Consider the following 110,947-nt stretch of genomic DNA (forward strand, 5'->3'; position numbering starts at 1 on the left):
CCAGGCGGGGCAAAGACGTGGCGGAAAGCCGCGACTGTGCTGTCCTGATGGCGGTCTGATGCGGTTTTTCGGGTACGGCTGCCATATCGGGTCTCATGAGGCCTGCTTGCAGGGTTCGGGGTCGGTTGGGTGCGGTCGGCGCGGGCACGGGCGATGGCGGGCGCGAAATAGCGCCAGCTTTGCGGCGGGTCGCGCATGCGGTGCAGGGTGGCGGTAATGCCGGCCACGACATCGCGCCATTCGAAGCGGTCGGTTTCATGCCATCCGGTCAAAATCCCCGCCCCCAGCACGGGCCAGGCGTGGCGGCTGAGGTCGGCGCAGTGCGTCAGCGCAATCAGGTCGCCGATCCACCGCCGCCGGTCGGCCGGCCAGCCCAAAGCATCACGCAGATCATCCCGCAAATCGGGCGCGCTATCATCACCATCTACTGGATTCTGGATTATGGATTCTGGATGGCATGTTTCGGGCATGGGGTCTGGCATGGCTTTTGGCATGGGTTCGGCTATGCTTGGAGCATCGCTTTCAGGCGCCTCCGATGCGGTATTCCAACGCAGGCCGGCGGCGCGGCGGGCCTTTGCCTGATTACGGTTTGACGCCATTTCGATGCGCGCCACCCGGCCATTGATTCCGCCGTGGATATAGCCCGTTTCCGTGACACCGAACTTGGCCGCCAAAACGGCCTTTACCGTCGCCTTTTCGGTGCGCGTTACGGCGCCGCAGATGCGCAGGCACTCCGCTTCGGTCCACCCGATGCCGCCATCCAGGTAATATTGGTTGCATAGCCGCAGGTAAGCCCCCTCCTCGGCCAGGCTCATGCGCACCGTGCCGGAGCGCCAGTCGCCGATATGCAACGGATAGGCGTGGATCTTCATGCCGCTTCTCCTCCCGCCTCACGCAAAGCCGCGCGCACGGCGTCATGGACGGCCTCATGCACGGCGTTTGGCCCATAGGCCGCGACCAACCGCCCGATCTCGACCCGGACCGGATCGATGACGGTAATCCCGTGGGCGCGGCGCGGATCGCGCACCACCCGCCCCTGCCGTTCCAGCCCTTCGACCAACCGCGCCACGCCGGACCGCGACACTATGCCGATGGCCGCACCGATGGCGGCATAGGACGGCGACAGGCCGTCGCGGCTCAACTGGCGGATGGCGCTTAGGCAATCGCGTTCGCGCGGAGTCATAACGCCCCCCGCATCGGACGGCGGCCGCGCAATCCGCGCACAATGACCGGCAAGGCGGCATCGTCGAAATCGGGATCGACGCCGCCCTGGACCTCGGCCCGGGGGTAAGGCCCCAAATCGCGAACATAAGGATCGCGACCATAAGGATCGCGGCCATAAGGATCGCCGTATGTGCGGATAGGTTGGGGTAAGGCGGGACGGTAGGTCATGTTCGGCTCCGGGAAAGTGTCCGATTCCGAAGTTACGTAAGATCGTAACGATTTGCAAGGAATATTACGATACTTAGCAATACGAAATTTCGTAATCGATGCGATAAATAGGGCCATGACCGACTCCGCATTTACCCAGCGCCAGCTCAATTTCGAAAAATGGCGCCAGATGAACGGCCTGACCTTCGTTCAGATCGCCGATGCCTCAGGCGTGCCCTATTCGACGCTCAAATCCTTTACCACCAAGCCGGGGCAAGGGATGATCGACCGCAATATCGAAAAGCTGACCCTGGCCTATCGCATATCGGCGGACGATATCTTCGTCGAACCGCGCCTGATCCGCGACACGCCGCTGACGCCCCTGACCGCGCAATCCCAGACGCCGGCGGTTACGACCCCGGACGGGCTGGTGCGCATTCCCGCCTACGATATCCGGCTGGCGGCGGGCGGCGGCACGGTGATCGACCGCGAAGAGGTGAAGGAACATTGGGCCGTGCCCCTGCGCTTCATCACCGACGAACTGGGCCTGTCGCCCAGCACCCTGTCCATGGCCGAAGTCACCGGCGACAGCATGTATCCGTTGCTGTGGCACCGCGACCGCATCCTGATCAACCATGCCGACATCAACCCGTCGCCGCCGGGCGTCTTCGCCCTGTGGGACGGCTATGGCCTGGTGGTCAAAAAGGTCCAGCGCATCCACCGTTCCGACCCGGAAAAGGCGATGCTGATCTCCGAAAACCCGACCTATCCGCCGTATGAGGTCTTCCTCGACGAAATCAACATCATCGGCCGCGTCGTGTGGTTTAACCGCCGGATGTAGGGGGCGACGGCCGGAGATATGGCAAGTTTCGTTCACCTGACACCGGACTCACACCTGGCGAAAATCCGGCGCAACGGCATTGCCGCGTCACGTCTTGTGGCGGTCCATTCGCCCGTCGGCAGGGGCGTATTTTGCTTTCCGGTGCTGCCTGATTTTTTCGCCACGCATCAATGGCTGCATGAACTGCGCCGTCGAAGCCGGGAACGCATTTGCGGCGTCTATTTTCGCGTCGCGGACACGCAAAGGGTTTATATCGGCCGCTTTGGCACGCCCCACCATGAGGTCAGCGCCGCCGAAGCCTGCGCCCGCCTGGGCAAAGACAGGTCATTGGGCATGGAGGTCATCCTGCCGCGCGCAATCGGCCGGTCGGAAATTCTGAGCGTCAGGCCCCTGCCCCAATGCGTCGGCTGGCGGATATACCCGGAGGCAAAGGGCAACCCGCCCGTGTGGCCTCAGCCGGGCAGCTTTCGGGCCAGGGCGCTGCGCGACAGACTTACCAAAGAAGACAGGCGCGAAGAGGAGCGCTATGTCTCGCGCTTCCCCGCCGAATGGTACGCTGAGGAATGAGTGCCCCCCTAAACCAGATACCCCACCACCCCGCCCTGCGAGCGCGGTCCCATGGCTTGTCGAACGCTATACGTTCGCCTACGCCAAACCCCAAGCAAGCCAGGGAGGTACTATAATCTTGTACCTCCCCACCTACGGTGGGGAGGGGGACCGCACGAAACGCGAAGCGTTGAGATGCGGTGGTGGGGCATCTTGCTCCCCCCCTCACCCTGAACCTCTCGCCACAACGGGTTGTGTGTCCGGCGGCTTTGCGCTTTAGTCTGCACAGGTTCGTCTGCACAGGGGGGACAGCCATGACGACAGAGGTCACATACGACGACGACACCATCACGATTGCCGAGCGCCAGGAGGCAGGCAGCAAGGCCTTGGGCGTCCTGACACAACTCGTCTACGCCGCGCTGTGCTGCGGACTGTTGATGGACGTCTGGCACAGGGGACAATGGCGTCATCCATCGCTTGATGCAGACTGGCTCGTTGATGCCCTTATGGCGCTACTCTTTCTCGTTTCCCTTATCCTGGCGCCCTTCAGTATTAGAAACACGTTGGGCTACAAGCCCACTGTCTGGCGGTTCAGCCACGACCGGATCGACTACAGCGGCGGCTATAGCTGGCGGCCGGTTGAGAAAACCTTCGACGGTACAGAGGTGATCGCCATCAAAACCCAGGTGCGCCGTAGCGGCCTCCCGGACTATTTCCGCATCCGGTTAGAACTGTCCAAGGCGGGAACGGTGGAATTCCCGTGGAGCCCGAACAAGGCCCGCCATGACGACCTGGTCATGCGCCTGATGGACATGTTTCCCGCGGCCAAAACCCATATCGCCAAATGAAGCGATGGCTGCGTATGAAGGGAATTAGGGAAACGCAATGAACAGACGCCAATGGATACATGCAATCGCTGCGCTGGCGCTTGGGGCAAGGTCAGCGCGCGCCGACGGCAAGAGGACGTCCACTTTGAAACCTGCCGATCCGACAACTCAGCGCGCCTTTAAGCCGTACTACGATATTGGCGGTGTATTGGGCTTTATGGTCTATGACGACGCGTCGGGCGATGAAGCCGATGCCCGCGCGGCCATCCGCGATACCTTGGCGCAAGGCGGCCAAGTCAATGACAGCGCCTTAAATGCCCTGGTTCCACGGCGGCTCAGCGAAGCGCAGTTCTTCGGCGATTGGTATAATCCCTCCGACGGCAGCCTTGTTTGGAACGGCACGGTTAAAACCGCCGATGGCCAGGAACTGACACGGCCCAAATTTACCGCCCTGGCGGACACAAACATAGCGTCCTCAGGCTCCGGGATTCCGGATATAGGTCAAGGGGGGCAGTTCGCCTATGCGTTTGCCTCCCCGCCCTATGGCCTCGTTGGTCCGCACGATAAGATTCAGAAGGTGTTCGACGGTGTCCGTGACACCCTTTTGCCCACGGGTCATGTGTGCGTCATCACCGACTGGACCAACCCAACCCTCGAAGAGGTCTCGCCTTATTTTAAGCCGGGAATGGAATGGTGGGGTGTCTTTCTCTTCACCATTTACGACGCGACGAACCGTCGATTGACGGTCATCATCGGCTCCGCGACGGACTAAAATGGACGCAAATCCAGTGGAACAACCTTAAGCCAGACACCCCACCACCCCGCCCTGCGGGCGCGGTCCCCCTCCCCGGCGGAGCCGGGGAGGTACAAGATTATAGCACCTTCCCAACTTATAGTACCTCCCCACCTATGGTGGGGAGGGGGACCGCACGAAACGCGAAGCGTTGAGGTGTGGGGGTGGGGTATCTTACGTCTCCCCCACCTGCGAAGGTTGACGTAATACGCAAGCGAAAATTGTGAACAGCCCGCGCGCCCACCCGTCGCGTTTCGCCTTGCCACCGCTGCGTGCATCTGGTTCAAGCAAAGCGACACCACGATTCCTTCAGGGGGGACTTATGAAAACGCTGCTGATCACCGCCGCCGTCGCGGCCCTGTCCGTCACGTCTATGGCCGTCACCGCCGCGCACGCCGCCGATCCGTATGCTTCGCTGGACGCCATGGCTCCGTTCATGGCCGCGACCACCCATTGCGAGGACTTTGACTACCGGGTCGATCTCGACGGCACCCAGTCCGAAGTCATGCGCCGTGCCTATGCGGTGGCCGCCAGCGGCGTCGCCCAGGGCGACATCCTCCCGCATTTCCGGGCCACCATGCAAACCCAGACCGATAAGGCCGAAGCGGTCGGCACGCTTGGCGCGCTACGCCGCCTTGAGGCCAAACCGCAATACGAAGGCATCGAAAAGCTGTTCAGCTATTGGTCGCCCATATGCAGCCGCTACGCTGCCAGCCCCGAATTCGCGTCCCTCATCACCGCGCCCGCCTATGCCAAATCCGGCCAGCCCCAATCCTATTTCGGCCTGATCGAGTTCAAGGCGGCGCACGGCGACGTTTCCGCCATGAAAAATGCCGCCTCCATGTACGATAACGGCTTTCGCCCCGATCCGGACAAAAGCAAGGCGCACGCCTGGTGGCTAAAGGCCGCCGAGGCCGGGGACGCCACCGCCGCCGACGCCGTGGCCAGCAACTTTTTCACCGCCTATGGTGCGCCGAAGGACTATGTCGAAGCGGTGAAGTGGGCCGCCATTTCCGCCGCGCGCGGTGGCGACGGCAAGACGCTGACGACATTGGAAGAAGTGATCCCCGCCGCCGACCTCACCAAGGGCAAGGCCGCCGCGCAAGCCTGGCTGGCCAAACATAAATAGCGGTTAGGCCCGCATCCGATATTCGCGGCCGTCGCTGGGGCCTACTCTATTGCTGAAATAGTGCTGGCACCTGTATTACAGATGAAATACACTCATCGCCGAAAGAGAGGTCCGTCATGGCTTCAAGTGAAATGGTTCAAGCCCGCATCGATGGCGATATCAAAGAGCGCGCCGGTCTGGTTCTCGGTAAAATGGGGCTGACGGTTTCCGATGCGGTGCGCATTCTTCTGACCCGCATTGCAAACGAAGGGGCCCTACCCGCTGGCCTGACAGTCGATCAGGACGCTTACGATGCCTGGTTTCGCGCAAAGGTGCAGGAAGCATTGGATGACCCGCGCCCGCCTATCCCGCATGCAGATGTGAAAGCGCGCATGGCGGAAATCAAGGCCAAAGCCTTGCGTGCGGCGGCGGGGGATGCGTGAAACTTGACTGGACGCCGCTCGCCCTCGAAGACCGGATACATACCTTTAATCACATCGCTGAAGAGAGCGTGCAGATCGCCGTCAAAATCGACGATGCCATTGACGCACAAACGGAACGGTTAGTGGAGTTTCCAGAAAGCGGCAGACCCGGTCGCTTTCCGGGTACGCGCGAACTGGTCGTGGTGGGTTATCCCTTCATCGTGGCTTATCGTATTGTCGAGGACACAATCCGCATTATTCGGGTGCTCCATCAGGCGCAGCAATGGCCGGACGATATTCCCCATTAGCAGCTTGTTCCGATCTGATTTTTACGCGCCTTAACGATCGCGTCCAATTGCGCCAGAACCTGAAAGCCGGGGTAATCCGCCTTAGCAAACGCGTCCCGGTAATAACAGTCCCAGTAACTCATCACCCGCGCGCGCGTGACTTCGTAGAACTCAGGATTCTCACCGATGAAGCGCGCAATGAGCACCGGATTGATGTGCGGCAGTTCTCGTTAAGCTCCTGAAATCATTGTCGCGCCGATTGACTGTTTTCAATTCTTGATTGAATGTCACACTGAAAAAACGAATCTGAGGGGTGATATGGACAAGCAGTTTGACATTACTAAGTTTTCGGCAAATGCAACCATCAGCAAACAATATGAAGCGCAACTTGGCCGTCTAAAGACCGCCAATAAACAGGTTGATTGTATTGAGGACGCAGTTCGAGGTGCTTTAGAAAATCTCCAAAAGGAAGACTGCACATCATTTGTAATTTATGGCGAGCCACAAAGTGGTAAGACAGAAATGATGATCTGCCTCACTGCTAAATTGTTGGATGAAGGTTACAATTTTATTGTTCATCTGCTGAACGACAGTGTTGATTTGTTAGGTCAAAATCTGGGGCGTTTCAAAAAATCTGGATTAGCACCTGCGGCCAGGAATGTTTCTGAAATTCTTGATCCTGCCGTTGATTTAAAGACGGGTAAGCATGTTATTTTCTGCAAGAAGAATGGCAAAGACTTACGAAAATTGATTGAAAAGATTGGAGTTGTTAAGGACATTATCATTGTTGATGATGAAGCAGACTACGCGTCACCAAATGCTAAGATTAATAAAGGTGAGAAAACCGTAATCAACGAGCTTATTGAGATAGTTCGCGGCAAAAGCGGAATTTATATAGGTGTCACAGCCACGCCAGCTCGCTTAAATTTAAACAACACTTTTGAAAATGATAGTCATCTCTGGGTCAACTTTCCCCCGCATCAAGCGTATACTGGACAAGATGTATTTTTCCCAATCGACAAAAAGATTGAGTACGGTTTGGAGTTACTACCAGATGCAGGCGACAATCCTAAATATCCACGAAATGCGCTATTTAGTTTTTTAGTCAATGCTGCATACCTAAACAAATATGTTAATAAATCAGAAGAGAATTACTCATTTTTAATCCATACGAGCGGAAAAAAAATTGACCATAAGGGAGACTGGGGAACCATTAACGCCACGTTGAATGAATTAATGAATTCTAGTTCTAAAAATTTTGAGATATTTGTTAAGCAAATATGGACACTTGCTTCCGAACGATATCCAGATGCAGATACTGACGATCTAACATCTTACGTGATTCAAAATATTTCTCGAAACTCCCTTATAGTTTTGAACAGTGAAACAGATTTCACACAAAAAGGAGCTTCTGCGACGACGCCAACCAGCCTATTCACAATAATTATCGGCGGAAATATAGTTTCCAGAGGCGTAACACTAGACAACCTGTTGTCTATGTTTTTTACACGTGACGTTAAACACAAAATGCAGCAGGATACATATATTCAGCGCGCAAGAATGTTTGGAAGTCGCAGCAGTTATCTGAAATTTTTTGAATTAACTATGCCAAATTCTCTATATTTGGATTGGCATCGATGTTTTGTTTTTCATCGCTTGGCATTGGAAGCGATCAGGCAAAAAATGGGGTCTCTTGTTTGGCTCAGCGATTCTAGGATCTCTGCAGTTGCGAGTTCTAGCATCAACGACTCGACTGTTGACATGCAGAGAGGAGAGATGTCGTTCCAGCTTTTTAACTACAATGACGAGATCGATAGCGTAATTGCATCCGATTTAGGCGTTTTTGAAAAGATGGAAGCACTGGGTAAGCTTCTTGGCCCCGGTGCATTCCCAGAATACCTAGCAAAATATGTTGTGCAAGTTTTACCGAAAAAGGCTGCTTCTATAGCGATCCATCCGACATCATCTATCGCTGGCCGAAAAGAAGACACTAACCAAGAACTGATTGAACGAGACAAGGGACTTATGGGCAAGTCGGAATTACAAAAAAGCACTTACCCTGATGCAATTCATCATTTTAAAATATTTAAGAATGCCGCGAATGCGGCGCGCCTATTTTACAAGTATGAAGGCTCTATTCAGTTTATAAAGAACCTAAAAAATGGTTCCTGAATATAAATTTTATCACGGCGCGGCGCTGTGCGAAATAATTGATATTTGTCCTTTTGATATTAAGATTGGGGAGCTAAAAGAAGACGGCAGACTTACTTCCTATGTCGTAGATCAGAAAATTGGTCTTCAGGTGAAGCATTCATCTGCCCGACTACCACCCTGGAGCTTCTCATTCACTAGCGCAAACTGGGATGAGCTCATAATTCTCAGTAAGCTATATAAAAAGAATGTATTTTTAATTTTTGTCTGTAGCGATGTCGGGTTTGTTACCATTGATATTCAATGCGTCTTAGAACTGTTATCTAACGGCCAGGCAGAACAGGCGTGGATAAGAATTTCACGCAAACGCGGCAAGTGGTTCGAGGTATCCGGCAATTCAGGTAGACAGGCAATTAAACGACCTACCGGAGTCGCGCCTATATTAGATGCCCTTGTTGCCATAAGCTAAGCAGCTTGAAACGTCAGAATTGTTTCCGTGCGCATCCTCTTGGCGAGCTGAGTTCCAGTAACCGGAAGGTATCTACTTGCTTCCGGTATTTCTCGCTCATAACTATCAATGAGTTCCAAGTCCGCTGCAATTGCCGCAAATCGGACGGCCTCAGAATTCTTTATATATACGCCTCTTAAGCAGGAATTCCCTACCACGAATGTTGCCCGGCCTGATGACTTAAGAACCCTGGACACTTCCGAAAACGTAACGCACATGTCATCAACATATCGCCTAATCATTCCATGGTTTTTAGCAGGCAGCTTATGTAATTCACCCATGCCCGTCATAATTTCTCCCAATTCAACGGAAGAGAATTTTTCAACAATGCTTTTCTCGGCTCCAATGCTACCAGCGCGAATTTCGCGAAGCGACTTGATGGTATAGCCTAGCCAAACCAGAGCTAGTTTATGCCCACGCATATAGTCTATTGCATTAAGGTAGGGTGGCGAGGTGATAATAGCGTCAATACTTTTATCTGCTACAGCCCCAAGCTTGCGAGCATCCCCGACCCCGGCGCGAGCATGTCCCTGGAATCCAGAGTGATTGAGGCGTTGCAAAATTTGCAAAGTCGCTTTTTTGAAACCTGAATATACGTCATATTCGTTAGTTTCGGTTACTCTGTGCGGCCTGCTATGTGAGGTGTCGCGTGCAAGCGAGGCTGCCTGTTCTTTTGTGACAATAATCCTGCTAATCGCAAGCTTGAGCACATTGAGGGTTTCTGTCGATAATTCGGCAGAAACCTGATCCAATGCGTACGCTAATCTGCGTAAATCATGGCTTTGCCTGTCCGCAAACCAAAATTTTACAAAGGTCAGCGTCTCAGGGTCAGAGTCAAGCCAAGGAAGGCTCACAGCGCTATCGCTAGCCTGTAAAGCGGTATCTAAGACTTCATTGAGGGCCGCAGTCACTGACGCTGAGTCGACAGTTGAGCTCCAAACATTACTCATCAGGACCGCTAAAGGATCGACATCATACCCAATTGCCGTGTGCCCAAATTCTACGGCTTGTCTAAGCACTGTACCGGAACCTGTCATTGGGTCCAAAACTATGGAATTTTTAGGTAGATTGCCTAAAGCGCGTAATGCAAGTTCCGGCGCCATTCGGGCTGGAAAGGGATGGACTGGTTTTATCACGACGGCCTTGCCCCAAATTGCGCGCGTTAATATTTCAAAACAACCATTTCAACCATTAAGTGAAAAATTGCTGCATAATTTTGGGGTGTGTCGCTCCTATTGTCAAAATCTATAATGCGATGTCGCGATAAAATCTGCACCGTTACATTGAATCTAATATGATTGATCGTGGGTGCAAACTTATAAACGGATTAGTCAACCAGCTTTGTTGTGCTTCAAGGCTTCCATTGATTTTATGCCTATTTTTGTGATCCGCCACCAACATGAGCTGATTGAAACAAGAAAGGGAGATTATTAGACCTATGCTGCCGAGCAAGCCACCGCCGCCATGCAACAATATCGCGGTCCAGCGGTCGAGCACGCCCGGACGCCGGAGCATTCCCGCCCTGACCATGTCCTTGCACGATACGTCCATATTCCCCCGCATGCCCATTTCTATACCGCAAGCCACGCGGTAAGGGTACCCATTTGCCGGGGGTCGCTACAAAATTACGACACGTCGTAATTTCTCTTGCGAATTACGATTTAACGTAATATCGTAATCTCACCTTCAGGAGATTACGATGCTGACCAAGCTGATCGAACATACCGCGCCCGCCGATCCCGCCCGCCGTTTCGTGGCCTCGGCCTATACCGTCTTCGACCGCTGGTTCGAAGTGGCCGCGGGCGAAACCCGCGACGCCGCCGAAACGGGCCTGCGCGCCTGGCTGACGACGCACGGCGCCCCGTCCGCGCCCGTGCCGAACGAAGCCCGAAATGCCCCCTCATCCGATTTCGCCCGCGACATGACGCGCCGCGCCATCGACCGCCTCAACGATGCCGAACGCTACCTGAAGGACGGCGACGCCGATACCGCCGGCGAATGCCTGCAAAGCGCGCGGGACTGGCTGGCGGCGCTGTTGCCCCAGATGGTGGCGGCATGACCGATATCCTCCCCTTCCCGTCCATCCGCGAACCGCGCTTTCGCTGCGTCGACGACGGCATGGCCCAGCGCACGCCCTTCGGCTGGGAGCACCTGAGCGATCAGGACGCCCTGGACCTCAATCATATTCTGCGACTGCGCGCCGACCGCCATGACCGCGACGGCCATCCTGCCCTCGCCCGCCTGCATCGCGACTATATGGGCCAATTGACAAAGGCATGGAGCGACGCATGCGCCTACCGCCGGACGCGAACGGGATATTCCAATACCTTGGATACCGTGCCGTCGAGGCGATAAACCGTCACCACGCCCGCATTGCCGATGGTGCGTTCCACCACCCGTCGGCCCAGCGCCTGATCGCGCGTCCGAAAGATTTTCAACACCTCGCCCGTGTCTTCGTGCTGCAACTCCCACTTTTCCGTATCGGGGTTTCTGATGACTCTGTACCGTCTTGTATCCATATGCCTGTCCTGCCGCGCGCTTGCGCAGAAATGACATGCCTGTCCGCCGCCCGGTCACATCCTCGGGTGTTCCTAAGCGGTGTACGTCGCCGGCGTTGAATCAGATTGGAATCACGGTTATCAATTGTGCCAAAATGGACAAAAGTCGCGTGTTCGGATATAAGTGACGATAGTTTCTTTTAAAAACGTCCGAAGGTTGAGCGGTCTATTCTAAATGTGCATGTTATGGCAAAGCTCGCACACGGAATTTTCCCCCCTCCGATTCGGTATCAGGAAGCGTAGATGGCGTACGACGAAACCACCCCAAATCCCGTTGATCTTCATGTAGGCCTGCGCGTGCGGGCGCGGCGCAAGTCGCTGGGCCTCAGCCAGGATGCCCTGGCCAAGTCCATCGGACTGACCTTTCAGCAGGTGCAAAAATACGAACGCGGCGCAAACCGCGTGTCGGCCTCCATGCTGTGGGCCATCGGCAAGGCGCTTGACGTGCCGGTCGTTTATTTCTTCAGCGGCTATGGCGAAGGCGACACTCAGGCGTTCGGCGAACCGTCGGCGGAGCAGTCGATCGGCAGCTTCCTGACCTCGGCCGAAGGGCAAGAACTGGCGGCCAGCTTTCCGCGCATCCGCGCCCCGCGCCAGCGTCGCAAGATCCTGGAGCTGGTAAAGGCTCTGGCTGACGGCGAATAGGACGGCCTGCGCACGCGGCCCGGGGGGAGCCGCGATGCAAAGCCGGCTGACTGCCTGACGATCTCATAACGCACGATGAAAATCGCGTGTGGACGGAGCCTTATGGCCCCGTTCTTTCGCGTGTTTGCGGCGTGTCTGCGTCCGGTTTTGTCCACCGTTAAGCATGCCTGCCGCACTGCTTCTTTACTACGCCCCGCCTATCGTCGCCTTGTGTGCAGCGCCAGATGAGACGAGTAATGCGGCCATGCCCCAGGTCACGGTTTATCAGTTCAAGCTCTACGATCCCTTACGCGGCGAATGGATTCCCGCGCGCCGGTGGGGCACGGTGTCGGCCATTCTGCGCCTCAACAACGCCTATGTGCTGCGCGAAACCGCCACGCGCATAGACGCGGCGGAGTTGGCCGATGATTTCGACGGCTTCACCCCGCCCACCTTTGTGCCCGTGCGCGAACCGCTTACGCCTGAACTCGCGCCAGCCACACCTCCGCGATCTGGATGGCGTTAAGCGCCGCGCCCTTGCGTAGATTGTCGCCCGTCACGAACAGGGCCAGCCCGTGTTCGACCGTCGGATCGGCGCGCACCCGCCCGACAAAGACCGGGTCCTTGCCCGTAGCGTCCAACGGATTGGGCACGTCGCACACCACCACGCCCGGCGCACGCCCGAGCAGGCGCATCGCCTCGGCAACCGCAATGGGGCGCTCGAACTCGGCATTGATCGACAGGGAATGGCCGCTATAGACCGGCACCCGCACGCACGTCCCCGATACGGGCAGGCCCGGAATATCCAGGATGCGCCGGCTTTCGTCGCGCAGCTTGTTCTCTTCCTCGGTATAGCCGTCCGCCCCGATGACATAGTTGACCGGCACGACATTGAAAGCGATCGGCACGGCCCATTTTTGCGGCGCCGGAAAGGCCACGGCGCCGCCGTCGCGCGCCAGGTCGGCGCTGTTGTGGGCCGCCTGCACCTGGGCTTCCAATTCGCGGATACCGGCGTCGCCGCCGCCCGACACCGCCTGATAGGTGCTGACCACCAACCGCTTTAGCCCCGCCGCGTCGTGCAGCGGCTTAAGCACCGGCATGGCCGCCATGGTCGTGCAATTGGGGTTGGCGACAATGCCCTTGGGTATCCGGTCCAGGGCGCCGGGGTTCACCTCTGCCACCACCAGCGGCACGTCCGGATCGCTGCGCCACGCCGACGAATTGTCGATGACGATCGCGCCCGCGGCCGCCACCTTGGGCGCCAAAGCCCGCGACGTGTCGCCGCCGGCGGAAAAGAACACGATGTCGAGCCCGGCATAATCCGCCGCGGCGGCGTCTTCGACCACAATCTCCGCCCCGCCCCAGGCGATAGTCTTGCCCGCCGACCGCGCCGAAGCGAACAGCCGCAGCGACGCAACCGGGAACCGGCGTTCCGCCAGCAGGGTGCGCATCATTTCGCCGACCAAACCGGTCGCGCCGACAATACCCACGTGTGGGGCGCTTTGGGGAAATCTGTGTGATGAAGTCATGGGTCTGCGTCTCCTTAAATAAAAGGCGGAGGCGCGGGAATTTGCCGGATCGGAATGAGACGGCCCCGCGCTTCGGCGGGGCTTCTGTCTGGGTTGTCGCGCCTTAGACCACGCGCACACCCGAACACGCCCCGCCGAAGCGGAGTGTTTTACGGGTTGTAATTGGGGTCATGATAGCGGACATGCCGCCTCTCTATGGCCGAACGCAGCGCCTGTCAACGGGTGCGCAGGTTAAGGAGGGTGTTCCAGACGGTAGTCTCTTTGGCGCGCGACGCGTGCTGTACAAGTGGACTTGGGCGAAAATATCTATCAGGCGTTGCATATCTGACGTAGTTAACGACACACTGAATAAACGGACTTGAATATGCGGATTGATTTAACATGACCCAACACCTGAAGGATTACCTGGCCTATTATCAAACGTGCGATGCACCTGGTTACGCCGTCCTGGTCACCGGCGCGTGGGGCACGGGCAAGACCTTCCAGGTCAAAGATGCAATTCCTGAGAGCCAGCGCTTTTACGTAAGCCTTTTTGGCCTACAGAGCGCGCAGGACATTCATGCCGAAGTCGCCGCCGTTATGGACCCTAAAATGGCTGGATTAAAAAAGATAATTTCTGCTGGCGCTAGCTTTGGAAATTCTGCCCCTGGCGCTTGGAAATTAATGGGGTCAGGCGCTGCCATCGTCAACAGCCTAATCAAAACTAAAACAAACAACAAACGCACGATTATCTTTGATGACCTGGAGCGATGTGCGGTGGGCATCAAGGACTTATTGGGTATCCTCAACCAATATGTCGAGCATTTTGGCTGCAGGGTTGTCGTCATTGCCCATGATGAAAAAATCGCTTCGGATTTCGTCGAGGCGAAGGAAAAGCTGTTCGGTCAAACCCTTCGGGTTGAGCCAGCTACCGCCACGGCCTTTGATGCGTTCGCCCATGCCCAGGAATCTCTGGCGCGTACCCACTTTATCCTGGAATACAAAGAACCGATCTTATCCAGCTTCGATCAGTCGCAAGCGAAATCCTTGCGAATCCTCAAGCACGTGATCGAGGACGCTGGTCGTCTATTTGATAGCCTAACGGATGTTCAGTTGAAGCGCCAAAGCTCTATTTCCCGACTAATTGGCTTGTTTGTCGCGCTGGACATAGAATGTAGATGCGGACTGGCCGAAGAAGATTTGCGGAGGCGTAACGAGAAGGAAATTACTTATCGGTTAAAGGAAAATCGTACCAATGAATCTCCCCCAGCGTTGGTAGCGGCAAACGCAAAATATAGCGATATTGATCTTAATGATGATCTACTCACCGACGATACACTCGTGAACATGTTCATAAAGGGGGTCTATAGGGCCGAAGACATCCAGCATTCGCTAAACGGCAGCGTGTTATTTACTGACCCGGCTAAGCTACCGGCTTGGCGACGTGTTATGAGTTTCGACAGCCTCGAAGATGACATTGTGGCGGAGGCTGTTCAGGAAATGAACGATATTTTCGACGGGCGAGAGTACAGGGTTCCTGGTGAAATCATGCACGTTTTCGCGCTCAAATTAATGATGGCAGATCACAAGGTGGTGCCAGATACGATCGATGAAATGGCGCGCAACTGTCAACTCTACATAGAAGAGCTTTTGCAACTGGATAAAATGCCGCCACGCGGAAACGAATGGCGCTGGAAAGAAGATATCAGCAACGGCTTCGGCGGCTATGGCTATTGGATAACAAATAATACTCGCACCCATTTTGAAACACTTGCGCGAGCATTCAATGACGCGAGGGTCCGCGCGCTGTCGCCGACCATGCCAGCTAAGATCCAGGACCTCTTGGATACAATGATGAAAAGTGGCGAGGATTTTTACAACAAGCTAAACGTCACGGCGGCTGGCACTGGCGTCTATGCCTATATCCCCTTGCTATCACATATCGCTGTCAGGCATTTTTTTGACACGTGGATGAAGGTGCCGAAAATACACTGGCATTATATTCAGAGCGCTCTTAGCGAACGCCATAAAAGTAGTTTGAACGGCATTGGGCTAGACGAAGAGATTGCTTGGCATAACAATCTTTTGACCTTGATGGAAGCAGAAGCGAAAACGCTTGGCGGGTTCGAAGGCCTTCGTCTCAGCCGGGCCATCCCCCGCCTAAACTGACCCAGATTTGTACGCCGTCTTTGCAACTTTGCGCGGCTTTTTCTTTGAAAGAGACTCTGACACCGAAGATGTTTCCTTCGAGCCAATTGCCGGTGAGCCGTATAGTCCGCTCGCCACCAAGCTCGGCCTCTCCTTCGCGTCTTGAAATCTCCCTTGACATTCATCGTCAGGCGATACATCCTTAAGGTGCATTCATAAAAAATAGACCACCCTGGATTTAGAGCGCTATACGCTTAAATCGGGTCATTTCGCTGAGTAGGTAGCGTTCCTCTTCAAACAGTTTCGGAGGTGTTGTTATGCCTAAAAGTAGAGCGAGTGCGCTTAGCCTTGACGATCTTCAGACCAAGCTGAAGGACGTCACACACCAATTGACGCTTGAAAACCCCAAACTCATTGAGGGGTTGGACGTCGGGTTCATCCCGGGGCACGGTATCGTGGGGTTCGTGGCGCCGGAATCCGCCTTGGATGGGCACAATTTCGCAGCGGTTTCAAAACTGGCCACAAGCACGGCAGCGAAGTTCGGCCCGATCGCGACCGGCGCCACGCCCCGTATTATCCTGGCGGACAAGAAGGTTATCATCGGGTTTGTCGCGCCCCATGATATTTTTCACGTGTAATATTCGTGGACGCGGCGTCCCAATCCAAACAGCTCACTTGCCCAAGTGCGCAGGCGCACATGCGCGACCCGGTTGTCTTGGGCGTGATCGAAAGGACCGGCGGTGAGCCCAGGCTCGCCTACCTTGATCAGACCGTTCCTTTGACGGAAGACCTCAAGGCGGCGGCCGCCCCGGCCAGCCCCGGTCAGGTCATGCGCCTGGCGGCCAAGTGCGAAACGGCGGCCTGCAAGCACTACACCGGTTCGTCCTGCGCCTTGGCAACGAAGATCGTTGCCCGGCTTGATCCGGTGGTGGACGTGCCGCCGCCCTGTTCCATCCGGCCTTCCTGCCGGTGGTACGACGAACGGGGAAAGGCGGCCTGTGTGCGCTGTCCTCAGGTCGTTACCGAACTTCACCAGGGCGAAGCGGTGTCGGCGGCCATGCGATCCTTGGCGGAATGAGCCGGGGTCAGATTGGGATCGGAGGCTCACTGCCACGTCGAGACAAACGGCAGAGCGCCTTTAGCTGAGCCAATCAGCCATCCGGCTGCGTCTTTTTTTGTTTCCGCGGCAGACGACGCGGCGGAGGGGTTGCGTTGGCCGAAGCAAAATTCAAGGCTTCCGCAAGAAGTGTCAGATGTTCGATCAAGGCGTCGGGGTCCTTGAGCGATATCCATTCTTTCATCGGGCTGCGCCCGAACGGCTGAAAGGCAATGGCGCTGCCTGCGTCCAGCGCACGAGTGGCGACCTGTGCCGGCACGCGCAAGGCAATCTCGTTGCCGAATACGCAGGCCGCCATGCGACGCCCCACATAAACCGCCGGCGATCCGAACATCTTACCGGGGCGGCAGTCGGCAACGATCTTTTGCGCCTCGGCCAGGAGTTGGCTGAACCGTTCTGGATCATGGGGTGGCTGTTGCATGAGTTTCACTTTTCCTGGCATTGCGAAGGCATAGAGGGGCGAATGACATCAAGTTCGACGCGCTGGGTGTCTATAGGATCATATTATCCCGCACGGCTCAGGCAAATACCCACACCGAAATTCCAGATGATGCCGATTATGAAAGCGCCCAGAGCCATAGGCGGCATGAAGGGCGCGGCAAGGCTCGGAATCGCGAAGAGCACACCTAAGATGCACAGCCATGTCGGCAGGTGCGTATCGCGAAAGCCCGCTAACCCACTGAGCGCCGCCCAAAGTCCCGTGGCGGCGACGCCGCAAAGCGCGATCATGTTAACCGCAGAGCCCGCTCGGTGAAATGCCGGCAGCCAGACGGCAGCCAGCCCAAGAGCACCGGCCACAAACATTGCCAGGCCAGCGATAAACCCGACCGCGCGTGCGCCCCGCCCACCGCTAAGCTTTGCCAGCGCTGCGGCCTGGGTGATCAAGCATAGACCGATGACCAGCTTGAGCATCTCTGAACCGGTCAGGAGCGGTGCGCCGACGACGGCCGCATCCGCGCCGCTTCCCCCCTTACCGATGATGATCATGCCGATCCCAAAGGCGGCAAAAGAGCTTGCGATATTCAACCATGACGCCCATACGCCATAAGACTTTTTCATGTGTTCCCCGCTGTTAGTTGAAAAAGACTGACCACATCAGACGGCCAGGAAGGAAGGCGAGCCCCCCAGCCACGACGAGCCCGCCAAAGTAAAGTGACAACGCTGTTTTCCTGTGCGCTGCGATCCGGCCTACGCGCGCGAGCCAGATTATGCGCGGCACCATGACGATCGTGAGCACTGAAAAAAGATGGATCAGGCTGAATTGCCCGTGGTTGATGCTGCGCAGGAAAAAGCTGGAGATCGCCGCCACCCACATCAGACCAAGCCAAAAATAGCCGACGACGCGATGTAGACCTGTTCCCTTTGGCAAGGCGAATTGTAGAGCGCCCAGCAAGATCGCGAGACAAGCGACTCCCAAATGAATATGGACGGCCACTGAAGCGTGCGCTAACCGGTCGAAATCGGGCCAGTGCAATCTGGATCGCTGATAGACGTAAAGGACCTTTTGCAGGGGTACGCCACCGAAGACATAGGCCAAGCCGACAAGACTGAGCGTGACAACAACAGGGCCTATTAGGGCTGAGAGACGGCTTAGGCTTGGAGAACTCGAATTCTGGCTCATGTGCACCCTTGTCGATACGCTGCGAGTGGCTATCCTGTGGGCACGAAAGTCGTGGATTCTGGGGAGTTTTTTCGTGAAACGCGCATTGCCATGAACGAACGGAGCAAGACTACCGTTCGTGCTTCGCCAGATGCGAGGCCTTGGAACCATGCCCCCGGTCTGCTTCACAACACCTGGGTGCACGGTGTTGCCGGCGCGACATTCATGGCGCTCCTGCTCAGCACCACGACGGCATTGGGAACGGCCTCCCTCCCCTTCTTGGGACGGACAGCGTATTGGCTGATGGAAATGCTGCTTGGCGCCGCAATCATTGGGGCCATTCTTTTCTTGATGCGTCCGATATCCCGCCGCAGACTCTATCTGAGGACGGCTGTCCTCGTTGGTGTCGGCACGCCGTTGATCGTCCTCATGGCTTGGCTCACGACTGAGCCCATCAAGGGAAACGCATTGGCAGTAAGCCGGATCACGTCATACCTTCCCGGCGTCCTGCCCATCGTCGGATTCAATGCCCTCGTGCAAATTTTGTTTGGCAGGAAAGAGCTCGCCGGGATGGCGGCAGGCGCCGTTGACTCAGAGCCATCGACCGAGCCTCGAGAGACGATCTACGCCATCGAAGCGCAGGCGCATTACGTGGTCTATCATACGTCTCAAGGAAAACGTAGAGAACTCATACGCTTCTATGATGCCGTAAAACGCGTTTCCGTTGATGGAAGTCAGGTCCACCGGTCGTGGTGGGTTGCCTATGCAGCGATTGAAAGCGCTGACTTGACCCGCAAAAAGTTGCGATTGGTAAATGGTGAAATGGTGCCAATAAGCCGGTCCCGCCTCCCCGCGGTACGTCATATCGTGACGGCAATGGCTGCCAACTGACAGCCGTCGTCCGGGATGGTTTTTGAAGCGCGCAAGGTGGGCGTCGCTTTATGTTTAAGGCAGAAGCGCCCGAAATTGCGCCGCTCCGCAGTCGGCCTGTTTGCCGCACGATAGAATGGGAATGCGCTTGGACGCCCGGGTCGTGAGGGGCGTAAGAGACCGCAGGCCGTCAAGCGATGACGAACGAAAGCGCACACGGACAAATTCCCGCCCGGCCCCATCCCGCCACAGTTCGAAGACCAGCGCGCCACCGGGCGGCGGATCATCGGCGGCAAAGCCTTGCGCCTGCCAGTGTAACCCCAAGGCGCCGCCGATATAGGCCAGATTGCCGTCATGACCGACCAGAAGCGTGTAACGGCTGGCCTCAGGGTCAAACAGAGCCGACCGCACTTCGCTCAGAAGCCCCGCCGCCGCATAGGTCGCCACGGCCTTCGGGCGGGCAATCAGCCGGAACTCTTCGGCATGCAGGGCGGACAGTGCCGTAATCTGGCGTTTGCTCACCCGGCCCCACCCCACGTCGCTCATCGGGAAGCCATTGGCATATTCCAGCATGAGAATCTGCGACAGGCTGGACGCTGTTTTCAAGGCGCCGCTGACCTTTGGATCGCGGCCGCCGACGTCAAGCCCCGACGGCATATCGTTCAGGCTGCACACCTGATCGGTCCGACAGCCCGGCGCGTTTTTCAGCTCCAAAACCTGATCCAAAAGCGCATAATCGGCCTGATGCGCCGTATCGATGGCGGCCATGTCGCCCGAAGCCAGGGCCTCCTCCCTCACGGCCGCACCGTCGAGCGGCGGCGACGCGACATCGGCGTTAAACGGCGAAAACCGCGCATCGGTTTGGCCTTCGCCGGCATTCGCCACCGGCACATCACAGCCTTTAAAGGCCGTATTGGCATAGACCTCCGCCGTCCGTATCGTGCGCTGATCCGTATCCGCAACAATGCGTACCGTGCCCACCGCCGGGCACCCCGGCCCCAATAGGCCGGCATAGGTCAAACGATCGAAGTCGGCGATACGCGCTATGGCCTGCTCGCCATGCGGGGTCAGTGCGGCGGGCGGCACGGGCCACACCGGCCAGACCTGAGGGGTAAGCCGCTGCGGCAAAGGCGGATCGCTATTGGGCCGCTTTATGCCATGCCGCATCACGATGACCACCCGTTCCAGCGTGGCGCCATCCGCCTTCGCGACAGCGGTTGCACCCGGCGCGACGACGGCCAGGCACGCCAAAAGGGTCGCGATTGTGAGCGCGCGGATCATTTCGGATTTATGACGCTTGGCGGGCGGGTAAACGCCTGTGCCCATGTGCCGGGCACGGACGCCATATCGAGGTCAAGCACGCCACCGGCGACGATTTCCGCATGGGTGAGCCAGGCACGGTCGATCGGCTTGCCGTTCAGCCGGGCGGCGACGACATAGAGGTTATCGGCCGAATTATTATGGGCGCGGATGGTGAAATCCTTGCCCCCTTCGAGGTGGATCGTGCTGGCCGAAAAGAGCGGCGAGCCGATGTAATAAACCGGTTGGCCGGCATTGGGATACACACCGATGGCGTTCCAGACAAACCACGACGACATGGCCCCGGCGTCATCATTGCCGGGCAGGCCCGTCCGTTGCAGGCTGTAGTTATCCGCCATGATCCGGCGGACGCGCTTTGCCGTCCGATCCGGGCGACCGGCATGGATATAGATATACGGCGCCAGAATATCCGGCTCATTGCCTTGCGAATAGTGGCCGGTGTCGAACAGGCGATCAAGCCAGCCGGTAAAGGCCTCCGCCCCGCCGACCTTGCCGATCAGCCCGGCGACATCGTGCGGCACATAGGTCGAATACTGCTGGCCGCTGCCCTCATAATAGGGCGCCTCCCACCACGGCGTGGACTTGTCGGGATAGTCATAGGTGCAGCTATAGTTTTCAAGCCACGCCCCATCGGCATAGCGCGGACGGATGCAGCCCAAGCTGTCGTCCCACAGCTTCTTCCAGCCTTGCGACCGCGCCAGATACCGCGCCGCATCGTCCGGTTTGCCAAGCTTACTGGCCACCTCGGCGATGGCGAAGTCGTTATAGGCATATTCCAGGGTGCGCGAGGCCGAGCGCGGCTGGCTTAAGGAGACATAGCCGAGCGTGAGATAGTCCTTTAGCACTCGCCCCTGAAGCAGCGGCTGATCGGACTCCACCTCGCCATCGGTCTTCAGCGCGGCATAGGCGAGATCGTAGTCAAAGCCACCCAGATTCTTGACGATGGCATCGGCCACCACGACATCGCCGTTCGATCCGCCCTGGGTCATGCCATTGGCGCCGGCAATGCGGGCATCGGGCAACCAGCCGGTGTGTTTATAGGTGTCGAGCAGGGAGCGTATCATGTCCCGCTGCCTGTGCGGCTCTATCAGGGTCAGCAAGGGATGCAGCGTGCGGAAGGTATCCCACAGCGTGTAGAAGTCTTCGTAATGCGGTTCGGTCGATGTCCACCACGCATTGTCGCCACTGAGGTCATACGGCATGGTCTCGCTGTGATAGAGCGCAGTGTAGAAGATGCGCCTTTGCGCTTCCGTACCGCCCTCCACGGTGATTTTCGACAGCGCTTGGTCCCAAAGCCCTTGGGCGCGCCGGCGCACGGCGTCAAAATCCCACCCCGGCGCCTCGGCGGCCAGATGCGCCCTCGCCTGCTCCGCGCTGACAAAAGACACCGCGACCTTGACCTGAACGACCGGCTGTTTGGCGATATCAAAGCGCGCATAGCCGCCCAATTTGTGGGCGAAGGCCTGGTCGATATCGTAATCGACCATGACGCTTTGCTTATGGGCCGGGCTCAGGCTTTGCGGCAGGCCGTCCAGGCTGCCGGTGCCGGGATGGGCGTCAAAGCCCCCCTGACTGGCCCGCCAGGCGCCGACCTCCACAGCCGGCCGGTCAAAGACGGCATAGAAGTAAATCTTGTAAGGTGTCGGGTTCCACGCGCCTTCGAAACTGGCCCAGCCGGACAGGGTGTGATCGTCGATAATATCGACATGGGAAGCGGTGGCCCGCTGGCCCTTGCCGCCCATTTCGACAATGGAACTGACATTCAAAATGACATTGCCCGGCATGGACGCGCCCGCGGTCTGCGGGAAGGTCAGGCGCATGAAACCGACCATGCGCGTGGCCGTCACCTCGGTCTTGATGGCTTCGTCCGGCGCATTACCCAAGACAACGCTGTAATAACCGGGGGCCGCCACCTCATGGCTCTTGGCGAAGACCAGATGATTGGCGCGCAACGGCCCCACGGTGGGCGACAGGCGGAAATTGCCATACTGACTATCCCCGCCGGTGCCGCTGACATGGGTCAAGCTCAGCCCCATGATCGGGCTCCCCGAGTCGTAGCCGTTGGTGTCGCCCCGGGTGGTGTCCGGGCTGAAGGTGACGAAGCCAAATGGGATTTGCGCGCCGGGCACGGTGTTGCCGCCGACGGTCGAGCCGCCATCCACGCCGACAAACGGATCGACCAGGGCGGACAGCCCCGGCGCCGGTGTGTCTGGGGCTGCCAGGGCCGCGCCATTGAGCGCAACAGTGAATAAGGCCACGAAGGGCAAGACCCGAAACCGATGCACGTGCGAATCCTCTGATCTGAAGACCCTCTTAAAACCGGAGCCTCTCGGATTTAGTGGACCACATTTAGATATCAACGTCAATTGGTCGCCCAATTTGAGCCGTGCAATCCCCGCTGCCCCGTTCACGCCTGGGTTGAAGGTTTATTCATCATTGAGTCACCATGATTGAATAACCGGTGGTCGGATAACCAGACAGGCGGACCTCTATGCAAATCCTATTGATCGAAGACAACCGGGGCGACGCGACCCTGGTGAAACTGGGGTTCAAGGACGCAGCGCCCACCGCCACCATAAAATGGCAAACCACCGCTGAGGCCGGCCTGCGCGCCCTGGAAAAATATCACGACCTGTACGACTTGATACTGCTCGATCTGAGCCTGCCAAAGATGAGCGGCGCCCAGTTTGTGGCGCACGTCGCCGTGCATCCCGAAACAGGCAATATCCCCATCATGATCCTGTCGAGTTCCCCGGCTTCGCAAGTGGTGGGCGCCCCGCATGGCGACCGCCCCTTAGGCTACATCACCAAGCCCTCCGACCTGGCCGGATATCGCAGCATCGCCAAATATCTTCACACGTGCTGGCAAGCCCATGAATGGACAGAGTCCGACCAGATCAAGATCAGGTTCAAACGATTTCATTAACCGGGCGGTCGGTTGGCCGGGCAAGAGCATTGCCCTCTGGCGAACATTGGGTTGATAGAGGCGGAGTACGGCAATCGGTCAAGACTAGTGTTATTCCGTTAAACACCGCTTCGTAACTTTTATAGGGGGCCCAAGCCGTGGGACGGCACAACCATGATCGGTAGGTCACGCCGCCTTCAATATATCGTCGAGGAAGCGGCTTACCTCCAAGGTCAGACTTTCGGCATCCTTTGACAGGTTCTGCGCGGCTTGAGAGGTTTGCCGCGCCGACTCTACGGCAGTATTCGTGGCGATGCACACTTCGTTGATATCTTCACCAATTATCTGGGCGCCCTCTGCAGACTTTTGCATGGTACCTGCTATTTGCGAATTTGCCGCACTTTGCTCTTCAACAGCGCTTGAAATTACCAGGGCGTGTTCGTCAACGCCGGCGACAGCCAGTTTAACCGTATTGAGCATAGCAATCACCTGCCCCGAAACCGATTGAATATCTGCAATCACCGATACGATTTCAGCCGTCGACCTATGGGTCTGGTTCGCCAGCGCCTTGACTTCGCCAGCGACAACGGCGAATCCGCGGCCCGCTTCGCCGGCGCGCGCCGACTCAATGGTGGCGTTCAAGGCCAGGAGATTGATTTGCCCGGTGATGTTTTGGATGACATCGACAATTGACCCGATGCGCGCCGTCATGGCTTGCATATTAAGCGCTATCTCGTCGGCGCGGCTGATTTCGCCCACGACCCCACGTATTGCCGCCGAGGTTTTGCCGACCTGCTGCGAAATCTCATCGACACTTGCGCTGAGTTCACGGGCAGCAATAGCGACCTCATGCACGCTGCTGGCGGATTCGCCTGTCAGCCGGTTGACGCTTATGGCCTTGTCTCCGGCTATGCTTACATTGCACACCATACTTTCAGCTGTATGGCTAAGCTCTGTGGCCGCCGCCGCAACGCCGTGAATAATGCCCGAAATACGCTGCTCGAAGCTTTCCGCCATATCGCGCTGAGCCTTAAGCTTGTCGGCCTGCATGCGCGCCTCAATGGATTTTTGCTCGGCCTCAAGGCGCAAACGTTCCTTGCCGTGGACTTGAAAAACCATGAGGCCCTTGGCCAGTTTACCAATCTCACAAGTCAGATGCGCATAGGGGACCGCGCTGTCATAGTTCCCTTTTGATAGTTCGGCCACCGTATGGGTCATGGCTGCCATTGTTTTCAAAACACGTTGATAGACGACCCAAAAGGCAATGCCGACCGCCGCCAGACCCAATAGACTGAGCACGCAGGAAAGGCCAAGGAGGACACTATGCTGTTGCTTCTCCGCGACCAATTTTCCGTCTATAAAGGCGGCATTTGCTGTCTGCATGTCAAGTATGGGCTGAATGGCTGCGGTTGCCTGGGTTATCCACGCCTGCCCATCCAATGTATACGCACCATTTGTTCCAGCCTCGGTCAGCACCCGGCGACGTACGGCCTCAAAGTCCGTAAAATAGCTTTGCTTTATCTGCGCCAGATGAGGCCCAAGGACGGCAGTTTCATCCGTTGACAAAGCCAGATTAGATACGACATCCCAGCCATCCATTACGTGAGCGCGATAGGATACCAACTGCTCCATCTGCGTCTTACTCGCTGGTTGCCCCGAGGAAATAATCGCTGCCAGTGCGCCGCGCTCCCGGCCGGCATATTCGCTCATCAGCCATAGGCTATGGCGCATGAGGGCATCCTTGGCGATTATCGAAGTGAGATCGAGGACCTCACTATTCAAATGCACCCTGAAGGCCTGAACGGTTTCGATGACGGATGAGGCGCGCGGAAACCAATTGCCAACGACACTACCGTCGCGCTGCGGCGCCGGCAGCGCCAGTTGCTGGTCGACCTGCGTTCGCACATCGGCCAAAGCCGATCGGGCTCTGGTAACAGCCGCCGTTTGATCGGTTCCGCCGTCCAATCCTGTCTTCGGCAGAGCCGCCATAGCGGCCTCAAAGTCGGCATCCGCCTGCTTTCGCAGTTCTCCAATTTTCTTTGTTGTCTCGGCGTCGGCAGGGTTTGGTGCACGCAGGGCCGCGTTGGTGACACCTCTTTCCAGCGCCCACTCCCCGGACGCCTTAAGAATATGATCCATTACGACGTTGGTGCGCCTCGCCTTTTCAGCCAGGGCGTACCCCTTCACGGCGTCGAAACTCAGATACCCGAGCGCAATGATAAGAAATAGCCCGAGCGACGTCAGAATGGACAAAAGAACCGCTTTGATTGTCATACTAAGAGTCCCTGAATGCGCGTGTGCTGGGAATATGCCGCCCCAGCCTTCTCAATCCATGGTTTTATTTGGTAAACAAATGATGAGAAAATTAATCAAACACAACCCTGAGAGAATATTTTTTAAAAACTGATTAGCGGCAACCCATTTGACACCAGGTCTTCAGGTCACCCAATTTGGGTGCGTGCAATCCCCGCTGCCCCCTTCACGCCTGAGTTGAAGGTTTATTCACCACTGAGTCGACATGATGGACAATCAGTGGTCAGATCAACAGACAGGCAGACCTCTATGCAAATCCTATTGATCGAAGACAACCGGGGCGATGCGACCCTGGTGAAACTGGGGTTCAAGGACGCAGCGCCCACCGCCACCATAAAATGGCAAACCACCGCTGAGGCCGGCCTGCGCGCCCTGGAAAAATATCACGACCTGTACGACTTGATACTGCTCGATCTCAGCCTGCCAAAGATGAGCGGCGCCCAGTTTGTGGCGCACGTCGCCGTGCATCCCGAAACATGCAATATCCCCATCATGATCCTGTCGAGTTCCCCCGCCTCGCAAGTGGTGGGCGCCCCGCACGGCGACCGCCCCTTAGGCTACATCACCAAGCCCTCCGACCTGGCCGGATATCGCAGCATCGCCAAATATCTTCACACGTGCTGGCAAGCCGATGAGTGGACAGAGTCCGACGAGATCAAGGTCAGGTTCAAACGGTTTGATTAGCCGGGCGGTCGGCTAGGGTAGTGTCGCAAATTTCCACAGCAACCCCGCCGGGACGAAACGCATACATCGTTGAGTAATCAGACGCCGGAAGGCGCCCGAAACAGACGCGGTGGTGCCCCCTGCCGGGTCGTAAGGGCCCATTTCCCTCGCCTACTTGTCTTTGCTTGCTCAGCCGCTACTCAGGATGAGCAAAACGCGGTGCCCCGGCTTCGCCTTCGCCCGACGCTGAACTGATGCGCCTTAGTGGCGGTCTGACAATTGTTTTCCAAGAGCGGAAGTTGGCAGCACCCTACGGAAATGCGAAGAATTTCCGCGTATCGTAATTGGCGATGGTTTCGGCGAGCGAACGAGCACTGACGCCATAGAGGTTCATTGCATCGGGGTCGGCACCAGCGCAAAGCAAAGTCGTGATACATTCCTGATCATTGCGATAGGCGAACACCGCTGTCGATAAGGCTGTATTACCATACTTGTCGCGTAGATTGGTACGGGCTCCCGCGTCGAGGAGGATCTGCACAATGATCTGGTCGTTGTTTTGCGCGGCGAAATGCAACGCCGTCCAACCGTTTTTGTCCTGGTGATTTGGATCGACGTTGGCTTGAAGGTGCACGCCCACCATCTCGACCTTACGGTCGATGACGGCATACATCAGCTCATTGCGGCCCATGCGATCGGCACTCATGGAGGAATGTTAGCATATTTGAGCGCCAAGCCTATAGCTTCTCATACGTTAGTGATGGGGATACCGAGGGCATGCGACTGACCATACTTCGTTTTTGCGCCCATAGCGGACTCTGACAATTGAGATGCCGGGAGAGGCGTCAGTTGATCTTTACACCGAGAGTGGTATCAATATTCATGGGGTTTTGGGATGCCATTTTTGGAAACCGGCGGCGCGCACCATCAATAATAGCGCCTTACGCTCGTTATACCGATGAGTTTGATCAAGAGATCAAGGCTGAAGACCTTGACGGCGTCCTCGGTCCATTGTCGAGCCCGGCCAAACTTGCTCTTGACGAAGCCTGGGCACATTTTGAAACTGGGCTTACAGGATGGAAAACGCGTACACAGGTTGACGCTTTAAATCACGCCGCAACCATTCGATCGAGTGTCTCGGTCCACGTCCTTGAAGATTGCTGTTTTGGCGTGCTCATTGACCAGTCAGGATCTATGCGTGGGCAAAACATGTTGCTCGCGACTGCGGCGGCAGATTGTCTTCAGAACTTTGTGCGAAATCTCGGCTGCACAGTTGAGGTTCTGGGGTTTACGACCACGACTTGGAAAGGTGGTCGATCGCGCCAAAAGTGGCTCAGGCGTGGTCGCATTCCATCGCCAGGCCGCCTTTGTGATCTGCTACACGTCATTTACATCGATGCTGAAAGTCCCTCAAGCGGTACCGGATCATGGTCTTTTCGTTCCATGCTCCGTCCAGACCTACCAAAAGAAAACGTAGACGGGGAAGCGGTTGAATGGGCGAGCGATCGACTGAAACGGTTAAAGCAAAGCCGAAAGTTTTTGATTGTCATCTCGGACGGTGCGCCCGTCGATGACTCCACGCTAATGGAAAACGGTGGGGACTACCTGTCGCGACACCTTGCTTCTGTTGTCAAAGAAATCGAGGCCGAAGGCAGGATACGCCTTTCCGCCATTGGAATTAGTCACGACGTGACGTCCTATTATAGCGATGGGGTTGTCATAAAAGATCCGGAAGAATTAGGGAGCACCCTGATAAGCAAAACAGCTGAGCTGTTGATTTCTGTAACCGAAGAACTCGATTGAGGAAGTCGCCTTAGCGTTCGAAGCAGACGCGGTGGCGGTCCACCCACTGGAATTGTTGTGACTAAGTGGCGGGGAAGCCGCCGGTCCAACCTATTGACGGATGAAATTAACGTCGACGGATGTAACGCAAAGCTTTGCATAAGCCCGAGTTCCAGGTTTCATTTTCAGCCGTTCCTGCCGATAGGCTTCCATCTCGGCGTACTGTTGCTGCGCAGCCTCAGGCGCATTCCATGGCTCAATAATGGGTTCCATAATGACAAGATTTGAAATTTCCAGCGATACGCCCCTACGAACATAAGCGGCGGATATGATCGCGCCGGTGATATCAGTGTATGTGGGTTTCTGTCTGGACCACTGATGACTGCGTAAACTCGTTTCCGCTTGCTTGAATGTCAGGCAGGATTGGTCACGTTCGCTGGAAAAATCGCTCGCACTGAAACGGACGGATGTCGTTTTGTCGTCTGACCACTCTGAATATCTGGCATTACCCGCTTGCTCTGGCCCGAAAGCGTATTCATATGCGTTGGAATCGTCATCGTATTTTTCCGCCAGTCCCTTTAGAATCTGGTTTCTAAAGACGTCCTGCCCCGAATTGCGCTCTAGCTTCGTTTCGAGCGTCTTAAAAATATCCCGAAAGGTGATATCTCGAGGCTGTGTTGACAGTGCAGCGCCCGCCGCTGTGGCTTCGACTGTCAATGCCAATATTAAAGCCATCGCATTTTTGCGCATATGTGTTTCCCTCGCCCTTGGATGAGACAAACACATCCCTTGGCAGGAGGCAACCTTACACCGGCGGCTATGGGCCTAACGACATGACGGTCAGAAGGCAATCGCACTTAAAAGTGTCTTACATGCAGCGATGTCTTAAGTAATATTACCGCCAATAATCATCTTCTCGGAAGCAAATTCACAAAAGATAAAATGACGCCAATCTGTTGTGCTGCACGTTTGGGAGAGCACTCTAGGCCGGATTATATTTCGCCAGGAAATCGAGTGAGCGTTTGATCATGTCGACGCGGTCTGCCTGGTTGCTTTCGTTGTGATCCTGCCTCTCATACGGTACGAACTCATAGGTCTTGCCCGCATCGCGCAAAGCATTGGCCATGCGTTGCCCCTGCTCAAACGGGACAATGCTATCGTCACGGCCGTGGAAGATCAGGACCGGACAATAGGCATTGGCCGCCTGGCGGGCCGGGGAAATGGCGGCCCAGCTGTCACGGGGTCCGTAAAGGTCCTTCCAATAGCTGACTTCGGGATTGTTCTGCCAGTTGTTGTTCGCTTGCTCGAACTCCATCATGGTGATGAGGTCGCTCACCCCGGCAATCGCGATGGCGGCATTGTACACGCCCCGGTCAAGCGTCGCGCCGGCCAGTGCGGCATAGCCTCCATAGGAGGCGCCCATGATCGACACGCGCTTGGCATCGACCAGCCCCTTGCCGACAAGGTAACGGACGCCGTCCGACAGGTCGGTCTGCATCTTGCGGCCCCATTCGCCATTTCCCGCCTGAACAAAACTGGCGCCATAGCCGATTGAGCCGCGGAAATTCGGTTGGAGCACGGCATAGCCCGCGGCTGTCAAGCACTGGACCTGAGCATCGAAATCGGCATAGTCGCGCGCCCTTGGACCGCCATGCGGCATGACCACCAACGGCAATGCCTTGGCGGTGACATAGGGCGGCAGGCTGAGATAGGCGCTAATGGCCAGCCCGTCGCCGGCGGTGTAGGAGATGATGTCCTTGTGCGACAGCCAGTCGACGGGAATGTCCGGATAATTCTTGGCCAGGAACGTCGCCCGGCCCGTCGACAGATCGATGAAATAATAGCTGCCCGCATCGACATTGGATTCGGCGTAGACGATGACCTTACGCACGTCGTCGGCGAAACTGTCGATATAGACATGGTCGCTCTCGTCAAAAACCGAGATAAGCGCATCGCTGATTTTTTTGAGCGTCGGATCGAAATAGTGGTTTTCGACCCAGTCCTTATGCAGACGAAATCCGGCCAGATACCGGGTACGGGGGTGGAAAAGCGCCGAATAATCGGCGGCGTCGTCGCCGTTGAACAGAGGCTCGCTCAGCTTGCCGTTGGCGTCTATCTCGTAATAGACGCCCGCCCCCTTGTCGTCGTACAGAACGATACTGAGCGTCTCATCCGTGCGCCCCAGCCCGGCCAGGTCGATTTTGAAGGTATTGGTCTTTGCGGTATAGATGAGTTTCCACCTTGGCGCAGACCCGGCGGCGTTGGTGTTGATGAACAGCCGCCATTGCAAATTGACTGCGTCATATTCGGCATAGGCCGCAGGCGTGCCATCGGGCTTTAAGACCACATCCGTCGTCTCCACGGACAGGGTTGTGATCAGATGCGCCACGCCACCCTTGGTCGGAAAGCTGTACAGCGGGCGATAATACACCCCGTGATCATGGTCCATCAATATGCTGGACGCGGTGACACGCGTCTCGCCATTCACCTTTATGACCCCGAGATCACCCACGACGATCGGATAGAAATTCTCCATGCCGTCGAACAGCGTCGTCATCTTGCGCGTTTTTACGTTGATCAGGTGCGCAAGGAAGGCTTCGATCTTGTTCGCCGTAAACTCGCGCAGGCTGGTCGTCGAGGAATTTTCCAGCAACAAGGTGTCGTTGTCGGCGAAAATCAGGCGCCTGACCTTGGCGGTGCCCATGTTCATGGTGCCCTTGTTGCCGCCATCGATATCCATGAAGGCCAGGATCTTGTTGTCGCCCTTTTGCATGACGAAGGCGATCTTGTCGGCGTTCGGCGAGATACAGAAGAACTCGGTATACGGGTTTTTGATAAAGGTCTCGAACGACGGCCGGGGCGACCGCGCCGTATCGGATTGCGCAGCAGCGGACTGCGCCTTTGCACGCCCCGCCAGCGCCAGTGCGCCGGCCATACAGGCGCTCAAAACCGTTTTACGGCGCGATAAGGTATAGGTCATGTTCGCCCCCCAAGGCACGCCCCCGGAGCGCTTTGGTCCGGGACGTTTTGACTACTCTATGCTTCTGACGGCGTGTTTGTCACGCGCAATCTAACCGAAGGTTGCAGCGTAAGAGCTCCGGTTAAAAGGCATCGGTATGGCGATTCAGAACACGTAGGTCGGCCCCAGAATCCACGCATAGATGCCGACCGTGACAAGGCCCATGGCGATCCATGCCCAATTGCGCGGCAACGACCAGGCGTGGCCATCCCCCTTCGCCCATCGTATGCCCCAGGCAAGACCCGACGTGCCGCCCAGCGACGACGCCGCAGATGAGATCAGCACGATGATCAGGCCGAGCGGATTCAACAGTCCGACCAGGATCGCAACCACGCCGCCGGTCAGATAGGCCGTCCAGGCCACTGATCGCGCCGCGCCAAACGTTCCGGCCATTTGCCCGAGCCATCCCATGGACAGGCGGGTCAGCCAGACATAAAGCGCGATGCCGCCCACGGCCTCAACCCCACGCCACAGCCACGGGTGGGCCACGCCTTTAAGGACGCCGTCGGGGCCCCAGTCGCCAATGCCGGCTATGCCCGAGAACATGTAATATCCGGCCCAGGTAAAGGCGTTGACGGCGAACATCAGCCAGAGAAAAAGCGTCCCGGCGCCGACCGGGGCGCGGGCCTTGACGCGGGCTGCAACCATTGGCCCAAGGATCAAACACACGGCCAGATTGACCGTCGAACCGGCGGCGGCCACGATGCGGCCCGCGGCCTCAGGCAAACCGTCGGTGTTGCAATTGAAATAATAGGCCCCCAGTTCAACCGCCTTGCCGCCGACAGCGAGGCACGCCCCGCCATGCCCGCCGGCCTCATGCAACACTGTGCTGAGCACTTCGGCGACGCAGGCTATGCCCGCCACGGTCAAAAGATCGACGCGGTTTGCCGGCTCGGTCGCAGGCTCAGTCATGGTCCCCCTCCACCCTAGAGCTTTTACGCGTTTATCCGAAACGGGAAGCAAACGGTTCGGACAAACGCCAAAGCGACTGTGTGCCACATCTCCGCTTTTGGCAAGATGGGTCATCTCGCCGCGACTTCGAGCGAAGGCCGTCTTGCCGCCGCCGGTTGAGCCAGATACCCTGCGCCGATGCATAAACCCGCCACCCCATCGATTGATCGCCGAGATCTCATCGCAGGCCTCTTTGCGGGCCTTGGGGCGGGCCTGGCCTTGCCCAACGTCGCCGGGGCGCAACCGGTAAGCCATGGCAAGACGGTCGCCATAACGTTCGATGATCTGCCGTTTGCCAGCGCGACGGAGGGAACCGACCTGGCTGAGATCAAGGCCGTGAACCGCCAGGTGTTGCATACCTTGCGGGCGTTCGGCGCGCCGGCAACCGGTTTCGTCGTTCAAAAATCGCTTGAGCCTTTTGGGCCCGAGGCGCCGCGCGAACTGCTGGCGTCGTGGACGCAAGGCGCCTTTTCGCTGGGTAATCACACCTATTCGCACGCCGACACCAATGCGCTGGATCTGGCGGGTATCGCGCGCGAAGTGGTTGATGGCGCCGCCAGCATCAAACCCTTAATGGCCGCCGCTGGCAAACGCGTGCGCTTTGTGCGTTTTGCCATGAACCATACCGGCGACACGCTGGATAAAGCACTGGCGATCGAAGCCCTGTCAAAGACGCTTGGCTACACGCCGGCGGCCTCGACCATCGACACATCGGACTATGAATTTGAGGCGGCCTATCGGGCGTCACTGCGCAAACGTGACGCGGAGGCGACGCAACGCATTGCCGATGCCTATGTGGCCTATTCCGCGCAGCAAATCGACTATTACGCAGCGCTGGGCCATCAGGTCCTGGGCTATGAGCCCCCGGAGGTAGCGCTTCTTCACCTGAACCGTATCAACGCCGCCACACTGCCGCGCCTTCTGCAACAATATGTCGATCGCGGCTATCGCTTTGTCACACTGGACGAAGCGCAGAGCGACCCGGCCTATGCGATACCCACCACTTACGCAACGAAGTTCGGCCCCATGTGGGGCTACCGGTGGGCGAAAGAAAAAGACGTCCATGTCGATGGCTCGCTCGAAAAAGACCCGCCAGCGTGGATCACCGATTATGCCAAGGCGGGCTAGAGCTGGGCGCGCAAACGCAAAGAGCATCGATCCGATAAAGGCCGCCAGAATGTCTGCTCGCGGCAAAGCCCAACTTCGCCTCGGCGCCCTTTGCGGACATCAGTCGAGTTTACAGTCAAACCGCCTGTAAGCGGTCATCGCGCTGATCCCGCTTGGCAATCGATTATCCAAGCCTTAAGTAGCGCGAGCGTTGGGTATTCTTAGTGTACCCTCGCTGAGCCTGCAGGATCTTCTATCCCTTACCGGCAGTTACGAAATATGTCTTACCGAGGCGGGATTGAACACACCTTAATTTGGATCCCGAAGTCAGTTAAAGCGAATGCTCAATGGAGCCTGATTGATGACACGCCTGCGCCGAGAAATCTCTCTGAAGAAACGTCCCAAGGCCTTAGCGCAAATGTCGGGCGCCTTTTCAAGGACAGCGATGGAGGATTTCGCACAGATGGTCTGGGCGGTCTGGGGATTGCAGCAGAAGGTAACAGTCGAGCAGGCAAGGGGACTGACCACCCATCCGCGCGAAGCCGTCGTTCACCACCTTCATAGTGAATTCGGGATCCAGCCCTGGGAACTTGAATCGCTCTTCAATCTGAAAATCCTCAACGTCCGCGACGCTCGCCAGCAGGTCCTGCCATGCAATCATTGGGATGTTGCAAGCGCGTTCTGCAATCTTCTGCGTCAGCTCGAAGAGATCGAGTCGGGTATCAACCTTAACCAGGAAAATGTCCTGCTCGAGCTCCACCGCATCGCCCAGCGTCAGTTCAGCTGGCAGAGCGGATTCGTGAACACGGCCGACATGTACCGATACTTTTTCCTCTACGGTCTGGGTGGATGTGCGACGTTCTTTGAAGGTCACTACGGCATCTCAATCGAGAACTTCACGAAATCGGGCTTCGCGCTGTTCGCTCAGTTCGCCAACAGGCCGCTGGCGACACGCCCCCTAGATTACAGCATGCTCAGTATAGATGCAGGGACGATCGAGGCCGCGGTCGCGATGATGACGGTTCCACAAAGCCAGGCACGACAACAGTTGTCCGACCTGAGGACAAAACAGGACACGGCGAACGAGCCGACAGCCTACCAGCCGAGCCTTCTGCGCAAATATCCGATCATGGCGTTCGGCAGCGAGGGTGAGCGTCTGCGGGCGCCCCTGCCTCCGCTCATTATGCTGAGGATCACTGCCGGCCTCTATTACGACCTCTTGCCTGGGGGCGGGGGTCTGAGGAACGAGGTCGCCAAGCAATTCGAGATCTATTGCCAGCGCTACATCGCGGCGGTGATGCCAGCATTCGATGTTCAGCCGGAGTACAGTTATCCACGAGGTCGCGGCACGCAGCAGCAGGACAGTCCCGACATCCTGATCGGATACCAGGGAAGGCTCGCCATCGTCGCGGAATGCAAAGCGACGAAACTCACCTTTTCGGCTCAGTTCGCAGGCGATCCCGCCCTCGCAGCGCCAGGCAAGTATGATGAGCTGGCCAAGGGCGTATTCCAAATCTGGCGCTTCTTTTCCCATTGCCGCCGGGGTCTGACACGCCACACGGTCGACGACCAGACCTACGGCCTCCTGCTGACGGTCGAGACCTGGATGGTCATGTCCGGAGGGCTGCAGGACCATGTCCTGAGAAGAGCCCGGACCATGGCGGCTGCCGATCCCGACATGCAGCCCCAGGACCAGAGACGGGTCGTCTTTGCTGCCATTCAGGACCTTGAACGCGTCCTGTCAAAGACCGACGAGGAAGGTTTCCTGAACACCCTTGCGGCGGCGAACGAAGAACGCTTCCTGGGGTGGATGCTTCCGAATATCCAGACGGATGGGGATGGTTCTGTAGACCAGGGGCTCTTCCCATTTGAGCTTGGCGACATTCTGCCCTGGTGGCGGGAATTCAACGAAAGGCAGGCAACTCGCACCGGCATCTGAAATGAAAAGTAGTCAGAGTCTTTTGCAAGCGATGTAATGGCTCTATTCTCCAAATAGGACGCTGAAAAATGCCTGATTGCGCTTTTTGGCGTTCTCAATGAGGGTATCGTAACCCATGACTTGAATGAACATCTGTTCGTTGTCACGGTAGCGAAAATATATCGCAGGGTTCCAGTTGTTCTTGAAATCATGGTCGCGCAATACGGCGACCAGAGATGGCTTTATATCGGCAATAATATAGGCAAACCGGCGAACAACGCCAGTGAATGCGAAGTGTGATCCGTCGGTTTTCGCTATGCCACCGGCTGCAGTCGCGCTTTTCAGCGTGTTTATCACCTGCATGACCGGATCGTGCTTGTCGTCGCCAAACCTATAGTCGTCGCGGCTCGGCTTTTTAAATTCGACTATGCTTATCGTCGTTCCATCATTGTCACCGAGAATGAGACTGTCGTCGAAAAACGCCAAATCTGGTATCTTGTCACCCTTTTTTCGGCCCTTACCATGCATTGAACGATCGCTGGAGACATAAGGTAAGAACGCCAAGGCGTCATCTATTAGCCAGAGGTTATGTTCAAAATAATCCGTGTCCGTCGTGTCAGAGAAACGTCGGAATACCAAATCGTGGATCGTGTCTTCAGGTGCGTGCTTCCCATCCCCAGTGTACTTTCGTGCGACCTCAATGAGTTCAATTACCTTTTTTCGATGAACAACGTACTCAGCTAAGGCTTCTTTATTGCTTTCATCGATTTTCTTCACAATTTCCTGGATAGTTTCCATGTATCTATCAGGATTATTTGCCGCAGTCACAATAGACTTGGATAAGTCCTTTGAGGCACGATAGCGTTCAATGGCAAGGTTCGACACGAAGTCTTGCGCTTTCCAGTTATTGGGCTTGCCCGCTACATATTCGTTGATCGTCCGGCCTTTCAGGCCAATTCTCAGAATTGGGTTTTCACGCAGGGCTTCGTTCAGTTCGCTCGATTGAGCGGACTTTATCTTGGCAATCTGGGAGTTTTCCGTTTTTTGAATTACGTCACTAATCGCCGAAACGATTTCTTCAACGGTTTTCGGTGTAATGTTTATGCCTGTCCGGGCGTCATTCAGTCTGCTCTCGAAGACCTCGCCCCTGACAACCGCGATGATGATATAGGCCTCGTTTTGTTCGTTTGAAAAATGAGGTTGGCCCAGGGTGTTGGTTAGATCCCGAGGATTGCCGACGATGCGATCCGCGGCGGCAAAAAGCAGGCAATGGTTTTTGAAGGACCGGGTGCGGGGCACACGTGTTAGAGAGTATTCGATGGACTCGACGACGCCGTCTATTTCGCAGGCAATGGTCCCGGACTCTGCTTGGATGAACACATCCTCGAAATGGCTTTTTATGCTTTGCGGCGGTTCATTGTCGAATTGGAGGGTGATTTCCGGCAGCCACTTGTAGAGGAAGTACGGAAGAAAGTGGCTGCCTATGTGGTCCGCGATATCTTTCGCGTCTAAGCTCTTGATCAAATCATGCCAGATCGGGAGGGGCTCGTCGTAGTCCACGCGTAAACCGATATGGGCGAAATCCGGATCGCCATCGTGAAATATGAGCTCCTGCTCTTGGGCAATATCGAAACGGAAAGTTCGGGACATCTCCACTGGAATTGCCATGTAGCGGCTAGAATAGTGGATGCGCGCAAACACTTTGAAGGCGATGAACCTTCCAAAACCGCGGCCTTTGGTCTTTAATTTGTATCCTGAAAACGGGGTTTTGAACGAGCCATAATTTTCCTCATTCAATCCAATCCCGTTGTCTGTCACGGATACCATGATCTTTGCAGGGTCGGTGAGATTGGCGATGGCAATTTCGATCCTTCCCTTTGTCTTTGCGTCGTCACCGAAATGGGCTTCGATACCGTGCATGGCGTTCGAAACAGCCTCTAAAGTAGGCAAAAGAAAGCTATGCAAATCGTGACCAATATGGGTCCTCGAAAGTACAGCGACCATATCTGGTTTGACTAGCGTGTCTGTATTACCGTCGCTCATCTTTCGGCAACTCCCCCGTGTATTTTTATTTTAGCCATTTCGAGGTGGGAGGCCACCCTTTTTTATTAAGTGGGCTTCTTTATCCCCTATTGGATCGGAGACGGGCCGGATAGTATAATAGGGTAACCCAGTTGCAGGGGACCGCTGCACTTCCGCTTTTTGCCATCTTCAAAAAATCACTATGTCGCCTTCGGGCCAACTGCAGTCAAACACAAACTTCCGCTTGTGGCTAGTCCGACCTCGCCTCTGCCCCGCAACGAACAGAGTGGCAAAATTCCCGCACACAGAAAACTCGTAACCCGGTAAGGCGCCTTACCGGGTTACGGTTATCCTGTCGCCGTGAAGCGCTTCCGCAGGGTGATGATGTCCGCGCCAAGGTCATCATCGCTGAGGCGCTCTGCCCATTCGACAAAGGCCAGGGCCTCCGCGCCCCATTGGCCGGCCCGTGACCGGTCGTAAGGCCGTCCCGACTGACGCGCCGCCCGAATGCGTTCCGTCTGGCCACGCATGGCCTTCCAGAAGGCATAATAGGGCAGCTTGATCTTGAACATGAAGCCAGCCGCGTCCTCGATCACAAAGCCTTCGATATGCCGCCCGTCGAAGGTGTAATCGCGGCCCGCCGCATGGACGCCGGCAAACCACGCTTTGAACGCAGCGAAGTCGTCAAAGCGCAGTCCGTCCTGCTTTACGCCAAGCCCGAATGCCGCCGCCAGCGTCTGCAAATCGGCATAGCCAAGCCGGCTGAAGGTCTCGGTGCGGTGGATCGCATCGAGCAGCACGACGTGACGCTGCGCATATTCGATCATGTGCGGGTCGTTGACAGGGTCATTGACCTCGAACACAAGGCTCAAATTGTCGTCGCGCAGGCGCACCTTCAAGGCCGCCAGCCCGTCCTCCCCCACCTGGGCGGTGAGGATATCGCGGAACCAGCCGGCGAATTCGGACTCCGGCGTCGATTTCGACGCGAAGAACAACGCGTCGGTACCGGCGTCGTAGCCGAGTATCCCCAGAAAGCCGTTCTCCTTGACGAACAGGCGCAAGGGAAAGGCCAGGCTGCGCTCAAGATTGCGCATCTGGGTTTCCGGCCGTTCTTCAAGGTTGAAGAACTTGTCATAGGCGCGCGCCAAGATCCGGCGGTCGTCGTCGACAAACAGCCCGCGGGCGGACACGGTGGTGGCGTCCCACGCGCCTTTTTCAAACGCACCGCGCGTGAAGTTGTACGACGCGATGCCCGGGAAACGCGCGAACCGCTTTTCCGCCACATGGCTGTGGCCTTTCAATGCCGCCAGCGCCCCTTCGGAGATCAAGCTGCGGGGATCGGGCGCGAAGGCAGAAGCCTTTTCCTTACGGTGGATCTGATTGACCACGCGTATGGTTTCGACATCGCCCGCCGCCGTCAGCACCATGACGCTCAAACAGCCGCCGAACTCGACCTCGGATTCGAGGTTGAAGCTGTTGGCGGACGCCTGGATCGGCAATTTCGCGCTATTGCGATGGCCGTGCACCTGCAACCAGTTCGTCCCGGCCATGGTTTCCGCGAAGGCGGCATCGACCGGGTCTTCGTAGCGCCCCGTCCCTTTCCACATCTGGAGCGATGGGATCAGCAACAGGTCTTCGGGCACGCGCGACAGGCCCGCATGTGTGACCATGACGCGGTGCGGCCCATAGGTGTACACCAGCACGTCCTTCAGCCGCGCGATCAGACGCTTCGCCTCGCCCACGGTGAAGTTGGCGGCCAGCAATTGCGGCAGCGTATTGTGTTCGAACTCCTTCGATACCGGGGGCTGCCCGTTACCGAAGCGCTGAATGTGGTATTCATGGTTGCCGTAGATCAGGGCCACGTTTTCGCGCGGCAGCAGCTCATCGACCACAAAGCGGATGACCTTGTCGTTTTCGATACCACGGTCGAGGAAGTCGCCGACGAAGATATAGAACTCATCGTCCCTGAAGCCATCCCCAAAACCGGCCCTAAAATATTCAGCCACCGGCGCGTAACAGCCTTGCAGATCGCCGATGTGATGGACGCGGGCATAGGCATTCAAATCAAGCACGGGCTCAGTGAGCGCGGCCACAAGCCCGCCTTCGCCCATATCGTCCGGACGCAGAACCTTCATCCCCTTTGGCAAGGGGCTCGATGCGAACCGTTCATAGGCCCGGTCAATGACCGTGTCGGGCACCTGCTTCCAGTGCGGACGCATCCGGTTGCGCGCCTTGGCCGTCTCAGCCGGCACGCCGGAAAAGTCGAGGCAGGTCACGCGGTAAGCGTACTTCGCCGCCAACGCCATCGGCATCTTGAAATCGCGCGGCGCCTGGAACGTCGCGTCGAACAGGATGAATTCCCCGCGCGACATCTTTTGTTCCAGCAGGCGCTCGATCTCTTCCCATACCTTGCGGTCATTGTTGGGATTGATGCCGATGCGCCCGTCGGGCAACATGATGACGCCGCCCATCTGCACCCGCAGGGCATCCGGCGACAAGGCGTAGGGCTCAAGCCCCGCCTCAGAGATAAAGGTGGATTTTCCGGCGCCTTGCGCGCCACGCATAATGACCAGATGTCGCATGTGAATAACTTAGAGCGCTTTCCGAAAAGTGTGACGCACTTTTCGGATTAAAAAGCGTGTAAAAACAAAAAATTAGAGCGGCGGCGCGAAGAGACCCGCCTGCCGCCCCTATTCCTTGGGATCGATCAGGCCCGTAATCTCATATGGCGTTTCGCCGGTAATTTCATACAATTTCAGCCAGGCCCTGACGGCGGCGGCGGCCGGTCCGGGAACCGGCAACCCCGCAAACCAGCGGGAAACTGAGGAGCGGTCTACCCCTAAGGCTTCCGACAAACGCGACATCCAGCCGCGTTCGCCGAAAAGAAAGATAGCCGCTTGCCTCAGTTCCTCCGCCGTCATGGTTTAAGCCTCGCTGACGGTAAGCTGGAAGGTTTCCTGCTCACCCAGGAAGGTCAGCACATTTTCGGAAAAACCGTCGATGTGCGTCCATGTCCCGTAGCCGACGCCCTGGCGGGCGGAAGCCACGTTGATCATGTAGGCCTTTGCGGCCACAGGATCAGGCACACGGTCGTGCGATTGCTCATCGGTGATGACGATCAGCCGGTCATGCCGGATCGCGTTCATCGCCGTAACCGCCTTGCCCAGTTCCGTGCCGCCATGGGGCTGCGACCGACCGATTACGTCGACACCGGCCATCCCCCGACGCGGCGGAACCTCCACCACCCGGTTAGAGAAGGTGAAGACCCGCACATCCCCGGGGACAATCGACGCCAGCGTCGCCGCCGCATCCATGCGCGTCAGATCGGATTTCGCCGACAGACTCGCCTCCATCGAGCCCGAAACGTCGACCAGGATCAGCGTCCGCCCCTTGAGGAGGGGTTGCGCCAATATGGTCTCGGCCAGGGCCTGATCGAGCCACGGTTCGAACCGGGGCGCCGCCCGCGCCGCCGCCACGTACCGGAACGGCAACACACGCTCAGCCCCCCGACGCGCCAGGATCGCCTCCTTGACCAACGCTTCGTCAACGCCGGCCTGATCCATGTTGCGCAGGTTCCGCAACAGGGCCAGATAGCCGAGCTTCCGCTCTTCCAGCAGACGCGTAAAGGTCGCGGCCTTGTCCGCCCCGCCCGACAGCGCGACCTCCCACGTATCGGGAGAGGCTAGCGTCTTATCGACCAGTTGCTTCCAGATCTCGGCCTGGGCCGTATCCTTGGGCTTGGCGTGACACAGGAACAGGACGTCGCGCAGCTTGACGTCGCCATCGCGGTCGTACTTGGCCAACTGGTAGGCGTCGAATTTGACGAAGGCGCGCGCCAGGCCCATCTTCATCTGCTTCGACAACGGACGTTTGCCGTTACGCCAGTACAGCGTCACCAGCTCGGTCATTTCGTCGGCCCGCTGGATCACACGCTCAATCGTCGGCGCGACCGTGGGGCCGCCCTTGGCGATCAGCGCGCACAGCAGCATAAGCGGAGCGTGCCGCAGCTTCATCAGCTCGCGCGCCTCAACCGCCAAGGCAGCCAGGGTGTCCGACGGAACATCCGCCGCGAGCGCAAGGATGCGATCGGCGATCGTCTGACCGTCTTCATAGAATTCGTTTTCCCACAACAGGCAGGACAGAACCGAGCGCCGAAGCTTTTGCTCGGCCGTGAGTTCCCGTGCGGGAGCGCCCTCGTGCGTGATGCCGGGGACCTTTTTGAAAATATTGAACCGCATCGGGCTCTCCTTTTCCGGACATCGAGGCGCAAAGCGGCCGTCACCGGACACCGTGTCCGATGGCATTTGCGCGTGTAATGGGCTGAGGCCGCGGCAGGCCATACAATCGGCGCACGCAGCAAGATGGAGTGTTTCGCGCGTAGCCAGGCTAGAACGCACCTGGCTGCTACGGGTTAGGCGCCTGTTTAGGCTCCGGGGGTACGGGCGGGATCGTTAGCCCCTCCCCCGGCGAACCGGGCTTGGGTTGGGGAGTCGAACCCCGGCCTTTCGGCTTCTCCAGATCGATGAAAACGTATCCCTACGCCACCCGGTGTGCCGCTCAAAGGGTACCTGTTGCAGGCCTGTTTAAGCGACGAGACAGTTACTAACGCAACTTGTTGCGTAATGCAACAAAAATTATTCAGAATCGGCTTTCCGGGAACAAGCGAATCCGGGTGGGAGGTGCTTCCGCCGGATATTGCCGTATCCGGGCCACGCTGGCTTGACGGAAGATCCGCCATCCAGGGCTCACCTTTTCCCGTGGCTGTAGCGAAGAAACCGAACTCTACACCACGGAAAACCAATTCTGAGACGACCAGGGAAAAAACGACAACAGCAGGTGCTCTACCAACTGAGCTACGCGAAGGAACCTTCACGGCCGGATTCGAACCGGCGACATCCTCGTTATCAGCGATGAAGCTGTTGTCTGCGCCACTGGCCGCAGGTGTCAGAGGGAACAGACGAAAGCGCCTATTCTGTTGCTCTATCCAATTGAGCTACCCGGTTGCCCGGAGCCGGATTCGAACCGGCAACCCACAGATCCAAAGAAGGATTCGCTTTCTACACCACTCTGACACGGGAGCCCTTACGGACAAATGTTGCATACCGCAACAAATAATGCGGCGTTTGAGTCGACGCACACCGGATAGTGTTTCAAATGCAACAATATCCGAGAGGGCGCCGTTACGCCCTAAGCAGTCATTCGCTACCTGCCGGAAGGTCCCATTAGTGACCATTTGGATACCGCGCCTACCGTTCCGAATGAAGGCCAATTGGCTTTTCCGGGTCGTGCAATTAGCGTAAGTTTCGATTTTGTGACATCAGGGGGTGCTGGCAGTGAGCGAATTCAGCAAGAGCTATCATATCCGCACTGGCGCCTCGAAGGAGACCTTGAGTCGCCTACGCCGAGGGGGCTTTTCCGGTTTGGCCTTTCCGCCGGCCAATGGGTGGCTCACATTTGTGCCCTTCCCTATGTGTGAAGCGCTTGGGCGCTCTATGGATGCCGGGGAGCCATTAATGGCTGTTTCCGGCATGCCTGTCCTGGAATACATATTCGCCGAGGATCATGGCTGGTCATTCACTTTGCACCGCCCCAAGGCGGTGCCATCAAGACTGCAACAATCTTGGGACACCGAACCCGTAATCGACACTAGCGAACTCGACCTAGATAGCGTGACCCAACTGGCCATCGATGCGACCCAGGCCCGGGTTATCAGGAACCTTCTATCCGCTACACCTGGGGCCGAGATCGCACCGGCCTTCGCCGAGGCACTTGGCTTACCAGTTTATCGCTGGCTTTCCCCGGACTACGCTCAAAGCGACCCGGATAGTTTCAAGGAGCGAGGGGCACGCCAAATTGGCACGCTTCCCAAGAATCCGCTGTCAGGAATTATCTGTCCGCCCGTTCGTGAAATCTCTTTGCCGCGTTCGGATCTCAGCGCCCGCGAGGCGCTCGCGCTCTGCAATGGCGTTATGGGCAAGAGTCACCCGGAGTGGTTTCCTGTCCAAGTGTTCAGCCAAGGTGGCGGTTCGATCCTTAATCACGATGGGCGCCTAGCCCATGGTGGCGAATGGTGCGTCAAGTATCGCCAAGCTGAAGGCCCGGCCGTGATCAGAGCCTCTATCCGGCCTGACCTAGGGGCCCAGCTCGTTTTTATGGCAGAGCGGATCGACTTCATCGGCAAACACCCCATGCCAGAAGCACACATCGACCGGCGCCCGCCTTTAGCCTTGCCCGACGACATTCTGGATAGTCCCGAAGTCATGGCGACGGCTTCAAGAGTAGCGGTGCCTGACGATCTTGGCCTACCAAAATCGATTATGCTTTTTCTTGGCCGCGCCTGGGTGGAGCCCATCCATTGGGAGATCAGAAAACACTGGTGGGACCAAAGTCCGCATGTGACAGTGGCGGAACTCGTGCAGGCGGTGGACTGGCGAGAAGAGAGGCTTCTAGGAAGTGTTTTTGAGCGCTTGGACGGTAACACCATTGTCGAACGGTGGCAAAAGTGAAGCCAAATCTAGCGTCGGCAACCGACCCTTAGTTGTCCGCTGGTAGGCATGACATGATTTCGCATGTGCGCCCAAGACGGACATTAGCATTGACAAATCAATTAGCATGTACTAATTAATATCTATGCACCAAGCCACCCCCATTGACGCAATCATGCGTGCCCTCGCCGACCCCACCCGCCGGTCGGTGTACGAACGGATTGCCGCAGCGGAGGAGATCACGGTTGTCGACCTCACGCGCGACAGCGGGGTCACGCAGGGTGCCGTGTCTCAACATCTCAAGACCCTGCGTCTCGCCGGACTGGTGGCTGAACGGCCGGAAGGCCGTAAGGTTTACTACCGCGCGCAGCCGCAGGCTCTGGCACCGCTGGCCGACTGGATGGACCATTACGGTGTCTTCTGGCAGGGCCGGTTCGATACTCTGCGTAAGCTTTTGAAGGACATTGACAATGACTGACACGCAAATGATCGTGGTCGACGAAGTGTTTCCCCATACAGCCGAGGTGATATGGCAAGCCCTGACGTCCGGCGAACTGATGGCGCGTTGGATGATGCCGCCGTCCGGTTTTCAGGCGGTCGAAGGAAACCGCTTCACCTTTAAGACAACACCCGCCGGCGCATGGGATGGCATCATTCATTGTCAGGTGCTCGAACTCGTCCCGCCGACGCGCTTCGCCTATAGCTGGAAAGGAGGAGACGATGGGAATATCGGCTACGGCTCCAAACTCGATACCGTGGTCACCTGGTCATTGATGCCGGGCGAAGGCGGCACCCGGGTCCGTCTGGTCCACTCCGGATTCATCTTGCCGAAAAACGAGACCGCCCTGAACAATATGGGCGAAGGATGGAAAAAGATTCTGCCCCGCTTGTCCGCCACCGCCGCCGAAACGGACGGTGCGAAATGACGAAGACCTGGACCGGCGGCTGTGCCTGTGGCGCCTTGCGTTATGAGATTTCTGCCGACCCGATAGCGATGGTCGATTGCCAATGCCGCGACTGCCAGTTGGAAAGCGGTACAGGTCACGCCTCGCATATCGTTTTTGCCCGCGAGGGCGCAAAGACGACGGGCGATGCGGCGCAATATGAGATGCGCGCCGATAGCGGCAATATGAAAACAAGGCATTTCTGCAAAACGTGCGGCTGCCCCGTCCTTATGACCTTCGCCGCAACGCCGGACGTATTTACCGTCCGCGCCGCCAGTCTGGATGAACCGGACAGATACCAACCGCAGATCGTGACCTATACCGCGCGCGGTCACGACTGGGACCATCTCGATCCCGCCCTTCCCAAATTCGAGCGGATGCCTTAGACGCGCCCAATCCGGACAGGCTTTCGAAACCGAGCCTGCGCACCGAAAACATGCGTTGGAGCCGCCGATACTGCCTCAATACACAGCCCCGGGCGTCCAGCCGCTGTCGGCCAGAATGGCCTTGGGGTCTTTCAGCGCAAGTAATGTCTTGAGCGCCAGGCGCTTGTCCGGGGCCTTGAGGTAATAGGCCTTGGCAATGCGATAACCGACCCAATAGCCCAGATCGCCGGGTTTTTCGGGCGTTCCCGGTCCCGCATAGAGCCAATGTGACAAATCCAGGCTGTCCTGTTCGGCCAGGAATTGGGTGTCGATTTCGCGCTCGCGGCCCTCGGTCCAGCTTTGCAGATGGATGTTGCTCACCTGACCCGAAATCAGTTCGGAGACCAGTTCCGCCCCGCCTTCGACGAGCGACTGTTTCAGCACGGTGTCCGGCGTCGCGTCCTCACGGCCATCGGGAAACTGCTCCACATGGCCGTACTCATGCGTGATCAGATGGTACAGCCGCTCACTCAGGTCGGGCTGAAGCCACGACGAGCGACAGACAACCTCCAAGCCGATCAGCACGCCGGACTTCCCCGTCGTTCCGCCGCTGTTGTTTCGGCCGATCAATATGGTCACCGGCGGAAAGGCCGCTTCCGGATCAAGCTCGGCGAGCCTTTGGAACGCCCCCGCCAGCTTCGCCTGCACCGCCGGCAGGACGCTCATGCACTCGCGGGCATGGTCGTAGAGGTCCCTGTGCTTGGCGATTGTGGCCGCCAAATCGGCGCCAGACTTGATGCGATAAGGCACGAACTGGCGCACGCCGTCGCTACCGCCGTCGATATAGTCGCGCCGTAACGCCTCGGCGGTCGGCGCGCCATGGGCAGCATCATAGACACGGTAAAAGAGCCCGACATCGCTTGTGCGCACCTCGACCCGGGGCGCAGCCGCCGCCTGCTCTTCCAGCGTGGCGGCGCGGTGACCGTAGCTCAGCACATTGGTGATACGCCACGCGCCGTCCTGCTTCGTCCAGACCATCACGAACTTGGCGATGCCCTCGCAGCGTCCCGTCGCCAATTCGCAGAAGCGATGCTCGCCCTCTTCAATCGCGCCATAGTCCTTGATCGGATAGACCCGGAAGGTGGCGGGGATCAGTTCGCGCCGTACCTTGCCGCATATGTATTTACGCACGCCCTCCACCATTGCGTCACGCTCGAACGTCGCGCCCCCGGTATCGTGGTAGAAGGCGACCTTCGGGTCGAAATAGCCGGAAAAGGTCGGCAGGTCACACCGGTTGTAGGCGTCGAACACTTTTGCATCCAACGCGCCGATTTCCGCCGTCAACGGGTCGGCAGCGGCCGGAGCGGCAGCCGCGAGTACGGCAGCGATGGTAAGGGCGGCGATCATGCGTTTGCTCCGGTGTCTGCGGTATAACGAAGCTAGGTGGCGCGCGGAACGGTGTCATCTTAAACTGTTGTAATGTCGTGGGCGAAAATGTGCGCGTGAAAATTTGGCGTTTTACCCGTTGTCATCGCCCGTCGGCGCAGACGCCACATTCGCTCCAAGGTCGAACGCCCACCCTTTCAAGCATTTATCTCATTCATTTTGAGACGATTATGTACAGCAAATATCCAAATTGCGCAGTTATATAAAAATCATATAAAAAATATCGCCAATTAAATAACGACAGCATCGTATATTTGACAATACTAGATGATCATTGTTCCAGATATAAAGTATTTACGAATCATGGCGTAAATATAGAAAAAACAATAGAGAACAAGACACTTATGTTCAAATTTTCAGGTGACACGCGTGGAAACGTTGCCTTGATAGGGGCCCTGTGTGCTGTGCCGGTCCTCGGCGCAACTTTTGGGGTAATAGAGATTGGCGCTATCGCCAGCGAAAAAAATCGCCTTCAGGCGGCCGTCGATGCCGGTGCTCTGACCGGCGCGGGCCGGTTGGCCATTGCGACAAATGACAAGGGGCAAGCCGCCTCGACTGCCGCTATCGATATTGCCGACGCCGCCATCAAAAATGCCGGCATCCTGTCGGCCATGGACTACAGCGTCTCGCTGGCGCCACGCAATGCCGCCCTGACCCTGACGGCATCGGCGGACCATAAGGCCATGCTGGGCTTTATGGGATTTGGCAACGAACGCATCGTCGTATCCGCCACCGCCGAAAACATGGGGAAGATTCCTCTGTGTGTTCTGCAAACCGGCGTCGGCGGCACCGTGCTTAAGGATCAGGCCCGCATACGGGCTATCGGATGCGCCGTGCATTCCAACGACTATATCAGCGTCAGCGGCGGCGGCATGATCCAGGCGGACGCCACCCAGGCCGTGGATACGGTGACGGGGCCAGTCAGCCCCGCCGGTCGTTCCGGCGCGCTGGCCATAGACGATCCCTTTGCCGACATGATCCTGACGCCGCCCACCGATTGCGTGGGCAAGCCGAAGAAAATAAAGCAGCAAACAGGCACCGTCGAAACCCTGCCCGCCGGCGTGCATTGCGAAGAATTCGACATCGAAAAGGACGCCACCCTGATACTGGCGCCAGGCGACCATTATTTCATGGACGATCTAAAAGCCCATTCCAATGCGATCATCCAGGGCGACGACGTCGTGCTGATATTCGGATCAACCAAGGCGGTGAAATTCGCCGACCACGCCATTGTCCGCCTGTCGGCGCGGCGGTCCGGCCGCTTCGCGGGCTTCCTCATCGCCACGACCCGCGACAACACGCAAAGATTCACGATTGCGTCGGACAAGGTGAGCAAGCTGCTCGGCACCATCTACATCCCCAACGCCCAATTGGACGTCGAAACGGCGGGAAATGTGGCGCAGGACTCGGCCTGGAGCATCATTGTCGCCTCGTCGCTTCAGCTCAAACAAAATCCCAATCTGGTCATCAATACGGCTTATGCCGGTTCGGGCGTCCCTGTCCCCGATGGCGTGGGCCCCAATCGCAACGCCCCGCGACTGACGAAATAGCGCAGAGCCATAGGCTTAAACCGCGATATGATGCGTGAGAGGCGGGGCGGCAGGCATCCCCATTTGCAGCCGGTGCGGGCAAGCCGTCAAAAAGGCCCGTGCACCAGGCATACACTACCGCTCTTGACAAATGGGGCTGAGCGAAACACAACCTTAAGCGGCGCGTCCACATTGTGCGGTCACGCAACTGAGCACGAGGCAGGTTATGGACGTCACCACCGCTCCCTCCGCCGCCGCGCAGGCCGCGCCCCCACCCGAACAACCGCAAGCGGCGTTCAAAAACCAGGACCAGTTCAGCGCCCTGATCGAACGGGTGTCGAATACGGCGGGAAGCTATTCCGAAGCAGAACAGTTGGATGCCTATACGTCCTTGCAAAGAATGGCCGTCACGGGCGGAATGATCGGCATGGGAGCCGACAATCAAAAGCTATACAATCAGGTGACATCGAGTTCCGCGATCGCGCAGAAGGTCAGGCAGACCGGCCAGGCCTATACGCTGGCGATGATTGCGGGGGCGCAAAGCGGCGGCGCGTCCGGTGCGCGACAGGCGGCGCTCGACTTTTTCGACAAACAGAGCCCGTCTGCCCAAAACATTCTCTTCCAAGGTCACATTAACGCGGCGAACATGAGCGGCTCTACCCCATTCGCCAGCGTGGATAGCTGGCGAACCTCCATGCTCGCGGGCATCAAACTCGACCAATATGTCGAAAGCGCTTCGGCCAAGGGTGATCCTCACGTCCAGGCCAGGACAGATCCCAAACTGGCCGCCGCGCTCAAGCTGTCGGACGCCAAGGATCAATCCGCCACCTGGGCTCAGCAGATCGCCGATCTGTTCGGCCTGCGCGACCCGATCCAGGATAAGGTCGACTTGTCTGACGCGGCCAAGCAGGCGCTGGGAACGGTGGCATCGCCCGCGAACCCAAAGCCCGCACCCTATGAGGCGGGCGCCTTGGCCTCGAAGACGGTTTAAGCCCTGTCGACGTCTTCCTCGGCGACATCCAAAGCAATGTGCTGACCCTGATCAGAGACCGCGCCGAAACCTGCGCGCATCCGACGGCGACCTCATGCGCCTTCCGCCACGCTCAACCAAAATAGCCCGTCTTTAACGGCAACAGGGCCGCACCAATCGCGGCGGGGTCGCCCGATGTCTCCGCGGCGACGATTTTCGCCATCGGGCGCGAGATGGCGCGGCGTCTTATGTCAAAAAATTCGATGTGCGGAATGATGCGTTCGGCCAGAGCCTTCGGCAATTTGCCGCCGAGCACAATGGCATCCAGGTCGAGAATCGAGGTCGCATTGGAAGCAATGATCGACAGAGAATCCCGCACGCGCGCAATCCAGTCGTTAATCGCCGGCCAGCCCGGATCAAACCCCTGAACCAAGGCATCGACACTGTCAAAAACCATACCGTCCTTGGCGACAAGCTGGCGCAATAGCTCAAGATTGGGAAACGGATAGATACTGGACGGCAGCCCCCCGGCAAATTCGCCGGCATTGCCAAACCGTCCGCGCCACAGCTCGCCATCCAAGATGAGCCCGCCCCCAACCCCGGTGGCAATATAGAGGTACGCAAAGCTATTGGCCCATCGGCCCGCGCCCAAAAGGCTTTCGGCCATGGCCGCCGCATTGCCATCATTATCGGCGAAGGCCGGAACGCCAAAACGGTCCGTAAAGACGCGTGCCACATCGACGCCCGCCCACTCCTCTAGACAGAGCGGGGTATTGAACCCGCCATCGGTGATGAACGATCCGGATATAGCAACGCCCATGCCCAAAAGACTGTCTTCGGCCAGAGACAACTGAGCAAACGCCTCATCTAACGCTTTATGTGTCCAATTCAGGACGCGCTCTATCGGCAGGGACGTCAGCGGCAGGCGCTGTTCGTAACACACCGTCCCCGAAAAATCGACCAGCGCAAAGGACACCGCATCGGCACCGATACAGACGCCCGCCGAATAGGCGTAGCGAGGACATATCATCACCGATGTGCTGGGGTAGCCGCGTTTACCGGCACTTATCCGCTCCCCTGACTCGAGCAAGCCTTTATCGCTAAAACCCGCAACGATGCGCGACACGGATTGCTGCGTCAGATCGGTCTCTTCGGCTATGGCCAGCTGAGTCATGGCCCTGCGACGGAAAATCAGGCCCAATATGCGTCGTTCGTTCCGCGTCAGGTCTTCGCTTAGGGATTGGAACCGGTTCCTTTCCATCGTCATTGTCGGTTGCGTCCTTTGAGCCACAGCAGGTGTTCGTCATAGCCCAATTCGGCAAAAGACACACCTAAAATGTATATTGTCACAAATAGTACATTTTAAATGTTTAATAAGTGGCGATATCGGGCTAATAATCGCATATTTGCACTCATACTAAGTTTAATTTGGCCCACTCACGCCGTAAACGCCGAATCGGGGACCCAGACCATGAAATCGAAGACATTTAAACTGAACCGCAGCGCACTTCTGGCATCCGTCGCCGGCATAGGCAGCCTGTACGGCGGCATGGCCCTGGCTCAGGACACCGCCGCGGCCACGGATACAGGCATCACCGAGGTGGTTGTGACCGCGACCCGTCGCCCGGAACCCCTGCAAAAGGTGCCGATTGCGGTGTCGGTTATGTCGGGAGACCAGATGCGCGTGGCCAATCTGAACAGCCTGCGTGACATCTCAAATCAGATACCCGCCTTCAACTTCCGTCAGGCCGCGTCCTTCAAGGATCAGGCCTTGTTTTTGAGAGGCCTGGGGACGTCGTCAACCTCTCCCGGTATTGAACCGACGGTTTCCACAGTCATCGACGGCGTCGTTCTCGGCCGTCAGGGTCAGGCCTCGCTCGATCTGCTCGACGTTGACCATATCGAAGTGCTGCGCGGCCCGCAGGGCACGCTTTTCGGCAAGAATTCGTCGGCGGGTGTGTTGAACATCGTCACGAAGGCCCCGACGGAAGCCCTCCATGGCTATGCCGATGTCGCCTATTACGAAGGCAATGAATCCCGCATCCGCGCGGGCATTTCCGGCGCCATTGTCCCCGGAAAGTGGGCGGCCAATCTGAACCTCTTTGCGGGCCAGTACGACGGAAATGTCAGGAACGTCTATGACGGGTCAAAGGTCAACGGCTACAACAATTACGGCGCCCGCACCAAATGGGTGTTTACCCCCTCCGACACGATGAAGGTCCAGCTAACGGCGGATCTGGTCCATAGCTACAACACCTCGCCCAATGGCGTTGTTACCCGCACGTCAAAGATGGCCTATCCGACCAATGCCGTATCCACCTTTGCGGCCTTTGCCACGGCCATATCTCCGGCCGAGGTCAGCGACGACAGCCGCGAGGTCAACATCAACTGGAAAACCTACGCCAAAGACGACAACTCGGGCCTGGCGCTGCAGATCGATAAGACGATCGGCGATTATACCCTCACCTCGATTACTGCCACGCGCACCTGGCACAACACGCAACTGCAAGATCAGGACAAGTTGCCGAAGGCGGTTATTGGCCTGCCGCAACAGAACGATACCGGCCATCTGCAATATGATCAAATTTCGCAGGAAGTTCGTATCACCTCCCCGAAAGGCAAACGCTTCGACTATGTGGCCGGTGTGTTTCTCTTCCAGGGTAAGGATCGCGAAAATTACCGGCGGGATGTCACCATCGTGACGGCCACCACATCGACCTACAACTACGGGATTGCCGATTTTGGCGTGACCAATAAAAGCTATGCCATCTTTGGCGAAGGCAACCTCAATATCTCGGACAAATTCCGGGCGCTTCTGGGCGCGCGGGCGACGCGCGATGAGGTCAGTTATGACTTCACGCGCGTCTCAACATCGCCTGTGGCCATAACCGGCGTTCAGGCGAGTTTCAGCAGCACCGGCAATACCTCGGCTTCGGCCATATCGAGCCGCGCCGGCCTGCAATATGACCTGACGAACAAGGCCATGGCCTATTTCACCTTCGCGCATGGCTACAAAGGACCGGCCTACAATCTGGCCTTCAGCATGTTGCCCCAGGACACGCCGCCCCTGAAGCCTGAAACCTCCGACGCCTATGAACTGGGCCTGAAATCCAAACTCTTCGATAATCGTCTTGTTCTCAATCTGGCGGCATTCGAAGACAAGGTGAATGATTATCAGGTGTCCTTCTTTGACGTCTATAATGGCTCTCAGGTTACCCGCCTTATCAATGCCGGACGTGTGTCGACACGTGGCCTCGAAGGCGATTTTGTCGCCAGACTGACTGAGCAGCTCACGATTAGCGGCGCTTTTGCCAACACCGATGCCAAGGTTGATGCCTTTAAATGCCCGGTCGGCGCCGCAACGTCCTGTAATGTCAATGGCAAGCCTTTGACCTTTGCCCCAAAGGTAAAGGGCGTCCTCCGCGCCAACTATCATACGCCGATCAATGACACCTTCGCGCTCAATTTCGGCGTAGATGCTACCTATCGCAGTGCGGTCCAATATAGCATCAATCAGTTCCCGGACACGATCCAGCCGGCCTACACCCTGGTCAACGCCAATATCGGCCTGACGTCCAGCAACGGCTTTGAAATCAACCTTATTGGTAAGAATTTGGGCAATAAGTCATACGCCACCATGCTGCAACAGTTCGGTCAGGGCGTTACGCGCTTTGTGCCGCGCGACGATCAAACCTACTACGGGGTGAATATTCACAAGGCGTTCTGAGATTCGCTCCGGACTGTCTAGAGCGCTTTCCGAAAAGTGTGACGCACGTTTCGGATCAAAAAGCGCGTAAAAACAAAAAAATTAGAGCGCCGATCTGATGCAGTCAGATCGGAACACGCTCTAAACGTCTTTATTGTCTCTGGTGTCGGTCATGCCGACACCAGATTACCATGGGAGGTGATTTGATGCGGGATGATCTGACCTTGTCAAATCGACGTGGCTTTTTGGGATTGATGGCCGGAGCCGGCGCAATTTTAGGCACGGGCTTGGCCTCGTCTATGGCCTACGCCCAGGCTGGAACCGATGTCGGGAGAAAGTTTTTCGCTGACGGTCGCGTAAGGCCGTTTGCGGGCAACACCATCGTCTGCCATTTGCCGCAGCAGGGCGAGCCATCGAAACCGTTCCATGCCCTGCTCGATATTTATCGCAATGCGCCCACCTACCCCTTTTCGTCGAAATTGGCATGGCTGCCACCGTCAAGCTACCATATGACGGTGTTCGGCGGCGCCAATGACCAAGGCAGAGGCCGCGCCGGACAATGGCCAGACGATATCAAGCCTGACACCCCCATGGATGACTGCAATCGCATCCTCGGTGACAGGCTTCGACGGTTCAAATTGGACACCGTACTGCCTATACGGATGCGGTTCGATCTGGACGAGCCACCGGCGGATGCGAACGCGCTCAAACTCATGCTTCTTCCTAAAGACGCCGCAGAAAATGCGCGGCTGAGAGACCTGCGCAACAGGCTCGCTGACTGCCTCAAAATCCATAGCCCCACCCACGACGCCTATGGCTTCCATATCTCATTGGGATATTGGCTGGCTGGCCTGACGCCTCAGGAACAAGAGGCATTGGCCACGTCGCAACGCCTTTGGAGACATGCCTCGGCGGCGGCGGCACCTGTGATCGCACTGGGGGCGCCGGAATTTTGCCTTTTCAAAGACATGTTCGCCTTTGAACGGCAGTTCTATTTGACCTGATCGGCGGGACAAGCGGGCGAATTCCAGCGGTGCGTACACACCTTATTTATCCTGCGGTTGTATGATGGCCTCTCCGGAGGGGCGGCATGTCAAAAAAAGAAGTGAAGGCCTGGCTTTGGCTGCTCGGCGTGTCGGGCACGGCAACCCTTATGCTGTTCTTACTGCCGGTTACCGTGATCATACTGCTGATGGCCGTTTTCATCGGCATGCTGATGGTCCCGGCCCCGTTCATCTTCCTCTACTCGGCCATCAGCTTCGCCCTCAATGCGCTTCTGTCCCGCGTCCTGCCCAAACCGGTCTGGCTGCGCATCGCCATGAGCATAGCGGTGGTGGTTTTCGGCGCGCACCTCGTTTCGGGCCTTCTCAACACAGAGCGGGCCGCCGCGTTCAACCAGATCGTGGCCAATGACGTCGCCCTGACCTCAAAGCCGTCTTTTTCGCGGCTTGTACTGATCGACGAAGGCCCGGAGACCTACCGGACCAACGGCGCCGTGACCTGTGATCACGACTGCACCACCTATCTGGCCAACGGCGCCGTCACAGCCGTGCTGCTTCCAACCGACCGTGGCGATACCCGCCCGTTGGATCAGCGCACCTATACCCTGTTTCGCAACCGCCCCGGCTGCCTCCAGGCGCAGGACTGGCGCGACACCGGTCGCGTCTGGCAAGGCGGCTGTCTGGCACCGCCCGAGTCGGAAAAAATCGCCATCGGCGATCTGGTCGTCCATGCAAAGCCGGTGTCCGTGCCGTTTCAGATCAAAGCCCACCCGGCCGAACGCTTCGAAGTCTATCTTATGACCGTGTCCGGCTTGCAAACGATCGAACGCCAGACCTCGTTTGAGATGACGGCCTATGGCGACATGCCCGTGATGAGCCGCGATGCCGGCTGGAACGGGTCCAATTACGATCACGGCCTGAGCTGGATAAGCGCCACCAAGCCGCATTGGCGCTATCTCGAAAACGTGCTGAAAGACGATCTGGGTCTAAGCACCGATCTTCGCACCCGGGAGAGCGACCTGGCCGCCGCCAGCCGGGCCAATGCCGAAGCCAGTGCCAAAGCGAGCGCGGCTTCACCGGGAAAGGGCGACAAAACCGTAGGGCAGATTCTGGTGGCCCTCATCCTTCATCTGCTTGCCCGGTAAGCGGGATCACTCAGATCGCCACCCCGTCAGACAGCGCCTGCTCTATGACAGCTCCGGCCATGCGCGCGGTGGCAAGCAATTGCTCCCTATCATGGCCATTTCGCGCCTTGGCGGACAGGCCGGACATGACCGTACTGACATAGTCGGTCACCCGTTCGGCGGCCTGCGGATAACGGGCCGCGATATAGTCGCGGATCACGGCCTCAGCGGCGATGTTGCAGGCCAACGCGGAGTCGCGCGCCTCTGTGTCATTACATCGCGTGCCTTCCAGAACAAGACAGCCACCGGCGGGGTCAATCGCATAGCGGCGCGCCGCCTCTTGCAGAACCTCGACCAGGGCTTCGGCCACCGGGCGGTCGGGCCGCAGAATGGCCGCGAGCGGAATGGCGCCGGTCTGTGCCCAGTTGTCCAGGACCCGGGCATAGAGCCCCGCCTTGCTGCCGAAAGCGGCGTAAAAGCTGGGCGGATTGATGCCAAGCGCCTCGGTTACGTCCGCCACGCTGACCGCGTCGTAACCCCGGGCGTGGAAGAGGTGCTGAGCGATAGGAACCGCGGCGTCGGGGTCGAAACGGCGCGGCCTGCCCCGGGACTTAGATATATTTGTAGTCATGATTACAAAATCCATTGACTCCTGTGTCGGAATATTATGTAACGCATACTACATTAATTCGCAAGGAGACGGTTATGACCACATTTCAGGATAAATCGGTTTTGGTGCTGGGCGGCAGCCGGGGCATTGGCGCGGCGATTGTTCGACGCTTCGTCGCCGACGGGGCGAAAGTCACCTTCACCTATGCCGGATCGCAGGCAGCCGCGGAACAGCTCGCCGCCGAAACCGGCAGCACGGCCATTTTGACGGATAGCGCCGACCGGGATGCCGTCATTGCCACCGTCCGTGACAGCGGACCGCTGGACGTACTGGTCGTAAATGCGGGCTTCGCGGTGTTCGGCGATGCCTTGGATCAGGACCCGGACGCGATAGACCGCCTGTTTCAGGTCAATATCCACGCGCCTTATCACGCCTCGGTCGAAGCCGCGCGCCGGATGCCAAACGGCGGCCGGATCATTGTCATAGGCTCCGTCAACGGCGACCGCATGCCGGTCCCAGGCATGGCCTCCTACGCCGTCAGCAAATCCGCCTTGCAAGGGTTGGCGCGCGGACTGGCACGGGATTTCGGGCCGCGCGGCATTACGATAAATGTGGTGCAACCCGGGCCTATCGATACGGATGCAAACCCGGAAAATGGCCCGATGAAGGATCTGATGCACAGCTTCATGGCCATCAAGCGCCACGGCCGCCCAGAGGAAGTGGCGGGAATGGTCGCCTGGTTGGCCGGGCCGGAAGCGGGGTTCGTCACCGGCGCGATGCACACTATTGACGGCGCGTTCGGGGCGTAGACATATAGGGCCCTTACGGTTGATGGGGGCAAGCTTGGCATCGACACAGACACGGCGCGCGCATCTGACGGCCCTGATTGCCGCCCTGGGGCTTGGCACGACCGGCCAGGCGCGCGCCGCGGATGGCCGGTTCGACGGCACCTGGACCGGCATTCTGGCAGCCGGTGCGAACCGCCTCACCCTACAGCTGGTCATTGCGGGCGACACCGTCACCATGATCAGCGTCGACCAGGGCGGCGCCCGCATCCAGGCCAGCGATGTCGCCATCACGAGTGACCGCATCACACTTGGGTTCTCAGGCGTAGGCGCCCGCTTCGAAGGCCGCCTCAGCGACGACCGGCATATCGACGGTGTTTTCACGCAAGGCATGGCCGTCCGGATGCGTTTTACCCGGGGCGAGATCGCCGACCCCCTGCCCGACAGCGCCACCGCCGACAGCAATGCCATCATCACAACGCCCAAGCTGAATCAGATCGGCTTTCCCCCGGCGGCGACGAAGCAGTTCGCCATCACCGTCACGCCCGACAAACCCCTCACCGCTTTCGATATTGTGGATGACGGCGGCCAGGTCGTATTCAACGGCAAGCTGGGCAACCGGATATTCGATGTGCGTCAGAGTGCCGGCGAATATGCCATGTGCGGGGATTTCAGCCCCTTTGCGCGCCCCGGCCGTTACCGCGTGAAGGCGGGAGACGGCCTATCGCACCCCTTTGTCATTGGCGACGGCGTTTATCGTGACGTGCTGCACGACGCGGCCCGTTGCTTTTATCTGATCAGGGCCAATGTCGATATTGACGACGCCCGGACGGGCGTAAAGCATAAAGCCGGTCACGCGGGCGATGCGGCCGTGACGGTCGATGGCCACACGCGCGATCTCAGCGGCGGATGGTACAATGCCGGCGATTTCGGCAAATATACCCATATGCACGCCCTTTCGGTCAGTCACATGCTGCGACTGTACGAACTCAGGCCGGACGTCGCCAAACTATCGCTCGACATACCGGTGCAATATGCCGGCCTGCCGGACCTTCTGCAAACGGCCCGCTGGGGGCTGGACTGGCTGCTGCGGATGCAGAATGCCGACGGCAGCGTGCTGCACAAGGTCGATAGCCAGCCCGTTCTGACCTGGGGCAAGCTGCCGGCCGACGACCCCGCCCCGCGGGCGGCCATGGCGGCGTCCAGCATAGATGCCGGAGTGTTCGTGGGTGTAATGGGCCATGCGTCGCGGGTCTTTGCGTCCCTGGACGCCCCCTTTGCCGCGACATGCCAGGCGGCGGCGCGCTCCGCCTGGCGGTGGCTGTCGCAACATCCGGACGTCGGCCATTCCGACGCCTACTATCTTGACCCGGACGCGCGTCAGGAGGTCCTTTGGGCCCGGTGCGAAATCGCCATACTGGACGGCGTCGATAACAGCCGGATCGGGCTGCCGGAAATGGGTGTCGTGCCTTTCTACTGGCCCACTCCTCAGGTCCTGGGCCTCATGTCGCTGGCCTTGCGCGGTCACGCGCAGGCCCGGTCAATGATCGTCGCCGGCGCCCGCCAGATTGCCGCGCGGACGCAAGGTGACGCCTACGGCCTGTCCGCGCTCGCCGAAACCTATAGCTGGGGCTCGAACGAGATGGCGCTGAACGCCGCCGTCGTCTGCCTTTATGCCGATCGCCTGGCGCCGGACGCCAACCTGGCGACAGCCGCCCAAGGGATTTTCGACTATGTTCTGGGCCGCAACAGTCTCGATCATTCGTTCGTGACGGCCCACGGGGCGCGCCCAACGCAACGGCCCTTCCACTGGATCTGCAACATGCAAAACATCGCCATCCCCGGCTGGGCCAGCGGCGGCGCCAACGGTCAGGCGGGGGCAGCGGACGCCCTGCTAAAGGCTGTCATCGAACGCGGCACACCACCGGCCAAATGCTTTGTCGATGCCTGCCAGAACGAAGGCTCCTATGCCTCCAACGAAGGCGAAACCTCGGAAAACGCAGCACTCGTGTTTGTCGCCGGGATGCTGGGCTAGAGCACTTTCCGAAAAGTGTGACGCACTTTTCGGATCAAAAAGTGCGTCAAAAAAAAGTCTAGAGCATTTGTCCGATTCAACATGATCGGGAAATGCTCTAGACGCCCCCTACTCCCCCTCTTCCGGCGGCCTCAGCCGGATGCCGCGTTTCGACAGGGCCTCACGCAGCAACATTTCAAGCTGCGCGTTGGTCGAGCGCAATTCGGCCGCGGCCAGACGCTCGACCGCCGTCAGGACCTCCGGCGGTAGACGCAGAGGATAGGCTTTCTTACCCGGCGACGCCACGGATCAGCCGTAGAGCGTGCCGGTGTTCACGACCGGCTGAGCTTCACGATCGGCACACAACACGACCAGCAGGTTCGACACCATGGCCGCCTTGCGTTCTTCGTCGAGCTTGACAACGCCACGGGCGGACAACTGATCCAGGGCCAGTTCCACCATGCCGACCGCGCCGGCGACAATCTTCTGGCGGGCGGCGATGATCGCCTCGGCCTGCTGGCGCTTGAGCATCGCCCCGGCGATTTCCGGCGCATAGGCCAGGTGCATGAGATGAGCTTCGTCAACCGACACCCCGGCAACCGCCACGCGCGTCTGCAAATCCGCCTTCAAACGCTGGCTGACGATTTCCGCATCTTCGCGCAAGGTCGGCTGACCGTCTTCGGCATGGTCATAGGCGTATTGGCGCGCGGTTTCGCGCAAGGCCGTCTCGATCTGGATGTTGACGAAGGCGGCATAGTCATCGACGTCGAACAGGGCCTGGGCCGAGTCCGAGATGTGCCAGACAATATTGGCGGCGATTTCGATCGGATTGCCGCGCTGGTCATTGACCTTCAACGCCTCGCTGGTGACGTTGCGCACCCGCAGACTAACCTTCTTGCGCCCATACCAGAACGGCACCCAACGCAGACCGGTATTGCGGTCGCTACCCTTGTAATTGCCAAAGACGGTCAGGGCCACCGACTGATTGGGCTGCACCGTGTAGAAGCCCATAAGGATGCACAGCGCCGCCAGGATAAGCGGTATGGCCAGAAGCCGCGCTCCCAGGAACGGCGCCGCAATACCGATGGCCAGTAAGGCCACAAAGACGAGAAGCAGCAGACCGCCGCTACCGCTCGCAACGGCCCGTTCACGCGTACTGTTGATCTGTTGATCGCTCATGTCAGCCTCCCTTAGAGCCTCATCGCTCTAGATATCCATTTCCGTCACGACATATCCCTTGCCCATCAGCTTCGGTCGAACGCTGAGGACACGGTGCACCTTCTGGCGGCGCAGAAGAAACCGCTGTACGGCCGAGCCGCCGTAATCGGTTGCGGTGTAGTTCAGGATCTCCCAGCCCTGCGCCACCAGTTCGCTCAAGGGTCTAATGTCATCAGCCACGGCCATGCTCTCCAAAAAGATATCAAAGTGATATCACTTTTGGCGCAGGCGATCAATCGATTTCACCCAACTGTCCATGATAGAGGCGCCACCCCAAAACGGGTCAGAAAAACGCTTTGCAACGCGCCGAATAAGCGGTCTTATTGCTGCGCCCCACGTCAAGCGATTGTGCCGCGTACCCAGTCTATAATCGCCTTGAATAATGGGTATTGCGCCCGCACAGGAGGCCAGATGAGTTCGAAAATGAGCAAAGCCTGGTTTGTTAAAATAGGCCCATTCGGCGGCCTTTTGCCTTGCCGCTGGCAAGGAGGATTGACCTTAATCCTTGGCGTCTCCCTCATCGTTTCTATGGCTGTGTTTGCAGATAAACTCAGCCACACCGGACATCAGGTCGATGGGCAAAGACTCGACCTTGCCTGCATAATTACCGGCATATTGCTGTACATCTTTGCCGCCGCCAAATCGAAGCCGATGGAGAAATAGTCTCACGCGACCAGTTGACGGGCGGCGGCGCGCAGCAGTGCATGCGAATAGACGATATGAAACGGCAGCAGCAGGTGGAAGAAAATACCGAGATAGACCGCGCCATTGGACAGAATACGCTCAGGCACCACCGCGCTGCCGAAATAGAGGCGCGTCCCGCCACCGTCTTTCGGCACGCACATCAGCCAGGACCGCGTCTTGCTCTGGTAATCGCACATGAGGATCTGGTCAGCCGTCCGCGCTTCCGTCGTCCAGGCGGCAAACCGGGTGGACTGCCCCGCCGCCAGCGCCGCCGCATCGGCATCCGTCGACGGCTTGGCGACCAGGGCCGCCAGAACCAAACGCTCAAGCTTGAACAGGCCGCTCGTATAGAAGGCCTGTATATAGTCCGCCAAGGACACAGCGCCGGGCAGATCGGCGACATAGCCATCCGTGTAGGCGCGCGCCTGCCGATAGGGTTCCAGCAGCGCGCCTTCGGGCAGTTGCGAAATGGACGTGATCTGCATAGGGCATACTCAGGGAAGCTGGTGTCAGTCCTCAGGCAAGGCGCTGAACTTGTCAAAGTCAGCCGGGAACTCGCCCTTCGGCGTCTTTGCGGCCAGGAAATCGTGTACGGACTGCAAGAAATCGGCACGTTCACGCCGGCCCTGTGCCCTCGCCTCGACCAGGTGGTCATCGACAATTGTCAGCGCCTCCGCGTAACGGCCCCGCCGCGTCAACAGGTCGGCATAGTAAAGGTCGTAGCGGTCGCCGCTATAGCTATTGGCCACTTCGAGGGCACGAAGGGTGTTGTAATCGGGATAGTTGGGCCGGTCTCTGAACGCCTGGATGTAGAAATAGATGCCTTCGGGCGATGACGGGTTGAGTTTGTAGGCCTTGCCCAATTCCGTCCGCGCCGCGGCGTAATTCTTGGCCTGGTCGGCCTGCGGACCTGTTTGGGCCAGTTGCAGATACATCCGCCCCAGCAGGTACTGCGCCTCGTAATCCTTTGGGTCGGCCGCAAGCGCCTTGACCAGGAAGGCCTTTGCCGCATTCGGATCGCCAAAGCGTATTTCCCCGCGCGCCACAACGGTTTGGGCCAGCCGGTCATTCGGGAAGCGCTCAGCCGACTTCCGCGCCGTCTTGAGCAGGTCAAGACCGTGTTCGGGCGTCTGACAGGTTTGTATCGCCGCATCGACCAACGGCAGATCGCCGGGATAGTCAGGCAGGGCGGTGATGGTGACCGCCGCCGTCGGAAGGTTGGCCACCTTGTAGCTCGAATATTGCAGGCCCTTGCGCATATAGGTCTTCAGCACCTGATCGTACTGCGCCGGCTCTATCCCGATCGTGGCCTTATAGGCGGTCATCGGATCGGCGCCCTCATCCACCTGACGCAGATAGCTGAAAAACTTGGCGCGGCGGTCGGGATCGCTCATCAGATAGGATACCATGGTCCAGCTTTGCAGCGCGTAGACATCGGCACGGAACTTGGAAACGGGCGCGTCGGCGATCACCTCGGCAAAGTCGAGCTTCTGAGCCTGGCGCAGATCCGCTACGTTGTCTTCTCTCAAAGACATGGCGATATTGGGCGGCGACTTGCCGATCAGGATCTTGTCATCCTTGAACACGGCGGTCATGAAATACCAGTTGAGCCCGCTTGCGACCCAGCGCGGCAGCTTGACAAACCGCTCGTGCAGAATCTGACTGTTGTAGCCATAAAAAAGATAGGCCAGGTTGAGGTCGATATCCGGGTCGAGCGCCCCACCGAAGAGGCGATTATTGTCGTCGCCATCGGCGGTCGAAAAATATTGCACGCCTTCGCGACAGGGTAGATAGGGACTGAAGCTTCTCTGTTCAGCCTCCGGGCGAACCGTGCAGAACATGTAGACCGATGACATAAGGGTAAAGCGCGTCTTCGTGCTTTGCGGCACGATGGTCTCGCTCATCTGGTCGTAAAATTCGCCCGTGACGTCGTAAAAGGTTTCCAGTTTCGCGACATAGGCGCGCGTCGCCGCCTCGGGGGCCGCGCTGTAGATCACGAAATGCTCGCTCTCCGCCTTGATCCACGGCCGCGCCTGCGCCGTTACGGGCGCCAATATGCCCGCGATCATCAGACCGCACGCCACAAGCCGGTTCATCCCCACCATCTCATCCCCCTATGCGAATACCGCAGGCTAGAACTGCCGGGATACGCCGTCAAGCGGCATAACCTTCGTTCGTGCGGCCTCGGACGCATCGCTCACGACCGTCTTGCCAGACGATGCGATTGGAGTAGTATCACACCCACACGGGGGTGGGGACAATGACGGAAAAATCAACATACGTATCAGGATTTTGGCCACGCGTCGGTGCGGCATTCATCGACTCGCTGCTGCTCGGAGCCATGGGTTGGGGCATCGGCTGGGTGGCCCTGGACTATGTGTCGGCGCTCGGGTCGAACGGCCGGTTCATCGGACTGGCGATTGCCATCCTCTATTACGGCATTCTGGGCAGTAACCTTGGCGGCGGGCGCACGCTTGGCAAACGCATTCTGGGACTGAAAGTCGTCGGCCTGAACGGCAAACCGCTCAACCTGTTTGTGGCGCTGTGGCGCGCCCTGGTTCTGTCCGGTCCGCTCATGCTCAATGGCTGGTATTTCAATGTCACCGATCCGACCCTGGTCCGGGTCCTGGGCGTCGCCGTCCTGACGATAGTCTTCGGCGTAACCCTGGCGCAGATCTATCTTATCCTGTTCGCCTGGCCGGAACGCCGGCTGGTTCATGACCTGCTGTCCGGCTCCATCGTCGTCCGCGCCGATACGAAAGAATTTACGCCGCAAACCAGGCGCGTCCACACCATAGTAGCCGTCCTCATCGTTCTGGCCGCGCTGGGATTGGCCGTGGCGGGCCCCGATCTGCTTAACAAGGCCCTGCCTGGGCTACAGAAAGAACTACAACCCCTGCCGCGTGTCATGGATGCGGTGAAGACCCTGCCCGAAGTCTCAGACGTATCGGCGCAGGATAACACCACCACTTACTATTTTAACGGCCAGAAAACGACGACACGCACCTTGATTGTGACCGCGACAACCGGAGCCTGGCCCGCCGACACGGACCCGCTGCTGGCCAAGATCGGCGCCCGGGTCGTGAAGGCCTACACCTTCGCCCCGAACCAGAAGCTGAGGGTTGGGATCGTCCACGGCTTTGACCTCGGCATCGCCCGCTACACAGATGCCCGCGCCGCGAATTACAAGACGGACTGCACCTCAGCCGACGTGAAGTGCCTGGAGAAATAGCGGCAGAGGCCAGATGTTGGCGAACCCATAGACGTAATGTTACGGTTATGGGTTGCCGTCATATATAATAAATGACTTTTCGAAAAGCGAACTGACCAGATTATAATCGGTCTGGTTCTTCATCCACCATGACGAGTTAGACAGCTTAACATTTAGGTTCTTTTTGAAGAAGGATTCGGATACCGCCACCATTGGTGTTTTTCCGCTACCGTCTTTCATCTCAAAATTTTTATAGGCCTTCAATTCGAACCAGTCGCTTGACACACCGTACTCATCTTTAAATTTTTCCTGATCGTCCAAAAGATCTTTCAATTTGGAAAGCTCCGAATTCACGATCATATCTGTCTCTTCGGGCGATGGCGCAGGGTCGGACGCGGCAAGGGAAGCCCTAAGCTGCGCTTCGGCGGTTGAGAGAAAACGCTTATCCATTCCGCCATGCAAGGCGATGATCGAGTACGGCATAATCTCGATTGTCGAGGCCACCGGCACAATATAGTTCGCGCAACTTGACGCGCAGACCCCGATAATTTTCAATTTGAGTTTAAGCGCCGCCACACGGCGCGCAACCGGCAACGCCTTGGCGACATCGCCTCCCCCCGAAGTCATCGACAAGGTGGTTATTTTCGCCGAACCGACGCTATTCAGGCACGCGTCCAACCCATCGGTGTCGCCGATAAACCTCAACTCGCCCGCCCGCGTGATTTCGCAAACGCCCGTCTTTGCCCTGAGCGTCACCATTGCTGCATGGGCTTCGGCGTAGCCCGCCGGGCGCGACAAACCAGTATCGACTAAGACTGCGAAATCCATCCCCACCCCCTGCACGTGAGCGGAAATAGCGACACCTAAAGTTGCGCTCGTCAATAGAAATTTGCGCGTTTGGAACGTTTAGGTTTGCGACGCTTAGGCACGTCTCTCACTCTGACGCAATAGCCGTGAGACACAGCCCCTCTTCGGAAAACCGGGGCTCGTCTCCGGGTTTGCCGCGCGCCATCCAATCACGTTTCGCATGCAGATAGGCAAGCAACCGCGCCAGGTCCGCCGCCTTCTCTTCAAGCCTGGCCACCTGAGTGTCGATAATCTCCATCTCGCGCTGCGCCGACAGGCCCTCGCCGGCCAGTTCGCTAGCGATCACCGCGATTTCCTTAAGCGGCATCCCAAGCGATTGCGCAAACCGGATCATCAAGGCGGTAGAGACATCGCGTTCGCTGAAAATTTGATACGGATTGCGCCCGCCCTGACGGCTCGATTGCGGCGCAAGAAGCCCCTTGCGGACATAGAAGCGCACCGTGTCCTGGCTGAGCCCCGCCCGCCGCGCAAATGCACCGATCAACATCTATATCACCCCTTGACCATGGACCATAGTCCACGATTATAGAACAGGCTCCTTTCATTGTGGAGCTGATTCATGCCTGACGATTTTAACCCGACGCACCGCGCGCCCCTGGCTTTCGTGACCGGGGCCACCGGGCTTCTTGGCAACAATCTCGTACGCGAACTGATCGCGGCGGGCTGGCGGGTGCGGGCCTTGGTACGCTCTCCCGACAAGGCGCGCCAGCAATTCGCAGGCCTCGACATCGACATCGTGCGGGGCGACATGCTCGATGTCGCGGGCTTTGCGCCGGCGCTTGCCGGTGTCGATACGCTTTTCCATACCGCCGCCTATTTCCGCGACTCTTACAAGGGCGGCAGCCATTGGGACGCGCTCTACGCCGCCAATGTCGAAGGGACGCGCCACCTGCTCGACGACGCCTACCGGGCGGGGGTGCGCCGCTTCGTTCACACCAGCTCGATCGCCGTGCTGCATGGGCGCCGCGGCCAGGTCATAGACGAGACCATGTTGCGCAAAGAGCGGGACGCGGATGACTATTACCGCAGCAAAATCCTGGCCGACCACGTCGTGCTGGCCTTCCTCGACCGCCATCCGGATGCCTGGGCCGCCATGGTCTTGCCCGGCTGGATGCATGGACCGGGCGATATCGGGCCGACCTCGGCGGGACAGACGGTGGTGGACGTGGCGCTGAAACGGTTACCCGGCGTGCCCCCCGGCTCCTTCTCGATTGTCGATGCCCGTGACGTGGCGCGGGCCATGATCCTGGCCAATGCGAAAGGCCGGCGCGGCGAACGCTATCTGGCGGCCGGGCGGCACATGACCATGGCCGACCTCGTCCCCCTGATCGCGCGGGCGGCGGGCGTAAAGGCGCCCCGCGGCCGCATCCCCTTGTGGCTCCTGCACGTCCTCGCCGCCGGTTACGAAACCTATGCCCGGCTGACGGGACGCCCGGTGCTGCTGAGTTGGGCGATGGCGCGCACCGTCGCCAAGGAGGCCGACCGCTCGCGCTACAACCCCGCCAAAAGCGAACGCGAACTGGGTCTATCCTTCCGCCCGGTGGACGAAACCTTGCGTGACGAAGTGGCGTGGTTCCGCGCCAATGGGGTCATTCCGGAGCCTTAACCCAAGAGCTTCATCGCGGCATCGAGCAGGTCGCCCTTCAAATCGGTGGGGCGCGACATCAGGCCAGAAACATAGGCGCCGTTGATGACCAGCGCCATCTGCGACGCGGCACGGCCGGGATCCGCTACACCCAGCCTGCCGAATAAGGCGCCTAGCCTCGTCTCCATTTCCACCTTGTTGCGCAAGGCGACCATACGGCCAGGATGGTTTTCAGCGGGAAACTCGGTCAACAGGTTGAGAAACGGACAGCCGCGATAGGCCGGGTGCATGATCCGCTTTGCGATTCCCGATAAAAGCGCGTCCAGCAAGACGCCTGGGTTGTCGCCATGCCGGTCTTCAAGGCTATCCCACCACGCCCAATACTGGCGGTCCTGTTCGGAGACAAAGGCCGCAATCAAGGCGTCTTTCGAGTCAAACAGTCGATAAAGGCTCGTCTTCGACACACCGGATTGCTCAACGACCGTATCGACACCGATGGCGCGGATACCCTCACGGTAAAATAGCTGGCTTGCCGTCGTAAGGATACGTTCGCGGGCGCTCACATCGCCTTTGAGGGGCGCACCACGCCGGGGTTGGGCTGTTGGCTCCATAGTGCCTTTACTTCCGCATTCCGATTTCCAGCTTGACAAAGTAACAGACCTGTTCACTTTATGAAAGTAACTTACAGGTCTGTTACTTTATTGGTCCATGCGATTGTGAGCGTAAAGGCCATGGCAGGCCCATGATGTTTTCGTATCAACGCGTCCTATCCAAACAGGAGATTTTCGATGAACGGTGTCGATGACGTGGCGTCAGGTCCCTCCGGTATCGAAACCTTGCGAGCGTTGATATCCGCCGGCGGGCACACCCCTATTGGCGGGACTCTGGATTTTCTGCTGACGGAAGTGGGTGACGGCTGGGCGCGTCTGACGGCAACCCCCAGTCTGAAAGTCTATAATCCGATTGGTACGGTTCATGGCGGCTATGCGGCCACCTTGCTCGATTCCGTCTGTGGCTGCGCTGTTCAGTCCAAGCTTTCGGCCAGTCAAATCTACACGACGCTCGAATTAAAGGTCGGCTACCTCCGGCCGATCACGGCAGATACCGGTCTGCTGCGTGCGGAAGGCCGTGTGCAGCAGGTCGGGCGACGCGCGGCCTTTGCCGAGGCCGATATTAAGGACCGAACGGGCCGTATTCTGGCCACCGCGACGTCGACCCTGCTCGTCATGGAGCGGTGACGAACGGCACGCCGTCATTAGGGAGGTGAGCCTGAGACCGTGCTCACCACGGAACGGTCCGCCCCTCGCGGTCGAGATAGCTCAGGCCAAGCACCCGTTTGTAACCCTAAGGTCATGATAACGGATCGGGCTATAGTCTAAGCCCCCTCACCCCGCACCGCCGCTTCGATGCGGGCAATGTCGATCTTGCTCATCTGCATCATCGCTTCGAAGGCGCGCCGGCCCACCTCTCCGCCCTCGGCCAGGGCGTCGGTCAGGACGCGCGGCGTGATCTGCCACGACAGTCCCCATTTGTCCTTGCACCATCCGCACTCGCTTTCCGCGCCGCCATTGCCGACAATGGCGTCCCAGTAGCGGTCGGTTTCCGCCTGATCCTCGGTCGCGATCTGAAAGGAAAAGGCCTCGCTGTGATGAAACACGTCCCCGCCGTTAAGCCCCAGGCACGGCACGCCACATACGGTGAAATGCACGGTCAGCACATCGCCCGCCTTGCCGCCCGGAAAATCGGCCGGCGCGCGATAGACGGCGCCAACCGCGCTGTCGGGAAAGGTCTGCGCGTAAAAGCGTGCCGCCTCTTCCGCGTCACGAACATACCACAGGCAGATTGTGTTTTTGGCCATCTTGCATCCTCTCAAGGGTGCCGGCAACGCAGCGCGCCGGTCGTTATACCCACGTTACAAAAGGACGGCGACGCGCGCCAATAACGCTCCGGTGATCAGTCCAATCCGCCCAGCCGCATGGCGACATCGCAGCGTTCATAGCGTGCGCCATAGGTCGCCTTGATTTCCGCGTCGTGACGGAAACCCAGTTTTTCATAGAGGTGAATGGCGGCGGCGCAGCGCGCATTGGTCAGCAGATAGACCGTCCGCGCGCCCATGTCTTTCGCCCGCGCGATCATGGCCGCCAGCAGGAATTCGCCCGCCTTCAATCCCCGGGCCTGCGACCGCACCCCCATCTTGGTCAGTTCGAAGGCACCCGGCCCGGTCTTTTGCAAAGCGCAGGTTCCGACGATCCCCAGCCCCGCCGCTTCGACGAACAGGATAACCCCGCCGGGGCCGATGATTGTTTCCTCCGGATGGCGCAACACCTCCAAATCCGTGGCCTCCAACCGGAACATGCTACGGATCCATTCGGCGTTGATGTCATGAAAATCCGCCGCCAATTCCGGCGTGTACTCGCGGATCGTCAAGACGGGCGGCCCCACCTCGCCCGCCCGCGCATAGAGGGATCGGTCGTCAAGCGCCGCTTCGACCGCCGATATCTGGCCGAGAAAATCGCCGTCAAGCGCGTCAAACAGGCTCAAGACCCCCGCCTCGATACGCGGCAGCGCCAGGTGCTTGGCCCGCGCAATGGCCGCCTGCCCGTCCGGCGTCAGGGAGGCGGTACGTATCCGCTGGTCGGCGCCCTTCTCGGACTGGACCAGCCCCATATCGATCAATTGGCCGATGCTGCGCGTAATGCCGGGCTGGCTGACACCGACCGCCTCGACCATCTGCCCAATGGTCATCGGCTGGCGATCCAGCGCCATCAGCACCGGCATGTGCGCCGGCTGAACGGCCAACCCCGCCTCACCGACAAGGCGCGCGGCATCCGCCTGCAACCGCTCAGCCAGCCGCTTCAACCGGCTGCCCAAAAACACCGGCCCCAACTCACTGACGATATCCATCACACGACTCCGCCTTTCATACAGCGTTATATAACGCGCTATGCAATTATCGGCAAGGGTGGCGTTACCCTTAAAACTCTGATGACAAAAACCAGTGGTAGACCCGCAATTGACGACCTATAGTATGCCTATGCCGCTCGCCCGCAAACTCATTCTACACGTCCCGGTATCAGATGAAGCGCTGCTTGCTGATTTTGTGAAACGATGTGTGGCTGACGGCGTGGTACTCATCGCCGTTTTTGGATTGGGCTGTGAGAGGATTCAACGTACTATCGGCGCGCTTGCCGTAGGTGGCGAAATAGACCAGACGTTTTATCTATGCACTTCGATTCATCCGGATGAGACATTAGATGAAGTGGTGGACATGGTGCGGTCTTGGGAATTCGAGCAGAGCGATTCATTCGAAGAGATCAGGCTGTAACAGCGGCCCTGACCTGCGCCACACATTTCGCGTGCGCATTGACCGTCCAGCGCCAGGCCTCAGAGTCCCAGCGCGTCCAGTTTCGGCGCTTCGTAGCGCTCATCTTCCCCGGGATAGCGGAGCTGCGTTTCATATCGGCCACTCGCCTTTGCCGCCGCCCAAACCAGACTCTGGCCGGACGGTAGGGTCTTGTATTCGCTTAGGAACTCCGGCTGTTTGAAGGCGGTTGCGGCGTCCACCAATCGCCACCCCTTGGCCTTGAACATCGCCAGGACATCGCCGAGAAACAGACCGGTCGTCAGGTTATGATGCAACAGGAGCGTATGGTTGAGCGAGTGGCCGAAGACCGATTGCGCCAGCCGATCATAGTATGAGGCCCGATCCCAAAGGTGATCGAGGTAGGCCTGACGGTAGGGTGTCAGATCGGACGTGGGGTCGGCCTTCAGGCGCCGGGTCAGCCTCGCGGCATAGACCCAGTCAGACGCATCAATCGTAACGTGGCCGATGCGATAGCCGTTGACCCGCAACAGCGCGCGAAGGGCGTCGCGGCCTTGGGCGGTCTTGCCCTCAGCCAGAAAGGGATACCGGAACAGCTTGCGAAAGCCCGCATAGGGCGTCAGCAAGCCTTCGCACTTAAGAATATCGGCCATATAGGCGGACGGATCAGCCCCGGAATAATAGGCGTGCGAAAAGGTGTGGTTGCCAAGGATATGCCCGCCCGCCGACCACGCCGCCAAAACACGCGGCGCCACGTCGGCATCAACATATTTGCCGGCAACGAAACCCGCGCCGGCGATACCGTAGTCAGCCAAAGCCTTACGAATGCGCCCATCGCGCGCTTCGCCCGACATAATCACGTCATCGGCCAAATTGAAATCATCGACCGTGATGGCAACGCCCGGCCCGTGGCGGCGTTCGGCCGGCACCGTGGTGCATCCCATCAAAGGCACGGCCCCCGCGCCCCTCAAAAACGTTCGTCTGTCCATACGAAAGCGTCTCATTCCTGCCAATAGGGATTATCGAAGATGCGTTCCAACGGCAGGCGGAACACGGATGACAGACGATAGGCGAGATCCAAAGACGGATCGTGTTTGTCGGTCTCAATGGCAAGGATCGCGTATCGGGAAACGCCGACCTTGTTACCCAACTCTTCCTGGGTCCAGCCCCGCTCCGTCCGCAAGTCTTTCAGGCGATTTTTCATAAACGCGTTGTTTTGAGGAAAGGTGCCGTCAGGCCATAACAGCCGTTATATAAAATATAGACCAGCCATCCGGGAGCATGTGGCGCATGGGCATAACTTTCGGCAAATCCCCATGCACTGGAAAGCGATATCGCTGCACCGGCCGCTATGAGAAATTGCTTCGTCAACATCATTCGAATGAACTCGTCGCTTTCCTTTATCTGGGCCAAGGTCGCCCAGATCTGCAACGCAACGGGAACCGCGACGCAGGCCGCAACCAGCGCCTTCCCCAACGGGTCCAGCCCGTCGAATACGACCAAAATGGCCGCGACGTTCAGGGCCACATAGATGGACATAAACAAGAGTGTTCGAAAGATGTATCGCCCTTGTGCCTTTGGCATGTGCCCCCCGTGACCATCGAAATGTGAGGCCAACCTAACATGTCAACCCTGTTAGGTCAACCTCACACAAATCGACAGGCCGTGCACGAAAACGTCTCACTTAGCGTCTATGAGAAAGGATGGGCACCTTAAAGCGCTGTCCGAAAAGTGTGTTGTACTTTCTGATGAAAAGGCGCCTAAAAGCAAGGCCGCGAAACGCCAACCAAAGACGGAAGTGTCGGAGGGCCGTGTGATGAAGATCAGGAACATTTTCAGAACCTTCATGAACGAAGGCCCCGAGGGGGTATCCCGGAAAATAAAACGAAAATGTATCATCGCGGCCAGGATATCCTATTCAAGACTATTTCCTGAGCGACCGGTCAAATCGAAATATGGCGTTTTACTCGCCCCCAATTGGAACGACTTGACCTTTAGGCTTTGCACCTTCGCGGAATATGGCCCCTATCTGGCCAATTACCTCGCCGACTATCCGACCCCATTTGGTTTCCTTGATATCGGCGCAAACCAGGGCCTCTACTCTCTCCTTGCGGCCAAAAACCCGCATTGCCAGCGGGTTCATAGTTTCGAGCCCGTCAAAAAGACCTTCGATCTTTTGACGAAAAATATCGCCCTGAACGGCCTGACCGAGACAATCACTCCGCATCCGTTCGGCATCTCGAACATCGATGCGCAGGTGCCCATTTACGTCAAGGACGGTCATTCCGGCGTCGCCTCTATCCGGGGGCAAGACGGCAGCCATATGTCTGAGACCATTGAGATCAAGTCCGCCGCATCGATCGACCCGCTGCTGCCCGCGAACCTCCCCATCGTTATAAAAATAGATGTCGAAGGGCATGAAGCGGAGGTCATCGCCTCCATTGCCGAAGCCAGTTTCGCCCCCAGGGTGCTGGCCATTTTCTATGAAGTCGACGAAAATTGGGTCTCGCCGCGCGCCCTGGAAAACATTTTGCGCGCCATCGGCTTTTCGTCGTTCGAAAAGGTCGGCGAAGGCACACACTACGACGTGATGGCGCAACGCCGTCCTGACCTGAGGTAAAAAAACCGTCGCTCTATCCGCCCACGAAAAGGTCTGATATTTCGAATGGATCCTGGAGAGCGCAATGAGCAAACGTAAGGAATACGGGTTTCAACGGACGTGGTTTGGCAGTGCCATACCTATCCATCCCATGGGCATCCTGGTCCTGTTTGGTGGTGTGGCTATCGCATTGGCCATTATTCATTCTGGACTTTGGTTTGTGCGAAACGGCCACCCTAATTTGGGAACGGCCTTCTTCGCAGCTTTCGCGGCGTGGAATTTGTGGCTAATTCTCTTCATTTCGGCAAAAACCGATCGCCGAAAATAACGCATACGCCGCGAAAGGCCATGTGCCCGGACCATAGCCTCAGGAGGACGGATGCGCTCCATTGATGCCCGACACTATTGGCTGGAAGCCATTTTCCGCAATGGCGAGCCTGGCTGGGATAGCAACCGATATCCCTTCAACCTGCCGGTCGTGCGCAGCCTCGACCGGATTGTCTTTCATCCGAAGGTGACCTTCTTCGTCGGCGAAAACGGCTCTGGCAAGTCGACATTGATCGAGGCCCTGGCCGTGGCGTGGGGGTTCAATGCCGAAGGCGGCAGCAAGAATTTCAACTTTTCCAACCACGACTCCCATTCCGACCTGCACCAATTCGTCCGTCCGGTCCGCACCCCGCGCAAGGTGCAGGACGGTTTTTTCCTGCGGGCCGAAAGCTTCTTCAACGCCGCCACCTATATCAACGACATCGGAGCCACGCACAGCTATGGCGGAGACTTGCATGCGCAGTCGCACGGCGAGTCGTTTTTCGCGCTTTTCGACAATCGCTTTTTCGGCAAGGGCCTCTATATCCTGGACGAACCCGAAGCGGCGCTCTCCCCGTCCCGCCAAATGGCGTTCCTGGCGCGGATGCACGAATTGATAGCGCAAGATTCGCAATTCATTATCGCCACCCATTCGCCGATCATCCTGGGCTATCCGGACGCCGACATCTGGCAGGTGTCGCAATATGGCCTGGAAAAGGTCGCCTACCAAGACACCGAACACGTGCAGGTCACGCGGCAATTCCTCAACAATCGCGACGCCATGCTCGACATTCTGCTTCGCGATGACGAATGACCGTCTACGCCGCCGTCTGTACAGGCTCCGGCTTGGCGTGGCCCTGCGCCTTCAACGCCCCGGTCGCCAGCAGGTAGGCCGTCCCGATCAGCAGCACGAACGTCGTCACCACACTGGCTTCCGGACCGAAGCTGGCGCCGGTCAGCCACCACTGCGCGCCGCCCACCGGCGCCAGATCGATTACCGCCGGCGCCACGGCCAGCTTTTCGCCGCTCACTTCAAGCCCAAAGCCGACGCCGAGCAAGGTGTTCCACGCGCTGTGCCAGGCGCATACGCCCCACAACGAGCCTTCCTTGATGGCGTAGAGGCTGATCATCACGGCAAACAGGACGATATTCAGCAGGCCCAGAACCAGTTCCTTCGACGGCTTGATATTGCCGGCATGCAGCAATGAAAACACGATGGCATTGATCACGATCGCGACGATCAGACCATGGCGCGAAGCCACCAGTTGCATCAGCCAGCCCCGCAGCAGAATCTCCTCCGTCGCGCCCTGAATCATGAACCCACCGAACAGACAAATGATCGGAATAAACAAGGCCGGTGCGGGTGCGGCCCACACCCCCAGGTTTTCAACCCTGTATCCGCCCAATGCCCAGATGACGCCTATGACCGTTGCCAGGAAACCAAATCCGACCAGCAATCCCCGGCCGTATCGCACCAAAGGCTTGGTATTGAATCCCAGGGCGACCGGGCCGCGGCGTTCAAACAGCCCCGCCCAGGCAAAGACCAGCAGCGCCGAAAAGCCGAAACCCAAAAGTTGCAACAGGGCGGGAACCCATTTGGTTTCCAGATCCGCCTGATGAAACCCCATAGGCTTCAGCACGCCGAACACCGTCGCCGCCTGTCCCGCCACAATAAAGACAACGACCAAAAAAATAGCGGCCGCTGTCCACGTCCGCCGATGCCGCGCGGTTCGCGGCGCGTAAAGTTCAATTCCGTTCATCTGCCCCTCCGGCTTTTACCCCCATAAAGTTTCAGATGAAAACGTCTGCGACAAGTTAATTCTATGTAACGCCGTTCGCAAACACGCCGCCATGTCGCCGTCGCTGGCCAGCTAGCTAAGACGAAGCAGAAACGTGCCGCCTGAGCGCCTCCATATTTAGTCTTAGCGTCTTGCCATTCTGACAGAGCATGGGTGAAACACCATATTTTCGGCCTTTCACTCGGATAAAATAATCACCGTTGGAAAGGGTTCCAATCTCCTCAACGTCGGATATAGGGAAACGCCGAAATTTTGGGAAATACATCGTAACAACACCATCATGGACGTCTATAATCGGCTTTCTCAAGAAGCTTCGGGTCTTGTATTGCGTGCTTGAGACCGGCGTTATATATGCGCCGGGAGGGGGAGGCATAATGCATATTGCAGTCACAGGTGCGCATGGCACAGGCAAGACGACATTCATCGAGGATTTCACTGCCGTTCATCGCAGCTATGAAAGCGTGGCGGAGCCCTATTGGCTTCTTGAGCAGCAAGGGGTTGCGTTTTCCAATGGAGCAACGATACCTGATCTTGAAACGCAGCTCACTGAAAGCTGCAAGCTGATCCTGGAGTATGCTCATGGCCGCGACGTGATCTTTGACCGCTGCCCACTCGATTTTCTCGCCTATTTGGAAGTTGTCAGTGCCAGTGAGGGCTTTGAATGGCTGCCGGGCGGCCGTGAACTGGCAAATATCAGCAAAGCGCTCGCCGTGCTTGATGTGGTCATTTTTGTCCCCCTCACATCTCCTGATGATATTCCCATCCAGATTGAATTTCCCCGATTGCGGAAGCGCGTAGACCGGCGCCTCAAGACCATGCTTCGCGAAGATGATCTTGGACTATTGCACAACGGACCGCGTATTATCGAGGTTCTGGGTTTTCGGGCTCAACGCGTGGCGATGGCAGACTCGCTCCTTGGACCTGCATAAGCCCTTAAAACGTTCGCTCCAGCAGCTTTTGAAGCCGGAAATGTCGGCTTTATGCCAATTTCGCCGCCTATACAAAATCTCTATGGGCGCTGGGCAAATCTATACATTGGCGATACGCGGCGCGGCGTAATCTGAGGCTGTCTCCCCTGTTGTGAGCCAACCATCATGCCTTCCCCTGATCCTCTGCCGTCCCTGCTCACCTTTCCCCTGACCGTTGACGCCGATCTGAGCGCCACCGCCCAGGGCCTGTTGCGCCGTGAATGCGGCTGCGACCTCCACGCCATCGACATCGAAGCGGTCGGCGACACGCACGACATCCGCTGCCGGATCACCGTGGCCGCCACCGCCTGCGAACGCGCCATGCACGCCCTGATCGCGGGCTTGCCGGCGGCCCAGTTCGGCGCCGTCGAACCGGCACGCGCCGAGGCCTTATCCTGGCCCGAGGCGGCCTGACGCCATGCTGTTTCCTGAATCTGCCACGTCCAGATCGCCCTACACAGGCATCTGGGCCCCAATGATCACCCCCTTTAAAAATGGAGCTGTCGACTATGATGGTGCTGGTCTCTTTGCTGTTCATCTTGTGGGCTCTGGCCTTCACGGTCTGGTTATCGGCGGGACGACGGGTGAAGGCCCGGCTCTCACAGTTTATGAAAAAGCCCGTCTGGCTGAAACCGTCGCGGCATCCGTCCCTCGTCATATCCCCCTCTTCATGGGCCTTGAGGGCGCGAACACGCAGAAGATACTAGACGAACTGGCTGAGCTGCGCCAAAGCCCGATCGCGGGCTATCTGATGTCCGCGCCCAGCTATGTCCGCCCCAGCCAGGACGGCGTCTATCGCCACTTCATGGCCGCCGCCGATGCCGCCGACCGGCCGATCATCCTCTATGATATTCCGGTGCGCACCGGCACGGTCCTGCATACAGAGACCATTGCCCGCCTGGCCCGCGACGGCGACTTCCCCGCCATCAAGGCGTGCGGCCTGACCATGGAGCGCCTCAAGGCCCTGCTTGATATCACAGGCCTGAACGTCATGTGCGGCGACGATGCGTGGATGTTCCGCGCTCTGGAAGCCGGCGCGCACGGCGCCATCAGCGCCTCCGCCCAGGTCGCCCCGCGCCGCTTTGCCGAGGCCTGGCATATGCTGGAAAAATACAGCGCCGACGGGGCGTGGAAACGGTTCAACCTGCTCATGCCCCTGATCGCGCATCTGTTCGATGAACCGAACCCCGCGCCGGTCAAGGCGGCTTTGGCCATGCAGGACTGGTGCAGCGAAGACATGCGCCTGCCCATGGTGCCGGTCAGCGACCGATGCCGCGACGCCTTGAGGGACACCTTGGCAAGCCTGCACGCCCTGGACCACGACGAACCGGTGTGCGCGGACAAATCGTCGAAATAATACCATGTGCGCGGTGTAGAACCGCTTCATTGGTATTCTCTTTTTCAGCTCAAACGCCGCATGGCTCGCCGCATAGGCGGCGACGGGCAGTCGCCCTTGCCAAGCGTCATGGCCAAGCGTCATGAGTCGAAGGTCATGACGCTTGGTTAAACATAGCCCCGGCCGGGCCATACCCGACCGGGACAAAGCGATTTAGGACAGCACCACGATCACGACACGCCGGTTGGCTGAACGCCCGGTAGCAGTGGTGTTGGGGGCGACGGGCTGCTCCGACCCGTAAGAGATCGACGCCATACGGTTGAGCGCAATGCCTTGGCTATTCAGGAAGCGGCGCACGCTATCGGCGCGTTCCTCGCCCAGACGGTAGTTGACGGCGTCGGTGCCGGTCGAATCCGTATAGCCCTGAATTTCCAGATAGACGTTTTTGTTATCGGCCTTCAGCTTGTCGGCCAGTTGCGCCAGACGGCCCTTGGCGTCGTCGGACAGAACGGCCTTACCCGTGTCGAATTTAATGGAATCGTCGCTCAATACGACCGAATAGACGAACTTGCCTTCGGCCAGTTTTCCCGCCGCCGTGGCGCGGTCGAGCGCGTCCTGAGTGGTCTTGTCAAGCTGCGACAGGTGCGCGTCGTGCTGGTCGACGCGACTGCTCACCGTGGCGACCTTGTCGTCAACATAGCGGTGGCTGGCGCAGCCCGAAAGGGCAAGCATGACAGGAAGCGCCACAAACAGCGCGCGGGATTTAAAGTCAGTCATCGAAACCTCTTCGTTCTCGAATCCGCCGTCACCCCAGTCGTGCGGTTCCCATTGAAACGACAAATAAGGACCGAAAAAAGGCGATTGCACCGCATGCGACATGATCATGGCGCCAGCGATGGTCTTAACTGAGCCGCAGACCTGTGACCGACTACCGCCCCCTTACGCCCCCAAAACCCTTAAGCACCCAGCCCCTTAAGCACCTTGGGCGAGCAAGGTCTTGAAATCCTTTTCGTCGCGCAATGCCCACGCATCGAGGAACATGCGGAACTGATACCATCCGTAGGCGGCGGGATTGCTCCCCAGCTTTTCGTAATTGTCCTGGAAGTAGGCGATCCGGTCCTGGCCATCCGGCACGGGATTGGGCAGATTCGATTCGACCACCGCCACCGCCGCCATCAGGCGTTCGATACGCGCTCGCCCGCCGGGCTGGCCCAGCCAGAACGCCACGGCCACCCGGTTGGCGTGGACTTCGCCGTCATACAGCCGCCCCCCATTGCGCAGATTGTTGCGCTTGGCGTCAACGAAGTGGGACATCTCATGCGGCACCAGAAACGCGTTGAAAACTTCGCCGAAGAAGAGCCCCGGCGCCATCGGAGGCGTCGGCCCCAGCAGTGAGGCGATGAATCCCTGAAAATCGGGCGGACACTGCACCCACGCCGCCGTATGGACCTCAGTGCCGTCCGGCTTGATCCAGGACAGTTCCGGTGTAAACGACACCACAACCTTGGGCGTGGCGAAGCCCTTCACCAGATCGCCTGCGCTTATCATGAACTGAGCGACGATTTGTTCGACCGCCGACTGAATGGTGGCCACCGCCGCCGCGTCATCCGCCCGCGCCGATGTCGCAATCAGGGCCGTCAGGCCAGATAGAAATATGCGCCGATCCATTTTAGATGCCCTTCTTTGATGACCTGATCGCCGGAATATAACAGCGATATAATTAAAGTCATTCTCCAAATGGTACTTTTTTCACCCATGGTTGCGGGGCCGCCCTGCGCGCCGCCACTTGTGATTATCTTGCAAGGATTTGCAAACGGCGACAAATCACGCAAAATTTTCCTATATATTTGATTTACAGCCATATTTTTGCACTTTTACCTTTACCTTTACGTGAACTATGTCATAAATGTTGCAAAATATAACAACGGTATTTGAGATGCGTCACACAGGGTTAGAAATATTGTCTCCTCGCCCCCCTTCCGGAAAGCCCGGTGCGGGCGACCTCCCCTTACAACGTCCCATCCGCAGATCGCGTATCCTGGTGGTGGATGATAACGAAGCCTCCGCCACTACGCTGGGCTGGGCCATGGAAGACTATGGCCATGAGGTCAGAACCTGCTTCAATGGTGCCGAAGCGGTCGCGATGGCGAAGACATTCAAGCCGGATGTCATTCTTATGGACCTTGCCATGCCGGTAATGGATGGCCTCGATGCCTGCCGGCACATTCGCGCCGACGACAGCCTGGGGCGATGCCTGATCATCGCGCAAACGGCATGGAGCAGCCCCGAATCGCGCGAAAACACCCGCGCCGCTGGGTTCGATGTCCATCTGGTCAAGCCGCTGGACATCGAACAGGTCAACGGATTGGTCGAAGCGTTCCGGTCAAGCTCACTCCCCCACGCCTGATGGCGCGGCGGTCGCCTGTCGCGGCCCGAACCGCAAACCGGCCACCAGACTGGCACCGATCGCATAGACGGCGATGACCGACAGCCAGATCGCGCCCGGCCATCGGCTGCGGACGGCAAAATAGACGCTGGAAAAGACCAGCGGCGCGACGATGGAGGCCAGGCTCACCACCGACGCCAGCACGCCCTGAAACTGGCCCTGCTGCGCGTCGTCCACCTGACGGCTGGCCAGGGCCTGCAAGGCCGGCATACCGATGCCGCCCATGGCGAAGACCGGCATGACCGCGAACACCATCCAGCCCTGCCTGGCAAACGCCATGACCAGCAGCGCCGCACACGTCCCCGCCACGCCGGTCAGTACGGTTGCGCGTTCGCCAAGACGCGACACGGCCACACCCGGCAAAAAAGCCTGGGCCGCGGTTTGGCAAAGGCCGAACGCCCCCAATGACAGGCCGATCCACAATCCGTTCCAGTGGAAGACATCGCTGCCCCACAATGCCCAACTGGTGCCATAGGCTTCGCCCGTGGCGCTGAAGACGAAGAAGACAAGAATGAGCGGCAACAAACCCGTCATCGACAGCGCCCAGCGCAGCGGCCGCAACGGATTGAGCGACGCCAGATCGAAAGGCCGCTCCGCCGCCTCACGGCTGGGGACGCGGGATTCGGGCAGCAGGAAGAGCGCAAGCAACAGATTGCCGCCATTGAGCACCGCCGCCGCAATAAAGGGCAGCCGCACCCACTGGTCGCCGAGCAATCCCCCCAGGATGGGCCCGACAATGAACCCCATGCCGAACATGGCATTGATCAGCCCGAAACGGCGGGCGCGCGTGTCTTCGGGCGACACATCGGTGACATAGGCCGCCGCCACGGACATGTTGGCGCTGGTCAAACCGGCGATGGCCCGTCCCAGAAACAGCATCCACAGATGGGGCGCAAACGCCAGGAACAGGTAGTTGACCGCCGCCCCGGCCAGCGAGATCAGAAGCACCGGGCGGCGGCCGATCCGGTCGCTGAGCGCGCCGAGCACGGGGGCGAAGAGGAATTGCATCACCGCATAGAGGGCGGTCATGACGCCGATATAGGGGGCGACATTGGCGGTGTGGGTGACGTCCCGCAACAGGGACGGCAGGATGGGAAAGATGAGGCCGATGCCGACGGCATCGAGGACGATAGCGGTGAAGATAACGACAAGAGGTTTGCGCATGGCGTGTTCCGGTCAAGGCAAGCGCCAACGCCACACGGACGCCAACGGCTTGCGGTTAGCCTGACGCAGGTCAGGCGGGCTGTGCTTGGAGAACGCTGGCCAGCCATGGCTTTCGCGCATGGGTGGGTGTGCTTGACCGCCTGGACGTAAATTCGTCCACCTGTTTACTCCGCCAATGGGCGGCTCAAGGGAAGCAGTCGCTTTTCGCGATAACCGCCCCTTACGCCACAATGCGGCGCACGACAAGTATTTTTGAAAACCGCATGGCCATCTGCGTCAGCTAAGCCATTTGCCGCCGACTTGAAAAACCTTAGTTGGCTGCTGTGTCCACGACCATTTCGTAGACCAGCGTCCGATCGGGCCCTTCGACGATATGCGTCAACAGCTTGGTCCCGCCACGTTCAGCGACAATGACGCGCAGGCCGTCGCGGAAAATACCGTCGGCAAAGCCGGTAGGCGCAACCCGCCCGGAATTGAGGATCAGCGCGCCCATGTCCTTCAGCGGTCGATCCCCGCGCATTCGAACACCACATGAAACCCGCCCTTTTGCAAGACGTCTTCATAATGACGCGCCACCTGCATCGCGCTCACCGCCGGCGTGATCCGATAATCGATATGGGTGATATCGCCGGACACGGTTTCCCCGGTGGCACGGGCCTCCGAAGAAACGGTCGTCGTCGGCAAGAAGGCCGTATCCAGGCTCGCACCACGATAGTTCGTGATCTCTGCGCCGGGATAGCGGGGCAAGGCCGGATGGTCCGCGCCATCACTGTCTGCGGCGTGGGCCGAACCTGCCAGCAGGGCGGCGGCGAACAGGAAAATGGCATGGCGCATAGTCTGATCCTTTGGGCGCAGGTCGTTCGGCGGCGCCGAATGTGTAATCATACCCTATTACTAGCCGCTCGCTCTTGTTGCCGTCAACGGCGAGATGGACTCCATGGCCGTCCGCACAATCATGGAACAGCCTGCGTCTCAACGTCCTATCCGGTATGGCAACCTAGCGTTACCCCTGCATTGAGCGAAGACTTCCTCTTTCAAATGGAATGGGCTTGCAATTTTTCCCGCCACTGAGACGCTAGGGTCTTCAAAGTCGAGGCGCGCATATAGGGCGACATGTCGTCTTCGAGCCTCTCCAGAACCTCGAAGCTGAATTGCGCCTCGCCATGGCTGTTCCAGGCGTCGCGCAAGTCCTTGGTGAGGTGCGTCCCCCGCCGAAGCTCGAACCACAATCGGGTCTGAATCGTTGCGATATCGGGCCATTGCCCCACCCAAATTTCGCCGGACGCTGTACAGCGAACGGCATAAACGCCGCCCACGACCTTGCGTTCCTTGTAAGCCGCCACGGCCGCCTTGCGCGCTTCGCCCTTCATCTCGCCATACCTTTTCAACCCATTACGAGGCGCTTGATGTCGCCTCGGCGTCCAGACGGCCGCCCGCCCCTAATATTACACGGGTAATATTGACGCAAGTATTTTATCCGGGTATTAATCGGCATCAACCAAAGGTCTAAACCGCGTGTCCAACCTCATTTCCAAACCTTGCACGGCCTTTGACGGCCATACGTTTCTGCTGTCCGGCCCGCTTGTCGAAGTGGCCCTTGCCGTCAAAACCGCGACCGAAAGCGGCGCGCCGCATACGATCCTCGTCTTTGACGATGCGACAGGCCGCGTCGTCGATCTCGACCTAAGAGGGACCAAGGCCGACATCGTCGAGCGGTTGTCCCAGCCGCCTCAAGCGGTCGCCGGGCGCTATCGGCCGGTCGAGGCGACCACCCCCGAAAAAGCGGATGAGACGTCCGAACCGAGAGGCCGTGGACGGCCCAGGCTCGGCGTCGTTGCGCGGGAGATCACGCTGCTGCCACGGCAATGGGAATGGCTGTCCGCTCAGCCCGGTGGCGCCTCCGCCGTCCTGAGACGGCTGGTGGATGACGCGCGGCGAAACGGCGGGGCGCGGCAACAAAAGCGCGCCGCCCAGGACGCCGCCTACCGCTTCATGCTGGCGATCGCCGGTGATTTTCCGGGCTATGAGGAGGCCACGCGCGCGCTCTTCGCCGATGATCGCCCCAAGTTGGAACACTGCATAGCCGATTGGCCGGAAGACATCCGGTCGCACGTCCTGCGCCTGGCGACCGCGCAGAGCAGCGATTGAAAGGCGTACGACCATGACAACCGTGAAAGCCAACGGCATCAACCTGGCCTATGACGGCTTCGGCAAAGACGAAGACGCGCCCCTCCTGCTGATTGCCGGATTGGGCACGCAGAGGATCCGCTGGACCACGCCCTTCTGCGAAGAATTGGCGGCAAAGGGATATCGCGTGATCCGTTTCGACAACCGCGACACGGGCGGCTCGACCCATTTCCGCCACTGCCCGCCCCTGGATTTCGGCGCGCTGGCGGCATCCCTGATGGCGGGCAAGCGACCCGAAGTGCCCTATACGCTTCACGATATGGCGGCCGATGCCATCGGCCTGCTCGATGCTCTCGCCATTGACCGGGCGCATGTCGTCGGGCGCTCAATGGGCGGGATGATCGCACAGATCATGGCAAGCGAGTATCCGGATCGCGTGCTGTCCCTGACCTCGATCATGTCGAGCACCGGCAATCCGGCCCTGCCCCAAGCCGCGCCGGATGCCATGGCGATGATGATGCGCCCCGCGCCCGATCCTGTCACGGACGAGGCCGGTTTCCTGTCGCATAGCCTGGCCTTCGCGCGCCGTATCGCCGGCACAGGCCAACCCTTTGACGATGCGGCGCACCGGATTCTCGTTTTGGAAGAGGTCAGTCGCGCCTACGATCCCGGCGGTACCGGGCGCCAGATCGGCGCAATGGCCGTGACCGGTGACCGGCGCCCCCGTCTGACCACCGTCACCGCGCCAACCCTGGTCATCCACGGCGCCGAGGATCCGCTTTTCCCGCCCGCCTGCGGTCAGGATACCGCCGCCGCGATGCCGAACGCCGAGCTTTTGGTGATCGACGGCATGGGCCATGATTTGCCACCGGCCCTGTATCGACAGGTTGTTGAGGCCATTGACCGGACGGCGCGCGTGTAAGGGTCTCCGTTCAGTGTTCCGTTGCCCAGGCCACGGCTCGGGAAGGATCGATCAGCTTCAGGTCGCCCTCCCCCACGCTGGCCGTAGCAATCAACCCGGCGATAAGTTGCGAAGGTGTCAGCCCGGGACACACGGCAAGCATCTGAGCCGCCGCCCGCGCCGTCAACGGTGCGGAAAATGACGTGCCGGACGCGCGCATCACCATGCCGCCCGGGGCACGTACAGTAATGCCTTCACCCGGCGCATAAACCTTCACGAACTTCCCGAAGCTGGTGAAGCTGGTGGGCCGCCCATTCATTCCGGTCGCACCGACCACCAGAATGTTGGGCAAGTCAAAGGACTGTGGAGACGCGTCGGTGGCTCCGGCCAGTTGGTTGGCGTTACCCGCGCTGGCGACGAAGAGGATATCAGGGCACGACTGAATAAAGGCCCATAGGGCGGCACGCATCCGGCTGGCCATGGCCTCGCCGCGAAGCTTGGCCTTGTCCGCATCAGCCTCAGCGCCGGTGGAAAGCAACAGGTCCGTAAATTCGTCCGCCTTGATTTCCCAGCTCATATTGACGATGCGCACACCCCCGCCCTTTAACCTGGACGCCAGGCGCGGCATTGCGGCGATCCACCGGTCGATATCTGCCTCAAGAACGGGCATTGCATCGGGATTTGCGCCATACGGGTAAACATTGGCATTGTACAGTCGGATGAAAGGGGCGTCGTCGGCGACGACGCTGGCTACCCACGTGGCATGCGTGCGTGCCATAAATTCCGTCTCCCCGCGCACATCGTCCGTCTGCTCCTGCGTGGACGCTTCCCGGGCGCGAAGCGCGAAGAAACGGGCTTCGGGCGTGTCCGCACCATAGTTGAGGTCAAGCTGTCCCTTCTCCACAGCCATTTGCAGCCCCAATCGCGCCGCCAGCCACGGGGAAGCCACGGGCAAGGCGGCCTGGGTCGGACGAATATTGTAATCGTAGGTTGGCCCATTTACGTCATCGACTATGCCGTTGCCGTCATTATCTTTTCCGTCCAATGGCTCGGCAGGATCGACGGCCATCTGACCGGGAAACAGACTGGTGTCGAAGCCCGATTCCCAAATGGCGACGGTGACCGGCTTGGAGGTCGCGAAAAGCTCGGGCCGGGGCAGCCGCGCGCGCCACACGTCGACAGGCAGGTTGGCCGGAGCATCAAGCCATGTTTTCAGCGCCGTGGCGATCTGCGCGCGACACGGCGGCATATAGGTTGCCTGGGCGCGAAATGTGGCCAGCAAAAGCCCTTGCAGGATATCCACCGACCCGCGGACCTTCTGTTCCGGATCGATCATGCCGCCCGCCGTCCCGGCGTAAAACCCGACACTGTCTGTCTGGCTACGCGCATAGCGGACCAACACCTCATCCCGAACGACGATCGGATCGGCATTCTTTAGAAGTGCGGCGATCTGATCCCCCGCGGCAGCGCAGGGCCGATCCGGCGATGCCAGTTCCGCCGCGATGGCGTCGGACGTCAGGAAGCCAATGGCCTTCAGCTGCGGCTTGATTTCCAGCGCGCGTTGCTCGGCAATAAGCCTGCGGGCGTCAGCAGGACGGCCCTGAAGAATGGCGATGGAGATCAAACCGCCGCGAAGCCGTTGCGTCACCGCCGGATCCTCAATCCGGTAGGTGGCGAGCAATCGTTCCGCTTCCTGGCGTAAAGCGGGCACCGTGTCCCGCAGGAAGGTCGGCGACATGAAGGCTTCGCTGGCCGGTCCCGATAGCACGAAACGCGTATCCGGCAAATCGCTCGGCGCATGTATCACCGGCTGGGTCTTGGCATCAACCGCCCCGGCGGCGACAGCCGCGAATAGCGCCAAGACGCCCCATCGTTTCATGAACACCCCAGATTTAAAATGCCACATAAGGCCCGCTAAATAACGCTGGTATTACGCTATAACGCCCCCCAAAACCTGTCCAACGAAATCTGTCCAATGAAATGTGTCCAATGAAATGTGTCCAATGAAATGTGTCTGGGCTCAGCGACGCGGGAGCAGACCGGGTTTCGACATCAAAACCCGATCTTGACTCCTGTCTCCGGTTTCACACGGCTTTCTTCGCGCAGGTGCTCTAGTATGGCCTGGGCGTCCGCCGCCGGGACGTGACGCAACTGGCGCGCCACCACGGCAAAGTCACCGGGCGTGAGGTTGCGCAAGGCCGTGAGCCCCGCCGGCGCCTCCATGCCGAAGAAGCGCTCAAAGGCACGCCGCAGACACTCCGGCCCCAGCGGCCGCAGGTCAAGCTTGAAAACGAAGCGGCGCAGCGTCGCCGGGTCCAGTTGCCCCGGATGGTTGGTTGCCGCCACCACCGGCAAGGGATGCCGGTCGAGCCAGGTCAGCATCTCGTTCACCTGACCCACCTCCCATGACGTGCGCGCCCGTGTACGGTCGAACAACAATGAATCCGCTTCGTCGAACAAAAGCACGCCGCCCTGACGCCGCGCCTCTTGGAAGGCCTCGGCAATCTGTTGCTCGGTTTCCCCGACCCATTTGGACAGCAGATCGGAGGCCCGGCGCACCAGTAGCGGCCGGTCGAGGATACGCGCCAGATGGTGGGCCAGGGCCGTCTTGCCCGTGCCCGGCGGTCCGGTCAGCAGCAAGGATACGTCCAGCGCGTCGAGGTTTCCAAAGGCCCCGAACAGGGCATCAAGCGGCCGGTCGGTGTCATAAAGCGTCAGGTCGAGCGCTCCCGGCCCTTCCGGCGGCAGCTCTCCGCCACGCAAGGCGCGCACCAGCGACGTCGCCGCGCGGGCACCGCAATCCCCTTCCCCCGCCAGCCGCCCCGCCCTCATGGCAACGCGCAGCACGCTGGCCGTCTCTGGCGCCTGATCGACCAATTGGCCAATGGCCGCGCCGGGCTGACCGCCTTCATCCCCAGCGATACGCGTCAGAATACGGTGCGCCACCCGGCGCGGCGGCAGGTCGAGCCGGAGGATGAAGCTCATCCGCCGCAATATGGCCGGGTCGAGATTGCCCACGGCGTTGGTCACCCAGATGACCGGGGCCGCATTGGTTTCGAGAAGGCGATTGAGAAACACCTTGCTGCCTTCGCGGCCGGAGAACCAGTCCCCCTCCGAGCGACGCACGCCACCGATCAGGTCCTCCATCTCATCGAACAAGACAACGGCCCCGCTGCGGTCGCCCAGTATACGCTGCGCTAACTGAAGCGACAGAACGCGATCGCGGCGCGTCGGCTCTTCGCCATCGTCATCGGCTTCGCCCACGGCGTGCAGCGGACATCCCGCCGCCGCCGCCAGAACGCGCGCCAGTTCCGTCTTGCCCGTACCGGGCGGCCCGTGGATAAGGATATTCACCCCGGGCGCGCTTTCGCGTTTGGCGCCTTCGAGAAGGCGGACCAGGAAGGCGGCGTCACCCACATGAGCAAAGTCGCTCATGTCGAGGCGCGTCGATTGGCATGGGCCCGACAAGGCTTCGGCCAGCGCTTCGGGCGCCGGATCGCGGTCCAGCACACGTTCCAACAGCCAGTGGATATCGATGGGGCCGTCATATCGCACCTGGGCCGAAAAGGTCACCAGACCCAGTTTCAAAACCTCGCTGCGCCGAACCTGGCGCGCGGCATCCGCCGCATCGGCCCCGGCCAGTTCGCCCAGCACCGCCGGCAAGTCACGCACATGCGGCGCCATCACGCTCAAAAGGTCAGCCACCCGCGGCAGCCGGCCGCAGGCGATCATCAGGGTCAGCAACCGCGCATCGAACGGCGCGAAATGCAGCAGCCGCCCCAGTTCGTCCGCCAGCTCAAGCACTGCCGGACGCGGCGCCTGGCTGGCGGGCGCGGCCTCAAGGCTGGCCAGGAAGGTCTTCCAGCCCGGCTTCTTGTCCGCGGTGGCCTCGCCTCCCAACACCCACGCGGCATTGAGCCCGGCCCACGCCATCAATTGGTTTGCCGGTACAGATTTTGGCGCGATGTCGCGCGCGATCCGGAGCATGACGCTCCGCACGATCGAGTGTTCGTTCATTGTCGTATCTTCGTCTTATCGTCGTCTGGGCTTGACGCAGACGCACGCGCGGCGGCGCATGTCTCACGTGGGTCCATTCACGTATTGGGAATCAGAGCGCGGATCGGCCCAATGGGACCGGGCAGTTTGCGGTCTGGCGCGTGTGCGATGTGGGGCGTTCCCGCCCCGCCGCGGCGCCGGACGGGCGCCTAGACGAAAGGCAGGATCGCGGCGGGCTTCATGCCCCGGCGGTTATTCGATCCTAGCAATCCATACTCTCCATATGGCCGCGATTAGGGCGGCACGGTGCAGGCTATAGTTAATTTTGAAACCATGCACAAGACGACACGACCAGAATACAACCAAACGTGGCGCGAAGGCCACACCCTGTCTCAGCATCTCCGCCTCCCGCCGCCGCCCCGAAAAGGCTTGCCGCGCCAACCCAGACACCTCTAAGGTAGTACTGGGGCACAAAGATAAAGGCCAGACGATGCTGAAACAGACCCTTTCCATGACCGCCGACTTTCTCAAAAGCGAAGCGGCGGGCGGCATTGTCCTTATGGCGGTCGCGGTCGTCGCGCTCCTGGTCGCCAATTCGCCGCTGGCCGACGCCTATTTCCACACGCTCCACCTCTATGTCGGCGGCCTCAGCGTGCTGCACTGGATCAATGACGGCCTGATGGCGGTCTTCTTCCTGCTGGTCGGCCTGGAAATCAAACGCGAAGTCCTGACCGGCGAACTGGCCACCTGGTCGCAACGCGCCCTGCCCGGCATCGCGGCCCTCGGCGGCGTCATCGTGCCGGCGGGCGTCTATCTGCTGTTCAACCTGTCGCATCCCGAAAGCGTCAAGGGATGGGCCATACCGGCGGCAACCGACATCGCCTTTGCGCTCGGCGTCCTGGCCCTGCTGGGCTCGCGCGTGCCCGCCTCCTTGAAGATATTCCTGACCGCCCTGGCCATTATCGACGATCTGGCGGCCGTCATCATCATTGCCCTGTTCTACACGGCGCAGCTCAATCTCCTCATGCTGGGCGCGGCCCTGGCCGGCCTGCTGGTGCTCTTCGTGTTCAACCGGCTGAAGGTCAAGGCGGTCTGGCTCTATCTGCTGGTCGGCGCGGTCATCTGGTTCTTCACCCTCAAATCCGGCATCCACGCTACCCTGGCCGGGGTGGCGGTGGCGCTGTTCATCCCGCTCAATACCCATAAGGCGGCGGGCGACGACCATCATTCGCCCCTGGTCCGGCTGGAACACGCCCTGCATAAGCCGGTCGCCTTCCTGATCGTGCCCATATTCGGCTTCGCCAATGCCGGTGTCGCCCTGGGCGGGTTCAAGTTGGAAAGCCTGCTCGACCCCGTGCCGCTGGGCGTCGCGCTGGGCTTGTTCGTGGGCAAGCAGTTGGGCGTGTTTGCCGCCTCGACCCTGGCCATCAAGACCGGCCTGGCCCGGATGCCTAAGGATACCGGCTGGCTGCAACTCTACGGCCTGGCCGTACTGACCGGCATCGGCTTTACCATGAGCCTGTTCATCGGCGGCCTGGCCTTCGCCAGCGCGCCCGTGCTTCAGGACGAGGTCAAGATCGGCGTGCTGATCGGCTCCACCCTCTCCGGCATCATCGGCTATCTGCTGCTGCGCGCCGTCAAGGGCCCGAAAGCGGAATAGGCCCGCTTTACGCCGCGACCAGTCTGGCAAAGCCGCCGGATATCACTTTTTCAAGATGTCCCGCATAGGTGTCATAACCGTCCTCGCCCGGAAGACACCGCCCAAGTGGCACATCGGCACCGGCCAGCGGGATCAGGGCGAGCGGCACCGAAACGGGTATCAACTGCGCCCCCGGCCCGGCCTGAAGCGTCGACAAAAGCCCGTACATTTCGCCGCCGATCAATGGGCGGCCCAGAATGGCCAGCCGAAACTGCCCGTCTTCGTTGGTGTGAAGATAGACGTGTCCGGACTTGTTGGGGACGGAGACGACGCCTCTTTGGGTAAACGGCGCGTCCAGGCGATGCGTTTCCTGAAAAGCCAGGCAATGGGCCGCCCCGTCCCATGCAATAGTGATGCGATAGGCGAAGACGGCCCGGGGAACCTCGAACGACGGACGAAGGGCCAAGTAGCTGCCTTCGAGCCAGCGCACGGCTTCGGCCGTATAGGCGCCAAGGTCCGAGGCCGCCGATGCGCCATGCGATGCCGACACCTGCGCCGGACGAAGGTCCACACCAAGCGCCTGCTCCAATCTGACAATGCTGGTCAGCGTAAAGGGCCGGCTTCCGTTCAGCGCCTTTTCCAACGTAGACAGGCCTATGCGTGACAGAACGGCGAGCTGTTGACGCGACATCCGACGCCGCGCCAGTTCCTCACGCAACCTGGCTGCCACGGCGTCATTCGCCAAGTGCACTGGCCCTGCCCGTTCTATACGCTCCATTTCTCGCCCCTCCCCGTACAGACACGTACAAATGCGTATGCCACCGGCCCCACAGTTCGGCCGCGGCCAAACTCGGCCGATTTCTACGCTCCCGCCCGTCATAGTCCGAAGATATCATCAAATCGTCAACCGGGAGGCGATCATGAACCGTCACGCACATTTACCAGCCAAAGCCCTCATCGCCCTCGCGCTGGCGACGGCTGTCCTATGGCCCGCCCTTCCGGCGGCCGCTCAGGCCAGGCCTTACCTTATCGGCGGCACGTCCCGCGAATGTCGCGACAGTCTGGCTTTGGCCCAGGCCGCGTTCAGCAGCCGCTCCTTCTATCTGAACGACGCGATAACCCTTAAACCGGGCGCCCCGATCGAAATCGTCGGTCAGAGACTACCGGGAGATATCTCCGGCGGTTTCGGCTTTCAGGCCTCGGACACGGTTTTCACGACGATTGCCCCCAATGGCACGCGCCCGATCTATTGGCAGACCGCGCCTAAGGGAAACCTTCGCTGGGTCGTCGAAGACAGACAATTCAGCTGGCGTGGCGACTTTTATATCCTCTATGCCATCGACGCAAATCTGGCGGCGAACGCCTTCGCGCCGAAAGAGTATGGCGACCCCCGCGCCGTGACCGGTGAGCAACTCACCCCACCCATTCTCCTGCGTAATCGCAAAACGGGAACAGTGTGGGCCGTCAACACGTTGGGAAACACCTTTGATGCCTTGCAATGGACCGTTCTGGTTGCCGGGCATGATGGCGTCAAAACGCCCTGTTCGATCCGCTTTGGTCCGCCTTTGACGACGCGTTTTGCCGTGTTGCCGCCCGCCGTCCGTCGCTTGGCGGTCCTGCTCGACGGCACCTTGGGCGATGGCAGGGATGAAGGCACAATGCAGCCCACCGCCCACCTGAGAGGTAAGGCAGAGACCGCCTGGGTCAATGCTGCCCTGCGTCCGTGGGCGGTCACCACCGTCCCCTACAATAACCGGCGTGACGCGGAGGCGGGCCTGCGACGGTGGTCAAAACGCGACCCGGAGTTTCGTAAGCTCTATCTTCAGATACAGACCCAATACCCCTTGGCCCAACAAGCCCTGGCCGATGATTACGTCGCGCGGTTCGCTAAGACACCGACAGAGGCCAATGCCTTGGCCGCGCGTAACCTGGATATCATTTTTCGCAGCCATTTTGTGTTTCCTCAGGATTTCATTCACCCAGCCAAACCCGTCCCCGGCAACAAAGGTTCGACAGGATCAAGATAACGCCCCCGGGATGTTAATAATTCCGTTCTGCGGCGCGCAACGCCGCGGTTTTGCGTATGTCGTCCAAAGTGCGGCCATCGGCTGGCGTGACATAGGGGGCAACCGGCTGCGCACCGTCTGGGCATTGAGCAAGGGGCTTGCCGTCCCCCTTCTTAACGACGTTGAAGCCACCCAACGTATTTCGGCGAAGCGCGAATGTGAAGGGTGCCTTTCGCGGCGCATATGGCGAATGCACCAAAGCCAATACGGTTAAGGGCCCCTTTTTAACAGGTCCGCTGACCACGCGTTGGACTGTCAGATCCAGAAACCAAGGCCACTGCATTATGATACAGTCTTCACAACTCGGAATTTCCGTAGGAATCTGCGTTACCACCCGGGCACGGACGATCGCGTCGAAACACGCCTTTGGTGTCCCGACTTCGTCAGCCGAAGCAAAAGAAACTGCGGCTATACCCATGGCCAACGTCACAGCCAATACACGCCCGGTTGATCTCACAGCCACCTCCCATTACCGGTTTACGTAAAGCTAACCTAAAACCAGCAAGGGTCAACGATGACCCCTCTCGTCCGCGCTTATGAGGCAAAAAAGGCAGGGACTAAGCGCGCACCGAAGTGATTTGGACGCGCCCCCAACACCCGCTCTCCCCCGAAGATCGGTTGGCAAGGCGATAAAACCTGATACGGTCTTGAAACCATAACTCCGTTCGGAAAGTACCGCCTATGACCTGGAAAGCCGTACTGTTCATTATACCGCTGGTTTTCGCCGCGCCATCGGCCTTCGCCCAGGCGACGTCGCGCACCTGCCCCGACGCCGCCACCGATACGGATCAGCCCGGCCCGGCCTGCCTTATGACCCGGACCGAGATCGGTGAACTGCCCGCCGGGGATGTGTACTGGCATGTCTCCGAATTTCCCGATGCCTCCGCAGCACAGGCACAGGCCCAGTCACTGGCGACACCGAAATCGGCCGTGGTCCAGGCCTTCGGCAAGACCTTCCTGTTTTCAATCGGCCCCAGGACCGCAGACGTTCCGGGCACGGTTCAGGTCGGCCCCTTGCCGGTCAAGATACGAGACGGCGATTTCGTCGCCGAATACCTCAAATCCACCTTTACCCCCGGCATGACCGCCCCGGTCCACGTCCATTCCGGTCCGGAAGCCTTCTATGCCGTCAGCGGCGATACGTGTCTGGAAAGTCCCGACGGCGTGCAGACGGCAAAAGGCGCGGGCAGCAGCCTGATTATCCGCGAAGGTCCGGCCATGCTGCTGATGGCTACCGGAACCGAAACGCGGCATGGGTTCGCGCTCATCCTGCATCGTAAGAACAGCCCGCCCACGACCCTGGTGCACGACTGGATGCCCAAGGGCCTCTGCCACCCGTAACGGCTCCGTTCCATAGCCAATCAGGCCCGCTTGCCCTGACGCGCTTGACATGACGCGCTTGACACGGTCCCCGCCAATATGCATACTGTACGATATACAGTGTATGTAACACACTATACGGGGCCAAGTATCATGGAGTCTGAGGGCGACCTCTACGAAAGCCTGCGTGCCGAGCTGCGGCGTGGGTCGCTCAGCCTGGCGGTGCTGGCCCGTCTGCGTGTGGAACGTTACGGCTACACCCTGCGTCAGGCCCTGGCGGACGACGGGCTGGATATGGAGGAAAGCACCCTCTATCCGCTGCTGCGGCGGCTGGAGGCCCAGGGGTTGCTGGTCAGCGAATGGCGCGAAGAGGAAAAGCGCAAGAAGCGGTTCTACGTCCTGTCGCCCGCCGGCGAGATCATGTTGGCGCGGCTGGTTCAGGAATGGCGGGCGATCAGCGCATCGCTGGAAAAGATTACGGGAAGTTAAAGGGAGGAGGCTCAGATGGACATGTTGGAAGACTATCTGCGGGCGGTGTCGCGGTTATTGCCGCGCGCGAAACGCGAAGGCATTATCGCCGAATTGCGCGACGAAATCCTGACACGGATCGAAGCGCGCGAGAGCGAGCTGGGGCGGCCACTCACCCCGGACGAAACCGAAGCCCTGCTGCGCGAATTCGGCCACCCCATCGTCGTGGCGGCGCGCTATCGCGACGAACCGCAATATAGCGTGGGCCCGGCCCTCTATCCCTACTGGATCTTCGCGGTGCGCTTCGCCGTCATCCTTGAGGTGGCGATTTCCGTTCTGGTCTTCTTCGGCCGCGTCATCGGCGGGGCCAATCCCGGCGAAGCCTTAGGCACCGCCATCGGCTCCGGCCTCACCGGCATGATGACCCTGATCGGGTTCGCCACCGTGGCGGCGTGGATCATCGAACGCAAGGGCATCACCATCGACTATTTCAACACCTGGCGTGTGCGCGACCTGCGCTTCCTCGACTTTGCCGCCTGGGACTGGGCCGATGTCAGCGAATGGCTGGCCCCCAAGACCCACCGTCACCGCCGTGCCGATAACGAGGCGCAAGGCCGGGACCATAGCTATAACTACGCCTACGATTATCGCCCCTTCGACTGGACCTATCGACAATCGTCCGCCAGCCGGGGCGTCGCCGCCATCGTCGTGGCCGTCGTCTTCATCCTGTGGTGGACGGGCGTGCTCAGCTTCGGACTGGCGCCGATCCCCGTCGATTACGCCGCCATGCATGTCGATCCCGGCGCGCTGGCCAAGGTGGACTATCCGGCGCTTAAGGCCGCTCTTTACTGGCCAGTGCTGGCCTATTTCCTGGCCCTGGCCGCCTTTGGGGCCGTCGTCCTGACCTATCCGCGCGGCGTGCGGTTGCGCGGCCTGATCGACATGGTCATCGGTCTGTCGGTGCTTGGACTGGCGGCCTGGGTGTGGACCGCCTCGCCGATCGCAGCCGCCGTGCGCATCGACAGCGGCCCCGCCCTGCTCAGCCGGATTTCAGCCTTTTTCGAACATCCCGTGCCGATCCCGCTCGAACTGGCCGCCACGGTCTTTCTGATCCTGTTCGCCTTCGGCGGCCTGTGCCGCGCCCTGGGCGGCCTGTGGGAACTGATCAGCGGCGCCCCGCGTTACTGGGGCGGATGCTGAGCAACGATTTGGTAAAATAGCACCCATAACGGGCATTCCCCATCGATTTCTAATAACCGAATCCCTAGTCTGGCCGCATCTGAGGAGCCCCATCATGCCCTATCAAGACGCCTATAGCCGGATCAGCAACGCCATCCCCGGCCATTACACCTTCGCCCTGGACCAGTACGAGACGGCCACAGACTTCCTGCGCGACATGCGCCGCTACGAAGGCCTGTGCCGATCCAAGAATTACGGCTTCCTGCCGCAACTGACCGAAGACGGCGAGACGCCCTTCAACGGCTTTAGCGTCACGGTCGAGCGCCGCCCGTTCGAAGGGCCGTTCGAAGCCTTGTCGATCCGGTCGCGCGTCATCCCGCGCGGGTAAGCCGACCTGCTCGGCTTAAAACGGATGTGCTCATTGCGTTGGAGACTGTTTCAAAGGGTATAACGGTCGCGTCTATAAGCGCCGTTGCATTACACGGATAGCGCGACAATCAGACCCATTCGTGTAATATTGGCCCTGCATAGCTGAAAGGGGCTAATTATGAAATTAAGCAATCTTATACAGGAAGCCCTCAGCGAGATAGCTATCGGCGTAAGAGAGGCCAAAGAAAAATCCCGTAGCATTATTGCTATAGCACCCGGCACTCTTAACGATGAACCAGTCAGCGAAATCACCTATATCGAATTTGATGTCTCAATAGTCGTTTCTGAGGCGAATGAAGAATCAAATGAGAAAGAAAAAAGTGCTGGAGGAGAATTAAAAGTTCTTTCTGTGGGAGTTAATGGAGAAGCTAAGGGAAAAACCAATAGCGTCGCTTCACAGTCATCACAGCTTACTCACCGTATTTCCTTTAAAGTTCCCGTTTGCATGGCCGCAGATTTTTCTCATAAGGAACGTGTGAAATATGGACAACTCTGAAGCCCTAATCCCATCGTTCGTTATCCCGCGCGGCTGATTACACCCCACCTTCCCTTTGCACTACCGCCGGTCTAGCCTCGCCCGAAGGGGTGAGTCGCATGAAAACGGAGCGGGCCGTCGGGCCGGATATATTGCGCGGATTGGCGATATTGCTGGTCATGAGCTGGCATTTTCCCGCGGTCGACTATCCGCCGCTGTTTCAGCACATCAAGGATTTCGGCTGGCTGGGGGTCGATGTGTTCTTCGTCCTCAGCGGCTTTCTCATCGGCACGGAACTCCTGCGCCCCGTTGCGGGCGGTAACGCACCGGACCTGCGCATCTTCTACATCAAACGCGCGTTTCGCATCCTGCCGGTCTTTTGGCTCATCCTGACGCTCTACGCCCTGTTTCCGATCCTGCGTGAACGCGAGGCGATGTCACCCCTGTGGCGCTACCTCACCTTCACGCTCAATCTCGGCCTCGACGCCAAGACCTTCGGCACCTTTACCCACGCCTGGTCCCTGTGTGTGGAAGAGCATTTCTACCTGATCCTGCCGGCGCTTGTGCTGGTCCTGCGCCGCTTTCGCACGCCGTGGCCGGCGGTCGCGGCCGCCGTCGCCGTCCTGATCGGCGGCATGGTGCTGCGTCATGTCCTGTGGTCGAACTGGACCGCGACGAGTGGCGAACCCGTCAGTTTTTTCACCTCGATCTATTACCCCACCTATACCCGCCTCGATGGCCTGCTTATGGGCGTGTGTCTAGCGGCGGTTCGCCTGTTCTATGCCGATGCCTGGAGGCGCTATGCCCGCCCCGTCATCACCCTGCCGCTGGGCGCGGTCTGCCTCGGCATCACCAGCTATCTCAACCAGATCGACGGCGTCATCCTGTCGGAGACGGGCAGTATCCTCTTTTACCCGCTGTTTTCGCTGGGCGTGGCGCTTGTGCTATCGGCCATTCTGGACAGCGAGGCCGTCGTCAAACCGGCGCGATGGAGCGGTATAGGCTATATCGCCGCCATCTCCTACAGCCTCTATCTGTCGCACAAGATGGTCGTCCACCTCGATACCCTGTTCCTGCCAAAGGCCTGGATGACCGGCTGGTCGCAGGTCGCCATCTACTATGTCACCAGCATCGCCGTCGCCAGCGTGCTGTACGCCGCCGTCGAACGCCCGTTTATGGTCTTGCGCGATCGGCTGCTGCGGCGCGGCAGATGGGCAACCTAAGCCAGCATATTGCGCTTGTGCGCCGGTAGTTTCTTGCGCCCCGGCTTGGGTGCGGGCGGCGGCGGCGGCGGCGGCGGTGGAGTCACGGCATCAGGCGAAGGCGCCGGTTCCGGCTGAGGCGCAGGTTCGGCGGCGGCGGGAAGCGGCGCGCTGCCTGCCTTGTCTGCGTCGTTGAGCGCAGCGGCCACCACGGCTGCGGGGCCTGTCTTTTTGCCAAAGGGCGAGGGTAGCATCCACGGCTTGCCCTGCGGCCCCGGCATATACTGCGTTTCCAGTTGCCGGACATAAAGGGCTGAATCGGCGCGCGCCAGTTCTTCCTGAGCGGCGCGGATCATCCCCTTCACATGGGCTTCGTCGGCCCAGAAGACGCGGAAGCGATTGAGCGCTTCCCAGACCGCTATCATCTGTTCTTCGGCCGACATCGGCACCTTGACCTTGGCGGGCTTGGCCTCGGGCGGCTTTGGCGCTTGCGGTGCCGGTAGCGCCTTTTCCAGCGCGGTCACTGTCTTGCCCGGCTTGTCGACCAGGGCGATGACGTGCCCCAGACGGTTGTGTACCTCTTCCTGAACCTGAGCCGCGCGTTCGATGATCTGAAGTCCGCGCGATTTCAGCGCCAGGTCCAGCTTGTGCCGGATGCTGTCATAGATGGCATCGACCGACCGCTTCTTGGCCAGGTCCAGCCTTTGCTGCGCATTGTTGCGGCCGATATAGGCCCCGATCAGGGCCGCAACGACAATGGCGACGAACAGACCGATGCCGATATAGATGTAGACCGGATCGATATAGGACACGTCCAGCTCCGAATAATACGGATCCTGGGGCGCGTCATGGAAGGTGCCGTCGAAATCGGGCTCGGAAAACCAAAGGACCATGGTCAGGCTCTTACCGGCGTATCGGTGGGACGCGGCGGCGGCGTCCAGGCGGGCTGATCGATCAACTGATTGCGCGCGTCTTCCAACGCCCCGGCCATGGTACGCGTGCTTTTCCATTCCTCATGAACGGCGTTGAGCGCCATGTACATGTTGGCGGCATGGCTCAGTTGCGGCGGCAAGGCGGCAGGAGACGCAGGCACAACCTGGGCCACAGCCCCCCCAGGAACAGCGGATGCCACCACACCGGGGGCGGCGTTACCATTGGGTGTATTGCTGACGGCGATATTGATGATGGTGCCGGAATTATTATCGCCAACGCCGATCGCGCTACCGGGCGGTGCATCGACCTCCTTCACGCCGGACAATGCCTTATCGAGGGCCGACGACATGTCACGGATCGCCTTGCCGCATTCGCGCGACTTGCCGGTCAGGATGTCGATCAGGCCGATGACATCGGGCGTCAGGGTGCCGGGGGTTTCATAGGCGCGGTCCATGGCGCGCCGTGACGCCATTTCGACCAGCTTGACGCTTTTCACATGGGCGAAAAAGCCATCCCACTGCCGCTTGCGCGTGGCGCGGTACACCGTCAATCCGACCGCCACCATGATGACGATGAGAATCACCCCGCCGATCAGCGGCAGGTCATGATAGAAGATGGGATCGCTGGGGAAATCGCTGGGAGCCTGGGCGGGCGCGTCAAAGCCGTCATGCATTTTGAAACCCTCCCCCAATATGGCAACCCTGCCGGATGAACCGCCGAAAGGTTAACAAGCCTAAAGGTTAACAGAATGCCAAACCCGAGGGAAGCGCACAACGGCTAAATTGCGAACCGGCGCCGGAAAGATCAGCCTTCGACACCATTTTGCGCCTTGAGCGCGGCGTCTTCGACACGGCGCAGCAACTTCTTGAACTGCGTCACCTCTTCCGGCGAAAAATCTGCCAACATGATCTTCTCGTATTCCGCCGCCGCCGGGGCGACATCGGCATACAGCCGCTCGCCCTCATGGGTCAGAATCAGGTGGTGCGACCGGCCGTCATGCTCGTGCGGGGCGCGCGTGATCAGGCGGCGCTTGGCCAGGCTCTGAGCCGCGCGCGAAATCGTCACCTTGTCCATGCCGCCGCGCTTGACCAGGGCCTGCTGCGTGGACGGACCGTCCTCGCGCAGAATGAAGATCAACCGCCATTCCGGGATCTTGAGCCCGTACAGACTCTCATAGGCTGTCGCAATCAGCGTGCTGACGGCGTTGGAAGCCACGGCCAGCCGGTAGGGCATGTATTCGTCGAGAGTCAGCGAATCTTGGGGCATTAAAACAAATCCTTCGTAGGGAAGCTACTATTTGCCAGCAGGCGATTCCAATTACAAATCAGTTATTATTAAGGTCTTATCTATTTTCGCTAATCCGGCACATCCTCTGGGCACCCCCTATCCACCCGCGGCGGTCCAGACGAAGCGCACCCCGTCCTTGGCGTCCGATTGCGGGCCCGGACTGTCGGCGGTGACTTTATGGCTAACCGGATCGATGCGCAGGAAGCGGTTGGTCATCAACGACATCAGCACCAGTTCGCCCGTCGGCGTTTCGATCCATTGAAAGCTCTGGGCCACGCCCGGCGTCCCGCGGGTAAGCGCGACCGCGCCATCGGCGGCGACGCTGAGATACCCGTCGCCGCTTTTGAGCGCCGCCCGGCCAAGCCCCATATCGACCACGGTGACATCGGACGGCTTGCCGCCATCCATCCCCATCCCTGCGGTCGCGCCGAACCCGCTCAGACGAATGGACCGCCCATAGGGGATCGGCCGCATCAGACCGCGCGGATGGGGTTCATTGACGGTGAAGGCGTCAAAGTCGGCAGACCCGCCCGCTTTCCCAAGCGTGTTGTAGGCGAACAGGCTATATCTCACGCCCTGAAACGTTTTGAGCTGGAACACCAGGGTTACTGGCGCGCCCAACGGCTTAAACGTGCGCCCGTCGGTCGAATAGCTGAAGCGCGCCGTCTCGCTCATGAAATCGCAATCGGCCCGGAACCATAGCCGTTTGGCGGTGGTGGCGACGCGCGCCTTGGTCCCCGTCTGCTGGTCGAACTGAACCACGCTCAGCCCGCCCGCTTCGCGTTCCACGCCGATCCAGGCATAGGGCTGATTAAGCAGCCCCAGACCCGCCACATCGCCCACCGCCAGATGCGAGGCGTCCAGCACCGCGGTCGGCATCGACATCGGCCCGATGGCGCGTTGCGTCAAGGTGTTGCGCGCATGCCAAAAGCTGTCCGCCGCCAGGCTATGCAGCCGCAGATAGCCCGGCCGTTCGCTCAGCGACCACTTGTCCGCCACCGGCACATGGTTCCATTGCCAGACGGGGATAAGGTGCTTGCCCGAAAAATCGTCGTTGCGGACATAGGGCACCCGGATCGGCTGCACCGCCTCGGTTTTCGGCTTGACCCATGTGCGCGGCGTGCGCCCCAGATTGCCCGGCAGCCCGAAATACGGCCATCCGTCCTTCCACGTAATGGGCGACAGGCTGGTCAACCGCCCGACCGAATTATAGTCCATCATCGAAAAGCCCCACCACTCACCGGCCGGGGTTTCAATCACCCCGCCCTGGTGCAGCGACATGCGGCCATTGGGTTGCGGATTGGCCGGGCTGATCGTGAAAGGCGGCGTCTTGCCGCTTTCGCGATAACCTTGGGCCAGGCCGAAATCCTCATCGATGCTGATGGCCGGATTGACCTCATATGGTCCTTCGATCCGGTCGGCCCGCGCGGCGGGCATGCGCATGCGCCCTTCGAACCAGGCGCTGGTGATGAAATACTTGCCCTTGAGCTTATAGAAGTGAACGCCCTCCCCCATGCCCGAGCCGGCTGGGATGATTTCACGCTCGGTCCCCGCCACGATATCGGTCATATCCGGCGTCAACTGCGCCATGCGGATGCCCTGATAACCCCAGATGACATAGGCCTTGCCGTCGTCATCGAACAACACAGACAGGTCGTGCAAAGACCGCTTCATCGCCTTGTGCGTCCACGGCCCCTTCGGATCGGTGGCGGTGAAGACCTGGGTCGTCTGGCCGTTGACGTTGGAAAAGATGTAAAAGACGCCGTCATGGTAACGGAAGGTCGGCGCCCATATCCCCTGGCCATAGGCGTCCTTACCGTCTTCCAACCGGTAGGCGGGCCCGAGGTCGAGCGTATCGAGCGCATAGCTGACGAATTCCCAATTGACCAGATCCTTCGACCTCAGGATGGGCAAACCCGGCATGGTGTGCATGGTGGTGCCGGTCATGTAGAAATAGTCACCGACGCGGATCACGTCGGGGTCGGAAAATTCGTCGTAAAACAACGGATTGGTAAAGGTGCCATTGCCGTTATCAGCCGTCCAGGTGCGCGGGCCAGAGGCGGTAAACGCGGCCGGTGAAGACGCAGGCGCGGCAGCACACGTCAGCGACACGGTGGACAGCGCGATCGCGGCCGCCAGTACGAACACTCTCATGGCAATTCCTTCCTCTTTTTTTCCCTTATCGCCATCCCCCGGCCAAAACGCAATCAAAACGTCAGACAATTGAAAATGAGGCCCCGTCCCCGTCTGTTGCGTCACTTTTCCCCCTTGCCACCAACGGTAGCATCTGGTTCAACCTGGGTCAGATTCGACATCCTGAGGGGGATCATGAAAACGCTGCTCATCACCGCCGCCATCGCGGCCCTGTCCGTCCAGACCGCCCACTCCGAAACGGCGGAATATAACTGGGCCGTTCGTGTTATCGACTTCGGCACGGTCGCCACCGCGTGCAAATATCTTGGCTTTAATGTCCAGACGGATACCCTGGTGGCCAATATGCAAGAGGCGGCGGAAGCGGCCATCATGGCCTCCAGTGCCCCGGAGGCGACCGGTGCCAAGATCCACGACAAGCTGATGGTGCTCAATACGCGTGTGCAAAGGATGAACGGCATGCTGTCCGGAGATACTGCCGCCGACGGTCTGCACAGCATGGAGGCCATCATGACTGAGGCCTATCCCGCCTGCGCCGCCTTTGCCAAAGACACCGACTTCAAACCCTATATCCAGAACGGTCCTTTTCAAGCCTCCGGCCGTCCCGCCACCGCTCTCGACTTCGTAAAATTCAATGCCGAAAACGGTAGCGCGAACTACATGATCATCCTGTCGGGGCTGTATGGCGAAGGCGTTATCGGCGGCAAGCCGGACCGGCAAAATGCCTTTATCTGGATGCGCAAGGCCGGTTTGGCGGGCGACGCGCAGGCGGCAGGCGTGACCGCCGGCGACTACGCGGCGGGTGACGGCACGCCGAAAGACCTGGTTCAGGCGGAACAATGGCACCGTATGGCCATCGCCATGGGTGGTGGCGATCCAGACGCCCTGGCCGAGCTGGAAAAGACCATGACCCCCGCCCAGATCGCCGCAGGCAAAGCCGCCGCCCACAAATGGCTGGCCGAAAACGGGTATGAGTAGAGCCGTGGGACAGATACCCCCGGTCGTCGCTTAGCGGCTCAGGCCTCATAACGCCGGACCGCCGCCAATATATTGGCTGGCTACGAACAGTGGCGCTTTGAAAGGACAATTCCGCTCTGAACCGAAGCGGACGAAGCCTATGTTGAGCACAAAGAAAGTGGCAACGGTATAGGTTCTAAGATATTCGAATAGCAAAGCCAGGGTCGAAGCTGAAAGTGTTCATAACTGTTGAAAGTGGACAGAACACTTTGACAACCAAGAAATGGGCGTGTCACCATAGGTTGCGCCGCAAACGACGCACCGCCAGTGGGAGCCTAACATGCTACAAACGGAAATTGAAACGGCACAACGTCGAGTACGGACAGATGCCTATCAAATGTCGATAGGTGAAGTTGTTAGTATGTATGAGAATGGGGAGATCACCATTCGTCCCGAATTTCAGCGACTTTTCCGGTGGGAGGCGGGCCAGAAATCGCGGTTGTTCGAGTCGATTTTGCTCGGCATTCCACTGCCGCCAATATTTGTTTTCGAGACAGACGGCAGCAAATGGGAATTGATCGACGGGCTTCAGCGCCTTTCCACCTTGCTAGAATTCATGGGCAAACTGCGCGATGAAAGCGGTCAACTGCTTCCGCCGTCGGTATTGGAATCTACGAAATATTTACCCTCATTGCGAAACGCGGTATGGGAAGCAACAGATACAATTCATGACGTACCAATAGCAGAACAAAAGCCTTTTGAAAAATCTCATCAACTTGCAATTAGACGTGCACGACTTGGCGTGGAAATATTAAAGCGACCCAGCGATGAATTAACAAAATTTGATCTATTTCAACGACTTAATGCCGGTGGGACTGTTGCCAATACGCAGGAACTTCGCAATTGCATCATGCTGATGGTAAATCCGGCATACTTTCGAGCCATAAGAGGTGCCGCAGAAACTGCGCAATTTCAGCAAGTATTAGCTTTAACTGAGGACATGGCCGAACGGCAGCGGCACATGGAGCTGGCGGTAAGATTTCTAGTCCACACCTTTATCGATTATGATGGTAAGCTGGACGTCGAAGAGTATATTGATGAGGGTATTATACATCTATGCCAGCGAGCCGACGAGACTGCGGCCACGGAAATAATCGGCACTACGTTCGCTATATTAGATCGGACATTGGGCAAGGATGCTCTTAGACGTTTCGCATTAGGCAAGCCGGTAGGACGGGTCGGTTTAGTTGGGCTGGAAGGCATTGCAGTCGGAATTGCCAAGAACCTAAACGCCATTGTCAATTTAGCTGCGCCAGATGATTTCGTAAAAAGCAGAATACACTCCTTTTGGGATGAGGCTGACAAGGCTGGTCTGAACTCGCCAGGATTACGCGGGACAACGCGCCTCCAACGTACAGTTCCTTTAGGTGAGCGGTGGTTTAAACCATGAGCAAGCCCTACACTGCGGATGATTTTTCACGCCAGGTTACTGAGGACCGGACTTGGCGAATAAGAGAAATCTCCGACCTTAAGAACGCAGTGTTACGAGCCGACGAGGCGTTACAAAAAGCTTTGCTGAGGGCGTTGGTCACTATTACATATGCACATTGGGAAGGATATGTGCGTTTTTCCGCTCGAAAATACTTCGAGCATATAGCGCTACGCAGAATACGCTTCGACAAACTCAATCGTCAGTTTCTACGAAACTATTTCCTCCCGCGTTTATCAGCCATTGCGGTTTCCGGCAGTAGTCTGTCTGCGCGCTGTGAGTTGGTTGACGCAATTCTCACTTCTGGTGACAAAGCTTTCACCAGGGCAAACGATGAGCTTGTAAATACGAAGGCGAACTTAAATTTTGGAATCTTTTCAGATATTTGCCTCGTCTGCGGGTTAGATAATGATAATTTTCTTTCCTATGAGAGTTACATCGACGTCTTTCTTTTAAAACGGCGGAATTCTATTGCCCATGGAGAAGATACGTTTATAGCTATCGACGATCTCGACGAGCTAAGCCAAAAAACTATTGAGTTAATGCGTATGTTCGGCGACGGACTAGATAATCGCATTGCCCTTGAGGCATATAAAGCAGCTTAGGTCTAATGGTTTTGAACAACGCGTTGCCGTGGTATTTGGAGTCAGCGCGCTATGCATAACGTCAACCTGCTGTGATAGACTGGCATAAACGTTGCCAAGTTCCGTCCCCAAATCCAAAATGAGTGGTGTTTTTGTCTCGATGTCGTTTAACCACCGGTTGGGGCATAGAGTTCGGCGTGAACTTGGGGCTTGAAGGGGGAAACAGATGCCGTTCAATGGGGACACGCGCCTGCGTAGCGAACTGGGCAGGGACGAACAGCTTCTGTGGTCGGGCACCCCGGCCCAAGGCGTCCGCTTTCGTATGGTCGATATTTTTCTGGTGCCGTTCAGTGTGATGTGGGGTGGTTTCGCCCTCTTCTGGGAGGCTACCGCTTTTTATCAGGCCGGTGTCCGTGTCTCGGCCACACCGCCCTATATCACCGGGTCGGAATTCAGCTTCATGACACTCTGGGGCATCCCGTTTTGTCTGATCGGCCTCTACATGATTTTCGGCCGCTTCTTTGTCGATGCGGCGGCGCGCGCAAAGACGGCCTACGCCGTCACGGATCGCCGGATCATCATCACCTGCGGCAATTCCGTCCAATCGCTGACGCTCAACAACTTGCCGCAAATCGAACTCAAGACGGGCGCCAACGGTCGCGGTTCGATCATTTTCGGCCAGTCCAACCTGTTTATGGGCACCGGCTGGCCAGCCTGGGGCGTTCGCGGCACTGGCCCGTCCCTGATGTTTGACGGCATCGCCAAGGTGCGTGAGGTTCACACACTAATTATCGACGCGGCCCAAAAAAGCAAAGGACGGTAAGCCATTTCACCGCCCATGGCCCCCGCCCCTTGGCCAACCCTATTCGCCGGATCAGCCGTGGTCGGCCTGGTAATCCATATCGCGTAGATCGGCGATCAGGCCTCGCCCCTGCGGATACCAGCCCAATCGCTGACGCGTCCATGCACTCGACGCGGGCATATCGAAGCCGACAAACATACCCAGCCAGCCGAAATGATCCGCCGCCTGGTCCGGCGCCAATGACACCACCGGCACGCCCAACCCTTCCCCAACCACGGTGGCGATATCGCGCGCCGTTATGCCCTCTTCGCCGACCGCATGGAATCGCTCCCCGGCTTGCCCCTTTTCGACGGCCAGCACATAGAGCCGCGCCACATCCGAAACATGCCCGGCGGCAAACCGGTTACGGCCTTCGCCCACATAGGCCGAAACACCCTTTTGGCGGGCCACGTCTATCAGCGGCGAGATCAGCCCCTGGCGGTGCGTATCGTGCACCTGAGGAAGCCGGACGGTGATCACCTTGACACCGGCGGCCAACATCTCGGCTCCGGCCAGTTCCGACGCCGAACGTGGATTGGGATGGTGGGCATTAAACACCTGTTCGGTCGCGATCTGACCGGCTTCGCCCAAGCCCATCCCTGTGCCCGACGTGATGACGAGCGCCCGATCCGATCCCGCCAGAGCCCCACCCAGGGCCCGGATCACCCGCCTGTCCTTTTCGCAGTTTTCGACGAAATTCGCGAAATTGTGGTCGAAGGCCGTATGGATGACGGCATCCGCCTGAGCCGCGCCCGCAACCAGGCTGTCCGGATCGTCGATGGTGCCATGATACGGCTCCGCCCCGGCGGCGATCAACGCCTGCGCCCCCGCCTCCGATCGCGTCAGGCCGAGCACCTGATGCCCCGCCGCCAGCAGTTCAGGGAGTATTCGCGAGCCGATAAAGCCCGTGGCGCCGGTCAGAAATATACGCATCACATAGTCTCCATGTTGGACGTTACAGGCATATTCCACTATGCTGGATACGGGTAAAGTAGTGACATTATCAGGGTATAATAACTAACATGATCGGCAATGAAGCGACCACCGGCGGCCTGTTGGGGACCTATCTCAAGGATCGCCGGGCCAAACTCGACCCGGTCGCGCTCGGCTTTACACCGCAACGACGGCGCACCCCCGGGCTACGCCGCGAAGAAGTGGCTCAGCGCGCCCATATAAGCCCGACCTGGTATACGTGGCTGGAACAAGGGCGCGGCGGTGCGCCCTCCGCCGATGTCCTCAATCGCATTGCCCGCGCGCTCATGCTGACGGATGTCGAACGCGAACACCTCTTCCTGCTGGGACTTGGCCGCCCGCCGGAAGTCCAATATCGCAAGGATCAGGACGTTACCCCCCGGCTCCAGCGCGTGCTCGATGCCCTCAACCCCAGCCCGGCGATTATCAAAACCGCCATATGGGACGTGATCGCCTGGAACCGCGCCGCCACCATCGTTCTTAAGGATTACAGCACCCTGCCCCCCGATCAGCGCAACATGCTGCGCCACATCTTTTTAAGCCCAACCGCCCGCGAGGCGCACCACGAATGGCAAAGCGTCGCGCGGTCCGTTGTGGCGGCCTTTCGCGCCGATGCCGCACGCGCCGGCGCCATGGCCGAGGTCAAGGCGATGGTCGACGAACTGTGCCTGCTCAGCCCGGAATTCAAAACCATGTGGCGCGACAACGACGTCCACAACAATACCGCGGTCGTGAAACACCTGCGCCATCCGGTGCTGGGTCCGATCTCGGTTGAAATGTCGACCTTTTCCGTCGATGGCCGCTCAGACCTCAACATGCTGGTCTTCAATCCCGTGACCGCCACCGACGCCGAAAAGATCACGACGATGATCGGGCGCTAACGGCAATGTCTTTTGGGCGGGTCGCACGGCGAACATAAACCATGCCTTACGCCCTATACGCCTTGCCTTACCCAAAACCGGCATCGGCCGCGCCATTTTGGGCGGCTATTTGGTAGGTGAAGGTGCTGAACGACGCAGCGCCTGAATCGCGCTTAGGATTGAAGGTAAATAACCCGACCCGATCGCCGCGATAGTTGCCCCACCCCAAGCTGTACCCCGGACCTAAGGCGCGGAACGTCCGGCCGTTTAGACTATATGAGAACTGAGCATTGCCCCCGAAGTCCCATTCCGTTCGAAGCCATATCGTCGTCTGCCGTACCGGGGGCCCGAATACCTCCAGCGTGCCCGCCTGAAACAGCACCCGGCGGACATTTCCGGCCTGTCGTATCCCGATGAATGCCGAGGACGCCGACGCATGACATAAGCCGGCGATCTGACCGTCGGTCATCTCCGAAAGATGCATTTGCGTCGTTACCTGGTTTCGGTTCGTGCGCCATGCGCGCTGAGACACGACGTTGGCAACCATCTTGAAGTCCGGTCCCAAAGGCCTGAACGCTTTCAACCGAAGCCTTCCTAGGTTCGGCTGCAAACGCCAGGCGGCCGGGTTGGGTTCATGGTTCCATTCCCATTGCGTACCGAGCAGGGGTTTGCTGAAATCCGCCGAGAGTTTAACGGTTTTGGGCCGGGTACCCGAAATCGGCAGGCGGTGTTGCCAAACCATATTCCCAATTCCGTCATCCCCCGGCGTGCCCACAATTGGCCATCCATCGGTCCATGTGACCGGAAGCAGGCAAAGTGCCCGGCCCTCCCAGTCGCCGCGGCCCTGATGCGTCAAGAACCACCAATTCCCATCAGGGGATTGGATAAAGCCGCCTTGGTTCGGTTCACGGTCGATGTTCTTGTCGACATGCCCCAGTTGCCTCTCCTCCCACGGTCCGGCCAGAGACCGCGCTCGGCGCATCATGGGAACCCGGCCCTCGGGCTTTACCTCGCTGAAATAGTGATAATAAACGCCATCCCGTTTATCGAGCTTATTGGCCTCCGACCCTTCGGAGCGATGCACGATCCGGGACTTTGACGTGTTGAGCGATAGCCCGTCAGCCGACATCTCAAACAGGTGGATATTGTAATCTACCTGGGTATCCGGGTCCTTTGCGAAACGCGTCATGATGAGGTACGCACGACCATCATCATCCCAGAACGGGCAAGGGTCATCGTATCCAGCCACGTGCCACAGACAGATGGGCGTAGCCCAAGGCCCCTTTGGGTCCCTCGCCGTCGTAACGAAAACACCGCTGTCCGGGCAGGCGAAGTACAGGTAGAAGCGATGATTGTGATATCTAAGAGCGCCTGCCCAGACACCCCTTCCATATCCGTCCATCTCTCGCCAGGTCAGATTGGCGCCCAGCGGCGTAATATCCGGGACGGCATGGCCGAGGGTCTGCCAGTTAACGAGGTCGTCAGATTGCATGACAACCATGCCCGGCGACATATGGAGCGTCGAGCTGATGGCATAGTATCGCGCCCCTACCCGTATGACATCGATATCCGAATAGTCGGCGGGCATGATGGGGTTCACGAAAGTCCCATCATTCTGAACACCCCATTTGCCTCGCAGGTCGGAAGGCCGGGGAGACGGTGCGGCCCGGGCCGTTGGCGGCAATAAGAGACCAGACAGGCACGCGCCGCCAAGCCATGACGTAAACTCACGGCGGACAAGTGAGGTGCGGCGGATAGGCTGTCTCATTGATTGCGCCCTTCGTTACGGCGGTTCGGCGTCAGAGCACATAGTCTTAAGAGCAAACGGCTTTTCACTTAAACGACTCTCTACCGCTTGAAAATGAAACCACGCGGCGCCCGCCGCACAATATTAACCAGACAATTAAGCTACAACCTTTTGCCTGTACCGCAATGCGCTTCCTTGCGAGTTGTCGCGCAGGCATGAAAAATGAGTAGTCCCGGCGGCGCTAAGCTGGACACCTTGACCGCCGAGATGAAATCGTCGGCTCGGTTAAAACCTTGACCCCGTGCGTTCCAAAACCTATATCCCAAGCGTCGAAAATGGTGGACCGGCTTTTGGTGAGCCCCGGTCAGCCTTCGGTTCATACCGGAGGCCACAATCCAGCCCTCGGGCCGCGGACCACGACGGACACCGGACGCGCTGCGTCCGCTCCGTTGGTGTATCTCGCAACGACGCCACCGAAGTATCGCAGCCGTCCTTATCCCCGTGGCCTCGGCCACCAGACAAGGACACACCATGCACGACACCCAAGTCATCATTATCGGCGGCAGCCTCGTAGGCCTCTCTGCGGCGGCATTTCTCGCCTGGCGAGGCGTAAAGACGATTGTCATCGAAAAGCATCGCGGCAGTGCGCTTCATCCCCGCGCCACGGGCTTTACGGAACACACGCTTGAATTCTATCGCGCCATTGGCATCGCCGACCGGATTCCGACCGTCGATCCGGGCTTCCGGCTCCGGCGCGCCACCGTCGAAAGCCTTGTCGGCGCGGTGACACATGAAGCGGTGTGGACACCATCCGACACGCCTGCAGCTGCGACCCCGGAAAGAGCCTTATCGCCGGCGGGCATGGCAGCCTTCGCGCAGGACAAGCTGGAGCCGATCCTGCGCAGCCGATCCGCCGAACTCGGCGCCGATCTTCGGCTGGGCACCGAACTCTTGTCCTTCGAAAAGACAGACATCGGCGTTACAGTGAAGGTCCGTGAGCGGGAAACGGGGCGGCAGTACGCGCTTTCGGCCGCCTACATGATTGCCGCCGATGGCGCGGATAGCCCGGTCAGAGACGCCCTTGGGATCGAACGCCATGGCGTCGGTCACATCATGAACATTCGCTCTGTCCTGTTCCACTGCCCCGCCGCCGACACCTATCTGGACCGGGGCTTCCAGCAGTTCGAGATCGATCAGGAAGACTTCAAGGCGTTTCTCACCACCTACGGCGACGGCCGCTGGGTGCTTATGTTCTATGGCGGCGAGGCAAAGCCGGCACAGGACTACGCTGGCGACATCCGTCGGGCGCTCGGCGTTGACCTGCCGTTCGAGATCATCACCTCCGGCGCATGGGAGATGGCCGGCCGGATCGCGGACACCTATTCGAAAGGCAGAATATTCCTGGCCGGAGACGCCGCGCACCAGCTTCCGCCGACACGCGGCGGCTTCGGGGCGAATACGGGCATCGACGATGCGTGGAACCTGGCCTGGAAATTACAACTTGTCCTGGACGGAACGTCCAACCCCTCGCTGCTCACAAGCTACACCCAGGAACGACAGCCGATCGGCTGGCTTCGGCATCAACAGACGTTCGCCCGGCCGGACTATGCCCGCTATGTGGGCAACGCGCTCGCTGGCGAAACGCTGTACGATGACAAGGCCATGGAACTCGGCCAGCTCCATCGGTCGAACATCATCATGGGCGCAGGGGATGATCTGCCCGCATCCGCCCACCCCGACGAATGGGCCGGGCAGCCAGGAACGCGCGCACCGCATCTCTGGGTAGACGTAAATCGCCATACATCGACGATCGACCTCTTTACCCGGCAGTTTACCCTGGTCACGGAGAACCCGGATTGGATACGGGAAGCGGACACAGCGCGCGATGAAACCGGTCTCACCCTGACGCGTCTTCACGTTGGCCGACAGGTCTTCATCAACGATGCCAAGTCCTTCGCCACCGCTTTCGGAACGGGGAGCGAGGGTGCGGCACTGGTACGCCCTGACGGGCTAATCTGCTGGCGGACTTCGCGCGCGCCGGATCGGACGTCCGATAGCCTCACCACGGTTCTAAGGCGTACCGCCGCGCTCGCTTAATGTGACTGGAGGGACAGGGTGGTCGTCTCCTTATGGCCGCCCTGTCCCTCCAAAATGGCGAGCAGCATGGATTTCTGTATTTGCTTATCCGCGAAGGCAAGACCTGACGGTCGTCGCGACAAGACTAATAGACATACGGGATCAGACGCCAGGTTTTCGATGCATAGGCCACATAGGCCTGTCCAAACGCGTCTCGCAAAGCGCGTTCTTCGATGGCAATACGCCATAAAATCACGCTGACTGTCGGCACCAACAGGATACACAGTGACAGCCCGTTGCCGAGGCAAAGCCCGAGCCCCACTATGGCCAAAAGCCATCCTGTGTACGACGGATGACGTATCCATCTGTAAAGACCGGTGTCGACAAGTCGGTGATCATCTAAAATCGCGACATTGACGGTGAAAAATCGCCCCAGGTGACTAATGGCATACCAACGCAGTCCAATGCCGAAACAAAAAACGCCGACGCCGATCGCAGGCGTGGTCCGAAGTATCGGTAAATCGCCTGTACCTGGATAAGCCGCCACCATGAAGGCTATAAAAATAGAGATGAAGCCCGACGCCCATATGATCGCCAGGGAGCCCCGGTCGCTGGTCGCCAAATGTTTCGCGGCACGCCTGTGCACGCTGACTATGCCTTCGGACAGGGCATAGCCAGCGCCAACAAGAGTAGCCGTAAGCGTGATCAACATGTGTCTGTCTTTTGCGTCTTGTTATCGGCGCGCCACCATGGCGACACCGGGTGAACAGGTGCCCCACAACCCGCCAGGTGTGGCGCGCAAATGCGTGAAGCGCCGGCGAAATTTCGTGAAAGGTCAGTACCCGCCGTTGACGCTTCGCGAATGGTCAATGCGATGATCGGGGCCTAGGGTAAACTCACCCACTCGGCCGGATATCGGCATATTCAATGGCTGGTTGTCGCGCAGGAATAACACATGGTTAGTATCGGTGGCACGAACGGGACATCCTCGGTAGCCGACATGGACGACAGGCATCCTTTACGCCCATTGCGGTCAAAAAGGCTTCAACAGCAAAATATCAATTGCGGGCCCTTTAAATTCAAGGCCGCAATCAAAAACTGGTAGGTAAAGCTACGCGCAGCCTATCTTCATATTCTTCAATAGATTTTAGTGTGTTGGATTGCCAGTCGGAATCTACAGCGCGCCCCAGGTCCCACATCTGCCAAGCTTTATCCATTTCATAATTCTGATACGCTAAATCGCCCAGATCCTTGTAGCTATTCCCTATCCACGGATAAGCGGCAATATGTATCCAGTAACAATCCGCCAAGGAGGGCATTGCGCTGAAAGTTGTCTTATCCCACGCGCTGGTGTCGCCGGACACGCGCACGAGATTGGCAAATGTCACATAGCGGAACGTTCCGAAAGGCAGAGCATCTAACTCCTTGGCGTTAGCAAGATAGCGTGCTGCGGCTTCATTTTGAGGTGTTGCTTTGCCATCGCCGGCC

117 protein-coding genes (3 of these 117 cut by a window edge) are annotated in these 110,947 nt (G+C 58.8%); 61 read left to right on the forward strand and 56 right to left on the reverse strand.

Features of this window, described 5'->3' with window-relative positions; translation table 11 throughout:
* On the reverse strand, positions 1-13 hold the 5' portion of the coding sequence (locus RCJ00_RS04115; protein ID WP_316220440.1) for a hypothetical protein. It extends 404 nt beyond the left edge of the window; only the first 13 of its 417 coding nucleotides appear in the window; it begins with the start codon at positions 11-13; its stop codon lies beyond the left edge, outside the window.
* Positions 1-872, reverse strand: partial view of a DUF1376 domain-containing protein gene (locus tag RCJ00_RS04120; RefSeq protein ID WP_316220442.1) — the 5' portion only. Its footprint begins 25 nt before the window's first position; only the first 872 of its 897 coding nucleotides appear in the window; it begins with the start codon at positions 870-872; its stop codon lies off the left edge, out of view. The genes RCJ00_RS04115 and RCJ00_RS04120 overlap by 38 nt, the downstream gene beginning before the upstream one ends.
* Positions 869-1,183, reverse strand: a complete 315-nt coding sequence (locus RCJ00_RS04125) for a LexA family protein (protein WP_316220443.1) — start codon at positions 1,181-1,183, stop codon at positions 869-871. Before RCJ00_RS04125 ends, RCJ00_RS04120 begins: the two co-directional genes overlap by 4 nt.
* Positions 1,180-1,392: a hypothetical protein gene (locus tag RCJ00_RS04130; RefSeq protein WP_316220445.1), complete on the reverse strand. Its 213-nt coding sequence runs from the start codon at positions 1,390-1,392 to the stop codon at positions 1,180-1,182. The genes RCJ00_RS04125 and RCJ00_RS04130 overlap by 4 nt, the downstream gene beginning before the upstream one ends.
* A 115-nt stretch (positions 1,393-1,507) precedes the next feature.
* Between RCJ00_RS04130 and RCJ00_RS04135 the strand changes: the two genes are divergently transcribed.
* The 9 genes from RCJ00_RS04135 to RCJ00_RS04175 all read left to right on the forward strand — a co-directional run bounded on the left by RCJ00_RS04135 (position 1,508) and on the right by RCJ00_RS04175 (position 8,815).
* Complete coding sequence (locus tag RCJ00_RS04135) at positions 1,508-2,212, forward strand: S24 family peptidase (protein ID WP_316220446.1); 705 nt, start codon at positions 1,508-1,510, stop codon at positions 2,210-2,212.
* An 18-nt stretch (positions 2,213-2,230) separates the two neighbouring features.
* A complete protein-coding gene (locus tag RCJ00_RS04140; RefSeq protein WP_316220447.1) occupies positions 2,231-2,779 on the forward strand; it encodes a hypothetical protein in 549 nt (182 codons plus the stop codon).
* Between the two features lie 293 nt (positions 2,780-3,072).
* Complete coding sequence (locus RCJ00_RS04145) at positions 3,073-3,606, forward strand: hypothetical protein (RefSeq protein ID WP_316220448.1); 534 nt, start codon at positions 3,073-3,075, stop codon at positions 3,604-3,606.
* Between the two features lie 37 nt (positions 3,607-3,643).
* On the forward strand, positions 3,644-4,357 hold the full coding sequence (locus RCJ00_RS04150) for a hypothetical protein (protein ID WP_316220449.1): 714 nt from the start codon (positions 3,644-3,646) through the stop codon (positions 4,355-4,357).
* Between the two features lie 343 nt (positions 4,358-4,700).
* The gene (locus RCJ00_RS04155) at positions 4,701-5,507 is read left to right on the forward strand and encodes an SEL1-like repeat protein (protein WP_316220450.1); all 807 of its coding nucleotides are present in this window, start codon (positions 4,701-4,703) and stop codon (positions 5,505-5,507) included.
* Between the two features lie 116 nt (positions 5,508-5,623).
* Positions 5,624-5,929 (forward strand): type II toxin-antitoxin system RelB family antitoxin, encoded by a 306-nt coding sequence (gene relB / locus RCJ00_RS04160; protein ID WP_316220451.1) that lies wholly within the window; start codon positions 5,624-5,626, stop codon positions 5,927-5,929.
* The gene (locus RCJ00_RS04165) at positions 5,926-6,216 is read left to right on the forward strand and encodes a type II toxin-antitoxin system RelE/ParE family toxin (RefSeq protein ID WP_316220452.1); all 291 of its coding nucleotides are present in this window, start codon (positions 5,926-5,928) and stop codon (positions 6,214-6,216) included. Before relB ends, RCJ00_RS04165 begins: the two co-directional genes overlap by 4 nt.
* 297 nt (positions 6,217-6,513) lie before the next feature.
* A complete protein-coding gene (locus RCJ00_RS04170) occupies positions 6,514-8,367 on the forward strand; it encodes a Z1 domain-containing protein (protein WP_316220453.1) in 1,854 nt (617 codons plus the stop codon).
* Positions 8,357-8,815, forward strand: a complete 459-nt coding sequence (locus RCJ00_RS04175) for a hypothetical protein (RefSeq protein ID WP_316220454.1) — start codon at positions 8,357-8,359, stop codon at positions 8,813-8,815. The genes RCJ00_RS04170 and RCJ00_RS04175 overlap by 11 nt, the downstream gene beginning before the upstream one ends.
* On the opposite strand, the gene RCJ00_RS04180 is transcribed toward RCJ00_RS04175, so the two are convergent.
* Positions 8,812-9,990 carry a TRM11 family methyltransferase gene (locus tag RCJ00_RS04180; RefSeq protein WP_316220455.1) on the reverse strand — a complete coding sequence of 393 codons (1,179 nt, stop codon included), beginning with the start codon at positions 9,988-9,990 and terminating at the stop codon, positions 8,812-8,814. The genes RCJ00_RS04175 and RCJ00_RS04180 overlap by 4 nt on opposite strands.
* A gap of 563 nt (positions 9,991-10,553) precedes the next feature.
* Here RCJ00_RS04180 and RCJ00_RS04185 point away from each other — a divergent pair.
* Together RCJ00_RS04185 and RCJ00_RS04190 are read left to right on the forward strand one after the other, a co-directional pair.
* Positions 10,554-10,913: an exodeoxyribonuclease VII small subunit gene (locus RCJ00_RS04185; protein ID WP_316220457.1), complete on the forward strand. Its 360-nt coding sequence runs from the start codon at positions 10,554-10,556 to the stop codon at positions 10,911-10,913.
* Positions 10,910-11,209, forward strand: a complete 300-nt coding sequence (locus RCJ00_RS04190) for a hypothetical protein (RefSeq protein ID WP_316220458.1) — start codon at positions 10,910-10,912, stop codon at positions 11,207-11,209. The genes RCJ00_RS04185 and RCJ00_RS04190 overlap by 4 nt, the downstream gene beginning before the upstream one ends.
* Here RCJ00_RS04190 and RCJ00_RS04195 read toward each other — a convergent pair.
* Positions 11,149-11,373, reverse strand: a complete 225-nt coding sequence (locus RCJ00_RS04195; protein WP_316220459.1) for a hypothetical protein — start codon at positions 11,371-11,373, stop codon at positions 11,149-11,151. The genes RCJ00_RS04190 and RCJ00_RS04195 overlap by 61 nt on opposite strands.
* Before the next feature lie 282 nt (positions 11,374-11,655).
* Here RCJ00_RS04195 and RCJ00_RS04200 point away from each other — a divergent pair, with 282 nt between their 5' ends.
* Positions 11,656-12,057, forward strand: coding sequence for a helix-turn-helix domain-containing protein (locus RCJ00_RS04200; RefSeq protein ID WP_316220460.1), 402 nt, complete (start codon positions 11,656-11,658; stop codon positions 12,055-12,057).
* 163 nt (positions 12,058-12,220) lie between these two features.
* A complete protein-coding gene (locus RCJ00_RS04205; protein ID WP_316220461.1) occupies positions 12,221-12,562 on the forward strand; it encodes a hypothetical protein in 342 nt (113 codons plus the stop codon).
* On the opposite strand, the gene RCJ00_RS04210 is transcribed toward RCJ00_RS04205, so the two are convergent.
* Positions 12,513-13,565 carry an aspartate-semialdehyde dehydrogenase gene (locus RCJ00_RS04210; RefSeq protein WP_316220462.1) on the reverse strand — a complete coding sequence of 351 codons (1,053 nt, stop codon included), beginning with the start codon at positions 13,563-13,565 and terminating at the stop codon, positions 12,513-12,515. The two genes, RCJ00_RS04205 and RCJ00_RS04210, sit on opposite strands and share 50 nt — an antisense overlap.
* 381 nt (positions 13,566-13,946) lie before the next feature.
* On the opposite strand from RCJ00_RS04210, the gene RCJ00_RS04215 reads away from it, so the two are divergent.
* The 3 genes from RCJ00_RS04215 (at position 13,947) to RCJ00_RS04225 (ending at position 16,770) form a co-directional block, all read left to right on the forward strand.
* Positions 13,947-15,713, forward strand: a complete 1,767-nt coding sequence (locus tag RCJ00_RS04215) for a P-loop NTPase fold protein (protein WP_316220463.1) — start codon at positions 13,947-13,949, stop codon at positions 15,711-15,713.
* Between the two features lie 296 nt (positions 15,714-16,009).
* Positions 16,010-16,330: a hypothetical protein gene (locus RCJ00_RS04220; RefSeq protein WP_316220464.1), complete on the forward strand. Its 321-nt coding sequence runs from the start codon at positions 16,010-16,012 to the stop codon at positions 16,328-16,330.
* 59 nt (positions 16,331-16,389) lie between these two features.
* Positions 16,390-16,770 (forward strand): hypothetical protein, encoded by a 381-nt coding sequence (locus tag RCJ00_RS04225; RefSeq protein WP_316220465.1) that lies wholly within the window; start codon positions 16,390-16,392, stop codon positions 16,768-16,770.
* Between the two features lie 73 nt (positions 16,771-16,843).
* Here RCJ00_RS04225 and RCJ00_RS04230 read toward each other — a convergent pair whose 3' ends face one another.
* The 3 genes from RCJ00_RS04230 to RCJ00_RS04240 form a co-directional block, all read right to left on the reverse strand.
* Positions 16,844-17,230 carry a TfoX/Sxy family protein gene (locus tag RCJ00_RS04230; RefSeq protein WP_316220466.1) on the reverse strand — a complete coding sequence of 129 codons (387 nt, stop codon included), beginning with the start codon at positions 17,228-17,230 and terminating at the stop codon, positions 16,844-16,846.
* 83 nt (positions 17,231-17,313) lie between these two features.
* Positions 17,314-17,868, reverse strand: coding sequence for a hypothetical protein (locus tag RCJ00_RS04235; protein ID WP_316220467.1), 555 nt, complete (start codon positions 17,866-17,868; stop codon positions 17,314-17,316).
* A gap of 13 nt (positions 17,869-17,881) precedes the next feature.
* Positions 17,882-18,430 (reverse strand): DUF2306 domain-containing protein, encoded by a 549-nt coding sequence (locus RCJ00_RS04240; RefSeq protein ID WP_316220469.1) that lies wholly within the window; start codon positions 18,428-18,430, stop codon positions 17,882-17,884.
* A 36-nt stretch (positions 18,431-18,466) separates the two neighbouring features.
* Between RCJ00_RS04240 and RCJ00_RS04245 the strand changes: the two genes are divergently transcribed.
* On the forward strand, positions 18,467-19,300 hold the full coding sequence (locus tag RCJ00_RS04245; protein WP_316220471.1) for a LytTR family DNA-binding domain-containing protein: 834 nt from the start codon (positions 18,467-18,469) through the stop codon (positions 19,298-19,300).
* A gap of 54 nt (positions 19,301-19,354) precedes the next feature.
* On the opposite strand, the gene RCJ00_RS04250 is transcribed toward RCJ00_RS04245, so the two are convergent.
* Together RCJ00_RS04250 and RCJ00_RS04255 are read right to left on the reverse strand one after the other, a co-directional pair.
* Positions 19,355-20,560: a histidine-type phosphatase gene (locus RCJ00_RS04250; protein ID WP_316220473.1), complete on the reverse strand. Its 1,206-nt coding sequence runs from the start codon at positions 20,558-20,560 to the stop codon at positions 19,355-19,357.
* Entirely contained in the window at positions 20,557-22,884 is a 2,328-nt protein-coding gene (locus tag RCJ00_RS04255; protein ID WP_316220474.1) for a GH92 family glycosyl hydrolase, read from the reverse strand. The genes RCJ00_RS04250 and RCJ00_RS04255 overlap by 4 nt, the downstream gene beginning before the upstream one ends.
* A gap of 206 nt (positions 22,885-23,090) precedes the next feature.
* Between RCJ00_RS04255 and RCJ00_RS04260 the strand changes: the two genes are divergently transcribed.
* On the forward strand, positions 23,091-23,525 hold the full coding sequence (locus RCJ00_RS04260; protein ID WP_316220475.1) for a response regulator: 435 nt from the start codon (positions 23,091-23,093) through the stop codon (positions 23,523-23,525).
* A 165-nt stretch (positions 23,526-23,690) separates the two neighbouring features.
* Here RCJ00_RS04260 and RCJ00_RS04265 read toward each other — a convergent pair whose 3' ends face one another.
* The gene (locus tag RCJ00_RS04265) at positions 23,691-25,778 is read right to left on the reverse strand and encodes a methyl-accepting chemotaxis protein (RefSeq protein ID WP_316220476.1); all 2,088 of its coding nucleotides are present in this window, start codon (positions 25,776-25,778) and stop codon (positions 23,691-23,693) included.
* A gap of 288 nt (positions 25,779-26,066) precedes the next feature.
* On the opposite strand from RCJ00_RS04265, the gene RCJ00_RS04270 reads away from it, so the two are divergent.
* Complete coding sequence (locus RCJ00_RS04270; protein ID WP_316220477.1) at positions 26,067-26,501, forward strand: response regulator; 435 nt, start codon at positions 26,067-26,069, stop codon at positions 26,499-26,501.
* A 289-nt stretch (positions 26,502-26,790) separates the two neighbouring features.
* Here the strand turns inward: RCJ00_RS04270 and RCJ00_RS04275 are convergent, their stop codons facing one another.
* A complete protein-coding gene (locus RCJ00_RS04275; RefSeq protein WP_316220479.1) occupies positions 26,791-27,183 on the reverse strand; it encodes an ankyrin repeat domain-containing protein in 393 nt (130 codons plus the stop codon).
* A 143-nt stretch (positions 27,184-27,326) separates the two neighbouring features.
* Between RCJ00_RS04275 and RCJ00_RS04280 the strand changes: the two genes are divergently transcribed.
* Positions 27,327-28,280, forward strand: a complete 954-nt coding sequence (locus RCJ00_RS04280) for a cobaltochelatase CobT-related protein (protein ID WP_316220480.1) — start codon at positions 27,327-27,329, stop codon at positions 28,278-28,280.
* A 90-nt stretch (positions 28,281-28,370) separates the two neighbouring features.
* Here the strand turns inward: RCJ00_RS04280 and RCJ00_RS04285 are convergent, their stop codons facing one another.
* The 3 genes from RCJ00_RS04285 to RCJ00_RS04295 all read right to left on the reverse strand — a co-directional run bounded on the left by RCJ00_RS04285 (position 28,371) and on the right by RCJ00_RS04295 (position 32,190).
* Complete coding sequence (locus tag RCJ00_RS04285; protein WP_316220481.1) at positions 28,371-29,009, reverse strand: hypothetical protein; 639 nt, start codon at positions 29,007-29,009, stop codon at positions 28,371-28,373.
* Between the two features lie 232 nt (positions 29,010-29,241).
* Positions 29,242-31,239 carry an alpha/beta hydrolase family protein gene (locus RCJ00_RS04290; RefSeq protein WP_316220482.1) on the reverse strand — a complete coding sequence of 666 codons (1,998 nt, stop codon included), beginning with the start codon at positions 31,237-31,239 and terminating at the stop codon, positions 29,242-29,244.
* Between the two features lie 144 nt (positions 31,240-31,383).
* A complete protein-coding gene (locus RCJ00_RS04295) occupies positions 31,384-32,190 on the reverse strand; it encodes a hypothetical protein (RefSeq protein WP_316220483.1) in 807 nt (268 codons plus the stop codon).
* Between the two features lie 177 nt (positions 32,191-32,367).
* On the opposite strand from RCJ00_RS04295, the gene RCJ00_RS04300 reads away from it, so the two are divergent.
* Both RCJ00_RS04300 and RCJ00_RS04305 read left to right on the forward strand, forming a co-directional pair.
* Positions 32,368-33,357 (forward strand): polysaccharide deacetylase family protein, encoded by a 990-nt coding sequence (locus RCJ00_RS04300; protein ID WP_316220485.1) that lies wholly within the window; start codon positions 32,368-32,370, stop codon positions 33,355-33,357.
* Positions 33,358-33,697: 340 nt separating this feature from the next.
* The gene (locus tag RCJ00_RS04305; protein WP_316220486.1) at positions 33,698-35,275 is read left to right on the forward strand and encodes a hypothetical protein; all 1,578 of its coding nucleotides are present in this window, start codon (positions 33,698-33,700) and stop codon (positions 35,273-35,275) included.
* A gap of 42 nt (positions 35,276-35,317) precedes the next feature.
* Here RCJ00_RS04305 and RCJ00_RS04310 read toward each other — a convergent pair whose 3' ends face one another.
* The 4 genes from RCJ00_RS04310 to RCJ00_RS04325 form a co-directional block, all read right to left on the reverse strand.
* The gene (locus RCJ00_RS04310) at positions 35,318-37,297 is read right to left on the reverse strand and encodes an ATP-binding protein (protein ID WP_316220487.1); all 1,980 of its coding nucleotides are present in this window, start codon (positions 37,295-37,297) and stop codon (positions 35,318-35,320) included.
* 326 nt (positions 37,298-37,623) lie between these two features.
* Positions 37,624-39,858, reverse strand: a complete 2,235-nt coding sequence (locus tag RCJ00_RS04315; protein WP_316220489.1) for an RNA ligase — start codon at positions 39,856-39,858, stop codon at positions 37,624-37,626.
* A gap of 108 nt (positions 39,859-39,966) precedes the next feature.
* A complete protein-coding gene (locus RCJ00_RS04320; RefSeq protein WP_316220490.1) occupies positions 39,967-40,197 on the reverse strand; it encodes a hypothetical protein in 231 nt (76 codons plus the stop codon).
* A 3-nt stretch (positions 40,198-40,200) separates the two neighbouring features.
* A complete protein-coding gene (locus RCJ00_RS04325) occupies positions 40,201-41,514 on the reverse strand; it encodes a TROVE domain-containing protein (RefSeq protein ID WP_316220491.1) in 1,314 nt (437 codons plus the stop codon).
* Between the two features lie 1,254 nt (positions 41,515-42,768).
* On the opposite strand from RCJ00_RS04325, the gene RCJ00_RS04330 reads away from it, so the two are divergent.
* From RCJ00_RS04330 to RCJ00_RS04345, 4 genes are all read left to right on the forward strand, one after another.
* On the forward strand, positions 42,769-43,782 hold the full coding sequence (locus RCJ00_RS04330; protein WP_316220492.1) for a hypothetical protein: 1,014 nt from the start codon (positions 42,769-42,771) through the stop codon (positions 43,780-43,782).
* Positions 43,783-43,936: 154 nt separating this feature from the next.
* On the forward strand, positions 43,937-44,239 hold the full coding sequence (locus tag RCJ00_RS04335) for an ArsR/SmtB family transcription factor (protein ID WP_316220493.1): 303 nt from the start codon (positions 43,937-43,939) through the stop codon (positions 44,237-44,239).
* Positions 44,232-44,687 (forward strand): SRPBCC family protein, encoded by a 456-nt coding sequence (locus tag RCJ00_RS04340; protein WP_316220495.1) that lies wholly within the window; start codon positions 44,232-44,234, stop codon positions 44,685-44,687. The genes RCJ00_RS04335 and RCJ00_RS04340 overlap by 8 nt, the downstream gene beginning before the upstream one ends.
* Positions 44,684-45,091 (forward strand): GFA family protein, encoded by a 408-nt coding sequence (locus tag RCJ00_RS04345; RefSeq protein WP_316220496.1) that lies wholly within the window; start codon positions 44,684-44,686, stop codon positions 45,089-45,091. Before RCJ00_RS04340 ends, RCJ00_RS04345 begins: the two co-directional genes overlap by 4 nt.
* A 75-nt stretch (positions 45,092-45,166) precedes the next feature.
* On the opposite strand, the gene RCJ00_RS04350 is transcribed toward RCJ00_RS04345, so the two are convergent.
* On the reverse strand, positions 45,167-46,477 hold the full coding sequence (locus RCJ00_RS04350) for a gliding motility protein GldB-related protein (RefSeq protein WP_316220497.1): 1,311 nt from the start codon (positions 46,475-46,477) through the stop codon (positions 45,167-45,169).
* A 383-nt stretch (positions 46,478-46,860) separates the two neighbouring features.
* Here RCJ00_RS04350 and RCJ00_RS04355 point away from each other — a divergent pair, with 383 nt between their 5' ends.
* Positions 46,861-48,066: a TadE/TadG family type IV pilus assembly protein gene (locus RCJ00_RS04355; protein WP_316220498.1), complete on the forward strand. Its 1,206-nt coding sequence runs from the start codon at positions 46,861-46,863 to the stop codon at positions 48,064-48,066.
* Between the two features lie 205 nt (positions 48,067-48,271).
* Positions 48,272-49,036 (forward strand): hypothetical protein, encoded by a 765-nt coding sequence (locus RCJ00_RS04360; RefSeq protein ID WP_316220499.1) that lies wholly within the window; start codon positions 48,272-48,274, stop codon positions 49,034-49,036.
* Positions 49,037-49,148: 112 nt separating this feature from the next.
* Here RCJ00_RS04360 and RCJ00_RS04365 read toward each other — a convergent pair whose 3' ends face one another.
* Positions 49,149-50,282, reverse strand: coding sequence for an ROK family transcriptional regulator (locus RCJ00_RS04365; RefSeq protein WP_316220501.1), 1,134 nt, complete (start codon positions 50,280-50,282; stop codon positions 49,149-49,151).
* 204 nt (positions 50,283-50,486) lie between these two features.
* On the opposite strand from RCJ00_RS04365, the gene RCJ00_RS04370 reads away from it, so the two are divergent.
* The 3 genes from RCJ00_RS04370 to RCJ00_RS04380 all read left to right on the forward strand — a co-directional run bounded on the left by RCJ00_RS04370 (position 50,487) and on the right by RCJ00_RS04380 (position 54,867).
* The gene (locus RCJ00_RS04370) at positions 50,487-52,742 is read left to right on the forward strand and encodes a TonB-dependent receptor (RefSeq protein WP_316220502.1); all 2,256 of its coding nucleotides are present in this window, start codon (positions 50,487-50,489) and stop codon (positions 52,740-52,742) included.
* Positions 52,743-52,927: 185 nt separating this feature from the next.
* Positions 52,928-53,725, forward strand: a complete 798-nt coding sequence (locus RCJ00_RS04375; RefSeq protein ID WP_316220503.1) for a DUF1868 domain-containing protein — start codon at positions 52,928-52,930, stop codon at positions 53,723-53,725.
* A gap of 86 nt (positions 53,726-53,811) precedes the next feature.
* Positions 53,812-54,867: a hypothetical protein gene (locus RCJ00_RS04380; RefSeq protein ID WP_316220504.1), complete on the forward strand. Its 1,056-nt coding sequence runs from the start codon at positions 53,812-53,814 to the stop codon at positions 54,865-54,867.
* 10 nt (positions 54,868-54,877) lie between these two features.
* On the opposite strand, the gene RCJ00_RS04385 is transcribed toward RCJ00_RS04380, so the two are convergent.
* Positions 54,878-55,477, reverse strand: coding sequence for a TetR/AcrR family transcriptional regulator (locus tag RCJ00_RS04385; RefSeq protein WP_316220505.1), 600 nt, complete (start codon positions 55,475-55,477; stop codon positions 54,878-54,880).
* Positions 55,478-55,551: 74 nt separating this feature from the next.
* Here RCJ00_RS04385 and bdcA point away from each other — a divergent pair, with 74 nt between their 5' ends.
* Positions 55,552-56,265: an SDR family oxidoreductase gene (gene bdcA, locus RCJ00_RS04390; RefSeq protein WP_316220506.1), complete on the forward strand. Its 714-nt coding sequence runs from the start codon at positions 55,552-55,554 to the stop codon at positions 56,263-56,265.
* A gap of 34 nt (positions 56,266-56,299) precedes the next feature.
* Positions 56,300-58,276, forward strand: coding sequence for a glycoside hydrolase family 9 protein (locus RCJ00_RS04395; protein ID WP_316220507.1), 1,977 nt, complete (start codon positions 56,300-56,302; stop codon positions 58,274-58,276).
* Between the two features lie 108 nt (positions 58,277-58,384).
* On the opposite strand, the gene RCJ00_RS04400 is transcribed toward RCJ00_RS04395, so the two are convergent.
* The 3 genes from RCJ00_RS04400 to RCJ00_RS04410 are packed head-to-tail and all read right to left on the reverse strand — an operon-like array spanning position 58,385 to position 59,653.
* Positions 58,385-58,561 (reverse strand): type II toxin-antitoxin system antitoxin, encoded by a 177-nt coding sequence (locus RCJ00_RS04400; protein ID WP_316220508.1) that lies wholly within the window; start codon positions 58,559-58,561, stop codon positions 58,385-58,387.
* Positions 58,562-58,564: 3 nt separating this feature from the next.
* Positions 58,565-59,434 (reverse strand): SPFH domain-containing protein, encoded by an 870-nt coding sequence (locus RCJ00_RS04405; protein WP_316220509.1) that lies wholly within the window; start codon positions 59,432-59,434, stop codon positions 58,565-58,567.
* A 27-nt stretch (positions 59,435-59,461) separates the two neighbouring features.
* On the reverse strand, positions 59,462-59,653 hold the full coding sequence (locus RCJ00_RS04410; RefSeq protein ID WP_316220511.1) for a hypothetical protein: 192 nt from the start codon (positions 59,651-59,653) through the stop codon (positions 59,462-59,464).
* A gap of 243 nt (positions 59,654-59,896) precedes the next feature.
* Here RCJ00_RS04410 and RCJ00_RS04415 point away from each other — a divergent pair, with 243 nt between their 5' ends.
* The gene (locus RCJ00_RS04415) at positions 59,897-60,136 is read left to right on the forward strand and encodes a hypothetical protein (protein WP_316220512.1); all 240 of its coding nucleotides are present in this window, start codon (positions 59,897-59,899) and stop codon (positions 60,134-60,136) included.
* A gap of 2 nt (positions 60,137-60,138) precedes the next feature.
* Here the strand turns inward: RCJ00_RS04415 and RCJ00_RS04420 are convergent, their stop codons facing one another.
* Both RCJ00_RS04420 and RCJ00_RS04425 read right to left on the reverse strand, forming a co-directional pair.
* Entirely contained in the window at positions 60,139-60,642 is a 504-nt protein-coding gene (locus RCJ00_RS04420) for a hypothetical protein (protein WP_316220513.1), read from the reverse strand.
* A 24-nt stretch (positions 60,643-60,666) separates the two neighbouring features.
* Positions 60,667-62,262 carry a tetratricopeptide repeat protein gene (locus tag RCJ00_RS04425; RefSeq protein WP_316220514.1) on the reverse strand — a complete coding sequence of 532 codons (1,596 nt, stop codon included), beginning with the start codon at positions 62,260-62,262 and terminating at the stop codon, positions 60,667-60,669.
* A 155-nt stretch (positions 62,263-62,417) separates the two neighbouring features.
* Between RCJ00_RS04425 and RCJ00_RS04430 the strand changes: the two genes are divergently transcribed.
* Positions 62,418-63,389: an RDD family protein gene (locus RCJ00_RS04430; RefSeq protein WP_316220515.1), complete on the forward strand. Its 972-nt coding sequence runs from the start codon at positions 62,418-62,420 to the stop codon at positions 63,387-63,389.
* A 45-nt stretch (positions 63,390-63,434) separates the two neighbouring features.
* Here the strand turns inward: RCJ00_RS04430 and RCJ00_RS04435 are convergent, their stop codons facing one another.
* The gene (locus tag RCJ00_RS04435; protein WP_316220516.1) at positions 63,435-64,196 is read right to left on the reverse strand and encodes a hypothetical protein; all 762 of its coding nucleotides are present in this window, start codon (positions 64,194-64,196) and stop codon (positions 63,435-63,437) included.
* Between the two features lie 106 nt (positions 64,197-64,302).
* Positions 64,303-64,722: a MerR family transcriptional regulator gene (locus RCJ00_RS04440; RefSeq protein WP_316220518.1), complete on the reverse strand. Its 420-nt coding sequence runs from the start codon at positions 64,720-64,722 to the stop codon at positions 64,303-64,305.
* A 72-nt stretch (positions 64,723-64,794) separates the two neighbouring features.
* On the opposite strand from RCJ00_RS04440, the gene RCJ00_RS04445 reads away from it, so the two are divergent.
* A complete protein-coding gene (locus RCJ00_RS04445) occupies positions 64,795-65,841 on the forward strand; it encodes an SDR family oxidoreductase (protein ID WP_316220519.1) in 1,047 nt (348 codons plus the stop codon).
* Here the strand turns inward: RCJ00_RS04445 and RCJ00_RS04450 are convergent.
* Entirely contained in the window at positions 65,838-66,431 is a 594-nt protein-coding gene (locus RCJ00_RS04450; protein ID WP_316220520.1) for a TetR/AcrR family transcriptional regulator, read from the reverse strand. The two genes, RCJ00_RS04445 and RCJ00_RS04450, sit on opposite strands and share 4 nt — an antisense overlap.
* 177 nt (positions 66,432-66,608) lie before the next feature.
* Here RCJ00_RS04450 and RCJ00_RS04455 point away from each other — a divergent pair, with 177 nt between their 5' ends.
* Positions 66,609-67,058: a PaaI family thioesterase gene (locus tag RCJ00_RS04455; RefSeq protein WP_316220521.1), complete on the forward strand. Its 450-nt coding sequence runs from the start codon at positions 66,609-66,611 to the stop codon at positions 67,056-67,058.
* 137 nt (positions 67,059-67,195) lie between these two features.
* Here the strand turns inward: RCJ00_RS04455 and RCJ00_RS04460 are convergent, their stop codons facing one another.
* Together RCJ00_RS04460 and RCJ00_RS04465 are read right to left on the reverse strand one after the other, a co-directional pair.
* Positions 67,196-67,678 carry a VOC family protein gene (locus tag RCJ00_RS04460; protein WP_316220522.1) on the reverse strand — a complete coding sequence of 161 codons (483 nt, stop codon included), beginning with the start codon at positions 67,676-67,678 and terminating at the stop codon, positions 67,196-67,198.
* A 95-nt stretch (positions 67,679-67,773) separates the two neighbouring features.
* Entirely contained in the window at positions 67,774-68,724 is a 951-nt protein-coding gene (locus RCJ00_RS04465; protein WP_316220523.1) for a bifunctional helix-turn-helix transcriptional regulator/GNAT family N-acetyltransferase, read from the reverse strand.
* Between the two features lie 124 nt (positions 68,725-68,848).
* Here RCJ00_RS04465 and RCJ00_RS04470 point away from each other — a divergent pair, with 124 nt between their 5' ends.
* Entirely contained in the window at positions 68,849-69,145 is a 297-nt protein-coding gene (locus RCJ00_RS04470) for a DUF7684 family protein (RefSeq protein WP_316220524.1), read from the forward strand.
* Between the two features lie 59 nt (positions 69,146-69,204).
* On the opposite strand, the gene RCJ00_RS04475 is transcribed toward RCJ00_RS04470, so the two are convergent.
* Genes RCJ00_RS04475 through RCJ00_RS04485 form a run of 3 tightly spaced genes read right to left on the reverse strand, consistent with a single transcriptional unit; the run spans position 69,205 to position 70,726 of the window.
* Positions 69,205-70,131, reverse strand: coding sequence for a polysaccharide deacetylase family protein (locus RCJ00_RS04475; protein ID WP_316220525.1), 927 nt, complete (start codon positions 70,129-70,131; stop codon positions 69,205-69,207).
* Positions 70,132-70,142: 11 nt separating this feature from the next.
* A complete protein-coding gene (locus RCJ00_RS04480; protein WP_316220526.1) occupies positions 70,143-70,346 on the reverse strand; it encodes a helix-turn-helix transcriptional regulator in 204 nt (67 codons plus the stop codon).
* On the reverse strand, positions 70,343-70,726 hold the full coding sequence (locus RCJ00_RS04485) for a hypothetical protein (RefSeq protein ID WP_316220528.1): 384 nt from the start codon (positions 70,724-70,726) through the stop codon (positions 70,343-70,345). Before RCJ00_RS04485 ends, RCJ00_RS04480 begins: the two co-directional genes overlap by 4 nt.
* 403 nt (positions 70,727-71,129) lie before the next feature.
* Between RCJ00_RS04485 and RCJ00_RS04490 the strand changes: the two genes are divergently transcribed.
* From RCJ00_RS04490 to RCJ00_RS04500, 3 genes are all read left to right on the forward strand, one after another.
* Positions 71,130-71,762, forward strand: a complete 633-nt coding sequence (locus RCJ00_RS04490) for an FkbM family methyltransferase (RefSeq protein WP_316220529.1) — start codon at positions 71,130-71,132, stop codon at positions 71,760-71,762.
* Between the two features lie 64 nt (positions 71,763-71,826).
* Positions 71,827-72,069: a hypothetical protein gene (locus RCJ00_RS04495; protein ID WP_316220530.1), complete on the forward strand. Its 243-nt coding sequence runs from the start codon at positions 71,827-71,829 to the stop codon at positions 72,067-72,069.
* A 51-nt stretch (positions 72,070-72,120) separates the two neighbouring features.
* Entirely contained in the window at positions 72,121-72,861 is a 741-nt protein-coding gene (locus RCJ00_RS04500) for an AAA family ATPase (protein WP_316220531.1), read from the forward strand.
* Positions 72,862-72,865: 4 nt separating this feature from the next.
* Here RCJ00_RS04500 and RCJ00_RS04505 read toward each other — a convergent pair whose 3' ends face one another.
* Entirely contained in the window at positions 72,866-73,807 is a 942-nt protein-coding gene (locus RCJ00_RS04505; RefSeq protein ID WP_316220532.1) for a CPBP family intramembrane glutamic endopeptidase, read from the reverse strand.
* 413 nt (positions 73,808-74,220) lie between these two features.
* Here RCJ00_RS04505 and RCJ00_RS04510 point away from each other — a divergent pair, with 413 nt between their 5' ends.
* From RCJ00_RS04510 to dapA, 3 genes are all read left to right on the forward strand, one after another.
* Positions 74,221-74,775, forward strand: a complete 555-nt coding sequence (locus RCJ00_RS04510; RefSeq protein WP_316220533.1) for an AAA family ATPase — start codon at positions 74,221-74,223, stop codon at positions 74,773-74,775.
* A gap of 165 nt (positions 74,776-74,940) precedes the next feature.
* The gene (locus RCJ00_RS04515; RefSeq protein ID WP_316220535.1) at positions 74,941-75,228 is read left to right on the forward strand and encodes a hypothetical protein; all 288 of its coding nucleotides are present in this window, start codon (positions 74,941-74,943) and stop codon (positions 75,226-75,228) included.
* Positions 75,229-75,232: 4 nt separating this feature from the next.
* Entirely contained in the window at positions 75,233-76,171 is a 939-nt protein-coding gene (dapA, locus tag RCJ00_RS04520) for a 4-hydroxy-tetrahydrodipicolinate synthase (protein WP_316220536.1), read from the forward strand.
* A 192-nt stretch (positions 76,172-76,363) separates the two neighbouring features.
* Here dapA and RCJ00_RS04525 read toward each other — a convergent pair whose 3' ends face one another.
* From RCJ00_RS04525 to RCJ00_RS04535, 3 genes are all read right to left on the reverse strand, one after another.
* The gene (locus tag RCJ00_RS04525) at positions 76,364-76,927 is read right to left on the reverse strand and encodes an OmpA family protein (protein ID WP_316220537.1); all 564 of its coding nucleotides are present in this window, start codon (positions 76,925-76,927) and stop codon (positions 76,364-76,366) included.
* 195 nt (positions 76,928-77,122) lie between these two features.
* Positions 77,123-77,818, reverse strand: a complete 696-nt coding sequence (locus tag RCJ00_RS04530; RefSeq protein ID WP_316220538.1) for a hypothetical protein — start codon at positions 77,816-77,818, stop codon at positions 77,123-77,125.
* Positions 77,788-78,012, reverse strand: a complete 225-nt coding sequence (locus RCJ00_RS04535) for a hypothetical protein (protein ID WP_316220539.1) — start codon at positions 78,010-78,012, stop codon at positions 77,788-77,790. Before RCJ00_RS04535 ends, RCJ00_RS04530 begins: the two co-directional genes overlap by 31 nt.
* Positions 78,013-78,110: 98 nt before the next feature.
* Between RCJ00_RS04535 and RCJ00_RS04540 the strand changes: the two genes are divergently transcribed.
* Positions 78,111-78,557, forward strand: coding sequence for a response regulator (locus RCJ00_RS04540; RefSeq protein WP_316220540.1), 447 nt, complete (start codon positions 78,111-78,113; stop codon positions 78,555-78,557).
* Here RCJ00_RS04540 and RCJ00_RS04545 read toward each other — a convergent pair.
* From RCJ00_RS04545 to RCJ00_RS04560, 4 genes are all read right to left on the reverse strand, one after another.
* Positions 78,540-79,760 carry a TCR/Tet family MFS transporter gene (locus RCJ00_RS04545; RefSeq protein WP_316220541.1) on the reverse strand — a complete coding sequence of 407 codons (1,221 nt, stop codon included), beginning with the start codon at positions 79,758-79,760 and terminating at the stop codon, positions 78,540-78,542. The genes RCJ00_RS04540 and RCJ00_RS04545 overlap by 18 nt on opposite strands.
* A gap of 310 nt (positions 79,761-80,070) precedes the next feature.
* A complete protein-coding gene (locus RCJ00_RS04550; RefSeq protein ID WP_316220542.1) occupies positions 80,071-80,280 on the reverse strand; it encodes a hypothetical protein in 210 nt (69 codons plus the stop codon).
* Positions 80,259-80,594, reverse strand: a complete 336-nt coding sequence (locus tag RCJ00_RS04555; protein ID WP_316220544.1) for a hypothetical protein — start codon at positions 80,592-80,594, stop codon at positions 80,259-80,261. Before RCJ00_RS04555 ends, RCJ00_RS04550 begins: the two co-directional genes overlap by 22 nt.
* 200 nt (positions 80,595-80,794) lie before the next feature.
* Complete coding sequence (locus RCJ00_RS04560) at positions 80,795-81,130, reverse strand: GIY-YIG nuclease family protein (RefSeq protein WP_316220545.1); 336 nt, start codon at positions 81,128-81,130, stop codon at positions 80,795-80,797.
* Between the two features lie 145 nt (positions 81,131-81,275).
* Here RCJ00_RS04560 and RCJ00_RS04565 point away from each other — a divergent pair, with 145 nt between their 5' ends.
* Positions 81,276-81,908 (forward strand): DUF2239 family protein, encoded by a 633-nt coding sequence (locus tag RCJ00_RS04565; RefSeq protein ID WP_316220546.1) that lies wholly within the window; start codon positions 81,276-81,278, stop codon positions 81,906-81,908.
* A 13-nt stretch (positions 81,909-81,921) separates the two neighbouring features.
* Positions 81,922-82,809 (forward strand): alpha/beta fold hydrolase, encoded by an 888-nt coding sequence (locus tag RCJ00_RS04570; RefSeq protein WP_316220547.1) that lies wholly within the window; start codon positions 81,922-81,924, stop codon positions 82,807-82,809.
* A 10-nt stretch (positions 82,810-82,819) separates the two neighbouring features.
* Here RCJ00_RS04570 and RCJ00_RS04575 read toward each other — a convergent pair whose 3' ends face one another.
* Both RCJ00_RS04575 and RCJ00_RS04580 read right to left on the reverse strand, forming a co-directional pair.
* Entirely contained in the window at positions 82,820-84,667 is a 1,848-nt protein-coding gene (locus RCJ00_RS04575; protein WP_316220548.1) for a S8 family serine peptidase, read from the reverse strand.
* A 173-nt stretch (positions 84,668-84,840) separates the two neighbouring features.
* Complete coding sequence (locus tag RCJ00_RS04580) at positions 84,841-86,805, reverse strand: AAA family ATPase (protein ID WP_316220549.1); 1,965 nt, start codon at positions 86,803-86,805, stop codon at positions 84,841-84,843.
* Positions 86,806-87,274: 469 nt separating this feature from the next.
* On the opposite strand from RCJ00_RS04580, the gene nhaA reads away from it, so the two are divergent.
* Entirely contained in the window at positions 87,275-88,444 is a 1,170-nt protein-coding gene (gene nhaA / locus RCJ00_RS04585) for a Na+/H+ antiporter NhaA (protein WP_316220550.1), read from the forward strand.
* A gap of 7 nt (positions 88,445-88,451) precedes the next feature.
* Here nhaA and RCJ00_RS04590 read toward each other — a convergent pair whose 3' ends face one another.
* Positions 88,452-89,201 (reverse strand): helix-turn-helix domain-containing protein, encoded by a 750-nt coding sequence (locus tag RCJ00_RS04590; RefSeq protein WP_316220551.1) that lies wholly within the window; start codon positions 89,199-89,201, stop codon positions 88,452-88,454.
* A gap of 142 nt (positions 89,202-89,343) precedes the next feature.
* Here RCJ00_RS04590 and RCJ00_RS04595 point away from each other — a divergent pair, with 142 nt between their 5' ends.
* The 7 genes from RCJ00_RS04595 to RCJ00_RS04625 all read left to right on the forward strand — a co-directional run bounded on the left by RCJ00_RS04595 (position 89,344) and on the right by RCJ00_RS04625 (position 95,583).
* Entirely contained in the window at positions 89,344-90,450 is a 1,107-nt protein-coding gene (locus RCJ00_RS04595; protein WP_316220552.1) for a hypothetical protein, read from the forward strand.
* A gap of 720 nt (positions 90,451-91,170) precedes the next feature.
* On the forward strand, positions 91,171-91,830 hold the full coding sequence (locus RCJ00_RS04600) for a hypothetical protein (RefSeq protein WP_316220553.1): 660 nt from the start codon (positions 91,171-91,173) through the stop codon (positions 91,828-91,830).
* 132 nt (positions 91,831-91,962) lie between these two features.
* Positions 91,963-92,298 carry a PadR family transcriptional regulator gene (locus RCJ00_RS04605; RefSeq protein ID WP_316220554.1) on the forward strand — a complete coding sequence of 112 codons (336 nt, stop codon included), beginning with the start codon at positions 91,963-91,965 and terminating at the stop codon, positions 92,296-92,298.
* 15 nt (positions 92,299-92,313) lie between these two features.
* Positions 92,314-93,477: an HAAS signaling domain-containing protein gene (locus RCJ00_RS04610; RefSeq protein ID WP_316220556.1), complete on the forward strand. Its 1,164-nt coding sequence runs from the start codon at positions 92,314-92,316 to the stop codon at positions 93,475-93,477.
* Between the two features lie 94 nt (positions 93,478-93,571).
* Complete coding sequence (locus tag RCJ00_RS04615) at positions 93,572-93,844, forward strand: hypothetical protein (RefSeq protein WP_316220557.1); 273 nt, start codon at positions 93,572-93,574, stop codon at positions 93,842-93,844.
* Positions 93,845-94,003: 159 nt separating this feature from the next.
* Positions 94,004-94,381 (forward strand): hypothetical protein, encoded by a 378-nt coding sequence (locus RCJ00_RS04620; RefSeq protein WP_316220558.1) that lies wholly within the window; start codon positions 94,004-94,006, stop codon positions 94,379-94,381.
* A 98-nt stretch (positions 94,382-94,479) separates the two neighbouring features.
* Positions 94,480-95,583, forward strand: coding sequence for an acyltransferase family protein (locus RCJ00_RS04625; protein ID WP_316220559.1), 1,104 nt, complete (start codon positions 94,480-94,482; stop codon positions 95,581-95,583).
* On the opposite strand, the gene RCJ00_RS04630 is transcribed toward RCJ00_RS04625, so the two are convergent.
* The 4 genes from RCJ00_RS04630 to RCJ00_RS04645 all read right to left on the reverse strand — a co-directional run bounded on the left by RCJ00_RS04630 (position 95,580) and on the right by RCJ00_RS04645 (position 99,936).
* A complete protein-coding gene (locus tag RCJ00_RS04630) occupies positions 95,580-96,455 on the reverse strand; it encodes a hypothetical protein (RefSeq protein WP_316220561.1) in 876 nt (291 codons plus the stop codon). The two genes, RCJ00_RS04625 and RCJ00_RS04630, sit on opposite strands and share 4 nt — an antisense overlap.
* A 2-nt stretch (positions 96,456-96,457) precedes the next feature.
* A complete protein-coding gene (locus RCJ00_RS04635; protein ID WP_316220563.1) occupies positions 96,458-97,168 on the reverse strand; it encodes a hypothetical protein in 711 nt (236 codons plus the stop codon).
* A 131-nt stretch (positions 97,169-97,299) separates the two neighbouring features.
* A complete protein-coding gene (locus tag RCJ00_RS04640; protein WP_023460005.1) occupies positions 97,300-97,761 on the reverse strand; it encodes a MarR family winged helix-turn-helix transcriptional regulator in 462 nt (153 codons plus the stop codon).
* A 117-nt stretch (positions 97,762-97,878) separates the two neighbouring features.
* A complete protein-coding gene (locus tag RCJ00_RS04645; protein ID WP_316220564.1) occupies positions 97,879-99,936 on the reverse strand; it encodes a family 43 glycosylhydrolase in 2,058 nt (685 codons plus the stop codon).
* Positions 99,937-100,110: 174 nt separating this feature from the next.
* Between RCJ00_RS04645 and RCJ00_RS04650 the strand changes: the two genes are divergently transcribed.
* The 4 genes from RCJ00_RS04650 to RCJ00_RS04665 all read left to right on the forward strand — a co-directional run bounded on the left by RCJ00_RS04650 (position 100,111) and on the right by RCJ00_RS04665 (position 103,786).
* Entirely contained in the window at positions 100,111-100,911 is an 801-nt protein-coding gene (locus tag RCJ00_RS04650) for an SEL1-like repeat protein (RefSeq protein ID WP_316220565.1), read from the forward strand.
* A gap of 319 nt (positions 100,912-101,230) precedes the next feature.
* Positions 101,231-102,340: a GmrSD restriction endonuclease domain-containing protein gene (locus RCJ00_RS04655; RefSeq protein ID WP_316220567.1), complete on the forward strand. Its 1,110-nt coding sequence runs from the start codon at positions 101,231-101,233 to the stop codon at positions 102,338-102,340.
* Entirely contained in the window at positions 102,337-102,984 is a 648-nt protein-coding gene (locus RCJ00_RS04660; protein ID WP_316220568.1) for an MAE_28990/MAE_18760 family HEPN-like nuclease, read from the forward strand. The genes RCJ00_RS04655 and RCJ00_RS04660 overlap by 4 nt, the downstream gene beginning before the upstream one ends.
* A gap of 205 nt (positions 102,985-103,189) precedes the next feature.
* Positions 103,190-103,786, forward strand: coding sequence for a hypothetical protein (locus tag RCJ00_RS04665; protein WP_316220569.1), 597 nt, complete (start codon positions 103,190-103,192; stop codon positions 103,784-103,786).
* Between the two features lie 51 nt (positions 103,787-103,837).
* Here RCJ00_RS04665 and RCJ00_RS04670 read toward each other — a convergent pair whose 3' ends face one another.
* The gene (locus RCJ00_RS04670; RefSeq protein WP_316220570.1) at positions 103,838-104,737 is read right to left on the reverse strand and encodes an SDR family oxidoreductase; all 900 of its coding nucleotides are present in this window, start codon (positions 104,735-104,737) and stop codon (positions 103,838-103,840) included.
* Between the two features lie 89 nt (positions 104,738-104,826).
* On the opposite strand from RCJ00_RS04670, the gene RCJ00_RS04675 reads away from it, so the two are divergent.
* Positions 104,827-105,657: a helix-turn-helix transcriptional regulator gene (locus RCJ00_RS04675; protein ID WP_316220571.1), complete on the forward strand. Its 831-nt coding sequence runs from the start codon at positions 104,827-104,829 to the stop codon at positions 105,655-105,657.
* A 67-nt stretch (positions 105,658-105,724) separates the two neighbouring features.
* Here the strand turns inward: RCJ00_RS04675 and RCJ00_RS04680 are convergent, their stop codons facing one another.
* Complete coding sequence (locus tag RCJ00_RS04680) at positions 105,725-107,236, reverse strand: glycoside hydrolase family 43 protein (protein WP_316220572.1); 1,512 nt, start codon at positions 107,234-107,236, stop codon at positions 105,725-105,727.
* A 678-nt stretch (positions 107,237-107,914) separates the two neighbouring features.
* Between RCJ00_RS04680 and RCJ00_RS04685 the strand changes: the two genes are divergently transcribed.
* Positions 107,915-109,480 carry an FAD-dependent monooxygenase gene (locus RCJ00_RS04685; protein WP_316220574.1) on the forward strand — a complete coding sequence of 522 codons (1,566 nt, stop codon included), beginning with the start codon at positions 107,915-107,917 and terminating at the stop codon, positions 109,478-109,480.
* A 124-nt stretch (positions 109,481-109,604) separates the two neighbouring features.
* Here the strand turns inward: RCJ00_RS04685 and RCJ00_RS04690 are convergent, their stop codons facing one another.
* Complete coding sequence (locus RCJ00_RS04690; RefSeq protein WP_316220575.1) at positions 109,605-110,171, reverse strand: methyltransferase family protein; 567 nt, start codon at positions 110,169-110,171, stop codon at positions 109,605-109,607.
* A 379-nt stretch (positions 110,172-110,550) separates the two neighbouring features.
* Positions 110,551-110,947: the final stretch of a hypothetical protein gene (locus tag RCJ00_RS04695; RefSeq protein ID WP_316220577.1), read on the reverse strand. It continues 1,100 nt past the right edge of the window; the window shows 397 of its 1,497 coding nt (coding positions 1,101-1,497); its start codon lies beyond the right edge, outside the window; it ends in the stop codon at positions 110,551-110,553.

The organism is Asticcacaulis aquihabitans (genome assembly GCF_032490435.1).
Lineage (GTDB): Bacteria > Pseudomonadota > Alphaproteobacteria > Caulobacterales > Caulobacteraceae > Asticcacaulis.

What these genes read in the sequence shown, in the direction of transcription:
- RCJ00_RS04200 (WP_316220460.1), top strand. Translation starts at nt 11,656, where the DNA reads ATGGCGTACGACGAAACCACCCCAAATCCCGTTGATCTTCATGTAGGC.
- RCJ00_RS04185 (WP_316220457.1), top strand. Translation starts at nt 10,554, where the DNA reads ATGCTGACCAAGCTGATCGAACATACCGCGCCCGCCGATCCCGCCCGC.
- RCJ00_RS04210 (WP_316220462.1), bottom strand. Translation starts at nt 13,565, where the DNA reads ATGACTTCATCACACAGATTTCCCCAAAGCGCCCCACACGTGGGTATT.
- RCJ00_RS04645 (WP_316220564.1), bottom strand. Translation starts at nt 99,936, where the DNA reads ATGAGAGTGTTCGTACTGGCGGCCGCGATCGCGCTGTCCACCGTGTCG.
- RCJ00_RS04290 (WP_316220482.1), bottom strand. Translation starts at nt 31,239, where the DNA reads ATGACCTATACCTTATCGCGCCGTAAAACGGTTTTGAGCGCCTGTATG.
- RCJ00_RS04440 (WP_316220518.1), bottom strand. Translation starts at nt 64,722, where the DNA reads ATGTTGATCGGTGCATTTGCGCGGCGGGCGGGGCTCAGCCAGGACACG.
- RCJ00_RS04405 (WP_316220509.1), bottom strand. Translation starts at nt 59,434, where the DNA reads ATGAGCGATCAACAGATCAACAGTACGCGTGAACGGGCCGTTGCGAGC.
- RCJ00_RS04675 (WP_316220571.1), top strand. Translation starts at nt 104,827, where the DNA reads ATGATCGGCAATGAAGCGACCACCGGCGGCCTGTTGGGGACCTATCTC.
- RCJ00_RS04260 (WP_316220475.1), top strand. Translation starts at nt 23,091, where the DNA reads ATGCAAATCCTATTGATCGAAGACAACCGGGGCGACGCGACCCTGGTG.
- RCJ00_RS04630 (WP_316220561.1), bottom strand. Translation starts at nt 96,455, where the DNA reads ATGGTCCTTTGGTTTTCCGAGCCCGATTTCGACGGCACCTTCCATGAC.
- RCJ00_RS04270 (WP_316220477.1), top strand. Translation starts at nt 26,067, where the DNA reads ATGCAAATCCTATTGATCGAAGACAACCGGGGCGATGCGACCCTGGTG.
- dapA (WP_316220536.1), top strand. Translation starts at nt 75,233, where the DNA reads ATGCTGTTTCCTGAATCTGCCACGTCCAGATCGCCCTACACAGGCATC.
- RCJ00_RS04590 (WP_316220551.1), bottom strand. Translation starts at nt 89,201, where the DNA reads ATGGAGCGTATAGAACGGGCAGGGCCAGTGCACTTGGCGAATGACGCC.
- RCJ00_RS04330 (WP_316220492.1), top strand. Translation starts at nt 42,769, where the DNA reads ATGGATGCCGGGGAGCCATTAATGGCTGTTTCCGGCATGCCTGTCCTG.
- RCJ00_RS04170 (WP_316220453.1), top strand. Translation starts at nt 6,514, where the DNA reads ATGGACAAGCAGTTTGACATTACTAAGTTTTCGGCAAATGCAACCATC.
- RCJ00_RS04665 (WP_316220569.1), top strand. Translation starts at nt 103,190, where the DNA reads ATGCCGTTCAATGGGGACACGCGCCTGCGTAGCGAACTGGGCAGGGAC.
- RCJ00_RS04625 (WP_316220559.1), top strand. Translation starts at nt 94,480, where the DNA reads ATGAAAACGGAGCGGGCCGTCGGGCCGGATATATTGCGCGGATTGGCG.
- RCJ00_RS04350 (WP_316220497.1), bottom strand. Translation starts at nt 46,477, where the DNA reads ATGATCGCCGCCCTTACCATCGCTGCCGTACTCGCGGCTGCCGCTCCG.
- RCJ00_RS04195 (WP_316220459.1), bottom strand. Translation starts at nt 11,373, where the DNA reads ATGGATACAAGACGGTACAGAGTCATCAGAAACCCCGATACGGAAAAG.
- RCJ00_RS04555 (WP_316220544.1), bottom strand. Translation starts at nt 80,594, where the DNA reads ATGCGCCATGCCATTTTCCTGTTCGCCGCCGCCCTGCTGGCAGGTTCG.
- RCJ00_RS04550 (WP_316220542.1), bottom strand. Translation starts at nt 80,280, where the DNA reads ATGCGCGGGGATCGACCGCTGAAGGACATGGGCGCGCTGATCCTCAAT.
- RCJ00_RS04455 (WP_316220521.1), top strand. Translation starts at nt 66,609, where the DNA reads ATGAACGGTGTCGATGACGTGGCGTCAGGTCCCTCCGGTATCGAAACC.
- RCJ00_RS04310 (WP_316220487.1), bottom strand. Translation starts at nt 37,297, where the DNA reads ATGAGCGACGGTAATACAGACACGCTAGTCAAACCAGATATGGTCGCT.
- RCJ00_RS04530 (WP_316220538.1), bottom strand. Translation starts at nt 77,818, where the DNA reads ATGGATCGGCGCATATTTCTATCTGGCCTGACGGCCCTGATTGCGACA.
- RCJ00_RS04460 (WP_316220522.1), bottom strand. Translation starts at nt 67,678, where the DNA reads ATGGCCAAAAACACAATCTGCCTGTGGTATGTTCGTGACGCGGAAGAG.
- RCJ00_RS04660 (WP_316220568.1), top strand. Translation starts at nt 102,337, where the DNA reads ATGAGCAAGCCCTACACTGCGGATGATTTTTCACGCCAGGTTACTGAG.
- relB (WP_316220451.1), top strand. Translation starts at nt 5,624, where the DNA reads ATGGCTTCAAGTGAAATGGTTCAAGCCCGCATCGATGGCGATATCAAA.
- RCJ00_RS04615 (WP_316220557.1), top strand. Translation starts at nt 93,572, where the DNA reads ATGCCCTATCAAGACGCCTATAGCCGGATCAGCAACGCCATCCCCGGC.
- RCJ00_RS04300 (WP_316220485.1), top strand. Translation starts at nt 32,368, where the DNA reads ATGCATAAACCCGCCACCCCATCGATTGATCGCCGAGATCTCATCGCA.
- RCJ00_RS04375 (WP_316220503.1), top strand. Translation starts at nt 52,928, where the DNA reads ATGCGGGATGATCTGACCTTGTCAAATCGACGTGGCTTTTTGGGATTG.
- RCJ00_RS04175 (WP_316220454.1), top strand. Translation starts at nt 8,357, where the DNA reads ATGGTTCCTGAATATAAATTTTATCACGGCGCGGCGCTGTGCGAAATA.
- RCJ00_RS04240 (WP_316220469.1), bottom strand. Translation starts at nt 18,430, where the DNA reads ATGAGCCAGAATTCGAGTTCTCCAAGCCTAAGCCGTCTCTCAGCCCTA.
- RCJ00_RS04435 (WP_316220516.1), bottom strand. Translation starts at nt 64,196, where the DNA reads ATGGATTTCGCAGTCTTAGTCGATACTGGTTTGTCGCGCCCGGCGGGC.
- RCJ00_RS04515 (WP_316220535.1), top strand. Translation starts at nt 74,941, where the DNA reads ATGCCTTCCCCTGATCCTCTGCCGTCCCTGCTCACCTTTCCCCTGACC.
- RCJ00_RS04340 (WP_316220495.1), top strand. Translation starts at nt 44,232, where the DNA reads ATGACTGACACGCAAATGATCGTGGTCGACGAAGTGTTTCCCCATACA.
- RCJ00_RS04275 (WP_316220479.1), bottom strand. Translation starts at nt 27,183, where the DNA reads ATGAGTGCCGATCGCATGGGCCGCAATGAGCTGATGTATGCCGTCATC.
- RCJ00_RS04415 (WP_316220512.1), top strand. Translation starts at nt 59,897, where the DNA reads ATGAGCAAAGCCTGGTTTGTTAAAATAGGCCCATTCGGCGGCCTTTTG.
- bdcA (WP_316220506.1), top strand. Translation starts at nt 55,552, where the DNA reads ATGACCACATTTCAGGATAAATCGGTTTTGGTGCTGGGCGGCAGCCGG.
- RCJ00_RS04425 (WP_316220514.1), bottom strand. Translation starts at nt 62,262, where the DNA reads ATGGTGGGGATGAACCGGCTTGTGGCGTGCGGTCTGATGATCGCGGGC.
- RCJ00_RS04450 (WP_316220520.1), bottom strand. Translation starts at nt 66,431, where the DNA reads ATGGAGCCAACAGCCCAACCCCGGCGTGGTGCGCCCCTCAAAGGCGAT.
- RCJ00_RS04360 (WP_316220499.1), top strand. Translation starts at nt 48,272, where the DNA reads ATGGACGTCACCACCGCTCCCTCCGCCGCCGCGCAGGCCGCGCCCCCA.
- RCJ00_RS04485 (WP_316220528.1), bottom strand. Translation starts at nt 70,726, where the DNA reads ATGCCAAAGGCACAAGGGCGATACATCTTTCGAACACTCTTGTTTATG.
- RCJ00_RS04640 (WP_023460005.1), bottom strand. Translation starts at nt 97,761, where the DNA reads ATGCCCCAAGATTCGCTGACTCTCGACGAATACATGCCCTACCGGCTG.
- RCJ00_RS04215 (WP_316220463.1), top strand. Translation starts at nt 13,947, where the DNA reads ATGACCCAACACCTGAAGGATTACCTGGCCTATTATCAAACGTGCGAT.
- RCJ00_RS04225 (WP_316220465.1), top strand. Translation starts at nt 16,390, where the DNA reads ATGCGCGACCCGGTTGTCTTGGGCGTGATCGAAAGGACCGGCGGTGAG.
- RCJ00_RS04480 (WP_316220526.1), bottom strand. Translation starts at nt 70,346, where the DNA reads ATGAAAAATCGCCTGAAAGACTTGCGGACGGAGCGGGGCTGGACCCAG.
- RCJ00_RS04525 (WP_316220537.1), bottom strand. Translation starts at nt 76,927, where the DNA reads ATGACTGACTTTAAATCCCGCGCGCTGTTTGTGGCGCTTCCTGTCATG.
- RCJ00_RS04265 (WP_316220476.1), bottom strand. Translation starts at nt 25,778, where the DNA reads ATGACAATCAAAGCGGTTCTTTTGTCCATTCTGACGTCGCTCGGGCTA.
- RCJ00_RS04445 (WP_316220519.1), top strand. Translation starts at nt 64,795, where the DNA reads ATGCCTGACGATTTTAACCCGACGCACCGCGCGCCCCTGGCTTTCGTG.
- RCJ00_RS04560 (WP_316220545.1), bottom strand. Translation starts at nt 81,130, where the DNA reads ATGAAGGGCGAAGCGCGCAAGGCGGCCGTGGCGGCTTACAAGGAACGC.
- RCJ00_RS04155 (WP_316220450.1), top strand. Translation starts at nt 4,701, where the DNA reads ATGAAAACGCTGCTGATCACCGCCGCCGTCGCGGCCCTGTCCGTCACG.
- RCJ00_RS04140 (WP_316220447.1), top strand. Translation starts at nt 2,231, where the DNA reads ATGGCAAGTTTCGTTCACCTGACACCGGACTCACACCTGGCGAAAATC.
- RCJ00_RS04190 (WP_316220458.1), top strand. Translation starts at nt 10,910, where the DNA reads ATGACCGATATCCTCCCCTTCCCGTCCATCCGCGAACCGCGCTTTCGC.
- RCJ00_RS04685 (WP_316220574.1), top strand. Translation starts at nt 107,915, where the DNA reads ATGCACGACACCCAAGTCATCATTATCGGCGGCAGCCTCGTAGGCCTC.
- RCJ00_RS04220 (WP_316220464.1), top strand. Translation starts at nt 16,010, where the DNA reads ATGCCTAAAAGTAGAGCGAGTGCGCTTAGCCTTGACGATCTTCAGACC.
- RCJ00_RS04595 (WP_316220552.1), top strand. Translation starts at nt 89,344, where the DNA reads ATGAACCGTCACGCACATTTACCAGCCAAAGCCCTCATCGCCCTCGCG.
- RCJ00_RS04465 (WP_316220523.1), bottom strand. Translation starts at nt 68,724, where the DNA reads ATGGATATCGTCAGTGAGTTGGGGCCGGTGTTTTTGGGCAGCCGGTTG.
- RCJ00_RS04370 (WP_316220502.1), top strand. Translation starts at nt 50,487, where the DNA reads ATGAAATCGAAGACATTTAAACTGAACCGCAGCGCACTTCTGGCATCC.
- RCJ00_RS04470 (WP_316220524.1), top strand. Translation starts at nt 68,849, where the DNA reads ATGCCTATGCCGCTCGCCCGCAAACTCATTCTACACGTCCCGGTATCA.
- RCJ00_RS04570 (WP_316220547.1), top strand. Translation starts at nt 81,922, where the DNA reads ATGACAACCGTGAAAGCCAACGGCATCAACCTGGCCTATGACGGCTTC.
- RCJ00_RS04535 (WP_316220539.1), bottom strand. Translation starts at nt 78,012, where the DNA reads ATGGCTGTAAATCAAATATATAGGAAAATTTTGCGTGATTTGTCGCCG.
- RCJ00_RS04475 (WP_316220525.1), bottom strand. Translation starts at nt 70,131, where the DNA reads ATGGACAGACGAACGTTTTTGAGGGGCGCGGGGGCCGTGCCTTTGATG.
- RCJ00_RS04235 (WP_316220467.1), bottom strand. Translation starts at nt 17,868, where the DNA reads ATGAAAAAGTCTTATGGCGTATGGGCGTCATGGTTGAATATCGCAAGC.
- RCJ00_RS04600 (WP_316220553.1), top strand. Translation starts at nt 91,171, where the DNA reads ATGACCTGGAAAGCCGTACTGTTCATTATACCGCTGGTTTTCGCCGCG.
- RCJ00_RS04380 (WP_316220504.1), top strand. Translation starts at nt 53,812, where the DNA reads ATGTCAAAAAAAGAAGTGAAGGCCTGGCTTTGGCTGCTCGGCGTGTCG.
- RCJ00_RS04345 (WP_316220496.1), top strand. Translation starts at nt 44,684, where the DNA reads ATGACGAAGACCTGGACCGGCGGCTGTGCCTGTGGCGCCTTGCGTTAT.
- RCJ00_RS04510 (WP_316220533.1), top strand. Translation starts at nt 74,221, where the DNA reads ATGCATATTGCAGTCACAGGTGCGCATGGCACAGGCAAGACGACATTC.
- RCJ00_RS04505 (WP_316220532.1), bottom strand. Translation starts at nt 73,807, where the DNA reads ATGAACGGAATTGAACTTTACGCGCCGCGAACCGCGCGGCATCGGCGG.
- RCJ00_RS04355 (WP_316220498.1), top strand. Translation starts at nt 46,861, where the DNA reads ATGTTCAAATTTTCAGGTGACACGCGTGGAAACGTTGCCTTGATAGGG.
- RCJ00_RS04420 (WP_316220513.1), bottom strand. Translation starts at nt 60,642, where the DNA reads ATGCAGATCACGTCCATTTCGCAACTGCCCGAAGGCGCGCTGCTGGAA.
- RCJ00_RS04315 (WP_316220489.1), bottom strand. Translation starts at nt 39,858, where the DNA reads ATGCGACATCTGGTCATTATGCGTGGCGCGCAAGGCGCCGGAAAATCC.
- RCJ00_RS04130 (WP_316220445.1), bottom strand. Translation starts at nt 1,392, where the DNA reads ATGACCTACCGTCCCGCCTTACCCCAACCTATCCGCACATACGGCGAT.
- RCJ00_RS04650 (WP_316220565.1), top strand. Translation starts at nt 100,111, where the DNA reads ATGAAAACGCTGCTCATCACCGCCGCCATCGCGGCCCTGTCCGTCCAG.
- RCJ00_RS04325 (WP_316220491.1), bottom strand. Translation starts at nt 41,514, where the DNA reads ATGCGGTTCAATATTTTCAAAAAGGTCCCCGGCATCACGCACGAGGGC.
- RCJ00_RS04545 (WP_316220541.1), bottom strand. Translation starts at nt 79,760, where the DNA reads ATGCGCAAACCTCTTGTCGTTATCTTCACCGCTATCGTCCTCGATGCC.
- RCJ00_RS04335 (WP_316220493.1), top strand. Translation starts at nt 43,937, where the DNA reads ATGCGTGCCCTCGCCGACCCCACCCGCCGGTCGGTGTACGAACGGATT.
- RCJ00_RS04620 (WP_316220558.1), top strand. Translation starts at nt 94,004, where the DNA reads ATGAAATTAAGCAATCTTATACAGGAAGCCCTCAGCGAGATAGCTATC.
- RCJ00_RS04635 (WP_316220563.1), bottom strand. Translation starts at nt 97,168, where the DNA reads ATGCATGACGGCTTTGACGCGCCCGCCCAGGCTCCCAGCGATTTCCCC.
- RCJ00_RS04385 (WP_316220505.1), bottom strand. Translation starts at nt 55,477, where the DNA reads ATGACTACAAATATATCTAAGTCCCGGGGCAGGCCGCGCCGTTTCGAC.
- RCJ00_RS04150 (WP_316220449.1), top strand. Translation starts at nt 3,644, where the DNA reads ATGAACAGACGCCAATGGATACATGCAATCGCTGCGCTGGCGCTTGGG.
- RCJ00_RS04230 (WP_316220466.1), bottom strand. Translation starts at nt 17,230, where the DNA reads ATGCAACAGCCACCCCATGATCCAGAACGGTTCAGCCAACTCCTGGCC.
- RCJ00_RS04690 (WP_316220575.1), bottom strand. Translation starts at nt 110,171, where the DNA reads ATGTTGATCACGCTTACGGCTACTCTTGTTGGCGCTGGCTATGCCCTG.
- RCJ00_RS04575 (WP_316220548.1), bottom strand. Translation starts at nt 84,667, where the DNA reads ATGAAACGATGGGGCGTCTTGGCGCTATTCGCGGCTGTCGCCGCCGGG.
- RCJ00_RS04125 (WP_316220443.1), bottom strand. Translation starts at nt 1,183, where the DNA reads ATGACTCCGCGCGAACGCGATTGCCTAAGCGCCATCCGCCAGTTGAGC.
- RCJ00_RS04670 (WP_316220570.1), bottom strand. Translation starts at nt 104,737, where the DNA reads ATGCGTATATTTCTGACCGGCGCCACGGGCTTTATCGGCTCGCGAATA.
- nhaA (WP_316220550.1), top strand. Translation starts at nt 87,275, where the DNA reads ATGCTGAAACAGACCCTTTCCATGACCGCCGACTTTCTCAAAAGCGAA.
- RCJ00_RS04145 (WP_316220448.1), top strand. Translation starts at nt 3,073, where the DNA reads ATGACGACAGAGGTCACATACGACGACGACACCATCACGATTGCCGAG.
- RCJ00_RS04580 (WP_316220549.1), bottom strand. Translation starts at nt 86,805, where the DNA reads ATGAACGAACACTCGATCGTGCGGAGCGTCATGCTCCGGATCGCGCGC.
- RCJ00_RS04495 (WP_316220530.1), top strand. Translation starts at nt 71,827, where the DNA reads ATGAGCAAACGTAAGGAATACGGGTTTCAACGGACGTGGTTTGGCAGT.
- RCJ00_RS04250 (WP_316220473.1), bottom strand. Translation starts at nt 20,560, where the DNA reads ATGATCCGCGCGCTCACAATCGCGACCCTTTTGGCGTGCCTGGCCGTC.
- RCJ00_RS04305 (WP_316220486.1), top strand. Translation starts at nt 33,698, where the DNA reads ATGACACGCCTGCGCCGAGAAATCTCTCTGAAGAAACGTCCCAAGGCC.
- RCJ00_RS04295 (WP_316220483.1), bottom strand. Translation starts at nt 32,190, where the DNA reads ATGACTGAGCCTGCGACCGAGCCGGCAAACCGCGTCGATCTTTTGACC.
- RCJ00_RS04430 (WP_316220515.1), top strand. Translation starts at nt 62,418, where the DNA reads ATGACGGAAAAATCAACATACGTATCAGGATTTTGGCCACGCGTCGGT.
- RCJ00_RS04320 (WP_316220490.1), bottom strand. Translation starts at nt 40,197, where the DNA reads ATGACGGCGGAGGAACTGAGGCAAGCGGCTATCTTTCTTTTCGGCGAA.
- RCJ00_RS04285 (WP_316220481.1), bottom strand. Translation starts at nt 29,009, where the DNA reads ATGCGCAAAAATGCGATGGCTTTAATATTGGCATTGACAGTCGAAGCC.
- RCJ00_RS04655 (WP_316220567.1), top strand. Translation starts at nt 101,231, where the DNA reads ATGCTACAAACGGAAATTGAAACGGCACAACGTCGAGTACGGACAGAT.
- RCJ00_RS04605 (WP_316220554.1), top strand. Translation starts at nt 91,963, where the DNA reads ATGGAGTCTGAGGGCGACCTCTACGAAAGCCTGCGTGCCGAGCTGCGG.
- RCJ00_RS04365 (WP_316220501.1), bottom strand. Translation starts at nt 50,282, where the DNA reads ATGACGATGGAAAGGAACCGGTTCCAATCCCTAAGCGAAGACCTGACG.
- RCJ00_RS04205 (WP_316220461.1), top strand. Translation starts at nt 12,221, where the DNA reads ATGCCTGCCGCACTGCTTCTTTACTACGCCCCGCCTATCGTCGCCTTG.
- RCJ00_RS04500 (WP_316220531.1), top strand. Translation starts at nt 72,121, where the DNA reads ATGCGCTCCATTGATGCCCGACACTATTGGCTGGAAGCCATTTTCCGC.
- RCJ00_RS04135 (WP_316220446.1), top strand. Translation starts at nt 1,508, where the DNA reads ATGACCGACTCCGCATTTACCCAGCGCCAGCTCAATTTCGAAAAATGG.
- RCJ00_RS04610 (WP_316220556.1), top strand. Translation starts at nt 92,314, where the DNA reads ATGGACATGTTGGAAGACTATCTGCGGGCGGTGTCGCGGTTATTGCCG.